The 114,718-nt window shown below is 64.6% G+C and carries 106 protein-coding genes, 2 tRNA genes and 2 pseudogenes (1 of these 110 cut by a window edge); 61 read left to right on the top strand and 49 right to left on the bottom strand.

The features are described 5' to 3' along the window. Positions 1–1,792 carry the 5' portion of a gamma-glutamyltransferase family protein gene (locus CXY70_RS14895; RefSeq protein WP_104193104.1) on the bottom strand. The gene continues 80 nt to the left of window position 1, outside the view, so only the first 1,792 of its 1,872 coding nucleotides appear in the window; the start codon lies at positions 1,790–1,792; the stop codon falls past the left edge of the window. A gap of 193 nt (positions 1,793–1,985) precedes the next feature. On the opposite strand from CXY70_RS14895, the gene CXY70_RS14890 reads away from it, so the two are divergent. Then, entirely contained in the window at positions 1,986–2,492 is a 507-nt protein-coding gene (locus CXY70_RS14890; RefSeq protein WP_104193103.1) for a hypothetical protein, read from the top strand. A 43-nt stretch (positions 2,493–2,535) separates the two neighbouring features. Here CXY70_RS14890 and CXY70_RS14885 read toward each other — a convergent pair whose 3' ends face one another. The 7 genes from CXY70_RS14885 to CXY70_RS14855 all read right to left on the bottom strand — a co-directional run bounded on the left by CXY70_RS14885 (position 2,536) and on the right by CXY70_RS14855 (position 9,924). Then, positions 2,536–3,537 (bottom strand): FHA domain-containing protein, encoded by a 1,002-nt coding sequence (locus CXY70_RS14885; RefSeq protein WP_233205955.1) that lies wholly within the window; start codon positions 3,535–3,537, stop codon positions 2,536–2,538. A 1-nt stretch (position 3,538) separates the two neighbouring features. Beyond that, the gene (locus tag CXY70_RS14880) at positions 3,539–3,790 is read right to left on the bottom strand and encodes a hypothetical protein (RefSeq protein ID WP_104193210.1); all 252 of its coding nucleotides are present in this window, start codon (positions 3,788–3,790) and stop codon (positions 3,539–3,541) included. 161 nt (positions 3,791–3,951) lie between these two features. Next, positions 3,952–4,230 carry an HPr family phosphocarrier protein gene (locus CXY70_RS14875; RefSeq protein ID WP_104193102.1) on the bottom strand — a complete coding sequence of 93 codons (279 nt, stop codon included), beginning with the start codon at positions 4,228–4,230 and terminating at the stop codon, positions 3,952–3,954. Positions 4,231–4,287: 57 nt separating this feature from the next. Next, entirely contained in the window at positions 4,288–6,054 is a 1,767-nt protein-coding gene (gene ptsP / locus CXY70_RS14870) for a phosphoenolpyruvate--protein phosphotransferase (RefSeq protein ID WP_104193101.1), read from the bottom strand. 83 nt (positions 6,055–6,137) lie between these two features. Continuing rightward, positions 6,138–8,141 carry a fructose-specific PTS transporter subunit EIIC gene (locus CXY70_RS14865; protein ID WP_104193100.1) on the bottom strand — a complete coding sequence of 668 codons (2,004 nt, stop codon included), beginning with the start codon at positions 8,139–8,141 and terminating at the stop codon, positions 6,138–6,140. Then, positions 8,138–9,139, bottom strand: coding sequence for a 1-phosphofructokinase family hexose kinase (locus tag CXY70_RS14860; RefSeq protein WP_104193099.1), 1,002 nt, complete (start codon positions 9,137–9,139; stop codon positions 8,138–8,140). Before CXY70_RS14860 ends, CXY70_RS14865 begins: the two co-directional genes overlap by 4 nt. Further along, the gene (locus tag CXY70_RS14855; protein ID WP_104193209.1) at positions 9,136–9,924 is read right to left on the bottom strand and encodes a DeoR/GlpR family DNA-binding transcription regulator; all 789 of its coding nucleotides are present in this window, start codon (positions 9,922–9,924) and stop codon (positions 9,136–9,138) included. The genes CXY70_RS14860 and CXY70_RS14855 overlap by 4 nt, the downstream gene beginning before the upstream one ends. Before the next feature lie 150 nt (positions 9,925–10,074). On the opposite strand from CXY70_RS14855, the gene CXY70_RS14850 reads away from it, so the two are divergent. From CXY70_RS14850 to CXY70_RS14830, 5 genes are all read left to right on the top strand, one after another. Beyond that, a complete protein-coding gene (locus CXY70_RS14850) occupies positions 10,075–11,256 on the top strand; it encodes an exonuclease SbcCD subunit D C-terminal domain-containing protein (protein WP_104193098.1) in 1,182 nt (393 codons plus the stop codon). Further along, positions 11,253–14,258 carry an AAA family ATPase gene (locus CXY70_RS14845; RefSeq protein WP_104193097.1) on the top strand — a complete coding sequence of 1,002 codons (3,006 nt, stop codon included), beginning with the start codon at positions 11,253–11,255 and terminating at the stop codon, positions 14,256–14,258. The genes CXY70_RS14850 and CXY70_RS14845 overlap by 4 nt, the downstream gene beginning before the upstream one ends. A 145-nt stretch (positions 14,259–14,403) precedes the next feature. Further along, positions 14,404–14,943, top strand: coding sequence for a hypothetical protein (locus CXY70_RS14840; protein ID WP_104193096.1), 540 nt, complete (start codon positions 14,404–14,406; stop codon positions 14,941–14,943). A gap of 348 nt (positions 14,944–15,291) precedes the next feature. Then, positions 15,292–15,639, top strand: coding sequence for a hypothetical protein (locus tag CXY70_RS14835; protein ID WP_233205974.1), 348 nt, complete (start codon positions 15,292–15,294; stop codon positions 15,637–15,639). Next, on the top strand, positions 15,636–15,932 hold the full coding sequence (locus CXY70_RS14830; protein WP_104193095.1) for a hypothetical protein: 297 nt from the start codon (positions 15,636–15,638) through the stop codon (positions 15,930–15,932). Before CXY70_RS14835 ends, CXY70_RS14830 begins: the two co-directional genes overlap by 4 nt. Positions 15,933–15,956: 24 nt before the next feature. Here CXY70_RS14830 and CXY70_RS14825 read toward each other — a convergent pair whose 3' ends face one another. From CXY70_RS14825 to CXY70_RS14810, 4 genes are all read right to left on the bottom strand, one after another. Continuing rightward, the gene (locus tag CXY70_RS14825; RefSeq protein ID WP_104193094.1) at positions 15,957–16,817 is read right to left on the bottom strand and encodes an amino acid ABC transporter ATP-binding protein; all 861 of its coding nucleotides are present in this window, start codon (positions 16,815–16,817) and stop codon (positions 15,957–15,959) included. After that, positions 16,804–17,472 (bottom strand): amino acid ABC transporter permease, encoded by a 669-nt coding sequence (locus tag CXY70_RS14820; RefSeq protein WP_104193093.1) that lies wholly within the window; start codon positions 17,470–17,472, stop codon positions 16,804–16,806. Before CXY70_RS14820 ends, CXY70_RS14825 begins: the two co-directional genes overlap by 14 nt. A 12-nt stretch (positions 17,473–17,484) precedes the next feature. Continuing rightward, positions 17,485–18,288, bottom strand: a complete 804-nt coding sequence (locus CXY70_RS14815; RefSeq protein ID WP_104193092.1) for an amino acid ABC transporter substrate-binding protein — start codon at positions 18,286–18,288, stop codon at positions 17,485–17,487. A gap of 130 nt (positions 18,289–18,418) precedes the next feature. Next, a complete protein-coding gene (locus tag CXY70_RS14810) occupies positions 18,419–20,560 on the bottom strand; it encodes an ATP-dependent DNA helicase RecQ (RefSeq protein ID WP_104193091.1) in 2,142 nt (713 codons plus the stop codon). A gap of 163 nt (positions 20,561–20,723) precedes the next feature. Here CXY70_RS14810 and CXY70_RS14805 point away from each other — a divergent pair, with 163 nt between their 5' ends. Together CXY70_RS14805 and CXY70_RS14800 are read left to right on the top strand one after the other, a co-directional pair. Then, positions 20,724–21,458: a hypothetical protein gene (locus CXY70_RS14805; RefSeq protein ID WP_104193090.1), complete on the top strand. Its 735-nt coding sequence runs from the start codon at positions 20,724–20,726 to the stop codon at positions 21,456–21,458. A gap of 51 nt (positions 21,459–21,509) precedes the next feature. Further along, positions 21,510–22,793, top strand: coding sequence for a M18 family aminopeptidase (locus CXY70_RS14800; RefSeq protein WP_104193089.1), 1,284 nt, complete (start codon positions 21,510–21,512; stop codon positions 22,791–22,793). A 94-nt stretch (positions 22,794–22,887) separates the two neighbouring features. Here the strand turns inward: CXY70_RS14800 and CXY70_RS14795 are convergent, their stop codons facing one another. Continuing rightward, positions 22,888–23,793, bottom strand: coding sequence for an oxygenase MpaB family protein (locus tag CXY70_RS14795; protein WP_104193088.1), 906 nt, complete (start codon positions 23,791–23,793; stop codon positions 22,888–22,890). A gap of 287 nt (positions 23,794–24,080) precedes the next feature. On the opposite strand from CXY70_RS14795, the gene CXY70_RS14790 reads away from it, so the two are divergent. Both CXY70_RS14790 and CXY70_RS14785 read left to right on the top strand, forming a co-directional pair. Further along, a complete protein-coding gene (locus tag CXY70_RS14790) occupies positions 24,081–25,541 on the top strand; it encodes a sugar porter family MFS transporter (protein WP_104193087.1) in 1,461 nt (486 codons plus the stop codon). Between the two features lie 117 nt (positions 25,542–25,658). Then, positions 25,659–26,897 carry an exonuclease domain-containing protein gene (locus tag CXY70_RS14785; protein WP_104193086.1) on the top strand — a complete coding sequence of 413 codons (1,239 nt, stop codon included), beginning with the start codon at positions 25,659–25,661 and terminating at the stop codon, positions 26,895–26,897. A 66-nt stretch (positions 26,898–26,963) separates the two neighbouring features. On the opposite strand, the gene CXY70_RS14780 is transcribed toward CXY70_RS14785, so the two are convergent. After that, entirely contained in the window at positions 26,964–27,770 is an 807-nt protein-coding gene (locus CXY70_RS14780; RefSeq protein WP_104193085.1) for an RNase H family protein, read from the bottom strand. A 270-nt stretch (positions 27,771–28,040) separates the two neighbouring features. On the opposite strand from CXY70_RS14780, the pseudogene CXY70_RS14775 reads away from it, so the two are divergent. The 6 genes and pseudogenes from CXY70_RS14775 to CXY70_RS14750 all read left to right on the top strand — a co-directional run bounded on the left by CXY70_RS14775 (position 28,041) and on the right by CXY70_RS14750 (position 32,434). After that, a pseudogene (locus tag CXY70_RS14775) lies at positions 28,041–29,457 on the top strand (MFS transporter). 7 nt (positions 29,458–29,464) lie between these two features. Then, entirely contained in the window at positions 29,465–29,689 is a 225-nt protein-coding gene (locus CXY70_RS14770) for a hypothetical protein (RefSeq protein WP_104193084.1), read from the top strand. A gap of 2 nt (positions 29,690–29,691) precedes the next feature. After that, positions 29,692–30,048, top strand: a complete 357-nt coding sequence (locus CXY70_RS14765; RefSeq protein WP_104193083.1) for a (2Fe-2S)-binding protein — start codon at positions 29,692–29,694, stop codon at positions 30,046–30,048. Between the two features lie 129 nt (positions 30,049–30,177). Next, on the top strand, positions 30,178–30,459 hold the full coding sequence (tatA, locus tag CXY70_RS14760; protein WP_104193082.1) for a twin-arginine translocase TatA/TatE family subunit: 282 nt from the start codon (positions 30,178–30,180) through the stop codon (positions 30,457–30,459). A gap of 48 nt (positions 30,460–30,507) precedes the next feature. Then, on the top strand, positions 30,508–31,263 hold the full coding sequence (gene tatC / locus CXY70_RS14755) for a twin-arginine translocase subunit TatC (RefSeq protein ID WP_104193207.1): 756 nt from the start codon (positions 30,508–30,510) through the stop codon (positions 31,261–31,263). Between the two features lie 217 nt (positions 31,264–31,480). Beyond that, positions 31,481–32,434 carry a ferritin-like domain-containing protein gene (locus tag CXY70_RS14750; RefSeq protein ID WP_104193081.1) on the top strand — a complete coding sequence of 318 codons (954 nt, stop codon included), beginning with the start codon at positions 31,481–31,483 and terminating at the stop codon, positions 32,432–32,434. Between the two features lie 267 nt (positions 32,435–32,701). Here CXY70_RS14750 and CXY70_RS14745 read toward each other — a convergent pair whose 3' ends face one another. Then, a complete protein-coding gene (locus CXY70_RS14745; RefSeq protein WP_104193080.1) occupies positions 32,702–34,321 on the bottom strand; it encodes a molybdopterin-dependent oxidoreductase in 1,620 nt (539 codons plus the stop codon). 111 nt (positions 34,322–34,432) lie between these two features. Here CXY70_RS14745 and CXY70_RS14740 point away from each other — a divergent pair, with 111 nt between their 5' ends. Further along, a complete protein-coding gene (locus CXY70_RS14740; protein ID WP_104193079.1) occupies positions 34,433–36,931 on the top strand; it encodes an RNA helicase in 2,499 nt (832 codons plus the stop codon). A gap of 27 nt (positions 36,932–36,958) precedes the next feature. On the opposite strand, the gene CXY70_RS14735 is transcribed toward CXY70_RS14740, so the two are convergent. The 5 genes from CXY70_RS14735 to CXY70_RS14715 all read right to left on the bottom strand — a co-directional run bounded on the left by CXY70_RS14735 (position 36,959) and on the right by CXY70_RS14715 (position 41,941). After that, positions 36,959–37,855 (bottom strand): sulfurtransferase, encoded by an 897-nt coding sequence (locus tag CXY70_RS14735; protein ID WP_104193078.1) that lies wholly within the window; start codon positions 37,853–37,855, stop codon positions 36,959–36,961. 72 nt (positions 37,856–37,927) lie between these two features. Further along, positions 37,928–38,290: a LysM domain-containing protein gene (locus CXY70_RS14730; protein ID WP_158250991.1), complete on the bottom strand. Its 363-nt coding sequence runs from the start codon at positions 38,288–38,290 to the stop codon at positions 37,928–37,930. A gap of 414 nt (positions 38,291–38,704) precedes the next feature. Then, the gene (locus CXY70_RS14725) at positions 38,705–38,992 is read right to left on the bottom strand and encodes a hypothetical protein (protein ID WP_104193076.1); all 288 of its coding nucleotides are present in this window, start codon (positions 38,990–38,992) and stop codon (positions 38,705–38,707) included. Between the two features lie 56 nt (positions 38,993–39,048). Continuing rightward, positions 39,049–40,149, bottom strand: a complete 1,101-nt coding sequence (locus CXY70_RS14720; RefSeq protein WP_104193075.1) for an acyl-CoA desaturase — start codon at positions 40,147–40,149, stop codon at positions 39,049–39,051. Between the two features lie 172 nt (positions 40,150–40,321). After that, the gene (locus CXY70_RS14715) at positions 40,322–41,941 is read right to left on the bottom strand and encodes a dolichyl-phosphate-mannose--protein mannosyltransferase (protein ID WP_233205953.1); all 1,620 of its coding nucleotides are present in this window, start codon (positions 41,939–41,941) and stop codon (positions 40,322–40,324) included. Between CXY70_RS14715 and rsmI the strand changes: the two genes are divergently transcribed. From rsmI to CXY70_RS14665, 10 genes are all read left to right on the top strand, one after another. Then, complete coding sequence (rsmI, locus tag CXY70_RS14710) at positions 41,940–42,803, top strand: 16S rRNA (cytidine(1402)-2'-O)-methyltransferase (RefSeq protein ID WP_104193073.1); 864 nt, start codon at positions 41,940–41,942, stop codon at positions 42,801–42,803. The genes CXY70_RS14715 and rsmI overlap by 2 nt on opposite strands. A 61-nt stretch (positions 42,804–42,864) precedes the next feature. Continuing rightward, positions 42,865–44,436, top strand: coding sequence for a methionine--tRNA ligase (metG, locus tag CXY70_RS14705; RefSeq protein WP_104193072.1), 1,572 nt, complete (start codon positions 42,865–42,867; stop codon positions 44,434–44,436). Next, entirely contained in the window at positions 44,429–45,412 is a 984-nt protein-coding gene (locus CXY70_RS14700; protein ID WP_104193071.1) for a TatD family hydrolase, read from the top strand. Before metG ends, CXY70_RS14700 begins: the two co-directional genes overlap by 8 nt. A gap of 74 nt (positions 45,413–45,486) precedes the next feature. Next, the gene (gene rsmA / locus CXY70_RS14695; RefSeq protein WP_233205973.1) at positions 45,487–46,284 is read left to right on the top strand and encodes a 16S rRNA (adenine(1518)-N(6)/adenine(1519)-N(6))-dimethyltransferase RsmA; all 798 of its coding nucleotides are present in this window, start codon (positions 45,487–45,489) and stop codon (positions 46,282–46,284) included. 178 nt (positions 46,285–46,462) lie between these two features. After that, a complete protein-coding gene (locus tag CXY70_RS14690) occupies positions 46,463–47,395 on the top strand; it encodes a 4-(cytidine 5'-diphospho)-2-C-methyl-D-erythritol kinase (RefSeq protein WP_104193206.1) in 933 nt (310 codons plus the stop codon). 145 nt (positions 47,396–47,540) lie between these two features. Continuing rightward, a complete protein-coding gene (locus tag CXY70_RS14685; RefSeq protein ID WP_104193069.1) occupies positions 47,541–49,334 on the top strand; it encodes an ABC-F family ATP-binding cassette domain-containing protein in 1,794 nt (597 codons plus the stop codon). 184 nt (positions 49,335–49,518) lie between these two features. Beyond that, the gene (locus CXY70_RS14680) at positions 49,519–50,409 is read left to right on the top strand and encodes a MetQ/NlpA family ABC transporter substrate-binding protein (RefSeq protein ID WP_104193068.1); all 891 of its coding nucleotides are present in this window, start codon (positions 49,519–49,521) and stop codon (positions 50,407–50,409) included. Between the two features lie 376 nt (positions 50,410–50,785). Beyond that, positions 50,786–51,676: a MetQ/NlpA family ABC transporter substrate-binding protein gene (locus tag CXY70_RS14675; protein WP_104193067.1), complete on the top strand. Its 891-nt coding sequence runs from the start codon at positions 50,786–50,788 to the stop codon at positions 51,674–51,676. A 136-nt stretch (positions 51,677–51,812) separates the two neighbouring features. Then, positions 51,813–52,841, top strand: a complete 1,029-nt coding sequence (locus CXY70_RS14670) for a methionine ABC transporter ATP-binding protein (protein WP_104193066.1) — start codon at positions 51,813–51,815, stop codon at positions 52,839–52,841. Between the two features lies 1 nt (position 52,842). Next, on the top strand, positions 52,843–53,502 hold the full coding sequence (locus CXY70_RS14665; protein WP_104193065.1) for a methionine ABC transporter permease: 660 nt from the start codon (positions 52,843–52,845) through the stop codon (positions 53,500–53,502). Positions 53,503–53,511: 9 nt separating this feature from the next. On the opposite strand, the gene CXY70_RS14660 is transcribed toward CXY70_RS14665, so the two are convergent. Beyond that, entirely contained in the window at positions 53,512–54,003 is a 492-nt protein-coding gene (locus tag CXY70_RS14660; protein WP_104193064.1) for a MarR family winged helix-turn-helix transcriptional regulator, read from the bottom strand. Between the two features lie 121 nt (positions 54,004–54,124). On the opposite strand from CXY70_RS14660, the gene CXY70_RS14655 reads away from it, so the two are divergent. The 3 genes from CXY70_RS14655 to CXY70_RS14645 all read left to right on the top strand — a co-directional run bounded on the left by CXY70_RS14655 (position 54,125) and on the right by CXY70_RS14645 (position 56,656). Next, positions 54,125–54,196 (top strand) — tRNA-Gln (locus CXY70_RS14655). A gap of 30 nt (positions 54,197–54,226) precedes the next feature. Beyond that, a complete protein-coding gene (gene glmU, locus CXY70_RS14650; RefSeq protein ID WP_104193063.1) occupies positions 54,227–55,678 on the top strand; it encodes a bifunctional UDP-N-acetylglucosamine diphosphorylase/glucosamine-1-phosphate N-acetyltransferase GlmU in 1,452 nt (483 codons plus the stop codon). Beyond that, entirely contained in the window at positions 55,679–56,656 is a 978-nt protein-coding gene (locus CXY70_RS14645; protein ID WP_104193062.1) for a ribose-phosphate diphosphokinase, read from the top strand. A 358-nt stretch (positions 56,657–57,014) separates the two neighbouring features. On the opposite strand, the gene CXY70_RS14640 is transcribed toward CXY70_RS14645, so the two are convergent. Beyond that, positions 57,015–57,380, bottom strand: a complete 366-nt coding sequence (locus tag CXY70_RS14640) for a hypothetical protein (RefSeq protein ID WP_104193061.1) — start codon at positions 57,378–57,380, stop codon at positions 57,015–57,017. 115 nt (positions 57,381–57,495) lie between these two features. Further along, positions 57,496–58,953, bottom strand: coding sequence for an NADP-dependent phosphogluconate dehydrogenase (gene gndA / locus CXY70_RS14635; RefSeq protein WP_104193060.1), 1,458 nt, complete (start codon positions 58,951–58,953; stop codon positions 57,496–57,498). Between the two features lie 197 nt (positions 58,954–59,150). Here gndA and CXY70_RS14630 point away from each other — a divergent pair, with 197 nt between their 5' ends. After that, complete coding sequence (locus CXY70_RS14630; RefSeq protein WP_199183453.1) at positions 59,151–59,663, top strand: gluconokinase; 513 nt, start codon at positions 59,151–59,153, stop codon at positions 59,661–59,663. Next, positions 59,663–61,070: pseudogene (locus tag CXY70_RS14625) on the top strand (GntP family permease). Before CXY70_RS14630 ends, CXY70_RS14625 begins: the two are co-directional and overlap by 1 nt. Positions 61,071–61,097: 27 nt before the next feature. Here the strand turns inward: CXY70_RS14625 and CXY70_RS14620 are convergent. Continuing rightward, positions 61,098–61,811 (bottom strand): FadR/GntR family transcriptional regulator, encoded by a 714-nt coding sequence (locus CXY70_RS14620; RefSeq protein WP_104193059.1) that lies wholly within the window; start codon positions 61,809–61,811, stop codon positions 61,098–61,100. Between the two features lie 270 nt (positions 61,812–62,081). Here CXY70_RS14620 and CXY70_RS14615 point away from each other — a divergent pair, with 270 nt between their 5' ends. From CXY70_RS14615 to mfd, 3 genes are read left to right on the top strand one after another with little or no spacing between them, the layout of a single operon-like run. Beyond that, positions 62,082–62,693 (top strand): 50S ribosomal protein L25/general stress protein Ctc, encoded by a 612-nt coding sequence (locus CXY70_RS14615; RefSeq protein ID WP_104193058.1) that lies wholly within the window; start codon positions 62,082–62,084, stop codon positions 62,691–62,693. Positions 62,694–62,749: 56 nt separating this feature from the next. After that, on the top strand, positions 62,750–63,334 hold the full coding sequence (pth, locus tag CXY70_RS14610) for an aminoacyl-tRNA hydrolase (RefSeq protein ID WP_104193057.1): 585 nt from the start codon (positions 62,750–62,752) through the stop codon (positions 63,332–63,334). Positions 63,335–63,371: 37 nt separating this feature from the next. Beyond that, complete coding sequence (mfd, locus tag CXY70_RS14605; RefSeq protein ID WP_104193056.1) at positions 63,372–67,001, top strand: transcription-repair coupling factor; 3,630 nt, start codon at positions 63,372–63,374, stop codon at positions 66,999–67,001. 163 nt (positions 67,002–67,164) lie between these two features. Here mfd and nhaA read toward each other — a convergent pair whose 3' ends face one another. Continuing rightward, entirely contained in the window at positions 67,165–68,535 is a 1,371-nt protein-coding gene (gene nhaA, locus CXY70_RS14600; protein WP_104193055.1) for a Na+/H+ antiporter NhaA, read from the bottom strand. 138 nt (positions 68,536–68,673) lie between these two features. Between nhaA and CXY70_RS14595 the strand changes: the two genes are divergently transcribed. Further along, positions 68,674–69,489: a MazG family protein gene (locus CXY70_RS14595; protein ID WP_104193204.1), complete on the top strand. Its 816-nt coding sequence runs from the start codon at positions 68,674–68,676 to the stop codon at positions 69,487–69,489. Positions 69,490–69,501: 12 nt separating this feature from the next. On the opposite strand, the gene CXY70_RS14590 is transcribed toward CXY70_RS14595, so the two are convergent. Together CXY70_RS14590 and CXY70_RS14585 are read right to left on the bottom strand one after the other, a co-directional pair. Beyond that, positions 69,502–70,593 (bottom strand): ABC transporter permease, encoded by a 1,092-nt coding sequence (locus CXY70_RS14590; RefSeq protein WP_104193054.1) that lies wholly within the window; start codon positions 70,591–70,593, stop codon positions 69,502–69,504. Further along, the gene (locus CXY70_RS14585; protein ID WP_233205952.1) at positions 70,590–71,597 is read right to left on the bottom strand and encodes an ABC transporter ATP-binding protein; all 1,008 of its coding nucleotides are present in this window, start codon (positions 71,595–71,597) and stop codon (positions 70,590–70,592) included. The genes CXY70_RS14590 and CXY70_RS14585 overlap by 4 nt, the downstream gene beginning before the upstream one ends. A gap of 95 nt (positions 71,598–71,692) precedes the next feature. On the opposite strand from CXY70_RS14585, the gene hisS reads away from it, so the two are divergent. The 7 genes from hisS (at position 71,693) to CXY70_RS14550 (ending at position 78,514) form a co-directional block, all read left to right on the top strand. After that, entirely contained in the window at positions 71,693–72,946 is a 1,254-nt protein-coding gene (gene hisS, locus CXY70_RS14580) for a histidine--tRNA ligase (RefSeq protein WP_104193053.1), read from the top strand. 135 nt (positions 72,947–73,081) lie between these two features. Next, a complete protein-coding gene (eno, locus tag CXY70_RS14575; RefSeq protein ID WP_104193052.1) occupies positions 73,082–74,362 on the top strand; it encodes a phosphopyruvate hydratase in 1,281 nt (426 codons plus the stop codon). Between the two features lie 117 nt (positions 74,363–74,479). Further along, positions 74,480–74,989, top strand: coding sequence for a septum formation initiator family protein (locus CXY70_RS14570; protein ID WP_104193051.1), 510 nt, complete (start codon positions 74,480–74,482; stop codon positions 74,987–74,989). After that, entirely contained in the window at positions 74,986–75,528 is a 543-nt protein-coding gene (locus tag CXY70_RS14565) for a DUF501 domain-containing protein (RefSeq protein WP_104193050.1), read from the top strand. The genes CXY70_RS14570 and CXY70_RS14565 overlap by 4 nt, the downstream gene beginning before the upstream one ends. After that, a complete protein-coding gene (locus CXY70_RS14560) occupies positions 75,525–76,853 on the top strand; it encodes a S8 family serine peptidase (RefSeq protein WP_104193049.1) in 1,329 nt (442 codons plus the stop codon). The genes CXY70_RS14565 and CXY70_RS14560 overlap by 4 nt, the downstream gene beginning before the upstream one ends. Positions 76,854–76,878: 25 nt before the next feature. After that, complete coding sequence (locus CXY70_RS14555; RefSeq protein WP_104193048.1) at positions 76,879–78,363, top strand: NAD(P)/FAD-dependent oxidoreductase; 1,485 nt, start codon at positions 76,879–76,881, stop codon at positions 78,361–78,363. A gap of 74 nt (positions 78,364–78,437) precedes the next feature. Continuing rightward, positions 78,438–78,514 (top strand) — tRNA-Leu (locus CXY70_RS14550). 235 nt (positions 78,515–78,749) lie between these two features. On the opposite strand, the gene CXY70_RS14545 is transcribed toward CXY70_RS14550, so the two are convergent. Then, entirely contained in the window at positions 78,750–79,883 is a 1,134-nt protein-coding gene (locus tag CXY70_RS14545; protein ID WP_104193047.1) for a S41 family peptidase, read from the bottom strand. A 781-nt stretch (positions 79,884–80,664) separates the two neighbouring features. On the opposite strand from CXY70_RS14545, the gene CXY70_RS14535 reads away from it, so the two are divergent. Beyond that, positions 80,665–81,006 (top strand): DUF3140 domain-containing protein, encoded by a 342-nt coding sequence (locus tag CXY70_RS14535; RefSeq protein ID WP_104193046.1) that lies wholly within the window; start codon positions 80,665–80,667, stop codon positions 81,004–81,006. 93 nt (positions 81,007–81,099) lie between these two features. Here the strand turns inward: CXY70_RS14535 and CXY70_RS14530 are convergent, their stop codons facing one another. The 3 genes from CXY70_RS14530 to CXY70_RS14520 are packed head-to-tail and all read right to left on the bottom strand — an operon-like array spanning position 81,100 to position 84,852. Beyond that, positions 81,100–81,651, bottom strand: coding sequence for a dihydrofolate reductase family protein (locus CXY70_RS14530; protein ID WP_104193045.1), 552 nt, complete (start codon positions 81,649–81,651; stop codon positions 81,100–81,102). Positions 81,652–81,688: 37 nt separating this feature from the next. Continuing rightward, complete coding sequence (locus tag CXY70_RS14525) at positions 81,689–82,615, bottom strand: Ppx/GppA phosphatase family protein (RefSeq protein ID WP_104193044.1); 927 nt, start codon at positions 82,613–82,615, stop codon at positions 81,689–81,691. A 26-nt stretch (positions 82,616–82,641) separates the two neighbouring features. Further along, the gene (locus CXY70_RS14520; RefSeq protein ID WP_104193043.1) at positions 82,642–84,852 is read right to left on the bottom strand and encodes a hypothetical protein; all 2,211 of its coding nucleotides are present in this window, start codon (positions 84,850–84,852) and stop codon (positions 82,642–82,644) included. Positions 84,853–85,066: 214 nt separating this feature from the next. On the opposite strand from CXY70_RS14520, the gene CXY70_RS14515 reads away from it, so the two are divergent. Continuing rightward, complete coding sequence (locus CXY70_RS14515) at positions 85,067–86,515, top strand: glycoside hydrolase family 1 protein (protein WP_104193042.1); 1,449 nt, start codon at positions 85,067–85,069, stop codon at positions 86,513–86,515. Between the two features lie 208 nt (positions 86,516–86,723). Then, positions 86,724–87,011 carry a tautomerase family protein gene (locus CXY70_RS18715; protein ID WP_104193202.1) on the top strand — a complete coding sequence of 96 codons (288 nt, stop codon included), beginning with the start codon at positions 86,724–86,726 and terminating at the stop codon, positions 87,009–87,011. A 34-nt stretch (positions 87,012–87,045) separates the two neighbouring features. On the opposite strand, the gene CXY70_RS14505 is transcribed toward CXY70_RS18715, so the two are convergent. After that, complete coding sequence (locus CXY70_RS14505; protein ID WP_233205951.1) at positions 87,046–87,447, bottom strand: MerR family transcriptional regulator; 402 nt, start codon at positions 87,445–87,447, stop codon at positions 87,046–87,048. Between the two features lie 10 nt (positions 87,448–87,457). Here CXY70_RS14505 and CXY70_RS14500 point away from each other — a divergent pair, with 10 nt between their 5' ends. The 3 genes from CXY70_RS14500 (at position 87,458) to CXY70_RS18050 (ending at position 88,670) form a co-directional block, all read left to right on the top strand. Then, positions 87,458–87,913 (top strand): VOC family protein, encoded by a 456-nt coding sequence (locus CXY70_RS14500; RefSeq protein ID WP_199183452.1) that lies wholly within the window; start codon positions 87,458–87,460, stop codon positions 87,911–87,913. A 63-nt stretch (positions 87,914–87,976) separates the two neighbouring features. Then, entirely contained in the window at positions 87,977–88,468 is a 492-nt protein-coding gene (locus CXY70_RS14495) for a GNAT family N-acetyltransferase (protein WP_199183451.1), read from the top strand. A gap of 4 nt (positions 88,469–88,472) precedes the next feature. Continuing rightward, positions 88,473–88,670: a hypothetical protein gene (locus tag CXY70_RS18050; RefSeq protein WP_199183450.1), complete on the top strand. Its 198-nt coding sequence runs from the start codon at positions 88,473–88,475 to the stop codon at positions 88,668–88,670. Between the two features lie 164 nt (positions 88,671–88,834). Here CXY70_RS18050 and CXY70_RS18710 read toward each other — a convergent pair whose 3' ends face one another. Beyond that, complete coding sequence (locus CXY70_RS18710) at positions 88,835–89,269, bottom strand: cysteine hydrolase family protein (RefSeq protein ID WP_369852726.1); 435 nt, start codon at positions 89,267–89,269, stop codon at positions 88,835–88,837. 168 nt (positions 89,270–89,437) lie between these two features. On the opposite strand from CXY70_RS18710, the gene CXY70_RS14480 reads away from it, so the two are divergent. The 3 genes from CXY70_RS14480 (at position 89,438) to CXY70_RS14470 (ending at position 91,661) form a co-directional block, all read left to right on the top strand. Beyond that, a complete protein-coding gene (locus tag CXY70_RS14480; protein WP_104193039.1) occupies positions 89,438–90,013 on the top strand; it encodes a heme-binding protein in 576 nt (191 codons plus the stop codon). Positions 90,014–90,197: 184 nt separating this feature from the next. Further along, a complete protein-coding gene (locus tag CXY70_RS14475) occupies positions 90,198–90,764 on the top strand; it encodes a LemA family protein (RefSeq protein WP_092108227.1) in 567 nt (188 codons plus the stop codon). A gap of 12 nt (positions 90,765–90,776) precedes the next feature. Then, positions 90,777–91,661 (top strand): M48 family metalloprotease, encoded by an 885-nt coding sequence (locus tag CXY70_RS14470; protein ID WP_104193038.1) that lies wholly within the window; start codon positions 90,777–90,779, stop codon positions 91,659–91,661. 55 nt (positions 91,662–91,716) lie between these two features. On the opposite strand, the gene CXY70_RS14465 is transcribed toward CXY70_RS14470, so the two are convergent. The 4 genes from CXY70_RS14465 to CXY70_RS14450 all read right to left on the bottom strand — a co-directional run bounded on the left by CXY70_RS14465 (position 91,717) and on the right by CXY70_RS14450 (position 94,647). After that, a complete protein-coding gene (locus CXY70_RS14465) occupies positions 91,717–91,974 on the bottom strand; it encodes a DUF6510 family protein (protein ID WP_104193037.1) in 258 nt (85 codons plus the stop codon). After that, positions 91,974–92,720, bottom strand: coding sequence for a ferredoxin reductase (locus CXY70_RS14460; RefSeq protein ID WP_233205950.1), 747 nt, complete (start codon positions 92,718–92,720; stop codon positions 91,974–91,976). Before CXY70_RS14460 ends, CXY70_RS14465 begins: the two co-directional genes overlap by 1 nt. After that, positions 92,717–93,310, bottom strand: coding sequence for a molybdopterin-dependent oxidoreductase (locus CXY70_RS14455; RefSeq protein WP_104193036.1), 594 nt, complete (start codon positions 93,308–93,310; stop codon positions 92,717–92,719). The genes CXY70_RS14460 and CXY70_RS14455 overlap by 4 nt, the downstream gene beginning before the upstream one ends. A 131-nt stretch (positions 93,311–93,441) precedes the next feature. Continuing rightward, positions 93,442–94,647, bottom strand: coding sequence for a winged helix-turn-helix domain-containing protein (locus tag CXY70_RS14450; protein WP_104193035.1), 1,206 nt, complete (start codon positions 94,645–94,647; stop codon positions 93,442–93,444). A 103-nt stretch (positions 94,648–94,750) separates the two neighbouring features. Between CXY70_RS14450 and CXY70_RS14445 the strand changes: the two genes are divergently transcribed. Further along, a complete protein-coding gene (locus CXY70_RS14445) occupies positions 94,751–96,160 on the top strand; it encodes an AI-2E family transporter (protein WP_233205949.1) in 1,410 nt (469 codons plus the stop codon). A gap of 3 nt (positions 96,161–96,163) precedes the next feature. Continuing rightward, a complete protein-coding gene (gene ilvA, locus CXY70_RS14440) occupies positions 96,164–97,399 on the top strand; it encodes a threonine ammonia-lyase (RefSeq protein ID WP_104193034.1) in 1,236 nt (411 codons plus the stop codon). Between the two features lie 175 nt (positions 97,400–97,574). On the opposite strand, the gene greA is transcribed toward ilvA, so the two are convergent. Further along, on the bottom strand, positions 97,575–98,066 hold the full coding sequence (gene greA, locus CXY70_RS14435; RefSeq protein ID WP_104193033.1) for a transcription elongation factor GreA: 492 nt from the start codon (positions 98,064–98,066) through the stop codon (positions 97,575–97,577). Positions 98,067–98,162: 96 nt separating this feature from the next. Beyond that, positions 98,163–98,663, bottom strand: a complete 501-nt coding sequence (locus CXY70_RS14430; protein ID WP_158250990.1) for a DUF4307 domain-containing protein — start codon at positions 98,661–98,663, stop codon at positions 98,163–98,165. Between the two features lie 88 nt (positions 98,664–98,751). On the opposite strand from CXY70_RS14430, the gene mca reads away from it, so the two are divergent. Together mca and CXY70_RS14420 are read left to right on the top strand one after the other, a co-directional pair. Continuing rightward, on the top strand, positions 98,752–99,597 hold the full coding sequence (gene mca, locus CXY70_RS14425; protein WP_104193197.1) for a mycothiol conjugate amidase Mca: 846 nt from the start codon (positions 98,752–98,754) through the stop codon (positions 99,595–99,597). Next, positions 99,597–99,854 (top strand): hypothetical protein, encoded by a 258-nt coding sequence (locus CXY70_RS14420; RefSeq protein ID WP_104193031.1) that lies wholly within the window; start codon positions 99,597–99,599, stop codon positions 99,852–99,854. The genes mca and CXY70_RS14420 overlap by 1 nt, the downstream gene beginning before the upstream one ends. 14 nt (positions 99,855–99,868) lie before the next feature. Here CXY70_RS14420 and CXY70_RS14415 read toward each other — a convergent pair whose 3' ends face one another. After that, positions 99,869–100,570: a hemolysin III family protein gene (locus tag CXY70_RS14415; protein ID WP_104193030.1), complete on the bottom strand. Its 702-nt coding sequence runs from the start codon at positions 100,568–100,570 to the stop codon at positions 99,869–99,871. A gap of 69 nt (positions 100,571–100,639) precedes the next feature. On the opposite strand from CXY70_RS14415, the gene CXY70_RS14410 reads away from it, so the two are divergent. The 3 genes from CXY70_RS14410 to CXY70_RS14400 all read left to right on the top strand — a co-directional run bounded on the left by CXY70_RS14410 (position 100,640) and on the right by CXY70_RS14400 (position 104,174). Beyond that, on the top strand, positions 100,640–101,425 hold the full coding sequence (locus tag CXY70_RS14410) for an isoprenyl transferase (RefSeq protein WP_104193029.1): 786 nt from the start codon (positions 100,640–100,642) through the stop codon (positions 101,423–101,425). Between the two features lie 60 nt (positions 101,426–101,485). Next, positions 101,486–102,607 carry an aminotransferase class V-fold PLP-dependent enzyme gene (locus CXY70_RS14405; protein ID WP_104193028.1) on the top strand — a complete coding sequence of 374 codons (1,122 nt, stop codon included), beginning with the start codon at positions 101,486–101,488 and terminating at the stop codon, positions 102,605–102,607. 256 nt (positions 102,608–102,863) lie between these two features. Then, positions 102,864–104,174, top strand: coding sequence for a PhoH family protein (locus CXY70_RS14400; protein WP_233205972.1), 1,311 nt, complete (start codon positions 102,864–102,866; stop codon positions 104,172–104,174). A 116-nt stretch (positions 104,175–104,290) separates the two neighbouring features. Here CXY70_RS14400 and CXY70_RS14395 read toward each other — a convergent pair whose 3' ends face one another. The 6 genes from CXY70_RS14395 to xseA form a co-directional block, all read right to left on the bottom strand. Beyond that, positions 104,291–104,512, bottom strand: coding sequence for a hypothetical protein (locus tag CXY70_RS14395; protein ID WP_146066147.1), 222 nt, complete (start codon positions 104,510–104,512; stop codon positions 104,291–104,293). Between the two features lie 412 nt (positions 104,513–104,924). Continuing rightward, complete coding sequence (locus tag CXY70_RS14390) at positions 104,925–106,349, bottom strand: aspartate ammonia-lyase (RefSeq protein ID WP_104193026.1); 1,425 nt, start codon at positions 106,347–106,349, stop codon at positions 104,925–104,927. A 59-nt stretch (positions 106,350–106,408) separates the two neighbouring features. Then, positions 106,409–107,059, bottom strand: a complete 651-nt coding sequence (locus tag CXY70_RS14385; protein WP_104193025.1) for a carbonic anhydrase — start codon at positions 107,057–107,059, stop codon at positions 106,409–106,411. Next, positions 107,056–107,709 (bottom strand): DUF4245 domain-containing protein, encoded by a 654-nt coding sequence (locus CXY70_RS14380; RefSeq protein WP_104193024.1) that lies wholly within the window; start codon positions 107,707–107,709, stop codon positions 107,056–107,058. The genes CXY70_RS14385 and CXY70_RS14380 overlap by 4 nt, the downstream gene beginning before the upstream one ends. After that, complete coding sequence (locus tag CXY70_RS14375; protein WP_104193023.1) at positions 107,706–107,960, bottom strand: exodeoxyribonuclease VII small subunit; 255 nt, start codon at positions 107,958–107,960, stop codon at positions 107,706–107,708. The genes CXY70_RS14380 and CXY70_RS14375 overlap by 4 nt, the downstream gene beginning before the upstream one ends. Positions 107,961–107,965: 5 nt before the next feature. Next, entirely contained in the window at positions 107,966–109,186 is a 1,221-nt protein-coding gene (xseA, locus tag CXY70_RS14370) for an exodeoxyribonuclease VII large subunit (RefSeq protein WP_104193022.1), read from the bottom strand. A 135-nt stretch (positions 109,187–109,321) separates the two neighbouring features. Here xseA and CXY70_RS14365 point away from each other — a divergent pair, with 135 nt between their 5' ends. Continuing rightward, on the top strand, positions 109,322–110,362 hold the full coding sequence (locus tag CXY70_RS14365; protein ID WP_104193195.1) for a 4-hydroxy-3-methylbut-2-enyl diphosphate reductase: 1,041 nt from the start codon (positions 109,322–109,324) through the stop codon (positions 110,360–110,362). Between the two features lie 18 nt (positions 110,363–110,380). On the opposite strand, the gene CXY70_RS14360 is transcribed toward CXY70_RS14365, so the two are convergent. Both CXY70_RS14360 and fbaA read right to left on the bottom strand, forming a co-directional pair. Beyond that, entirely contained in the window at positions 110,381–110,956 is a 576-nt protein-coding gene (locus CXY70_RS14360) for a DUF6264 family protein (RefSeq protein WP_146066146.1), read from the bottom strand. 17 nt (positions 110,957–110,973) lie between these two features. Then, on the bottom strand, positions 110,974–111,999 hold the full coding sequence (gene fbaA / locus CXY70_RS14355; protein WP_104193020.1) for a class II fructose-bisphosphate aldolase: 1,026 nt from the start codon (positions 111,997–111,999) through the stop codon (positions 110,974–110,976). Between the two features lie 208 nt (positions 112,000–112,207). Between fbaA and glpX the strand changes: the two genes are divergently transcribed. Continuing rightward, the gene (gene glpX / locus CXY70_RS14350; protein WP_104193194.1) at positions 112,208–113,140 is read left to right on the top strand and encodes a class II fructose-bisphosphatase; all 933 of its coding nucleotides are present in this window, start codon (positions 112,208–112,210) and stop codon (positions 113,138–113,140) included. 116 nt (positions 113,141–113,256) lie between these two features. On the opposite strand, the gene CXY70_RS14345 is transcribed toward glpX, so the two are convergent. Next, positions 113,257–114,690, bottom strand: a complete 1,434-nt coding sequence (locus tag CXY70_RS14345; RefSeq protein ID WP_104193019.1) for a DNA recombination protein RmuC — start codon at positions 114,688–114,690, stop codon at positions 113,257–113,259. Positions 114,691–114,718: the final 28 nt, after the last annotated feature.

The raw sequence follows: 114,718 nt of genomic DNA, 5'->3' as shown, positions 1-114,718 counted from the left end.
CCGCTGAAATGCGACCGAGCGCCCAGTCGCCGGCCCGGGTGATCCGGTGGCCGCGCCCTTCCAGTTCGGCGATGACTGTCTCGCCGAGGCGATCCTCGACGACGGCGCCGCCGGGTTCCCAGGTACGCGGCCAGAATGAGCCCGGAAACGAGGTGCTGTGAAAAGCGGGCGCATCGATCGCCTGCTGCGGCGTGTATCCGCCGATGATCGTGCGCAGCAGGTAGAGCAACTGCCACTGGTCCTGCTGGTCGCCGCCGGGGGAGCCGAGCGCCGCGACAGCGTGCCCGTCCTTTAGCACGAGGGTCGGGGTGAGCGTCGTGCGCGGGCGCTTACCGCCGGTCAGTGCCGACGGTGCGCCGGGCTCGAGCCAGGTCATCTGCAGGCGTGAACCGAGGCAGAACCCCAACTCGGGAATGGTCGGCGAGGACTGCAGCCAGCCGCCAGACGGTGTCGCTGAGACCATGTTGCCCCAGCGATCGACGACGTCGATGTGGCAGGTGTCGCCGCGCATTTCACCGGTCGAGAGGGTTTCTGGCTCAGCTTCGGCGCGGGCCGGTGCGGCGACCGTGGGCTCGCCGACTGCAGCGGATGCCTCCGTACCCTGCTGCGTGAGCGCCTCGGTCGTGTACTCGGTGCGTAGCACCGGGTAGTACGGGGTGTAGCCGGGTACGAGGCCGGGGCGAAACTCGTGCGAGGCAGCGCCCGTAATGAGCGCTCGACGGGTGGCCGCGTAGTCGGCCGACAGGAGGTAATCCAGCGGTACGGTGTCAAGCGGTACCTCGGCGTCGCCGTAGTAGGCCTCCCGGTCGGCGATCGCCAACTTCTGGGCCTCCAGGATGGTGTGCACGCCGAGCGCGGTCGAGGGGTCCAGCTCGGCGTCGCTGAACCCCTCCAGAATTGTCAGGGTCTGCAGCAACGCTGGTCCTTGCCCCCAGGCGCCGGTTTTAGCGATCGTGTGACCGCGAAAAACGACCGTTGTGGCTTCCTCGATGCTCGCTTCGAAACCGGCCAGGTCGGCAAGGGTCATGACGCCGGCATGGTCGGTTCCGGAAGAGTGCCGGTGCGCAGTCTGCCCGAAGTCGACGATGGCACGGGCCACGAACCCGGCCCGCCACTCGCGCCGGGCCGCGTCGATGCGCGCCTCCCTGGTCGCGACGGCCGCGGCGGCGCTGGCCGCGAGCAGGCGGTCGAGACTGCTCGCCCAGGCTTCATTGGTCACGAGGTCACCGGCTGCGGGCAGGTGGCCGTTCGGCATCCACTGTGCTGCCGAAGTAGGCCAGTGTTCGGCAAACAGGGCTGCGACCGAGCTGATCGTGGCGACGACGCGGCCCAGAACGGGATGCCCGTCGCGGGCGTAGCCGAGGGCGAACGCGAGCACCTCTGGCAGCTCCCAGGTGCCGAAGTCGCGCAGGAGCACGAGCCAGGCGTCGACTGCGCCGGGAACTGCCGCTGCGAGCGCTCCCGATCCGGGAACGAGGTCGAGGCCCTCTGAGCGGTAGTGGTCGATGGTGGCTGCCTGTGGGGCCGGGCCCTGCCCCATCAGCACGCGCGGGGCATCCGGTTCACTCGCTGTCACGAAGACGCCGGTCATATCGCCGCCGGGTCCGTTCAGGTGCGGTTCCACGATGTGCAGAACGAAGGCGCCGGCCACGGCCGCGTCGAAGGCGTTGCCGCCCCGTTCGAGCACGGCCTGGGCGCACGCCGTCGCGAGCCAGTGCGTGGAGGCGGTCATTCCGAAGGTTCCCTGCAGTGTCGGCCGGGTGGTGAAGACGTTCGGTGCGGTATAGGTCACTCCCCTACCCTTGCACGAGTGCTGCGCCATGCGCTGACGAGAAGATGCCGACGGCCGGATACTTCGCATTATTTGCCTCGAATTCGCTCGATTCATGCCATGATCAGGCCGTGAGCATGCGGGTCTGTCGTCGCAGGCTGTGTCCAGGATGGATGCCCGACAGCTGCGCAACCCGAGACGAGGAAGTCGCACCATGAACTTTGACTGGGAATTCAATGGATTGCCGTTGCACGTGCTCATCGTGCACGCGGTCGTGATCGTCGTGCCCTTGGCCGCGCTGTGCGCGGTGCTCACTGCGTTCTGGCCGGCCGCTCGGCGGCGACTGGGCATCGTGACGCCGCTCATCGCCCTCGGCGCGCTCGTGTTGGTTCCCCTCGCTGTGCAGGCGGGCGAATGGCTGCAGTCACGCCTCGTCATTGTCACACCGCTGCTCGGTGCGCACACATCCCTTGGTAGCACCCTGCTGCCGTGGGTAATCGCTCTGTTTCTCATGGCTTTGCTGCAATGGGGCTGGTATCGCTACATCGCCGGCGACGGTGTCCGTTTCACCGCCGTTCTGCGGAGTCGTACCGGGCGCCTGATTGCCACCGTCATTCTCGACCTCGTGGTTTTAGCGAGCGCAATCGGATCGGTGGTCACCGTGGCGCTAATCGGAGAATCGGGATCACGGGCGGTCTGGACCGGCCTCTTCACCTCGTAAAGGGTGCCGCACCGAAATGCGGCACCCCGATCTCGGCTTCTGGTCAGGCCTGACGCCTGGGTGGCTGAGGCTTCTGCACGGCTAGTTCGCCGCCCACTCGTCCGCCGAACGGACGGCCGTGGTCGGCGAACTCCTCACGAAAGTAGCCCATTCGCCACGGGCCCATTTCGAGTCGTGAACCGGTGCGCAAAATCTGCCCGCTGCCGACACTGAGACCGTCTTCGGACGGTCGAGAACTGCCCGCGACGTCGCCCGATGCAAACAGACGGTACTCGTCGTTGTCGTCGTGGCGAATCTCGGCGTGTAACGGTTTCAGTCCCGGCAATTGCAGGTCCGCCTCGGCCGAGGACCCGATCGTTGTGGTGCCCGGCAGCAGGTTGAATTCCCGGGGCATCTGCCCGTTCCAGTTCTTGGACCCGACGACGAATATGAGGCGAGGACGCCCGCTTCCGGGCGTGTAGTGGGTCGTCGTGACTCGGCGGCGACTGCGCCGGTCGAAGGTCGGAGCGAGCGGGAACACGGTCGACGGTGGAAGCGGAATCGCCACGGGCATCCGTGACTGGCCCCGCATCCGCGCCTGCACCAGCGGGCCCAGAGCGGATCGAGACCCGAGTACGATGTGCGGCGACCGTGTCACGAGACGTTGCGTAACGGATGCCTGCACGTCGCCCAGTCGGGCGATCAGCCCCACCGGCCCGGTGATGGAGACGGTCAGACCGCGACCGGCCAACTCGGAGGCGAGCGCGCGCAACGGTTCCAGATTGAGGGCTCGGCCCTGTACGAACATTTCGGGGTTGCTCGTGAAGACGGTGATTTCCGTGCCATTGGCAGTCACCGTGCCGTGCATGGCATCCTCTGCCCCGAAGGAGTCACCGAATGCTGAACCGGTCGACTCTGTATCAGGGTCAGCCTTGGAGGCGCCGACTGCGCCGGTGGGCTCGACCAGGGAGAAGTTGAGATCGATGTTCAGTTTGACGCGGGACGGTGCTGGTTTGACGATCGGTACTTTCGAGTCCCGATTCGCAGAGCCCGCTGAGGCGTTCACACTAGTTCCGGAAAGGGTCGGCGCCGGCTGACTTCTCGTCGCTGGTCGTGACCCGTAGGGTGCCGTTGAATTTCCATACTGCTCGCGGGGCGTCGGGGCCGATGTCACGAGGAACCTCAACGACCATATCAACGAAGCTGTAGTTGATAGCGGCGCCCTTGCCCGTAAGGTAAGACCACATTTCCTGGCCGAGGTCGGTCCAGTCTTTGATGGTGTGCTCCGCGTTGTCAGTGGAGCTTTCGACATTACCCAGGTACGTCTGTCGTTCGGTCACGGTAGGTTCCTTTTCGCTCGCAGAAAGAATGTTGCCGGTTCCGGTAGGTGCACCGGTCCCGAGGAAGAACCTCGAGATTTTCCTAGCTTAGGTACCTAGTTGTGCGACGTAAAGGATTCCACGCAAACGGGGCACCGGTATTATTCGGCGTCGAGGTCGGTCTCGAGAATCTTGACGAGGGAGGCGAGGGCCTCGTCGGCGCCGTCGCCTTCGGCGCGCAGCACCACTGTGTCGCCATTGGAGGCGCCCAGGCTCATGATCGAGAGAATGCTCGAGGCGTCCATGGCATCGTCGGCCGGTTCGCCGGCCATGGCAATGGTGACCTCAATGGGCAACTCGCCTACGGCGGCGACGAAAATACCGGCCGGGCGAGCGTGCAGGCCGACGCGACTGGCGATGACGGCGGTTCGTTCAGACATGGGATCCTCCTGGATAAGTGTGTGAAAAGTTGGTGCGATGAAACGGGGTGCGCCGGGTTAGAGACCCAGCGCATCAAGTATGGGTAGTTTCTCGCGAACCAAACGACGGGCATCCGTTGCCGAGTGCGCCGTCAAGGCCAGTTTGGCGAGCTGCTGCGCCTCCGCGAGCGTCACGCTCGCGAGTACCGCGGCGACGGTCGAGAGCGCCCGCGCCGTCATAGACAGTGTCGCCACGCCGAGTCCGACGAGAACGACCGCCAGGGCGGGATCGGCTGCGGCCTCGCCACAAACACCGACCGGTTTGTTGTGCCCCTCGTCGTGCGACCCGTTCACGGTTAGACGAATCAACTGCAGAACGGCCGGCTGCCACGGCGTGTTGAGGGCGGAGAGCGGGCCGAGCTGGCGGTCGGCGGCCATGGCGTACTGGGTGAGGTCGTTGGTGCCGAGGCTCACGAAGTCGACGTGCTCGAGAATGCTCGCAGCGGTCAGCGCGGCCGAGGGCACTTCGACCATGACGCCGGGGGTCGTGAGGCCGGCGGCACTGCAGAGTAAAGCGAAGTGTTCGGCTTCCTCTGCCGTGGAGATCATGGGGGCCATCACCCATACGTCTGCTTCGCTACCCTCTGCGGCCTGCGCGATGGCGGAAAGCTGACGCTCGAGCACGCCGGGCGAGGTGAAATCGGTGCGGTAGCCGCGCACGCCGAGGGCCGGGTTCGGCTCGGAGGCATCCGTCAGAAACGGCAGCGGCTTGTCGGCGCCGGCATCGAGGGTGCGCACGACGACCTTCTTGCCGGGAAAAGCATCGAACACCCCGCGGTAAGCCTCCACCTGTTCAGTGATGGACGGCTCGGTGTCGCGTTCCAGAAAACAAAACTCCGTGCGCAGCAGGCCGACGCCCTCAGCGCCGGCAGCCGCGGCCTTGACCGCATCCTTTGCGCCGCCGACGTTGGAGAGCAGCGGAACCAGGTGGCCGTCCTGGAGCCGCCCGGTGCCGTCGAACACCGCTAGAGCGGCGGTGCTGGTCTCCCAAGCCTTGGCGAGCGCGACCTCGTCGGCGCCGGGGTCGACCAGAATGGTGCCGGCAGCCCCGTCGACGAAGATGCGGGTGCCATCTGTGAGGGCGTCGACCCCCACCGCAGCGACCACGGCGGGCAGCCCGAGAGCACGGGCGATGATAGCGGTGTGGGACTGCGGCCCGCCGCTCGAGGTGACCAGCGCGATCACCTTCGCCGGATCGAGGGTGGCGGTGTCGGCCGGTGCGAGGTCCTCGGCAACCAGAATAAACGGGGAATCAGAATAGGGAATGCCCGGGGCCGGGACGCCGCGCAGTTCGGCGACGATGCGCCCGCGCACGTCAAGTACATCAGTTGCTCGCTCGGCCATGTAGCCCCCGAGGTTGTGCAGCATCTCGGCCACCGACGCCGCTGCGTCCCAAATGGCCCGCTCAGGCGAGGCGCCGTTGTTGATGAGCTTGACGGCGGCCTTGACCAGCATCGGGTCGTTCGCCATCAGAGCTGTCGCCTCCAGCACCTCCCGGCCGGTACCCGAGGCACCGGCCGAGCGCGCCGTGAGGTCGCTCTGCACGGCTTTCGCTGCGGTGCGCAGGGTAGCGGATGCCTCCTCCGACGACGTTCCTTCGGCTAGCTGCTCGCCCACGGCGGGTTCACGCACGGCTGTCGGCATCAGGAGAACGGGGCCTATGATGCGGCCGGGACTGACTCCGACTCCGACGAAGGAGCGGCCGATTTCGGTCTCGCCTGCAGGTGCCCGACTCGCATCGGCACTGTTGGAAAGCGTCTGCACGATCGTCCTCGATTTCTTCATCCCCAGCATTTCGCTGGTGTCGCTGTACTGCGGTACCGCGTGCTGCTCTGGTCGGGTAGTTCGGGTAGTTGTCGCTGGTCAGATCAGGCGTTGACCAGGGCGGCTGGAGCGGCCTCAACCGGGCGCTTCCGCACGGCATAACGCTTGAGCCCAACAACTGCGAACGCCGATACAACAGTACCGATCACAACGGCGAGCACGAACAAAAGGAAGTTGTCGATGGCGAAGAACACGAACATTCCGCCGTGCGGCGCCTTGCTCGTGATGTTCCAGGCCATTGACAGGCCACCGGTCACGGCGGCGCCGAGCATGGCCGCAGGGATCACCCGGAACACGTCGGCGGCGGCAAACGGAATGGCACCCTCGGAGATGAACGAGGCACCGAGCAGCCACGCCGCCTTGCCGTTCTCGCGCTCAGTCACGCTGAACAGCTTCCTGTCGAGCACGGTGGCGAGGGCCATCGCGAGCGGCGGCACCATTCCGGCGGCCATGACCGCGGCCATGATCTGCCACGGCGCCGGGTCGGCAAGGGTTGCCGTGCCAAGGCCGGCGACGGCGAAAGCGTAGGCGACCTTGTTGACCGGACCGCCGAGGTCGAAGGCCATCATGAGGCCGAGGATGGCACCGAGCAGAATTGCTGCACCGCCGGAGAGTCCGTTGAGGAAGTCACTCAGGCTGGACGTGAGCAGCGCGATGGGCCCGCCGAGCACGATGAACATTAAACCGGAGGCGACGATCGACGCGACAAGGGGAATGATTACGACGGGCATCAGACTACGCAGCCAGCGCGGAACGCGCAGCTTGCCGATGCTCGCGGCCACGACGCCGGCGAGCAGGCCGCCGACGATGCCGCCGAGGAAACCGGCGTCCATGAACAAAGCGACCGCTCCGGCGACGAAACCGGGGGCGATACCGGGGCGGTCAGCGATCGCGAAGGCGATGTAGCCGGCGAGCACCGGAACAAGGAAGTTCATCGACAAGTTGCCGATCTTGAAGAAGACCGCACCGAGGTAGGTAAGCATGCCGCCGTCGGGCAGGTTGAACAGGCTATTCTCCAGAACGGCCTTGTCGGCCACATCGGTGATCTGATACCCACCGAGCAGGAAGCCCAGGGCCATGAGCAGACCTCCGCCGGCGACGAATGGAATCATGTAGCTGACACCGGTAAGCAGCGCACGCTTGAGCTTCTGCCCGAAGTGCTCGCTCTTTTCTTCGGATGCTCCGCCAATGTCGACGGTTCCGTTGACGCGACGGGCATTCGGGTTGAGTGCAGCCGCAAGGGCCTCCTCGATCAAACGGCCGGGCTCGTCGATTCCGCGCTTGACCGGGGCGTTGATGACGGGCAGACCAGCGAAACGTTCCCGGCCGCGCACGTCGACGTCGACGGCGAAGATGACGGCTTCGGCCATAGCAATGACGGCGGGATCGAGCGGAGTGAGGCCGGCCGAACCTTGGGTTTCCACCTGCAGGTCGACACCAGCGGCCTTCGCAGCGGCCACGAGGGAGTCGGCGGCCATGTAGGTGTGCGCGATGCCGGTGGGGCAAGCCGTGACCGCGACGATGCGCTTCATGCCGCTCGCCGCCCCGGTACCGGCATTGGCGTTGTCACCGGTATGGGCACCAGCGGCTACCGGTACCGGGGCGACCACGTTGTTGACGAGGTCAACGATCTGCTCCGCGGTCGACGCGTCCCGCAGGGCGTAAGTGAAGTCCTTCTTCATGAGCGAGCGGGCCAGTTTGGCCAAAATCTTCAGGTGTTCCTGGTCGGCACCCTCCGGCGCCGCGATGAGAAAGACCAGGTCGGCCGGGCCATCCTTGGAGCCGAAATCAACCGGGGACGACAGGCGGGCCAGCGCGAGCGTGGGCTCCAGCACGGCCGAGGAGCGGCAATGCGGGATGGCGAGCCCACCAGGGATGCCGGTGGCTGTTTTCGTTTCGCGGGCGAGGGCATCCGCATAAAGGGCCTCGATTTCGGTGGCGCGACCCGAGGCGACGACGAGCTTGGCCAGCTGCCGAATGACGTCCTTCGGCTCGATACCGAGATGGGTATCCAGAGCAACAAGCTCCGGGGTAATCAGTGCACTCACTGGTCATCCTCCTTTGGATGTGTGGCCAGGACCGGCCGAGGGACCGATTCTGGGGCAAGGTCCGTCACGGTGACGGCTCTGGGGTTGGTTTGGTGCAGGGCAGGAACAGTGGAACCAGGCAGGGAAGCTGCAGCGGCACCGTGGGCAGCGGCCTGACGCAGGCAATCGACAGCACTCGCACCGAGGTTGCTTTGCAGCAGGTAGCCGGCCAGGGCCGAGTCGCCGGCACCGACGGTACTCACGGCACGCATCGGGGGAGTCGTGGCAAGCCAGCTTCCGTTTGCGGTGACCAGAACGGCGCCCTTGGATCCGAGAGTGGCCAGCACGGCGCCGACACCCCCGGCGATGAGAATGCGCGCTGCGTCGACGACGAGGTCGGTGTCCGCCTCGAGCGTGTCACCGTCGAACAGTCCGCTCAGCTCGGCGAGTTCTTCGCCGTTGGGTTTGAGCAGATCGGGGTGGGCCAATGCGGCGGCGGCGAGTGGTCCGCCCGAGGAATCCACGGCGACCTTCGGCGCGCGGCTACCGAGTCGGGCGCGTACCTCACGAATGATCTGGGCATAGAAATCGTCGGGCACGCCGGGCGGCACCGAACCGGCCAGGACGAGCCAGCTGGCACCGACCGACTGCTCTAGTACGAGGTCGATGAGGGCACGCTGTCGTTGAAGGCTCAGGGCCGGGCCGGGTTCATTGACCTTGGTCGTCGTGCCGTCGGGTTCGGTGATCGCGACGTTGCTGCGAAGCGGTGCGTCGATCGGCAGGCCGACGTGCGGTACCCCGTGGTTGGCGAGGGCCAGGAGCACCGGGTCGTCGGGATCACCCGGAAGAATGGCCAGGCTTGCGATGCCACTGGCTGCGAGGGCCCGGCAGATGTTGACCCCTTTGCCGCCGGGCTCGCCGTGGGCGGCGAGGGCTCGCTGCACCTCGCCGCGCGCCAGCGGGCCGGCCAGCTCGATGGTGCGATCGAAGCTGGGGTTGGGGGTCAGGGTGACGATCATGCGATCACCACGTCGACGTCGGCCGCGGCAAGGGCGGCGGCGAGATCAGCGGATGGCGCAGCATCCGTCACGAGGGTGTCGATCGCTGCGAGCGCGGCAAAGCAGACCAGCGTCTCCTGATCGAGCTTGCTGGAGTCGGCGAGCACGACGACGCGGCGGGCTGACCGCACGATGGCCGATTTGACAGCCGCTTCGACCGAGTCAGGGGTGCTGAGGCCGAAGGTGGCGCTGATGCCGTTGGCGCCGATGAAGGCGATGTCGGGGCGGAGCGCCCCGAGCTGGGCGACGGCGCCGGCACCGACGATGGCGCTGGTCAGGCCGCGTACACGCCCGCCGAGAATGTCCAGTTGGATGGCCTCGTTGCGGGAGAGCTTGCCGGCGATCGGCACCGCATTCGTGATCACGAGCAACTGATCTCCGGCAACCGCGGGCGTGAAGCCGCTCAGACGGTCAGCCAGACGCTCCGTGGTACTACCGGCGTCGAGCACGATCGAACCGGTGCGGCTGGTGGGGATCATGCGCATCGCGGCGTCGGCAATGCGCGACTTCTCGTCGAGGCGCTGCGTTTGCCGTTCATCGAGGCTCGGCTCAGACAGGCTCAGGCGGTCGATGGCGACGGCACCGCCGTGCACGCGACGCAGGTGGCGGGCGGCCTCGAGGGTGTCGAGGTCGCGGCGCACGGTCTCGGCAGTGATGACGAAACGCGCGGCGAGGTCGGTCACGGTGACTCGACCCTCGGTTGCCACGAGCGCGGCGATCACGAGTTGACGTTCTTCGGCGAACACGATGCCTCCGGGGCGGTGAGTGAGGTGAGTCACGAAGTTGGTTTCATCGACTTTAGCTGTGTTTGTTTTTGTTTGTCAAAAAAAAGAAGATAAACGAAGAATCAATGCTGTCGGTCGGCGCTGTCGGTAGGCCCCGCTAGCGTAAAGAGCATGAAGATTCTGCATACCTCGGACTGGCACATCGGGCGCACCTTCCATACCCATTCCACGCTCGAGCACCTGGGACTCGCGCTGGATGCTCTCGTGGCGGTGGTGGCGGAACGCGCTGTCGACGTGGTGGTGGTGGCGGGGGATGTGTTTGATTCCGCGATGCCCTCAAAAGAGAGCTATGCGCTACTGACCGACACGTTGCGGCGGTTGAAGGAGGCCGGGGCGTCCGTTGTAATGACGAGCGGAAATCATGACTCGGCTACTCGGCTCGGCTTTCAGTCCGAGTGGGCGGCACTGGCCGGTATCCACGTGGTAACCCGGCCCGAGCAATACACCTCGCCCGTCACCATCACCGACGAGCATGGCCCAGTGCATTTTTACGGCATCCCGTATCTGGAGCCCGCACTCATTCGCCACCGGCATCCCGATGCGGTCATGAAAACGCACGAACAGGTTCTCAATTTCGCCATGACCCGTATTCGCAACGATCTGGCGCTGCGCCGCCGCACTGAGTGCGGCGGCCGCAGCGTCGTACTCTCGCACTGCTTTGCAGCCGGCGTCACGTCGGCCTCCGAGTCGAGCGATGTGGAGCGCGACATCACCGCCGGCGGACTCGACGTCGTACCGCTTCGGGTTTTCGACGGTTGCGACTACGTCGCCCTCGGCCACATTCACGGGCGGGCTACCCTCACCCCACGGGTGCGCTACTCCGGCGCGCCGCTGCACTACTCCTTCGCCGAGGCCAGCAAGCCGCGCGGCGCCTGGCTGGTCGAACTCGTAGCCGATGGCCTCGGCCCGATCGAGTGGGTCGACCTGCCCGTTCCGCGCCGGCTCGCGGTTCTCACCGGTGAACTCGCTGATCTGCTCGCTGACGAGGCATACGCCGACAACGAGGGCGACTGGGTGAAAGCCATCATCACCGACCAGGTGCGGCCGCTCGACGCCATGCGCGCACTTCACTCCCGATTTGCGCACGCGGTTGCGCTCGAACACCAGCCCGCGATCACGGTCGAAGCGGATGGCTCAACCTACGCCGAGCGCATTCGCGCGGCCACCGGCGACCCCGAGATCGTGGCGGGTTTTTTGTCGTTCGTGCGAAACGGGGTCGGGCCCAGCGAATTTGAACGAGCGCTGCTTGCAGAACTGCTTGCTGAGCAGAATGCCACGGACGTCAACGCATGAAGATCAAGCGATTGCGTCTGGCCGGGTTCGGACCGTTCAAGAACGAACAGGTTGTCGATTTTGAACGCTTTGATGCCGACGGAATCTTTCTCATAACCGGCAAAACCGGCGCCGGTAAATCCAGTATCCTCGACGCCATCTGTTTCGCTCTGTATGACAAGGTGCCGCGGTTTCCCGACGGAAAGCAGCCGTTGCGCAGCGACTACTGCGAGCCCGATGATCCCACCTTTGTCGAACTCGACTTCAGCCTGCGCGGACGTGACTACCGTCTGGTGCGCAGCCCGGAGTATGAGCGAGCTAAGAAGAAGGGCACCGGAACCACCACCGCAGCAGCCACTGCTGTGCTTTATATTTTGCACGGCACCGAATGGCGGGCAACTGCGGCCAAGGTACAAGCCGTCGGCCTTGAACTGAGCGCGATCCTGCCCTTGAAGGCTGACCAATTTCTTCAGGTGATCCTGCTCGCCCAAAACCGGTTCCAATACTTTCTGCTGGCCAAAACCGATGAACGGCGCGCTGTGCTGCGCAGCCTGTTCGGGACCACACGATTCGAACAACTGGAAACAGCTCTCGTGCTGCGCCGCAAATCACTCGACGAGCGGCTCGCCGACGTGCAGCGTGATGTCGCACAACAGACCACCGCTGCCATGCACCAGCTTCGGCTTTTGGAAGCACCAGTCGCGCCGGACCTCGGCTGGTTTAGCGACGCTCTGGCTGGCCTGAATAGTGCCGTTGACGTCGCCTCGGCGGAGGCGACCGGTGCGGCCGCTCGGCTGTCTACTGCAACCGAGAAACATAGCGCGGCAACGGAGACCCAGCGACGTCAGGCTCGCCGCGTTCTGGCTGACACCGCTCTTGCCGCCCTCGACGGCTGCCACTTCGAGGTCGAGGCACAACGCGGCACGCTGCTGCGCGCGGCCCGTGCGGCACGGGTCTGGCCGCAGATTCGGAGCAGCCGGACCGCGACTGCTGAATGGCAGACAGCCCTGGCCGATGTAGGCACGGCCAGGACCGCTTGGTTGCCCTTCGGCGACAGCGCCGCCAGTGACAGCGGTACCAGTGAAGGCGCAGCCAGTGACAGCGCTGGCCCTTCACAGCGGGCGCTTCGTCCGATCATGGATGCCCTCGTGGGGCGGCTTGGAGCGCTCGCGGAGGTGCTTGAGGAAGAAAAACAGCTTCCCGCCCTGAACCGAGAGATCACGGCCTTGTTCGACGCGCTCGTCGGTCACGCCGATGGCCTGGCGCGTGCCCAGCAGCGAATCGATGAGCTACCCCAGCAGATAGATTTCATCGGCGAGCAACTCGCGGCGGCGACGCTCGCCGCAGCCGGGGAGTCAGACGCTGCCGAGGCCGTACGCCGGGCCGAAATCGGCTTCGCGGCCGCCGAAGACGTGGTGGCGTTGCTGAGGGAGTTGGCGGGGGCTGGCACGCAATTACTGGATCGAAGTCGTGATAACGCGGCGGCCGCCGTCGACTACGAGGCGCTCGTGACCCGCCGGTTCGCTGGGCAGGCGTCTGAACTAGCCAGCCGTCTCGTCGAAGGTGATCCGTGCGCGGTGTGCGGGGCCATTGAACACCCTGCTCCGGCAGCGCCGGAGGGCGAGCTAGTCACTGCAGCCGACCTCAGCACGGCCCGCCAGCACATGGAGGGCAGTCAGCAGGAACTGGCCGATGCCCAGGAGACCGCGACCTCGCTGACGAATCGTCTCGGTCAGGCGCAGGCGCTGGCCGGGCAGCGAAGCGTCGGTGAGCTGCAAGCCGAGTGCTGTGCCTCCCGCGCCCGGTTGGCTACTGCGCAGACGGCCTCCCGCCTGATCGGCGGGCTTCGGCAGGAACAGGCCGACCTTCGGGAGTCCCAGACCACTGCCCAGACCGCACTGTTAGGCCTCCGCGCGGCACGCGATACGGCGGCCGACATCCACAGTGAGCGGTCTGGGCAGCGCGACCTGCTCATGGCTCGCGTGGGCGCGCAGCGTGGTGGAAGCGGTACCGTGACCGATCAGGTACGCGCACTGCAACAGGAGCTGGACTGCGCGCGCGCACTCGATGACGCCCTCGTATTCAGCCAGCAACGCGCCGACGCCCGCGATGCGGCCATTCTCGACCTCGCGAACCGGCTGGCGGAGGAAGCCTTCGACGATGAGGGAACGGCTGTCGGGGCGAGGCTTGACGAGGGCCAGGTCATCCAACTGGCCAACGTCGTGCGGTCCTATGACGACCAACGTGCGGCGGCCCTGGCGGCTGTGGCCGATCCTGAGCTGGTCGATCTTCCGTCAGCTCCGATCGATCTCGAGCCGTCCCTGCGAGCCTTCGATGCCGCGAGCACCGCGCGCGATGACGCTGTGAGCTCGCACAGCTCACTCGCCGAACGTGCCGGCCAACTGCAAGCGATCGTGCGGGAAGTTACGACGCGATTTGCGGCATCCGCTGGCCTGACAGACGAGCATTTTCAGGTGCGTCAGCTGGCTGACGTAATGCAGGGCGACGAACCGAACACGAAACGGATGCGGCTGGAGACCTATGTCCTGGCCGCCCAGCTGGAAGAAATCGTGGGGGCAGCAAACCTGAGGCTGCGCACGATGACAAGCGGACGCTACACCCTCGAACACGATGACTCGCGCGTGAAGGGTGGCGCGCGGTCTGGTCTGGGGTTGGCGATCCGTGATGAGTTCACCGGTCGCGCCCGGCCAACGCATTCGCTGTCCGGTGGCGAGACATTCCTGGCTTCTCTTGCACTCGCGCTCGGACTAGCCGAGGTGGTGACCGGGCAAGCGGGTGGTATCACGCTCGATACCCTGTTTGTCGACGAGGGCTTCGGCTCGCTCGACAGCGAGACCCTCGAAACTGCCATGAGCACCCTTGACACCCTTCGCGCCGGCGGACGCACGATCGGACTGATCAGCCACGTCGACTCAATGAAAGAGCAGATTCCGGCGACGCTGCGCATCTCGGTCACCGATCAGGGATACAGCCGAATTGAGGCTGACCTGCCCATCGAATGACTGGCGGGGTCTCTCGCCCACCACAGCGCCGCGCGGAGCCGCCGCGCTGACCCCATGAGGTTGGCTTCAGCTCTTGCCGATCCGCGGTGAGCCTGTCACGATCGGAGTGGTGCCGCAATGAAGCGAGCCGCGCCAGGGAGACCGAATGAAAAAGATTCTTTATATCGACCTCGACAACACCCTCGTCAACGTGCAATCGGGAATCGATCGACTCACCAACGCCGAGTATTCTCGCTACGAGAAAAGGCTCGACGAAGTGCCCGGAATTTTCGCCCGCATGGAACCTATCAGCGGCGCCATCGACGCCTTCCACACTCTCGCCCGATCGTTCGACACCTATATTCTCTCGATGGCCCCGTGGGGCAACGCGAGTGCCTGGCAACACAAGCTCGAGTGGGTGCAGGAGCACCTCGGGGCGGATGCCGGCGGACCGGCCTACAAGCGTCTCATTCTGTCGCACCACAAACATCTCAATCGCGGCGACTTTCTCGTCGACGACGGATCAGCCGTCGGTGCTGACGGGTTTGAGGGCGAACTGATCAAGTTTCTGACCCCACTGTTTCCCGACTGGAACACGGTGACGCGCTACCTGCTTGAGCGTGCCGACAACTCGCCGTACGCGGCCGCGCCGCGCCGGACCGGAAAGCGACCGGCGTTACAGGCCGGGGCCGCCTTTTCTCGATAGCCGCGACTGTTCCGCTACTCTCCTGCCGCATGACCGGTCACAACCCGCGTGTGCAAATCCCGTATCGGAAAAGGTGGACTTGATCCTTGAGCGCGCGCGCGCGGCGTTGTATATTAAGATTTGCTTAGATCAGTCCGATTGCCCTGCCGAACGGACTGGTCTTTTCTTGTCTGCCTCTGTCGGTCCCGACCGGTAATCACGTCTCGGCGCATAATACTTAGTCGTGATCTCTTGGCTAGGGGTTTACCCACATGTGAATCTGGGGTAATCTCACTTTTAGACAGGCATGGATCGGTCTCGGTGTTTTACCCGGACCGGTGCGGGCCACCAAGTGATCGGGTGAAGACGATGGTGGAACTGAAGAAGATGACGGAACTCAAATCGGATTTCATTCCGATGGGCGAGGTGAGTGCCGATGAGCGCTCGAGAATGGCTTTCGGAAAAGCGGGTGTGCATCGCGATGACCGCTACGCCGTAGCAGTCAACGCCGAGGGTGAGATTCTCCTGACTCCGCTGGTGTCTATCCCGCGCCGTGAACTTCTGGTCTGGGACGACGAAGGCATCCGTGCCGCCCTGGTGCGCGGCCTTGAGCACAGCAGTAAGGACGAGACCACCGAGGGTGGCGACTTCACCCGATTCGCGGATGAGGAGCACGCGGTCGATGAGTCGGCCGCTCCCGTCGAGCCCAAGTCATGAGTTTTACGCTCCTCCTGACGCGGGAAGCGGCTTCGGGACTGTCCCTCCTGGAAACGAAGCCACAGCTGGTCGGACGACTCAAACGAGTGCGTACCGCTCTGGGTCGCCTGCAGTTGAACCCCGAGGACCCGGCGCTGCGCTCGCACAAGTACGTGTCGCTGGCCGGTAAGAAGGGTGAGGCCGTCTGGGACTCCTACATCGAGCATCGAACGCCGACGGCCGGTCGCATTTACTGGCACTACGGCCCTGGCCTTGACCGCATCACCGTGGTGATCATCACGCCGCACCCCTAGTTCTTCCCGTGCCGGCTGCTTGCCCTAGAACGGGTGCAGCAGCCGGTGCAGAAACTGGCGGGTACGTTCCTGCTGCGGGTGCTGCAACAACTGTTTCGGCTCGCCATGCTCGACGATGATGCCACCGTCCACGAAGGCGATCTCGTGCGCGACCTCGCGGGCGAACTCGAGTTCATGTGTGACGATGACCATGCTCCAGCCTTCGTCGGCCAGCTCTTTGATCAGGCGCAGTACATCGCCGACGAGCTCCGGGTCGAGGGCCGAGGTCGGCTCGTCGAACAAGAGCAGCTGCGGGCGCAGCGCGAGGGCTCGCACAATGCCGACGCGCTGCTGCTGGCCGCCGGAGAGTTCGAACGGAAAGCTGCCCTGTTTGTCTGTCAGGCCGACGCGCGCTAGCAGGACCAGCGCCTCGGCCGTGACCTCAGCGAGCGGGCGGCGTTGCACGATGACCGGTCCTTCAATCACGTTCTGCAGCACGGTCTTATGCGGAAACAGGTTGTAGTGCTGAAAAACCATTGCCGACCGGTCGCGCAGGGCGCCGAGCTGTTTCGGCGAGGTCTTCGCGGCGAAGTCAATGGCCATCGACGCCGATGATCCAGCGCCCCGGCCGTTAGCGGAGCCGCTACCAACCCGGTCAGCAATCACTGAAGCGGCGACCTCGATGGTGCCCCCGTCGGGCAACTCCAGCCCGTTCAGGCAACGCAAAATGGTGGTCTTACCGGAGCCGGACGGCCCGATCAGGGCCAGCACCCGGCCGCGGCCCACGGTAAGGTCCACCGACTCCAGCACACTGTTGCTGCCGAAACTCTTCTGCAGGCCTCGCACGCGAAGCAGGGGGTCAGCATCCGTTTGGCCGTTTGTAGCGAGGGGATCAGCGGGCGACATATCGGTCCAATCGCTTCTCAAGAAAACCCTGCCCGGTGGATAGCACCAAGCAGATAACCCAGTAGATGAGGGCAGCTTCGAGGTAGATCAGCATGAACTCGTTACTGAAGGATGCAATCTGCTGCGCCTCACGGAACAGGTCGGTGACCAGGATCAGCGAGGCGAGGGAGCTGTCTTTGACCAGGCTGATGAACGTGTTTGACAGCGGAGGCACCGAGACCCGAGCCGCCTGCGGCAGGATGATTCGGGTAAGAGCCCGATTGTTCGACATGCCGATCATGTAGGCGGCCTCCCACTGGCCTTTCGGCACCGAGAGAATCGCGGCCCGGATGACCTCGGCGGCATATCCGCCGACGTTGATCGAGAATGCCACGATAGCGCTCGGCCACGGGTCGATGAGCATGCCGATCGATGGCAGTCCGTAGAAGATCACGAACAGCTGCACGAGCAAGGGAGTGCCACGCACGATCGAGATGTAGCCGCGAGCGATGGCCGACAACCAGCGCTTCGGCGATAACCGCATGAGCGCGAGAACGAGAGCGAGCACGAGGCCGATCGCGAACGACGTCAGCGCAAGGGGAATCGTGCCCCGCACCGCGCCGTCCACCATCGGCCAGAACGAGCCGAAGAACAATTCCCAATCAGGCTGGATCATCGAATCATCGGGCTACTGGCTGACGTCGGCGCCGAAGTACTTATCGGAGAGCTCGGCGAGCGTTCCATCGTTGCTGAGGGTCGCCAGTGCTTCACTCACGGCGTCGGCCAGCGCGGTGCCGTTTTTTGCGAAAGCGAACGCACTCTCGGAGCGCTCCTCGGTCTCGGCCGCGATCTTCAGGTTGTCAGCGTCGTTGGTCTTCTGGTAGTCCAGAAAGGTCAGCTTGTCGTTGACCGTGGCATCCACTCGGCCCTGTTCGACCAGGGCGACCGACTGGGCCCAGCCCTCGATGTGCTGCACGTTCGCGCCGCTCTCGGTGGCCAGGGTGTCCCAGTTGCTGGACAGCGACTGTGCCGTGGTTAGGCCGTCGAGGCTCGCGAACGACGTGATCGACGTGTTGTCGGCAAGAACCACGATGACACCGGGGGAGTAGGTATACGGCGTCGAGAACTCGTAAGCCTCCAGGCGCTCCGGGGTCATCGACACCTGGTTGGCGATGGTGTCCCAGCGGCCGGCGGTGAGGCCCGCAAAAATGCCGTCCCACTGGGTTTCTTCAAACACGACGTCAACGCCGAGCTCGGCGGCAACGGCGCGGGCCACCTCAACGTCATAGCCGGTGAGTTCGCCGGAGCCGTCTTCGTGGAATGAGAACGGCCGGTAGGTGCCCTCGGTGCCGATCGTGAGGGTACCAGAGTCGAGCACGCTGCTCAGCGAGTCGTCAGCGGCAGGAGTGCTATCGCCGTTCGAGGCGGAGCAGCCGGTGAGGGTGAGGGCAACGACACTGAGCAGGGCAGCCGGAATGAGTCTGAACTTCATGGAACAATCGCCTAACAAACTAGGTGGAGGTCGTGTCGCCCCCGAATGGTGCAGAGGCCGCGGGTAGCGGCGCGCTCAACTTTACAAGGAGCAGCAAGCCCCAATTATTCCGGTTCAGCTTGATAATGACCTACGAGCGCAGGGCCAGGGCGAATGGCAGTACCGCCAAGACGCCGTACTGTCGCAGCACGCGCGCAGCCACGGTCAGGGTCCACCGGCTGTCGGCGAGGTCGTCGATCAGTAGAATGGGGCGGCCGGTGAACGCAGCGAGCGCCTCACTCAGCTCGGCGCCAACAGTGAAGCGGTCCCACACGCTGGATAGCCGATAAGCGCTGTTGCCGCCCGGCTCCCCGGTGGGGCCTCCGTTCGCCCAGTCCAGGGCGCCGAGCAGCGGCAACCGACCGACGTCGGCCAACGACCGTGCCACCGAATCAATGAGAAGTGGATGCCGCCGCGTCGGCATCGAGACGATGGCTGCCGGTCGCTCGGCCCACCCCCACTCGGCGAGCACGCGCACGCAGGCGGCCAGAATGGCCGGTGGGGCGGGGGCATCCGCTGCCCGGGGGTCGAACAGGTCACGCAGCGGACCACCCCAGCCGAGGTCGGTCAGGCGGGCCAGCGCGCGGCCGGGCTCGGACCGTTCGCCGAGCGCAATCTTGCCGGTGGCCGCGACGCCGAGGCTGCTCATGCCGGTCGGCCACTGCGCACGCACATCGATGGCGACGCCGACGCGATCGAGCGATTGCGTGGCCGTCGCCACGGCTCCCTCGGCCACAGCACTCGAATACCAGGCGCCCCGGCAATTATCACAACGCCCGCATGCTACCGCAGTCTCATCGTCGAGGGCGCGCTGCAGAAATTCCATGCGGCAGCCGGTGGTGCCTTCGAATTCGAGCATGGCCTGCTGCTCACCGAGCCGGGCGGCCGCTATGCGTTCGTAGCGCTCCCCGTCGTAGACCCAGGGCTGCCCGGTCGACTGCCAGCCGCCCTTGACCCGGTGCACCGCGCCGTCGACGTCGAGCACCTTGAGCAGCAGCTCAAGCGGAGTGCGCTTCAGGTCGACCCTGGCTTCGAGCGCCGGTGTGGACAGGGGAGTACCGGCGGCTTCGAGTGCGCCGACCACGGCGAGGGCCTTGGCCTGATTGGGCATCGAGGCGGTGGCGAAATAGTGCCAGATGGCCTCATCTTCGGCGCCGGGCAGCAGCAATACGTCGGCCGAAGCGGTGGCACGGCCGGCACGACCGACCTGCTGGTAGTAGGCAACGGGGGAGGACGGCGCGCCCAGATGCAACACGAAGCCGAGGTCTGGTTTGTCGAATCCCATTCCCAAAGCGCTCGTGGCGATGAGTGCTTTGACCTGGTTGGTCTTGAGTAACTCCTCGGATTGTTCGCGTTCGGCCGTGTCGGTCTGGCCGGTGTAGGCGCGCACCGCGTGACCCGCCTCGCGCAGCAGCCTGGCGGTGTCCTCGGCGGCCGCCACGGTGAGGGTGTAGATGATGCCGCTGCCCGGCAGTTCGGCGAGGTGGCTGAGCAGCCAGGCCAGCCGGGCGCGCGAATCGGGCAGGCGCAGCACACCCAGCCGCAGCGATGAGCGAGCGAGCGGGCCGCGAATGGTGACGACTTCAGCGGTTCCGGCGGTAGCGCCATCGAAGCCGGTGGCGACCATGCCAACCTGCTCCGCGACGTCTTGCACGACGCGGCTATTGGCGGTGGCCGTGGTGGCGAGCACGGGCACGCCGGTCGGCATCTGGGCGATCAGGTCGCGCAGGCGGCGGTAGTCCGGGCGAAAATCGTGACCCCAGTCGGAGATGCAGTGCGCCTCATCGACCACGAGCAAACCGACCCGAGCGATCAGGGCGGGCAGCTGCTCATCGCGAAAAGACGGATTGTTCAGTCGTTCGGGCGACACCAGCAAAACATCGACCTCGTCGGCGTCGAGCTTCTGAAGCACGTCGCTCCACTCGTGCGCGTTCGAGGAATTGATCGACACCGCCCGCACCCCGGCGCGGGCCGCAGCGGCGACCTGGTCACGCATCAGGGCGAGCAGCGGCGAGACCAGGATGGTCGGGCCCGCGCCCTGGCGTCGCAACAGCAGGGTCGCCACAAAGTACACCGCCGATTTGCCCCACCCGGTGCGCTGCACCACGAGCGCGCGGCGACGGTGGTCGACCAGAGTTTCGATGGCCTCAAACTGTCCGTCATGCCAGGAGGCGTCGGCTCGCCCCACGAGGGTGCGCAGAATGGCCAGAGCGGATGCGCGGGTGTCGGTCATCCTTCAAGGGTGCCAGATGCCACCGACATCCCTGTTTCATAGACCAGTGACACTGGTCGTGTATTTGGTACTTCCTGGGCGCATACCGGCGCGGGCTGGGCTGACAGTGCGTGTCGCGGGGCATTCGTCGCCTTCGAGCGGGATGGCTCAGTAGGCTCGGTGGGTGAACGTGATTCAGGAGATCGAAACGCGGCTGGCGGAACAGGCCGTTGTCGGTTTTCGCCGACTCATCGGGCAGGCCCGGGTGAAAGATTCGATCCTGCTGCAGGAGCGGGCCATGGCCCGCATGGTGGCTCCCGCGCAGTGGATTCTGACCCGGGTCGGGGCCGACGGCATCCGATTGACCAAGGCGGGGCACCTACCGCCGGCGGTCGTTGTACAGGCGTCCGCCGAGCTCGACTGGGGCTGGCCGATCAGCGTGAACCGCGAGGCGCACCTGCGTCCGTTGCAGGAACTGCGCGGCCACCTGCGCGACGTTGGACTGCTGCGGGTCAGCAAGGGGATGCTCGTGCTCACCGTCAAGGGCCGCGCCCTCGCACGATCTCCCCGCGAACTCTGGTGGCACCTCGCCCGCACCATCCACCACAGCCGCACACCGGCCGTCGCCGACGCCACCCGTCTGCTGCTGTTGTTTGTCGCGACCCGCAGCCTGGCCCGCCGCGAAGACTACCTCACGACCCTGGCGCGCGCGCTCGGTTCGCTCGGCTGGGTACAGTCCGACGGCCAGGAACCCACGACGCAGTCGGTCTGGCACCTCGTCGACACCAAGTGGCACCTGCTCGACCGACTCGGCGTGTTCGAACAGACCGAGGCGTGGCACGGTGACCGCGGAACGGTCACCGTCGGCGGCGCAGCCTTCGCGCGCGCCGCGCTGCAGTCCGACGCGCCCGCCGAGTAGAAGCACGCCGCGCGGCATCCGCTGCCCCTGCGCGGGTGGTTGGATGGAGGAATGGACGCAGCACTCGACTACATCGCCGATTTTTCCGCTTTTCTGCAAGCGTCACCGTCGTCGTACCACGCCGCTGCAGAAGTGGCCCGGCGGCTGGATGCGGCCGGCTTCACGCGGCGGGATGAGTCGGAGAATTGGACGATCGAGGAGGCTGCCGGCTACTACGTCGTGCGTGATGGCGCCGTCATTGCCTGGTCGCAGCCGGCCGGTGCCGGGCCGACGACACCATTTCGCATTCTCGGTGCCCACACCGACTCCCCGGGCTTCAAGCTCAAGCCCAAACCCACGATCGGCTCGCACGGCTGGCTGCAGGCCGGAGTCGAGGTCTACGGCGGGCCGTTGCAGAATTCCTGGCTGGACCGCGAACTCGAACTCGCCGGCCGGTTGGTCACGCGTGACGGCACCGAACGCCTCGTGCGCACCGGACCATTCCTGCGCATTCCACAGCTCGCGGTGCACCTCGACCGCGAGGTGAACAACGGCCTGACGCTCGACCGGCAACGCCACCTCACGCCCGTCTTCGGCGTCGGCGAGGCATCCGAGGCTGATCTGGTAGCCCACCTGGCTGGCCTGGCCGGGCTTCTGGCAGCGGATGTCGCCGGTTACGACATCCTCACCGCCGACACCAACCCGCCGGCTACCTTCGGTCTCGGCGACAAACTGTTCGCCGCCGGCCGCCTCGACAATCTCTCGTCGGTCTATGCCGGCCTGCACGCGCTCATTGCGACCAGCCACCTGGCAACGGGGGGTTCGATCAGCGTGCTCGCGGCCTTCGACCATGAAGAGCTCGGTTCGCAGTCCCGCTCCGGAGCGAGCGGTCCACTGCTCGACGACATTCTCCGCCGCATCGGTCACGGCCTCGGCGCGACCGGGTCGGATCGGTTGCAGGCCTATGCCAAGTCGTGGTGCCTCTCCGCTGATGCCGGCCATGCCGTGCACCCGAACTATCCCGAGCGCCACGATCCGGCCAACCAGCCCATTCTCGGCGGGGGCCCCCTGCTCAAGATCAACGCCAACCAGCGCTACGCGACGGATGCCCACGGCGCCGCCCTCTGGGCCCGCACCTGCGCCCAGGCTAGCGTCGACTACCAGGAATTTGTCTCCAACAACACGGTTCCTTGCGGTTCGACCATCGGGCCGTTGACCGCGACCCGACTGGGTATTCGCGTGGTCGACGTCGGTGTGCCGCTATTGTCGATGCACTCGGCCCGGGAGCTGTGCCACGTCAACGATCCGCAAGCGCTCGCCGCGGCGACCGCGGCCTTCTTCACACCCGTTGAGTAGTGTCACCAGGCCGGGCTGATCGGCCGGATCCGTCTCGGCCGCCAACTCGCACGCTGGGCTGGAACGTCGACGCGAACGGTCGCTGTAAGGCAGGTTAGCCGCGTTCACCCGTTGCGGCGATGCGCGCGAGCCGAGCCCGGGCGGCATCCTCCGAGGTCGACGAGGGGCCAAGCAGAGAACGCACGACACCGAGCACCAGTCGGGTACTCCAAATAGTTGGCAACAGGGATCGTTTCAGGCCGAGCATGTCGCGATACTCGCGCGGGATCGATGCCACGGCGCCGGCGAACATGATGCGGTAGAACGGCAGCATTCCGCGGCTGAGCGGCGGGTAGCGGATGAAGCGCACCGCTTCGGCCACGCGGGCGTCGCTCTTGAGTGTTCCGGCGCTGCGAAAAGCCTCCAGCTGCGCGGCTAGTTCGGCCGCTGAGTGCGGGGCATCCTGCACGCCGACGAGTTCGCCGGCGATCGCCCATTCGTCGACGTAGCGGTCGGCGCCGCCGGGAATAGCCCCGCCCCAGAGGAGGTGGGATTGCAGGAACGCGTCGGTGAAGACGACGTGCACCCACGACAGAAGCTCGGGATCATCAGCGGCATAGGGCCGTTCCTCACCCCGCGCATCAAGATAGGTGCCGGTCACACGGTCGTGAAAGTGCGCGACCCGTCCCGATTCCCGCTCGGCGACGACGGTGTCGGCGAAGGTCACCGTGATGAGCCACTGGATCGTGCCGGAGAGGCGACCGAGCGGGTCTTCGTGGTACCGCGACCAGTCGTGCACGCCGGCCATGGCGCCCGGGTGCAGGGTCTGCATGAGCAGCGCGCGAATGCCGGCGACCATGGTTGCCATGCCGCCGTGCACGGTCCAGGCCGCGCTTCCCGGGCCGAAGAAGCCAACGTCATCCCCCGTGGCTATCTGACTGACCCACTTGGGCCGCCCCTCGCTGTTGCCCGAGAGGGTCACTAAAAGGTGCGAGCGCCAGCTGTCTGTGAATCTACCCATCTTCGGATGCTAGCCCCGCCTCGCTGGATACCCGCCGTAAGCCGCTGCTGTGCCCGCGGGTCGTTGTCGCGGACGACGAGCGGAGGCCCCACCTGGCCAGGTCTGGGAGAGCGCCGTTCGCGACGCCCGAAAGGATGATCAATTCCCTGACCGCTGCCGCGAATGCTGGTGTTGCGCGGGTTGCACGCCGGTTCGGGCTGACGCACACCCGTTTATTTCGCTGCTCGGCGCGGCATCCGCTGACACCCGACGTAGGCTAGTCAGGTGAGCAATCGATACCCAGCACGATGAACGCGTCCACGAAGTCGACTGACCTGGCACCCGGATCGAACAGAAAAGTCATCGCGCTGGCCGTCGCTGGTGCCCTCGGCGGATTCCTCTTCGGGTTCGACTCCTCGGTCATCAATGGGGCCGTCAACGCTGTGCAGCAGGAATTCGGGCTGAACGCCACCCTCACCGGTTTCGCGGTGGCCTGCGCGCTGCTCGGCGCTGCGGCCGGTGCGTTCTTCGGGGGCCGCTTCGCCGACCGCTACGGACGCATCCCCATGATGGTGGTCGGCGGCGTGGTCTTTCTGGTCAGCTCGATCGGTTCAGGTTTCGCTTTCGGCGTGGTCGACCTGATCATCTGGCGAATCATCGGCGGGCTCGGTATCGGCCTCGCATCCGTTGTCGCACCGGCTTATATCGCCGAAATTTCGCCGCGGCAGATGCGCGGACGACTAGGCTCCCTTCAACAGCTTGCGATCACGCTCGGCATCTTCACCGCGCTGCTTTCCGACGCCATGTTCGCCGAGAGTGCGGGCGGAGCAGCCGGCGAGTTCTGGTTCGGGCTGGAAGCCTGGCGCTGGATGTTCCTCGTCGGTGCCGTGCCGGCCGTTGTTTACGGCGGCATCGCGTTCGTCCTTCCGGAATCCCCGCGTTTCCTTATTCTCAAAGACAAAGAAGCGGATGCCCGCGCCGTGTTCACCCGGCTCTGGCCGAGCGGCGACGTCGACCGGGAGATCCGCGACATGCGTCGCTCGATCGAGGTCGATGCGCGTTCACAGAAATCGGGGTCTCTGCGTGGCAGTGCCTTCGGTCTCAAGCCGATCGTCTGGGTTGGCATCATCCTGTCGGTGTTCCAGCAGTTCGTCGGCATCAACGTGATCTTCTATTATTCGACCACCCTCTGGAGCGCGGTCGGCTTCGAGGAATCCAACTCGCTGACCATCTCGGTGATCACCTCGGTCACCAATATCCTGGTCACCCTGGTCGCGATCGCTCTGGTCGACCGGATCGGCCGACGACCGATCCTGTTGGCCGGCTCCATCGGCATGACGGTGTCGCTGGCAACGATGGCGGTGGCGTTCAGCCAGTCGGTCACGGTCGACGGCGCGCTCAGCCTGCCGGGTGCCTGGGCTCCGATCGCGCTTGTTGCCGCAAACCTGTTTGTGATCTCATTCGGAGCTTCCTGGGGCCCAGTGGTATGGGTGCTCCTCGGCGAGATGTTCCCCAACTCGATTCGCGCCAAGGCCCTCGGGCTGGCTGCAGCCGCCCAATGGATCGCGAACTTCTTGATCACGGTCAGCTTTCCGCCGATGGCGGACGCCTCCCTGCCTATCACCTACGGCATGTACGCCCTGTTCGCCGGGCTGTCATTCTGGTTCGTGCTGAGCAAGGTGCCTGAAACCAACGGAATGTCGCTGGAGGAAGCCGACACCCTGCTGCCGCCGAAGAACTCGGCACGGAAAGCCGCGCCCGTCAACTAGGCGTTAAAGCTTTCGCACCTAGACAGTGCGCGGCGAGAGCCACAAGCCCCCGAACGGGTTATCGCGATGTGACCGGTTTGCGGATAACTTCACAGGACAAGATTGTGGAGTGTGACCATGCCCGAACGTGGATACGCCGTTATAAGTTTGAAAACTACCGGACTGTTCCCGTATCAACGGGATCGGGTCGTCGAGGTCGCTGTGGTGCACCTCGACGAGGGTGGTCGCATTGCTGAACGCTGGCAATCCGTTGTGAACCCGGGAAGCAATGCCGGGGACGTAGTGAACCACGGCATCAGCACGGCCGAACTCCTGCGCGCGCCGACGTTCGAGCAGATTGCGCCGCGCCTGATCGACCTGCTGCGTGGCCGGGTATTGGTGACGCACAACGCGCAGTTCGTGACCGGATTCCTCATGCGCGAGTTCGAGCTGATTGGTTATGCTCCCGGCCGCGGGCTTGAGGCCGTTTGCACCATGCACCTGGCCCGCACCTATCTGCCCGGGGCTGGTCGGCTGCTGGTCGATTGCTGTGCCGCCTATGACATCGAAATCGAGCCCGGACCGGGTGCCCTGGTTCAAGCCGTGGCCTGCGCGAGCCTTCTCGCCGCCTACGTGCACGGTTCGCCCAGCGTCGCACCGTGGATCGACGCTCTGGACCGCGCCGAGCGATCCGCCTGGCCGAGAATCGCCGCTATCACCGACGCAGAGTGGGTACAGCGTGACCCGGTAACGCCCGACGACGCGGCAACGGCACCGAGCTTCCTGGCCCGGGCGGCCGTGAAACTCCCCGACCACACCGGCCCCGAACAACACCTCGACTACCTTGCCCTGCTCGATTTGTGCCTGCTCGATCATGTTCTCTCGCCTCAGGAAGCCCGAGAACTTCGGGTCCTGGCCGAATTCAGCGGCATCGCCGTCACCGAGAGCATCGATCTGCATCGCCGCTATTTTCAGGACCTCGTGCAGGTTGCCTGGTCGAACGGCGCTCTCAGCATCGCGCATTCTGCCGACCTGATCGCCGTCGCCCGCATGCTCGATGTGGCTCCGACAATCGTCGCCGCCGCGCTGGCTGCGCCCCCATCGGTGGTTGCGCTGCCGATCGCCTCGATCGACACTGTGTTGCTGGAACAGGGCGACATTGTCGTACTGACCGGCGACATGGCCAGGGCCCGCTCCGACTGGGGCCGAGAACTGGTCGCTCGGGGGCTGTCTCTGGGCACGGCGGTCACCCTGCGCACTCGTCTGCTCGTCGCTGCCGACCCCGCGTCGATCACCGGCAAAACCGGTAAGGCCCGCGACTACGGCATTCCGATCGTCTCCGAATTCGGCCTGCGCTCTCTCATCGGGGTGCGCTAACCCGCCGGGCGGCGCATCGCTGGGACATCGACACGGGTGGGCGAACGGACGGTTGCGCAGCGCCGGCTAGATGATCAGGCCGCGCAGATACTCCTCGATGGACTCGCCGCGGTCCGCTGACCGCGACACCAGACGCCCATGCTCCTCGGCGCTGAGTGACAGCGTCACCCGGTGCATTTCGCCCCCGCTGCGCATGGCGTCGGGGCCGTGCGGATCGATACGGTCGCGGTGATCCTCGCCGGCATCCTCGCCGATATCGTCGAGCGAGAACAGTTCGTCGTGCGCAAAGGCAACCGCCCGCTCCGTGGTTCGGCCAGTGGTCAGGGCCGGCGCAGTCGACGAGCCCAAGGTGCGCAGCCCGCCGGAGGCTGCAGCGCGCGCCTGTCCTACCGGTTGGGTCTTTGACTGCAGCGCGGTAAAACCGGGCCCGGCCGGTGCCGACCGGCCACGCTGGAAAGCCTCTGCCGCGCCGCGCGCGCGCTCGTCGGCCGCCTCGTTGAGCGGATGCCCAACGTGCCCCTTCACCCATTCAAATCGGTACCGACGCCCGGCGATGGCCTCGTCGATCTCCTTGAGCAGGTCGAGATTCATCACCGGTTTGCCGTCGCCCTTGCGCCAGCCCTTGGCCTTCCAGCCCTTCATCCACTTGGTCACCGAGTTGATCACGTACTGGCTATCGCACAGCACGAGCAGATCGTCGTCAATGTGCGCGGTGGCACGAAATAGCTCGAGCACGGCCTTCAACTCGCCCTGGTTGTTGGTGGCGTGCTTCCAGCCACCAGCGGCCCAGCAGGAGTCGTCGACGTACCAGGCCCAGCCGGCTGGGCCTGGGTTCCCGAGGGCAGAACCGTCGGCAGCGGCGGTGATTGTCATGTGGGGCCTTTCAAACAGCGGATGCGCGGGCCTACCAGTCTGCCACTCCCCGCATCCGCTACCCGTACTGTCGGGCCTCAGGGCCGATTGTGTCCGTCGTGTAACAGCGCCCCATCAACCCCCGAACGGCGTGTGATCATCTGGTGATCGAAAGGTAACGGGTACCAACGTTGCCGGAAACACGCGCTGGCTAACGTCGGAGCAGGAAGGCCGCCCGGCTCCCTGCAGACCGTTGCCCGCCATTTCATTCCAATCCCGAAGGGGACTTCAATGACATCCAGCACAGTTGGATCAGCATTCGGCCACGCCGCATCCACGATCGACGACGCGGTGCTGGTACACCGTCCCGGTCGGTGGATCGACAATTGGAACCCCGAGAATAAGAAACAGTGGGAGCAGGGCGGCAAAGTCATCGCCTCCCGCAACCTGAAATGGTCGATCTTCGCCGAGTTCCTCGGCTTCATCATCTGGCAGCTGTGGAGCATCGTTGTCGTGTCGCTGCCGGCGGCAGGCTTCTCCTTCCTTCTCCACCACCGAGGTGTTCTGGCTCATCTCCATGCCGAGCCTCGTCGGCGCCACCCTGCGCTTTTCCTACACCTTCATGGTGCCCAAATTCGGTGGCCGCAACTGGACCATCATCTCGGCCGGACTGCTGCTGATCCCGTCGATCGCCCTCGGCTTCTGCGTCGGCAACCCCGACACCCCGTTCGGCGTCATGCTGTTCGTCGCGGCTCTCGCCGGCTTCGGGGGTTGCAACTTCGCCAGCTCGATGTCGAACATCACCTACTTCTACCCGCAGGGCCAGAAGGGTTATGCGCTCGGCCTGAACGCCGCCGGTGGCAACCTCGGCGCTTCCATGGCCCAGCTCATCGTGCCGATCGTGATCACCCTCGGCGCCGTGCGAACCTTGAACATTAGCTTCGCCGGTTGGTTCTGGATCCCTTTCATCCTGGTTGCCATGTGGGGTGCCTGGATGTACATGGGCAACCTCACCAACACTAAGGCCGACTTCGCCGGATCGATCGCCGCGGTGAAAGAACCGCACTTCTGGATTCTCGCCGTGCTCTACATCGGTACCTTCGGCTCTTTCATCGGCTTCGCGAGCGTGTTCCCCAAGCTCATCGCCGACCAGTTCCCGGTGTACTCCACTTTCCAGGTGGCGTCGGCCTCGCTCTCCCTCGCCTTCATCGGCGCGCTCGTCGGGTCGCTGGCCCGCCCGGCCGGCGGACGCCTAGCCGACCGCTTTGGCGGGGCATCCGTCACCGTCGCCGCCTTCGGCGTCATGGCAGTCGGAGCCCTCGCGGTCGTCTCGGTGCTTCCACTCGGCAACTTCTGGGCATTTCTCGGCTGCTTCCTGCTGATCTTCGTCGCCACTGGAATCGGCAACGGCTCGACGTACCGCATGATTCCCAGCGTGTTCTCGGCGCGGAGCGGCGTGAAAGACGCCCACCAGAACTCGGGCGACGTGGGTACGCAGCGCAAAACTGCCGCTGCCCTCGGACTCATCTCGGCCGTCGGTGCCTACGGCGGGTTCATCATCCCGCAGGTGCTCGGCTTCTCCAAGACCACCACCGGCGACTACTCGAGCGCGATCTACGCCTTCGCCATCGCTTACGTCGTCATGATGTGTGTCACTGCCTTCGTCTACCTGCGCCGTGGTTCGTCCGCGGCCGGCCAGAAGATCTAGGCGCCCGTTGACTGCCACCGCCACGCACTGCCCGTACTGCGCACTGCAGTGCGCCATGGACCTCAGTCCCGTGGAAACGACGTCGGTTGAAGCGGATGCCGCCGCATCGGCCTCGCCGGCCGCCTCACTGACAGTTGCAGGCCGGTCATTTCCGACCAACCGTGGGGGCTTGTGCAAGAAGGGTTGGACCTCCGCCGAACTGCTCGTGTACCCGAACACGGCCGCTATGTGAAAATGCTTACCCGCGAGGGATTTCTTACGGGCTTCGTCTGTGTCGGTATGCCGCGCACCGCCGCCGAGCTGACGCTACTGTTCGAGCGCGGCAGCGAATTACCGGCGGACCGGTCGGTGCTGCTGCGCTACGACGGGCCGGACTATGAGCCTTCGATTAACGGCGCCTTCGACCCGGGCGCAACGGTGTGCTGGTGCAACGGCGTCACTGGGGGTGCCATTGCCGATGCGGTCGAAGCCGGCGACACGAGTGTCGCCTCTATCGGTGCGGCCACTCGAGCTGGCACCGGATGCGGCGGGTGCAAAATGCGCATCGGCGAGGTTCTCGAACGCTTCGCAACCGTCGGGTCGACGCCCTGACAGCGTGAATTCTGTCACCTTGCAGAGGGAAGATCTTACAGGCGAAGAAAATGATGAGATTTACCCGGTTTTATCTCCGGTGAGACCGTTACACTGCTGCACGACCGACTCACTAGAGGGAGAATTCGCATGCTGAGCAACCTGACCGGATGGCATTTCCTAATTATTCTCGTCGTGATCCTGCTCTTGTTCGGCGCACCGAAACTGCCGGGGCTCGCCCGCAGCCTCGGTCAGTCCATGAAGATTTTCAAGAGCGAGATCACCCCGGAACGCACCGACGACGGCACACCGGTTAGTTCGGCCGACAGTCCTCGCGCCGACAGCGCTCGCGCCGACAGTCCTCGCGCTGACAGTGCTCGCGCCGACAGTCCTCGCGCCGATCCGAGCGGCACGCCGAACCCGAAAGCCTAGGCAATCGTGGTGGTGGAGGGCGTGCGTACCGCGCCCGCCAAGAAAAAGATGTCGCTTGGGCAGCACCTGCTTGAGCTTCGCAAGCGACTCTTTCTCGCCGCTGCGGGCATCCTCGTCGGTGCCATTGCCGGCTGGCTGCTTTCCGGCTTCGTCTGGGATGGTCTGCGCGAGCCGATTTATGCCATCGTGCGTGCCCAAAACCGCAACGCCCAGATTAATTACCCGGATATCACGAGCGCCTTTGATCTTAAACTACGCATCTCCTTCTACGTCGGACTGATCGTCTCGAGCCCGATGTGGCTCTATCAGATCTTTGCTTTTCTGATGCCCGGCCTGACGCGCAAAGAGAAGCAGTACACCTTCGGGTTCTTTTTTTCCGCCGTACCGCTGTTTCTGATCGGGTGCGCGTCCGGCTGGTATGTGTTGCCGCACGTTGTTGAACTCATGACGAGTTTTGCGCCCCAGCAGGATGCCGCGCTGATTAATGCGGGAAACTACTTCGACTTCGTGCTCAAACTGATGATCGCCATCGGGATCGCGTTTGTACTGCCGGTATTTATTGTGTTGTTGAACTTTGCCGGGGTGGTCAGTGCCAGCTCTATTATCAAATCCTGGCGTCTGGCCATCCTGGTGATCGTTTTATTCACGGCCATTGCGACGCCGGCGGCCGACGTCGTGTCCATGTTCCTGCTCGCCGTGCCGATGGTGGTGCTCTATTTTGCCGCGTACGGAATTGCAGTGCTGCACGACCGCCGGGTCGCCCGCCGGGTGCCGCGAGTCGGCGCGGACGGTCTGCTGCTCTAACCTGCACTCGGTCCGACTCGGTGATGCCACCGAAACTGCACCCAGGTTCGGCGCGCTCAAAACAAATTAGGCACGGGCCCATGCACAAAAGTGAGGATTTTTCTTATCGTTTGATTACAGTTTTTGTCCACCCTCACACGAAATGGATTTGCGAGGGTACGTTACCGATGTTACTGAGGCACACCCGGCACGTTCACTTACCGTCAGGAGAACCAGGATGTTTGATCAGGGATTTATTACCAATGCCATCAATCGCAGTGCGGAGAATTCTTCGGATCGCCGAAACTTTCTTCGTGCGGCGGGCGTGGCTGGCTTCGGTGTCGGAGCAGCAGTGCTCGCCACCGGCGGCCCGGCGCTGGCTGCCGAATCCACCGGCCCGGCAGAGGCACCGAGCGACGCGGCCATTTTGAACTTCGCCCTCAACCTCGAATACCTCGAGGCCGAGTTCTACCTGCGGGCAACGACCGGCCGCGGGCTACCCGAAAGCCTGACAACCGGAACGGGCACGCGTGGCGGTGTGACCGGCGGGCGCATGGTGCACTTCAAGACCGCAATCATCAAGAAGTACGCCGATGAAATCGCTGCCGACGAGAAAGCCCACGTGGCCTTCCTGAGGTCCGCCCTGGGCAGCGTGGCGGTGTCTCGCCCGAAGATCAACCTCGACGCGAGCTTCACGGCTGCTGCCCTGGCGGCCGGCCTGGTCAAGCCGGGCCAGAAATTCGACGTGTACGCCAACGAGGCGAACTTCCTCTTTGGGGCGTTCATCTTCGAGGATGTCGGAGTCACCGCGTATAAGGGCGCCGCGCCGCTGATCACGAACAAGACATTCCTCGAAGCGGCCGCCGGGATTCTCGCGGTCGAGGCGTATCACGCCGGTGTCATCCGCAGCACGCTGTACGCGCTCGGCATCGCACTTCCCTCGGTGTACACGACCGCGCAGGCGATCTCCGATTTGCGTGACGCCGTCGATGGCCCGACCGACCTTGACCAGGGCATTGGCAACGCGTCGAAGGCGAACCTGGTTCCGACCGACGCCAACGGCCTGGTCTACAGCCGCAGTGCCGCCCAGGTGCTCAACATCGCCTACCTCAATGCGGCGCCGGTGAAGTCGGGCGGGTTCTTCCCGGCGGGTGTGAACGGTGTCATCAACACCAGTGGCGCCAACGGCTAGGGAACACCGGCGTCACCTGGCGCGGGAGTAACGTCGCTGCGCGGGAGTTGTACCTCCCGCGCAGAGGCGCAGCTCCCGCACTCCGCCGGGCGGGGGAGTGCGGGTCACACCAGAACTCCCCCGCCGTGGCGTAACCACCGCGTATCGAGGTCCTGCCCGGCTCTCCTGCGTGGCAGCACCTGCGCCCGATGTGGTGCCTGCCTCCGAATATATGGGGCGGGCGCCGGATTGGTGGCGGGGCGCATGTTTCAGCTTTTGCCCAGCGGGTCACCCCGAGACAGACACCGAAATTTCGTGCAGTCCGGTGGCACCGTTGGGGGCGACATCGGCGGTGGCCGAAGTTTGCACGAGGCCCGCGGCATCCGTTGCCCGCACCGAGACGGTGTGGTCGCCGGCGCTCGCGTTGTCCCAGGTGTAGGCCCACTGTCGCCAGGTGTCGACCGAGATCGCGTCAGCGAGAGTCGCGTTCTGCCACGGGCCGTCATCGATCTGCACGGCGACCGCGCTGATCCCCACCTGCTGCGACCAGGCCACACCGGCAATGACGATCGACCCGGCGGATACCGAGGTTCCCTGGCGGGGCACATCGATGCGGGAGGAGAGCTTGACCGGTCCTTCGGCTGACCAACCGCGCGGAGTCCAGTAGCCCTGCTCCTGGTCAAACCGGGTGAGTTTAAGTTCGACGACCCATTTCGTCGCCGAGACGTAGCCGTACAGGCCGGGCACGACCATGCGCACCGGATAGCCGTGTTCGAGGGGGAGCGGTTCGCCGTTCATACCGACGGCGAGGATGGCGTTGCGGCCGTCGGTGAGCGCCCCGATCGGCGTGCCGGCGGTGAAGCCGTCCTGGCTGGTCGAGAGCACCATATCGGCATCGCGCGTGGGTTTCGCCCGCGCCAGCAGCTTGCGGATCGGGTAGCCCAGCCAGGTGGCGTTGCCGATCAGGTCGCCGCCGACGTAGTTCGACACGCAGGCCAGGGTGGTCGTGCTTTCTTCGAGCGGCAGGGCGAGCAGCTCGGCGAAGTCGATCTCGACCTCATTCTCGACCATGCCGGTGATCTTCAGTCGCCAGGTGGTCGGGTCGATGCGCGGCACGCTCAGGGCGGTATCGATGCGGTAGAAGTCGGCGTTCGGAGTGATCAACGGGGTGATTCCGGCCACGTCGAGGCTCGCCCCGGCCGGAATGGCGGCGGCGCGAACGGATGGCCGAGGCAGCGTGAACAGCGCGCGCGCGGCATCCGCTGCACGGGTGGCCGCGGCACTGAACTGTCCGCCGGCCAAGGCGAGCACGCCGATGCCCGCGGTGATTCCGGTGTAGACGAGGAAGCGGCGACGGTCGGCGCCACTCCCTTCGGGGCGTGCCGGTACCTGTTCCGGTGGCGATGCCGTCGCGGCGTGCCCGGTGCGGCGATCGACCGGCAGCCTGGTCGTGAGAACGGTCAGCGCGATCGCCGCGACACCCATGGCAACGACGGCTGGGACTGCGTCGAGGGTCGAGGCGCTCGAACGGGACAGCGCTGCGAACAGGGCGATCGCGCCGATGACCACGACCAGCAGGCGGCCGAATGGCGGGCGCCGATTTTCGACAATGCCAGCGAGGCCGGCGGCCAGGAGCAGCACGAACACGATGGTCACGATCAGCACGATCTTGTCGGCGGTGCCGAACAAGCCGATAACGAGGTCCTTGACGGCGGCCGGAACGATGTCGATGATGAGGGCGCCGACCGTCAGTACCGGGCTCGCGCCCGGGGCTATCCAGGCCGCGGTCAGCTCGGCCACGCCGAGGCCGGCCAGGGCGGCGGCTACACCGGCGGCCGCCGGGCGCCAGAGTGCCCGGGCAGGGTGTGGCGTAGCAATCGCAGCGGTGTCAGGAGAGACGTAGACCATGTTGCCAGACTAGAACGGGCGGCTGTGATTACCCGCCGGTCGGCGGCCCCGGCGGGTTTCGTCAGACATCCGTCACATCTTGACCGCGCGGTAGTGCAGTCTTGAGGGACTATGTCTCTGCTTGCGCGCCTCGAAAATGAAACCGACCCCGACGTTCTCTTCGAGGCGTTCGAAGCCTGGGCGACCGAACAGGGCCTTTCCCTCTACCCGGCGCAAGAGGAAGCGGTCATCGAGATTGTCTCGGGGGCGAACCTCATCCTGAGCACACCAACCGGAACCGGCAAATCGCTCGTGGCCGTCGGAGCCCATTTCGCGGCGCTCTCGGCCGGTAAACGCAGCTTCTATACAGCGCCGATCAAGGCCCTCGTGAGTGAGAAGTTCTTCTCGCTGGTCGAAACCTTCGGGGCTGAGAACGTTGGCATGATGACCGGCGACTCGAGCGTCAACGCCGATGCCCCGATCATCTGCTGCACCGCCGAGATTCTCGCCAACCTCGCGCTGCGAAACGGCGAAGACACCGAAGTCGACCTCGTCGTGATGGATGAATTCCATTTCTACGGGGACCCGGAGCGCGGCTGGGCCTGGCAGGTTCCCCTGCTGCTGTTGCCGCGGGTGCAGTTCATTCTCATGTCAGCCACACTCGGCGACGTGAAATTCATCAGCGATGACCTGACCCGGCGTACCGGGCGGGCCACCGCCGTTGTCACCGGGGTGGAGCGCCCGGTTCCGCTCAGCTATTACTACGAGCAGACCCCGGTACACGAAACGGTCGAAGAACTGCTGCACACCGATAAAGCGCCTGTCTATATCGTGCACTTTTCCCAGGCGGCCGCCCTCGAACGCGCTCAGGCCCTCGCGAGCGCGAAGGTGGCCTCCCGGGAGCAGCGTGACGTTATTGCCGAGTTGATCGGCGAGTTTCGGTTCACCACCAGTTTCGGCAAAACCCTGTCCCGGCTCATCCGCATGGGAATCGGCGTGCACCATGCCGGCATGCTGCCGAAATACCGCCGGCTGGTGGAGCAGCTCGCCCAGCGCGGCTACCTGCGGGTAATCTGCGGCACTGACACCCTCGGCGTTGGTATCAACGTTCCCATTCGCACCGTGCTGTTCACGGCCCTCACCAAGTACGACGGCGTGAAAATGCGTCAGGTGAACGTGCGCGAGTTCCACCAAATTGCGGGCCGGGCCGGGCGGGCCGGCTACGACACTGCCGGCACCGTGGTGATTCAGGCGCCCGAGCACGAGAGTGACAATCTCAAGGCCATCGAGAAGGCCGGTGATGACCCGAAAAAGAAGCGCAAAATCGTGCGCAAGAAGGCGCCGGACGGCTTCGTGTCCTGGGGTGAACCCAGCTTTCGCCGACTGGTCGACGCCGAACCCGAAACCCTCTCGTCGAGCATGCAGATGACCGCGGCGATGCTCATCAACGTGATCGGACGCGGCGGCGATGCCTTCGCCCACGTGCACGAACTCGTCTTCGACAACCACGAGCCGTGGAAGCGCCAGCTGGTATTGGCCAGGCGGGCTCTCGGCATTTACAAGACCCTGCGCGAAGCCGGAATCGTAGAGCAGGGCGCGAGCGGCAGCATCCGTTTGACCGTCGACTTGCAGGCAAACTTTGCGCTGAACCAGCCGCTGTCGCCGTTTGCGCTGGCCGCCTTCGAGCTGCTCGACCCCGAAGCGCCTACCTACTCGCTCGACATGATTTCGATTCTGGAGTCGACCCTCGATGACCCGCGGCCGGTGCTCATGGGGCAGCAATTCGCCGCCCGCGGTGAGGCCGTGAACGCGATGAAGCGTGAGGGCATCGAATACGACGAGCGGATGGCGCTGCTCGAGGAGATCACGCACCCCAAGCCACTCGAAGAATTGCTGAACTACACCTTCGACACCTATAAGGCTTCCCAGCCGTGGATCGCCGACTTTGAACTGAAGCCCAAATCCGTCGTGCGCGATATGTACGAGCGGGCCATGTCGTTTGGTGAGTTCATCGCGTTCTACAAGCTCGCCCGCAGCGAGGGCGTCGTGCTGCGCTACCTGTCGGACGCGTATCGGGCTGCCCGGCAGACCATTCCCGACGAGGCGAAGAACGAAGACCTGCTCGACCTGATCGAATGGCTCGGGGAGCTCGTACGCCAGGTGGACTCGAGCCTGCTCGACGAGTGGGAAGAATTGCTGCACCCCGATCTCGCCGCGCACGAAGCGGGAGCCCACACGATTCTGCCTCCGCCGCCGCGTCGACTCAGTACCAACGCACGGGCTTTTCGTATCCTGGTGCGCAACGAGCTGTTCCGCCGGGTGCAGCTCGCCGCGCTGGAGCACTACGACGAACTGGGTGAGCTCGACCGGGAGCACGGCTACTCCACCGATGTCTGGGCCGAAGCGATGGACGGCTACTTCGCCGAGCACGATGAGGTGCTCACCGGCGGTAACGCGCGCAGTTCTGAGCTGCTCATTATCGAGGAGGGCGCAAAGGAGTGGACCGTGCGCCAGATTATCGACGACCCGGCCGGTGACCACGACTGGGGGATCAGCGCGAGCGTGAACCTCGCCGACTCCGATGACCTCGGCGCGGCGGTCGTGCGCGTGACCGGTGTCAATCGGTTGTAGCGTCGAGCGCCCGTCGAGATCGCGGCGCTACACGCCGGGTGCGTGGAGCGGGGCGGAGGCGTCGGCGGTCCACTCATTGAGGGAGCCGTCGTAGATGGAGACGTGCTCGTTGCCGGCGCGGATAAGAGCGAGGGCGCTGGCCGCTGCAGCGATGCCGCCACCGCAGTAGGTCACCAGGTGGCCCGAGGCCCCGTTTGCGGACGCCGCCACGGCTGGGGCGAGCGTTGCCTGCAGCCGGTCGCCGCGGAGGAACACATTCGTGGCGGGGTCGACGAGTGTGCCGGCCGGCAGGTTGATACTGCCCGGGATGTGTCCGACCCGCGGGCGTGACCCGGCCGTGCCGGCAAATTCCGCCGGCGGCACGGAGCAGACGAGGGCCGCATCCGCTGTGCCGGCGATGATCGACTCGACGAAGCTCTTGTCGACCCACAGCTCGGAACGCGGCGTTGCCGTGAAGCCATCGACGACCCGCGGTCGCGTGCCGCCGGTGGCGAACGGGCGGGTCTCGGCGTGCCACTTGGTGAGACCGCCATCGAGCACGGCGACATCGTCATAGCCGAAGGCGCGGAACAGCCACCAGATGCGGGCAGCCCACTGTCCCACCACGGCGTCGTAGACGACGACCGTCGTGCTGTTGTCGATCCCGACGGATGCCGCCGCCACCTCAAACAGGTCGGCGCTCGGCCGGGAGAAATCGAATGCACCCGCCGGGTCGGAGAAGACATTGAAGAGGTCCGCGAACACGGCTCCGGGAATGTGCCCCTTGGTGAGATAGTCGTCCCGCCCACTGAGGTAGCGCGGCCCGGAATCTGAAGGTGCGAGCGCGAGCACGGTGGCGTCGAGAATGACAAGGTGGTCAGAGCCGAGGTGGTCGGCCAGCCACTGCGTCGAGACGACGGGCGACGAGGGAACGGGAGAACTCATGGACTAAGGCTAGCGGGGGCCGCTGACACGGGGCGGAATCGTGGCCGGGGCGAGTCATCCGGCGACATACGGCTACCGGGTCGTGGTCCAGTCCAGGTTGATGATCTGCTTGATATAAATGTTCTCGCCGAGCCCGGGCACCGAGGGGTTCATGGTCAGCATCAGCTGTACCGGAATGTTGAATCGTTGGGCGATGTCAAAGAAAGCGTCGCCCTCGACGACCGTGTAGGTGAGCAGGGCTCCCGCACCGTCAGCAGTTGTTGTGCCGCGGGCACCCGGTGTGCTGCCCTGGTCAGCGGCGGGTCCCTGCGGCAGGGGCACGGGCTCCGCGTTGGGAACGAGGTCGGGCACCGTTGGGTTGGGAATGAGCGCCGGCTCCTCGATGGCAACCGGCGTCGGTGCCGGCGTGGGACTCGGGGTGGGCGTCGGGGTCACGCTCGGCCTGATTGTTACGGTGACGGCCGGAGCAGGTTCGCCAGCACAGCCAGAAACCACCACGAGCAGGACAGCGGCAACGATGATGCCCCACGGGCGACGTACGAGTGAGCTGCGAATGGTTCAACCCTTCCTGATGAGACGCGCTGTGACCTTGTCTATGCACGCATTCAGCTAGCTTAGGGTGCACGAGTGGCAGCACCACTGCGTCGACTACCCCCGTTCGGGGTGGTGCGCTCAGCTGCGCTGACATTGCCCGCGAGCCGCCTTCGCAGGTTTCCGCGCAGAGGCCGGTCAGCCCGGCGAGTACGGCACCGGGCGTTCCGTGGCCGAGACCGGTCGACCCCAGACCCCAAAAGTGCGCAGCTGATGCGCCCCAACTCATTGAGACGCCCGGCCCGGCGAGAACGGGTGCTAGGCGATTGTGAACGTGATGGTCGACACATAGGCGTCGACGGCGGTGGAACCGATCGCGGCCGAGTAGTTGGAACGGTGGGTGTCGGCCGGGACCTTCAGATCGAAGGTCGGGGCGAGGGTGAAGGTGCACTTGCCGAGAGTCGTGGTGTAGACCAGCGACTGGGCGACATTGCTGATGGTGACGGCCCCGGCAGTCGGTGCCGCGTCGGATCCGGTGCCGGTGGTGATGGTGCCCGGCGTGATCACGAGGTTGGAGGCCGGCAGGGTGCGGGCGGATACCCACAAAACAAAAAACAGGCCGTCTCCCCGAGGGGAGACGGCCTGACGGCTACTGCGTGCGCCTAGTGCGTGCGGAAGCGCTGCACCATCGGGCAGTCGAACGGGTCTCTCGCCGCCAGACCGACCTTGTTGAGGTAGGCGATGACGATGCCATAGCTCTCAAAGACGCCGGTTTCGGTGTATTTCACGTCGTGGGAGAGACAGTATTCTTTGGCGATCTCCTGAGCCTTACGCAGGTGCGGGCGGGCCATGTTCGGAAACAGGTGGTGCTCGATCTGGTAGTTGAGACCGCCCATGTAGTGATCGATGAAGGTGCCGCCGCGAATGTTGCGGCTGGTGAGCACCTGACGACGAAGGAAATCCACCCGGCTTTCAGCCGGAAGCTGCGGCATGCCCTTGTGATTGGGCGCGAAGGTTGCGCCCATGTAGACCCCGAAGACCGCCATTTGCACGCCCACAAACGCGAAGGCCATACCGAGCGGCAGGAAATAAAAGATCACGGCAAGGTACAGAGCGAGGCGCGTGACGAGCATAGTGATCTCGACCCAGCGCTCGCTGACCTTGTTCTTACCAAAGACGGTCTTGAAGCCTTGGACATGCAGGTTGATGCCTTCGAACATCAGCAGTGGGAAGAACAAGTAGCCCTGCTTGCGGGTGATGATGGCACCCAGTCGGCTGACTTTTTTGGCGTCTTCCTCACGAAAAACGATGAAGTCCGGTTCGATGTCAGGGTCCTTGCCGACGACGTTCGGCTGGGCGTGGTGACGACTGTGCTTTGTCATCCACCAGGCGTAGCTGATACCCACGAACAGGTTGGCCAGAACCCGGCCGGCTCGGTCGTTGGCTTTGCCGGAGGTAAACACGGCACGGTGCGAGGCTTCATGGGCCAGGAAGGCGAATTGGGTAAAGATGAGGCCCAGAGCCGCGGCAATGATCAATTGATACCAGGTGTCGCCAAGCAACACGAAACCAACGGCAGCGCCGAGGGTGGCAGCAACGAGAGTGGAGAAGACCAGCCAGTAGAAGCCGGTGCGTCGGCCAAGAAGGCCGAGATTGCGCACGGTGTGCAGGAGGGCCGAATATTCTGTTGTGGGATTTTTCGTATCGCCACCCGGCCGGGTCCTGATAATGCGGACCGAGGGTGCGGCTAGTGCTTCCGACATAAGGCCTTCCTGAGTCTAAAATTCTCAGCGTTCGGGACTTCTCAGTCGGAAAGTGAGCAATTACTCGTGGAGCAGATAGCCGTCAGTCTACGTTCGCGAACTCCCTGTTCGCTCGCAATTCACACGTTTTTCTCAGTCATTATATGCCAAAAATGGAATGTATTTGACCGATCTATCGCCAACTTGGCATCCAAATGTGGAGTTGCCAAAACGCGAACGAAGTCTGCATTCCGGTCCATACGGGGAAGAAGAAAGCCGTGACCAGCAGCGTGACTCCAAGACCCACAGCCACCGCGGTAACGGTGCCCGCCCGCGGTTGGGGGTCATATTCCGGCACCTGTGAATGTGCTGAATGCCTGCGTCGTGGTCGGGCCTGGTCGGGTATCCGCTGGAGGAGTAACCCGATGACAAAGGTAAGACCGAGCAGCAGGTAAGGCTCGAAGGTGATCGTGTAGAACTGGAAGACCGTGCGGTTCAGATACATGAGCCACGGCAGATAGCCGGCCACCACGCCCATCAGAATGTAGCCGACCCGCCATTCGCGATATCGGGCGAGTCGGTAGACGAGATAGAACAGGGCCGCCGTGGCGGCCCACCAGATTAGCGGGTTGCCAACAGAGGTGATGGCCTCAGAGCAGCTCTGAAACTGGCAGCCGAATTCGGCCGCGTCGGAGCCGCGGTAGTACATGCTGGTCGGTCGAATCATGAAAAGCCAGGTCAATGGGTTCGCCTGGTACGGATGCGGGGTGGCCAGCCCCACATGGTAGGTATAGGCAGCAGCCTGATAGTGCCAAAAGCTTTGGAGCGTGTGCGGTACCCACGCCAATGGTCCGGTCCAGGCAGCCCCCACCCCGTCAGCCCAGTCGCGGTAGTAGCCGCCACGGGTGACAAACCAGCCGGTCCAGGACATCAGAAACGTGGCGCCGGCGATGGGAACGAGCAGGAGAAAGGTGGCGGGGGCCTGTTTGAGGATGGCAGCACTGAGCCAGAATGGGACGCCGTTTCGACGCCGGGCCAGGGCATCGACGACGACGAGGTAGATGCCGAACGCGGCGAGAAAATACAGGCCGGACCACTTCACCGAACTGGTCAGTCCAAAGGCGAGGCCAGCGGCGAGCAACCACGGCCGCCACCACAGCGCCGGACCCCAGCCGGGGTCGGTTTGACCCGCGAGCCGGGTCGCGAGACGCGTCGCATGCCACTGACGGTCCATCAACACGGCGCCAAAACCCAGCAGGGCGAAGAACATCACGAAATTATCGAGTAACGCCACGCGGCTCATGACGATGGCATGCCCATCGACGGCGAGCAGAAAACCGGCGATCAGGGCGAGCAGTCGTGACTGAAACAGTTTTTGCGCCACGAGCATGATGAGCACGACAGCGAGTACCCCCACCAGGACAGTCGACAGTCGCCAGCCCCAGGGGTTGCCAGGGCCAAGTAAATTCATGCCGAGTGCGATCAGCCACTTGCCGAGCGGCGGATGCACCACGAAGGACGGCTCCGACGTGTAGATGTCGGTCTGCCCGGCTTCAAACAGCGGGTTGGCGTCGGTCGGCCACGTGGATTCGTAGCCGTTGTTGAACAGGCTCCAGGCGTCCTTCACATAGAAGGTCTCGTCGAACACGAGCGCCTGAGGCAGGCCGAGGTTCCACAAACGCAACGCGGCGGCCAGCAGTATTACAGCGAGGTAGCTGCCCCAGCGAACCCATCGACTAGTAGCGAGCACGTCACCATCGTACAGAGCGAGCGAAGAACGAATGTTCGGCTGTTGCTGCGAGAATTGCAGCATGATCATCCTTGCCGCCACCCCGATCGGAAATCTCGGCGACGCTTCCCGGCGCCTTATCGAAACCCTGAGTACCATCACCATCGTGGCGGCCGAGGACACCCGCGTCACCGTCCATCTGCTGAAAGCCCTCGGAATTGAGAACAGGCCCAAGCTCATCGCCCTGCACGACCACAACGAACGCGGCAAGGCAGCCGAACTCGTCGAACTGGCGCGCGATGTCGACATTTTGGTGCTCAGCGACGCCGGCATGCCCACCGTTTCCGATCCCGGCTTTCACTTAGTGGATGCCGCGGTCGCGGCTGGCGTTTTGGTCACTGCCCTGCCTGGACCCTCTGCTGTACTGACCGCCTTGGCCGTCTCGGGACTTCCGACGGACCGATTCACCTTTGAGGGGTTTTTGCCGCGGAAGCACGGCGAGCGGATCAAACTGCTGCGTGACCTCGCTGCCGAGCGTCGCACCATGGTGTTCTTTGAATCGCCCAACCGTCTTGCCGACTCCCTGACCGATCTGGCCGCAACCCTCGGCCCCGACCGCCGGGTCGTGGTCTGCCGGGAATTGACCAAGTTCTTCGAAGAGGTCAAGCGTGGCACGGCGAGTGAACTGGCCGAGTGGGCGGCTGCGGGCGTGCGCGGCGAAATCTGCATCGTCGTTGCGGGCGCCGAAGTGCGGGTACTGGACCTGGCCATGGGTGTTGCCGAGGTTCTCGACCTGGTGGCCGGCGGCATCCGTTTGAAAGACGCTGCAGCCGACGTGTCGGCCGCCAGCGGGCTCGGCAAGCGAGAACTTTACGAGCACGCCCTGCAGGCCAAGACTGGCGCGCCGCTGCCGAAACCCGACCGTTCGGCCTTTCCGCTGGGCTGATCCGACAACTCCGGGCGTAACCGGGCCAGACCCGCAAGCACTCGCCGCATAAGATGAACGCATGTCCGCAGGCTCTTTTTACATCACCACGCCCATTTTCTACGTGAATGATGTGCCGCACATCGGGCACGCCTACACCGAAGTCGCCGCCGACGTGCTCGCGCGCTGGCACCGGCAGTCGGGTCGAGACGCCTGGCTCCTCACCGGAACCGACGAGCACGGCCAGAAGATTCTGCGCACCGCCACCGCCAACGGCGTCACGCCGAAGGAATGGGCCGACCGTTTGGTGGAGACCGCGTGGAAGCCGCTGCTTCAGACCGTCAACATTGCGAACGACGACTTCATTCGCACGACCGATGAACGCCATGAGGTGAACGCGCAGAAGTTTCTGCAGCACCTGCACGACGAGGGCCATATCTACACTGGCGAGTACGAGGGCTACTACTGCGTCGGCTGCGAGGAATACAAGCAGACCAGCGACCTGGTCGATGGTACCGGCGAGTACACCGGACAGCTCGTCTGCGCGATCCACTCCAAACCGGTCGAACTGCTGCATGAGAAGAACTACTTCTTCAAGATGAGTGCTTTTGCCGACCGGCTGCTTGCACTCTACGAAGAGAATCCCAACTTTGTGCAACCGGAAGCGGCCCGCAATGAGGTTCTAGCGTTCGTCAAGCGTGGGCTCTCCGACCTGTCGATCTCCCGGTCGAGCTTTGACTGGGGCATCAAGGTGCCGTGGGACGAGTCGCACGTCGTCTATGTCTGGTTCGACGCGTTGCTCAACTACATCACCGCAGCCGGCTACGGCCAGAACGATGAGGAGTTCGCCAGCCGGTGGCCCGCCACCCACATCGTCGGCAAAGACATTCTGCGCTTTCACGCCGTAATCTGGCCGGCCATGCTCATGGCCGCCGGCATCGAGGTGCCTAAACAGGTCTTCGGGCATGGCTGGCTGCTGGTCGGCGGCGAGAAGATGAGCAAGTCCAAGCTGACCGGCATCGCCCCGAGCCAGATCACCGACACGTTCGGGTCCGACGCGTTTCGCTACTACTTCATGCGCGCGATCAGCTTCGGCCAGGACGGTTCGTTCAGCTGGGAGGATCTCTCGGCCCGGTACCAGTCCGAGCTGGCCAACGGCTTCGGCAACCTCGCCTCCCGCGTGATCGCCATGGTCGTGCGCTACTGTGACGGTGTCGTGCCCGCCGCTGGCGAGCTTTCGGCCGCCGACCTCGCGATCCAGGCCACCGAAAAGCGGGTGACGGATGCCGCTGGAGCCTTCATCGAGACCCTCGCCATCCACGACGCCCTGGCCAGCGTGTGGGAACTCGTCGACGAGCTCAACGGCTACATCACCCTGCAGGAGCCGTGGGCGCTTGCCAAGAACCCTGAAACGCGGGCGCGGCTGGAAACAGTGCTGCACACCGCCGTGCGCGGTCTCGGTACCCTCGCCGTGCTGCTTTCGCCGGTCATTCCCATCGCCACCGCCAAACTGTGGACCGCTCTCGGCGGCGACGGTGCCCTCGCCGACCAGCGCGTCGACCGGGCCTGGGACTGGGCAGGCGGCGCTCAGGTGAGCCCGCTCGAACCGCTGTTCCCGCGCATCGAATCGATCGTGGAGCCGACCGATGGCTAGCGACTCTCTTGCCGGGCTTGACGGAGGCGTCGACGGCTACGGCAGCGCCATTCGCCGCCGCGAGAACATCGCGCGCCGCGACCTGAGCTACCCACCCCTGCCGGAGCCGCTCACGGTACCCGTCTACGACAACCACACTCATCTCGAGATCGCCGACGGCGAGTATCCGCTTGACTATCGGGAACAGCTCGACCGGGCTTCGAGCGTTGGCGTGCGCGGCGTGATCCAGGTCGGCGGCGACGTCGAAACCTCACGCTGGTCGGCCGCGGCCGCCCTGATCGAGCCGCGCATGCTCGCCGCCGTTGCGATCCATCCCAACGAGGCGCCTGCTCTTGACGAAGCCGGCACCCTCGATGACGCTATCGCCGCGATCGACGCACTCGCCGGGCAGCCGCGCGTGGTCGCCGTCGGCGAGACCGGACTCGACTTCTTTCGTACTCCCGAAGCGGGCCGTGCCGCCCAGTTCCGCTCCTTTGAAGCTCATATTCGCATCGCCAAGGAGCACAACCTCGCGCTGCAGATTCACGACCGTGATGCCCACGAGGCAGTGATTGAAACGCTGCTCAAGGTCGGCGCCCCCGAACGAACCGTCTTTCACTGCTTCTCTGGCGACGCGGACATGGCCCGAATCTGTGCCGCGCAGGGCTGGTACATGTCCTTTGCCGGTAACGTCACGTTTAAAAACGCCGACAACCTGCGGGCCGCCCTGTCGGCCGCCCCGCGCAACCTGCTGCTGGTTGAAACGGATGCCCCGTTCCTCACCCCGCTGCCCTACCGCGGCCGCCCCAACGCGCCGTACCTGCTGCCCAACACGCTGCGCGGCATGGCCGCTCATCTCGAAACGGATGTCTCCCTGCTCTCTGCTCAAATCACCGCCAATACCCAGCTGGTCTACGGTCGCTGGGACGCGGAGCCCGTCACCGCGGCCCACGATGTTCAGCGCCCAGACCAAGCCCCGCGCGGAGGTCTTGCGTGACCGACGCAACCGCTGACGCGGCGAAACCCGTCAAAACCCTTCTCGGCCCGGCCGAGATTCGCGACCTCGCCGAGATGCTCGGCGTCAATCCGACCAAGAAGCTCGGCCAGAACTTCGTTATCGACGGCAATACCGTGCGGCGCATCGTGAAGGTCGCCGCCGTGGCACCCGGTGATACCGTCGTCGAGGTCGGCCCCGGACTCGGTTCGCTCACGCTCGGCATGCTCGAGGTCGGCGCGAGCGTCGTCGCCGTCGAAATCGACGACCGTCTGGCCGAGCAGTTGCCATTGACTGTCGAACTCATGCAGCCGGGGGCGGAGCTCACCGTCATTCGCGCCGACGCCCTGAAGATCACCGAGCTGCCCGGCGACCCCACCCGGCTCGTGGCCAACCTGCCGTACAACGTCTCGGTGCCGGTGCTGCTCTATCTGCTCGAACACTTTGCGTCGATCCGCGCCGGTGTTGTCATGGTGCAGGCCGAGGTCGGCGAACGTCTCGCCGCCCCGCCCGGCAACAAGATCTATGGAAGCCCGAGCGTCAAAGCCGCCTGGTATGGCTCCTTCCGCACCGCCGGCAAGGTAAGCCGGCAGGTATTCTGGCCGGTTCCCAACGTTGATTCGATCCTGATCGCCTTCGAACGTCGCACAAAACCGCTGGAATCCGAAGAACTGCGCCTCAAGACCTTCGCGCTCGTCGACGCGGCTTTTCAGCAGCGCCGCAAGATGCTGCGGCAATCCTTGTCGGTCATTCTCGGGGACTCGGCGGCGGCATCCGCTGTGATGAGCGCGGCGGGTATCGACCCGACGACGCGGGGAGAGCAGCTCACCGTTCATGACTTTCTCGCCATCGCCCGGGTCTGGCCCGAGAACTAGAAATCACTTCTATTTTTCTGGTGCAGTGTTTTCCAAGAGGCGGCGGACAGCCGTCTCGCCGGCGCGCCAAAGTCCGGCTTAGGCCACCGACATTGCGCCGGCGCAGGCAGCACTGCAGGAGTGGCTGGTACTCGCCGCGTCGATAGCAGCGAAGCGGCTGGGCTAAGTTAAAAGCATGATGACGACCGCCGGCACCTCCGTTGTGCACGCACGGGCCCCCGGCAAAGTCAACGTTTTCCTCAAGGTCGGCGCCGTAATGGAAGACGGTTACCATGACCTCGCGACCGCCTACCAGGCCGTTTCGCTGTTCGAAGAGGTTAGGGCCAGCCCGGCCACCGACTTCTCCGTACAGTTCAGCGGTAGCATCGATACCTCCGGCCTCGCCATCGACGGCACCAACCTGGCCATCAAGGCAGCTCGGGCCCTCGCCCGCAAGGCCGGCTACCGCGGCGGCGTGCATCTCGACGTCGAAAAGAACGTTCCGATCGCCGGCGGTATGGGCGGTGGTTCGGCCGACGCCGCAGCTACCCTGCTCGCCTGCGACGCCCTCTGGGGCACCAGCGCCACCAAAGACGAACTTCTCGCCATTGCCGCCACTCTCGGGGCCGACGTACCTTTCTCGTTCACCGGCGGCACCGCCATCGGTACCGGCCGCGGCGACCAGCTCAGCCCGGCTCTGGCCAAGGGCAAATTTCAATGGGTACTTGCCCTCGCCGACTTCGGAATGTCGACGCCCGGGGTCTACCAGGAGCTCGACCGGCACCGCGACCGCCACGCCCAGGACATCTTTCCGGCCCAGCATCAACCCAGTGTTGACACGAGCGTGCTGCAGGCCTTGCGCGCCGGTGACCCGCACATGCTCGCCGACGTGCTGCACAACGACCTTCAGGCTCCAGCGCTGCACCTCGCCCCGGGCCTCGGCAAGGTGCTTCAGCTCGGCGAAGAAAACGGCGCCCTCGCCGGCATCCTCTCTGGTTCTGGCCCGACCGTGGCTTTTTTGGTAACGGATGCCGACAGCGCTCTCGAATTGCAGGTCGCGCTCTCCGCCTCGCGCCTGCGCGTAGTACGGGCCACCGGCCCCGTGCACGGTGCCCGCCTCATCAGCGACTAGTCCCCTCCCGGCATAACTCCTGCAATCTGCCGGACGGCTGCGAAATGCCCGCGTCGTTCCGGGGGAGCCACGCAGCACGTAGGCGAATTGCAGGAGTTATGCTCGCTGATCCGGGGGCTGCGACCGTACCGTAAACTTAGAGGCTATGGCACATCTTCTCGGGGCTGAGTCCCTGCACCTCGAATTTCCTACCCGCGTCATCTTTGACAGCGTCACCGCCGGCCTGAACGAAGGCGACCGCATCGGCGTCGTCGGTAAGAACGGCGACGGCAAGTCCACTCTCATGCGCCTCTTGGCCGGCCGGATGGAACCCGACGAGGGCCGGGTCACCCGGCGTCGCGGTGTCACCATCGGCATGCTTGACCAGTCCGATGACCTCGCCTCTGGCCAGACCGTCGGCCACACCATCGTCGGCGGCATCGAAGAACACGTTTGGGCGGGCGACGCCAAGGTACGCGACGTCATCGGCGGCCTGGTGCGTGACATTCCGTGGGACGCCCTCGTTGACGACCTCTCCGGTGGCCAACGTCGCCGGGTGGCCCTCGCTGCCGTACTCATCGGCGACTACGACGTCATCTTTCTTGACGAGCCCACCAACCACCTCGACGTGGAGGGCATCTCCTGGCTCGCCGGTCACCTCAAGACCCGCTGGGCCGCCCAGAGCGGCGGACTGGTGGTCGTCACCCACGACCGGTGGTTCCTCGACGAGGTCTGCAACATCACCTGGGAGGTGCACGACCGCCTGATCGAACCCTTCGAGGGTGGCTACGCCGCCTACATCCTGCAGCGGGTGGAGCGCGACCGCATGAGTTCCGTGGTCGAATCCAAGCGCCAGAACCTCATGAAGAAGGAACTGGCCTGGCTGCGCCGCGGCGCCCCGGCCCGCACGGCGAAGCCCAAATTCCGCATCGATGCGGCGAACGTGCTGATCGAGAATGAGCCGCCGCCCCGCGACACCGTCTCGATGCAGTCCATGGCCATGCAGCGCCTCGGCAAGGACGTCGTCGACCTCATCGACATTGGCGTGAAGTTCGGTGACAAGACTGTGCTGAACGACATCACCTGGCGCATCGCGCCGGGGGAGCGCACCGGCATCATGGGCGTCAACGGTGCCGGCAAGTCCACGCTGCTCAACCTGGTCGCCGGTACCCTGCAGCCTACGACCGGCCACGTGAAGCGTGGCAAGACCATCAAGGTCGCCGTGCTCACCCAGCAGCTGTTTGAACTCGACGAGATTCGAAATGACCGCGTCAGCGACGTCATCGGCCGGCAGAAGACTAGCTACATGGCCGGCGGCAAGGAGATCACGCCGGGCCAGATGCTCGAACGCATGGGCTTTCTCAGCGCCCAGCTCACCACCCAGGTCAAGGACCTCTCCGGTGGTCAGAAGCGTCGCCTGCAGCTGCTGTTGATCGTGCTCGACGAGCCCAACGTTCTCATCCTCGATGAGCCCACCAACGACCTCGACACCGACATGCTCGCCGCCATGGAAGACCTGCTCGACTCCTTCCCCGGCACCCTTCTCGTTGTCTCGCACGACCGATACCTGATCGAGCGTGTCACCGACAACCAGTACGCGGTCATGGATGGCGGCTTTCGTCACCTGCCCGGCGGGGTAGACCAGTATCTCGAGGTGCGTCGCAAGGCTGTCGCCGGCCCGGCTTCCGGAACGCCCGCGGATGCCGGCGGCGCGACCAAAAAGATCCCTACTCTTGGCGGCGCGGAACTGCGCAATGCCCAGAAGGAGCTCGGTTCGATCGACCGCAAGGTGGTTAAACTGCAGGAGCGCATCGCTCTCAAGCACGAGAAGCTCGCCGCGCATGACCAGTCCGACTTTGCCGGTCTCGGCGCGCTCGGCGTGAAGTTGAGCGAACTTGAAGAGACCGTCGCCGCTCTCGAAACCCGCTGGGTCGAACTTACCGAGCTGATCGAGGGCTGACGGCGCAGAAGCTGTGACGCAGTGTGTCCTAGAGGCCCACGCGTCGCAGTTTCGGCGCGTATCGTTGAAGGGTACCCGCGCAGCCGCGGTACCCAGCTCTTCGAGAGCGCAGCCCTCTGGTAAGACCGGTCGTTGCTGTGCGCCCGGGAGCGACTAAACCCCCAGATCGTTCGAAGGAATCATTGTGAAGAAGAAACTGCTAGCCGCCCTCGCCGTCGTACCGCTCGTCGCGCTGCTGGCCGGCTGTGCCGGAGCATCCGACGGGCCCGCAACGGGTACCGACGGTGACGCCATCAAGATCGGCGTCGTCGGGGCCAGCGACTCGTACTGGGCGGTTTACACCGAGGCCGCCGCGGCCGAGGGCATTGAGATCGAGATCGTCAACTTCGCACAGTACCCACAGGGGAACCCGGCCCTCGCCGCCGGTGAGGTCGACCTCAACCAGTTCCAGCACATCGCCTACCTCGCCGAGTACAACGAGGCGAGCAGTGAAAACCTGGCCCCGATCGGCGCCACAGCCATCTACCCGATCGCCCTGTACTCCTCCGAGTACAGCAACGTCGACGACATCGTCACGGGCGACACCGTCGCCGTGCCCGACGACGACAGCAACCAGGCCCGCGCCCTCGTGCTACTGCAGTCCAACGGACTCATCGAGCTGACTGACGGCGGCACGATCTACTCCGGCCTCGATGACATTGACGAGGAGGCCTCAAAGGTCAAGGTCACGGCCCTCGAGGCGTCGCTCACGTTGGCCTCGCTGCCCGACGTTGCTGCCGCAGTCATCAACAATGACTTCGCCGAGAAGGGCGGGCTCAAGTTCGAGGACGCCATCGCCACCGACGACGCGACCGACCCGAAAGCCCTGCCTTACGCGAACATCTTCGTCTCCCGCGACGAAGACAAGAACAACGAGACGTTCCAGAAGCTCGTAGAGATCTTCCAGAACAGCCAGGATGTGCAAGACGGCGTGTTCGCGGTGTCCGGCGACACCGCTGTGATGCTGACCACCCCGGTGGCCGATCTTGAAGAGTCCTTGGCCGGCATTCAGGCCGAGATCAAGGCCGCCCAGTAAGCATCCGATTCACGAACAGCGCAGCTGCATGGAACACCAGCCGTGGACTGCGCTGTTGTGTTCAGCGGCAATAGACGAAGTGAGCGAGGCAGAACGGATGGCTCGAGTCAGCTCGAAGAGACCGTCGCCACGCTCGAAAGCCGCTGGGTCGAACTTACCGGGCTGAGCGAGGGCTACCGTCGCAGAAGCTGTGACGCAGTATGTCGGCGCGGGCCACGGGTCGCAGCTTCGGCACGTATCGTTAATGAGTGCCTCGCAGAGCTGCGGCACAGACCCCCACCCCCAACACCCAGGGTTGCTCTGTGCCCAAATAATCGCTGTGCCCATAATCGCCATCGGCGCTCTCGGGGAATTCACACAGCGAAAGAGACCCTCCATGAAAAAGCCCCGTCCCCTCAAGAAGTCCGTACTGGCCGCACTCGCGATCCTGCCGCTTGCTGCGCTACTGGCCGGGTGCGCAGGCGCTGCTGGCAGTGACGACGTCGTGAAGATCGGTGTCGTCGACGAGAGCGAACCGTACTGGGACGCCTTCACCCAAGCCGCAGCCGACGCGGGAATCACGGTCGACCTGGTCAACTTCGCCACCTACGAGCAGCCGAACCCTGCCCTGACCGCCGCTGAAATCGACCTCAATCAATTTCAGACTGTCGTCTACCTGGCCAACTACAACGTAGCGAGCAGCCAGGACCTCTCGGCAATCGGCGCCACTGCAATCTACCCGCTGGGTCTCTATTCCACGCAGTACACCAGCGTCGACGAGATTCAGAAGGGCGACACGGTGGCCGTGCCCAATGACCAGAGCAACATGGCCCGCGCGCTCGTCGTACTGCAGTCAGTTGGTCTGATCGAGCTCACCGACGGCGGCACGATTTCGTCGTCACTCGACGACATCGACACCGCTGCGTCACGGGTGAATGTGACGGCTCTCGACGCGTCGCTCACTACGACGTCGCTGCCCGACGTCGCCGCCGCGATCGTCAACAACGAGTTTGTGGGAAAGGCCGGGCTTAGTTTCTCGGACGCCATCGCCCAGGACGATCCGGCCGATGCCAAGTCCGTGCCCTATGCAAACGTGTTTGCAGCGCGCGCGGAGGACAAAGACAACGCGACGTACCAGAAGCTCGTCGAGATCTACCAGACCACGAAGGCCGTTCAAGATGGCGTTCGTGAAGCTTCCGGCGACACGGCCGTGCTGTTGACGACGCCCGTGTCCGAGCTGGAAGCGTCGCGCGCCTCGGTCGAGGCAGACACGACCGCTCGGAAGTAAGCATCAGCGTCACCGCGTGAGTAGTCTCGGTTCTGCCTGCGGCGTACATCGACCCGATAGCCGAGACTGCCCGTTTGCATTCCCCGGCGCGACATCACGATACATCAGCAACAAGAAGGTTTTTGAGGAACAACGGATGGCTCTAGTAAGCCTGAGAAATGTCAGCAAGGTGTACCCGCCCGCGAGCAAGGGCGCACCGAGCGTTACGGCGATCGACTCGGTCAGTCTCGACGTGGAGGCCGGGGACATCTATGGAATCATCGGATACTCCGGTGCCGGCAAGAGCACTCTCGTGCGACTCGTGAATGCTCTGGAACAGTCAACGAGCGGCGAGATCATCGTCGATGGGCAGGATATCGCCGTGTTGCCGGAGCGCGAATTGCGCAAGGTGCGCCTCGGAATTGGCATGATCTTTCAACAGTTCAACCTGCTCGGCTCCCGCACGGTGGCTCGGAACGTGGCCTACCCGCTCGAAGTGGCCGGGCGCCCCAAACATGAGCGCGCCGCCCGCGTGGCCGAATTGCTCGACTTCGTCGGCCTCGCCGACAAGGCCGGGTCTTTTCCCGACCAACTCTCCGGTGGGCAGAAGCAGCGGGTCGGCATCGCCCGCGCCCTCGCCACCCAGCCGAGCATTCTGCTCGCTGATGAAGCCACTAGCGCGCTCGACCCGGAAACCACGCACGAGGTGCTCGCTCTGCTCAAGCGTGTGAATGCCGAATTCGGGATCACGATCATCGTGATCACCCACGAAATGGATGTCATCCAGACGATCGCGACCAAGGTCGCCGTGATGGATCAGGGGCGAGTCATCGAACGTGGCCCCGTCTTCGACGTGTTCTCGAACCCGCAAGCCGCGGCATCCGCTCGTTTCGTCTCGACCGTGGTCAAGGGGATTCCGTCGCCCGCCGAACTCGCCGTGTTGCGTGAGCGGCACACGGGCCGCATCGTGACGCTGGCCTTTCGCGACAGCGCGGTCGACCAGAAGGCCGTCTTCGGCGAGTTCTCGAGCGCCGGAGTGGCCTTCGAGGTCGTCTATGGCGGCATCAACGAGATTCAGGGGCGCCCGTTCGGGCACCTCACCCTCGCGCTCACTGGCGCAGACCCGGTCATTGACCAGGTGCTCGCCCACATTCGAACGCTCACGACCGTCACGGAGGTGCGCTGACATGGATGCACTCATCGACCTGCTGCCCGAACTGTGGACGGCCACCTACGAGACCCTGTACATCGTCGCGATGACCCTGTTCTTCGGCGGCGTGGGCGGCTTGCTGGTCGGTCTCGGGCTCTACCTGACCAGGGCTGGCAGCATCCTCGAGAACAAGCCGTTGTTCTTCGTGCTCAACCTGCTGGTCAACTTCATTCGCCCGATTCCGTTCATCATCTTTCTGGCGGCGGCGCAACCGTTGGCTCGGGCCGTCACCGGCAGCGGCATCGGTAACAACGCGATCATCTTCACGATCGCTCTCGCCGCCTCCTTCGCCATGGCTCGCATCGTGGAGCAGAACCTGCTGACAGTGACGCCCGGCGTGATCGACGCCGCTCGCAGTGTCGGTGCCGGGCCGATTCGCATCATCTTCACGGTTTTACTGCCCGAGGCGCTTGGGCCGCTGATTCTCGGCTACACGTTCATTTTCGTCGCGCTCGTGGACATGTCGGCCGTTGCCGGTTACGTCGGTGGCGGGGGCCTGGGTAATTTTGCGCTGCTCTATGGCTACCGTCAGTTCAACCCCATCGTGACCTGGGCGGCCGTGCTGCTGATCATCGTGCTGGTGCAGTTCGTGCAGTTCTTCGGCAACTATCTCGCGCGCAAGGCCCTGCGTCGTTAGGGGCAGCTGCTAGTCGAAGTCGAGGCTGAGCTTTCGCAGCAGGCCGGCCAGCCGCTCCTGATCGGTCACCGAAAGGGTGTGAAGCAGCTCGGCTTCGGCGTCGACGAGCCGGGTGATGGCGGCATCCACTCGGCTAAGACCGGCCGGCGTCATACCCACAAGGATGCCGCGGCCGTCGTTGGGTGCGGAGCGGCGCTTGACGAGATTGCGGTCGACGAGACGGTCGATGCGGTTCGTCATGGTGCCGCTGGAAACGAGGGTCTGCTGCAGCAGGGCTTTCGGGCTGAGCTCGTAGGGGGTGCCAGCACGGCGCAGGGCCGAGAGCACATCGAACTCCCACGACGCGAGCTCCGAGCGGGAGAAGGCCGTGCGGCGGGCCCGGTCGAGGTGCTTCGACAACCGCGCGACTCGGCTGAGTACCTGCAGCGGCGCAAAATCAAGATCGGGCCGTTCGCGCAGCCACGAATCGACGATTCGGTCGACTTCATCATGGCCAGGCATTGCTCCATTATCCCGCTTATCCGGGGGTTTCTTCGCGCAGAAGCGCCGAGAGGGTGCCAGCGGCGTCGCGGGCCGCCAGAATCTGGCAGACTTGACTGGTTGCTGGCCCCGGCCAGCATGGTCCGCCATAGTGTAACGGCAGCACGGCAACCTTTGGAGTTGTTCGGTCCAGGTTCGAATCCTGGTGGCGGAGCCCTCACTCTCTCTACGTGTTAGGAATCCTGTGACAGACGCCCGCCTCGCCATCATTGTGTTGGCCGCCGGCCAGGGTACGCGCATGAAATCCAGCCTGCCGAAGCTGCTGCATCCGCTCGCCGGAGTGCCCATCGTCAGCCACGTACTGGCCACCGCGCGCGCGCTCGAGGCCGCGCATGTCGTAACCGTTGTGCGGCACGAACGTGACCTGCTCGCCGCTGTCGTGGCCGAAGACCTGCCCGAAAGCACCATTGTTGACCAAGATGAGATTCCCGGCACCGGCCGCGCCGTCGAACAGGCCCTCGCCGCCCTCCCCGCCGATTTCGACGGTGACGTGCTCGTCATCAACGGCGACGTGCCGCTGTTGAACGCCGCAACCCTCGCCTCGTTCATCGCCTCCCACCGCAAGGGCGCAGCGGCGGGAACCGTGCTGTCCGCCTACCCGGACGATGCGACCGGCTATGGGCGCATCATCCGCTCGGTCGAGGGTGCGTTCGACCGCATTGTTGAGCAAAAAGATGCGACAGATGCCGAACTGGCCGTCACCGAGATCAACGCGGGCGTCTACCTGTTTGGTCTGGCCGCGCTGCGCGAGCAGCTGGCGCAGCTGACCACCGCGAACGCGCAGGGCGAGAAATACCTCACCGATGTGATCGAACTTTTGCGTCGGGCTGGCTCCGAGGTGAGCGCCGTTCCCGTCGCTGACGCCTGGATCGTGGCCGGCATCAACGACCGCGCCCAGCTGGGGGACACCGCGCAAAAACTCAACGCCCTGATCGTGCGTGGCTGGCAGCTCGCCGGTGTGACCGTGCAGGACCCGGCCACCACCTGGATCGATCTGAAGGCTGTGCTCGCGCCCGACGTGACCCTGCTGCCTGGCACCCAGATCGTCGGGGCCACCGTGGTGGCCACTGGCGCCATCATCGGACCCGACACCACCCTGCGCGACTGCGAGATCGGCGAAGGAGCCCGGGTGAATCGCACGGACGCAACATTGGCTGTGATCGAGGCGCGCGCGTCTGTCGGGCCATTCTCGTACCTGCGCCCGAATACCGTGCTCGGCGCTGACGGTAAAATCGGGGCCTTCGTCGAGACCAAGAACGTGCAGATCGGCGCCGGCAGCAAGGTGCCCCACCTGAGCTACGTTGGCGATGCCACGGTCGGCGTGGGATCGAATATCGGTGCCGGCACAATCTTCGCCAACTACGACGGCGTGGCCAAACATCACTCCGCGATCGGGTCGCACGTGCGCACCGGGTCGCACAACGTGTTCGTCGCGCCGATTACAATTGGTGACGGGGCGTATACAGGGGCTGGCACAGTCGTTCGCAAGAGCGTTCCGGCCGGTGCACTCGCCATCAACGTGGCCCCTCAACGCAACATGGACGGTTGGGTTCACCTCAACCGTCCGGGCACAGCCGCCGATACAGCGGCGGCAGCAAGCCTGCGCCTCACAAGCAGCGAAAAGACTGGAGAATAGGTGTCGGAAATCAAGACCAGCGGCGAGAAACGATTAGTACTGGTTTCAGGGCGAGCGCACCCGCAGCTCGCTCTCGACATCGCCACGGAGCTTGGTTCGGAGCTACTCCACACCGATGCACGCACTTTCGCCAACGGCGAACTGTATGCCCGGTTCGACCAGAGCGTGCGCGGCTCTGACGCTTTCGTCATCCAGTCGCACACCGCGCCGATCAATGAATGGCTGATGGAACAGCTCATCATGGTTGACGCGCTCAAGCGGGCCTCCGCGAAGCGAATCACCGTCGTCGCGCCTTTCTACCCCTACGCTCGGCAGGACAAGAAGGGGCGCGGCCGCGAGCCGATCTCGGCCCGTCTCGTCGCCGACCTGTTCAAGGTAGCCGGCGCCGATCGGATCATGTCGATCGATCTGCATGCCGCCCAGATCCAGGGCTTCTTCGATGGACCCGTTGACCACCTGTTCGCGATGCCGGTGCTGCTCGAGCACTTCCGCGAGAAGCTCGACCCGGCCACCCTCACCATCGTCTCGCCGGACATGGGCCGCGTGCGCGTCGCCGACATCTGGAGCGACCGCCTCGGAGTTCCGCTGGCCATCATCCATAAGCGCCGCGACCCGCTCGTGCCGAACCGGGTCTCTGTGCACGAGATCGTCGGTCAGGTTGAGGGCCGCGTCTGCCTGCTCGTCGACGACATGATCGACACCGGTCGCACGATCGCCCTGGCCGCAGAGGCCCTCCGCGAGGCCGGCGCCATCGGAGTCGTCGTCGCCGCCACCCACGCCGTGTTCAGCGACCCGGCCGTTGACATGTTGCAGAACCCGGCCATCAGTTCCGTGGTCGTCACCGACACGCTGCCGATCCCGCCGGAGAAGCGCTTTCCGACCCTGACGGTGCTGCCGATCGCCCCGTTGCTGGCGCGCGCCATTCACGAGGTCTTTGACGAGGGTTCGGTCACCTCGATGTTCGACGGTGCCGCGTAGCGCCCTAAGTCGCAAAAGTGGCGGAATTCGGGAGGCGTCGGCTGCGGCCGCCGCCTCCCGATCGTTAACTGCGCCCTTCTCCAACTGCGCCAAGAATGCACGATTCTCGCCCGTTTCGCTGGCATTCGCACGTTCGCGCGGCCTCACTCCCCGCGCGTTGGACTGTGCGTGGGGCCGAAAATGGCAACTCGCAGGGTTCCGCTCGCCGAGCGGTGAGTTTTGATGCCCGAGTCGTGAGTAGGGAGCGATTTGACGCCATTTTGGGGTCAAGACTCACGGCTCGACGGTGTGGACTCAGTGAAACTCACGGCTCGGCGACCCAGCGCGCGAGGACGCCCACTTAGCGCGCAAGGGTTTGCTAGCTGGGGGTGCCCGGGGTGATCTGGCGCGGCGCCGAGGGAATGATTCCGAGCGACGTCACGAAGGTGTCGCGCTCGTTCTGGTCGATGGCGTAGCACTGCCAGCCGAACCCGCCGGGTCCGGCAAGGTCGAAGCGAGCGTCGAAGTCGACGGCGAACGGATAGTACTGGGCCACTGCGGTCGCGCAGGCGTTGGCGGCGGTGTCGGAGGCGACCCGCATGGTCGTGAGTACACCCGGCACCACCAGGGCTATCAACCCGAGCACGACGACGACCCGCAAAATGGTTGCGAAATGCTTGCCGCGCAGCGGGCGGTAATTCTCATTCGGCTCGTAGCCGGAAAGCTCGGGGTGATTGTCAGTCATGGGGACCCCTAGTCTTTCAGAGCTTGGTGTGAAGCGGCCGGTGAAAAAACTGGCCGACAGTATCCGTTCACACCCGAGGGTAGGAGCGGATACTGCCGGCCGGCAACGCGGATGGTCAGTGCGTAGACGCCTCAGTGACGATCTCGGTGCGGTCGCCGGACCACAGGGTGTGGAAGGTACCGGGCATGTCGACGCGGTGGTACGTGTGGGCGCCGAAGAAGTCGCGCTGGCCCTGCACCAGGGCGGCCGGAAGCCGCTCACTTGCCAGCGAGTCGAAGTAGCTCAGGCTGGCTCCGAAGCCGGGAACCGGGATGCCAGAGAGCGCCGCGGTTGAGACTACGCGGCGCCACGCTGCCTCGCCGGCGGCGACAGCCTCGGCGAAGTACGGGTCGACGAGCAGGCTCGGGATCGACGGGTCGTTGGCGTAAGCGTCCACGATGCGGTTGAGGAACTGCGCGCGAATGATGCAGCCGCCGCGCCAGATGGTGGCGATGGCGCCCTTGTCAATGTTCCAGTTGTACTTGATCGCACCGGCGATGATCGCATCGAACCCCTGTGCGTACGCCACGATCTTCGAGGCGTAGAGCGCCTGGCGTACGTCTTCCTGAAAGGTGTGGCCGACGACGGCGAGCTCGGGTCGGGCGGTGATGCTGGCACGCACCGGTCCACGCTGCTCCGGGTGGCTGGAAACGGCGCGGGCGAAGACGGCTTCGGCGATGCCGCCAACGGGAACGCCGAGGTCGAGAGCATTCTGCACCGTCCAGACGCCGGTTCCCTTGGACCCGGCCTCGTCGAGCACGACGTCGATGAACGGCTTGCCGGTCTTCGCGTCGACCTGGCGCAGAATCTCCGCGGTGATTTCGATCAGGTAGCTGTTGAGCTCCCCGCCGTTCCAGTCGGTGAAGACGTCGGCGATGGCCTCGGGGGAGTGTCCGCCGACCTTGCGCAGCAGGTCGTAGGCCTCGGCGATGAGCTGCATGTCGGCGTATTCGATGCCGTTGTGGACCATCTTGACGAAGTGGCCGGCGCCGTCGGTACCGATGTGCGTGACGCACGGCACGCCGTCGACGACGGCGGCAATGGATTCGAGAATGGGTCCGAGGGTCTTGTAGGCCTCGACCGAGCCGCCGGGCATGATGCTGGGGCCGTTGAGGGCGCCCTCTTCGCCACCGGAGATGCCGGCGCCGACGAAGTTGATGCCCTTGGCGCTTTGCTCCTTTTCGCGACGGATGGTGTCGGTGAAGTCGGCGTTACCGCCGTCGACGATGATGTCGCCGGGTTCAAACAGCTCAGAGAGCTGCGAGATGACGGCGTCGGTGCCGCGTCCGGCCTGCACCATGATGATCGCGGTGCGCGGGCGGGTCAGCGTAGCGACGAAATCGGCGATGTTCTCGGAGGCGACGAAATTCGCCTCCGGGTGCTCGGTCGTGAGCAGACGGGTGCGTTCGGGGGAGCGGTTGTAGACCGCGACCGTGTTTCCTTCGCGGCCAGCGAGGTTGCGGGCCAGGTTGGAACCCATCACCGCCAGACCGACGACACCGATATTTGCCTGTGCTTGCCCTGACTCTGACACGTTTTCTCCTTTGGGGCTGTGTTGAACAGACCACCTGCGAGTTTAGTGCACGGGCCTGATTAGTCCCACAAGCGGGGGACACGCGCGATTTCATAAAAACAGATATAAATGTTAGCGTACAACTTGTAATCAGATTTATTACGTGCTCGTCGCGTCGTGATCCGAGGTAATGAAGCAGCGGCCGTCCGAGGAGCACCATGACTGATCACTTTCACACGCCCATCATCGTGATGGGCGTTCAGGGGTGTGGTAAATCCACTGTCGGCCTCGCCCTGGCGCAGGTGCGTGGCCTGCGGTTTCTCGACGGTGACGACCTGCACAGCGTGGCCGCGCGCACCAAGATGGCGTCCGGGCATCCGCTCACCGATGAGGATCGGCTGCCCTGGCTCACCCGCATCGCCGAGGCGATAGCGGACGCCGCTCTACTCGGTGACCCCGTAGTTGTCGCCTGCTCCGCGCTCAAGCGCAGCTACCGCGATCTTCTGCGCGCCTTCGTGCCGACCCTGGTCTTTGCCGAGCTTTACGGCAGTCAAGAACTCATCGCGGAGCGTCTCACCCACCGCAACCACGAGTACATGCCACCCACACTGCTCGACTCGCAATTCGCGGCGCTCGAACCTCTCGCGGCCGACGAAGCGGGACTCCGCTTCGACCTTATCCATACTCCCGACGAACTCGTCGACTTGATCCACAAAGGGATAGCTCACTGATGACCGATCTTGAAATGAACTGGGTGCTCGGCACCCCCGCTTTGCTCGGCGTTGCCGCTGGCGCAATCGCGGTGCTCCTCGTGCTCATCATGAAGTTCAAGGTGCACGCGTTCCTGTCGCTGATCATCGTGAGCCTGCTCACCGCGGTCGCCACCGGCATTCCGACCGCCCGTCTCATGCCCACCCTGCTTGAAGGCTTCGGCAGCACCCTGGCCGGGGTCGCCCTGCTCGTCGGCTTGGGCGCCATGCTTGGCAGGATGCTGGAAACCAGCGGTGGAGCGCAGGTGCTGACGGATGCCCTGATCTCCAGGTTTGGAGAACGGCGCGCGCCGATCGCCCTCGCCGTTGCGTCGCTCATGCTCGGTTTCCCGATCTTTTTCGACGCCGGCCTCGTCGTCATGCTGCCGATCATCTTCGCCGTAGCCCGTAGCCCGTCGCCTCGGTGGATCGTTCCTCGGGTATGCGTTTCCGTCGGCCGTGGCTTTCTCGGTCATGCACATTTTCGTGCCGCCGCACCCGGGGCCCGTCGCGGCAACCGGCCTGCTTGGTGCCGACGTGGGACTCGTTCTGATCTTCGGTCTTCTGGTCGCCCTTCCCACCTGGTATGTCGTCGGCCACCTGTTCGGTGGGTATGTCGGTCGCAAGTACGACATTCCCGTGCCCGCCATCCTGCGCGGCAGTACCGGTGACTTCACCGAGTTCGCTTCCGCGCCCCGCATCGGCATCATCATGACGCTGCTCCTACTGCCGATCGGACTGATCTTTTTCAACACCGGCCTGAACATGGCCGCAACCGCCGGGCTCGTCTCCCTTGACGACGCCTGGGTGCAGGTCCTGCGCGCCATCGGCGAGACTCCGGTCGCACTACTTATCACCGTGGTTCTTGCCATGGCCCTGCTGGGCTGGAAAAAGCGCAAGTCGGCCACCCTCGTAGAATCCGTTGTGGACAGCGCGCTCGGCCCGGTCTCGGCTGTCATCCTCATCACCGGCGCCGGCGGAATGTTCGGCGGCGTGCTCCGTGCCAGCGGCATCGGCAATGCCTTGGCCGAATCGCTTGACGCAATCGGTCTGCCTGTCATCGTGGCTGGGTTCGTGATCGCCGCCCTCGTGCGCATCGCTCAGGGGTCGGCAACAGTTGCCCTCACCACGACAGCGGCGCTGCTGCAACCGGTTGTGATGGGCAACACCATGTTTAACCCGGTCGAGCTCGCTGCCATCGTGCTGGCCCTCGCCGCCGGGTCGGTGTTCGCTGGGCACGTCAACGATTCCGGCTTCTGGCTGGTCAGCCGCTTCTTCGGAATGGACACCAAAACAACGCTCAAGACCTGGACGGTCGGTCAGGCCCTCGTCGGAATCGTGGGCTTCACGATTGCCGCGGCCATCTACCTCGTAGCCAGCCTGATCTGATCTGTTGGCGCGGCGCCCGCCCGCGCTCTAGAAGAAAATGCGGGCAGTATCGGCCCAGGACTCTTCGACTTCGGCGATGGTGCGCCGCATGATCAGTTCCATCGACTCGCGCGCCCGCACGGGGTGCCCGCCCTGAATGGCGTCCGCCACGTCGACGTGCCACTGCAGCGCGGTTTCGTGCGGGTGGGCAGGCATGAGGCCGAGGCCGGTGCGCCCCGAGAGTACGGCGGCGATCACTTCGTCGAGCTTGGCGAACATTTCATTGCCCGATCCGTGCAGCACAAGGCGGTGAAAATGGATGTCCAGATCCAGAAATCGTTCCAGGTCACCGGAACGTCCCACCGTGCGCATCTGCGCCGCCACGGTCATGAGCTCGCCCGACATCGCCTGCGGGCAGTGCTGGGCGGCCAACTCGGCAGCCATCGGCTCAACGGATGCCCGCAGCTCGGTGAGCGAGCGCAGCTGCGCGCCCCGCCCCGCCCCGGCCAAACGCCAGCGGATGAGGACCGGGTCGAACGCATTCCACCCCGATTGCGGACGCACCCGAATTCCGACGCGCTTGACCGACTCGACCAGGCCCATCGCCGCGAGCACGCGCACCGCCTCGCGCACGACCGATCGACTGACCCCCTGGGCGCGCTCGATCTGCTCTGAGAGCATGACCGTTCCGGCGGGCGTGCGGCCGTCGACGATGAGGGTGCCCACCGCGTCGACCACGCGGTTGTGCAGGCTCGATGACATGCTCCGACCCTAACGTCTGGCGAGGCGCAGCCGCAGCGAACGACACGCCCGGGCTGCCGTACCGTCCCGAACTGTGTAAGCTTGGAAGCGAACTTCGGCGAGGGATCCTGCCGGGCCAGACTTGGGCCGGCAGCATCCGTTATCGACGCGGCGGACGAGGCCTTGGGCTTTTCCTCACGCTGACATGCGTTCGAGTTGAATCAGTACCCACTTTTCGGGCTTCGGTCCGTACCAGAACTCGGGCATCGTGCCCGGCAAGGAGAAAATACCATGGCTAGAGAAGTTACCGCCGTCGCCGCTGAACTGCGCGAAAGCTTTGGCAAGGGCGCGGCCCGCAAGCTGCGCGTGCTCGGCAAGATTCCTGCCGTCATTTACGGCCACGGCACCGAGCCGGTGCACGTGTCGCTGCCCGCCCATCGCATCGCCCTGTTGCTGCGTCGCGCCAACATGCTCCTCGAGCTCGACATCGCCGGCGCCAAGCAGCTTGTGCTGGTCAAGGACGTGCAGAAGGACCCGGTGAAGGCCATCATCGAGCACATCGACCTCGTCGTCGTGCGCAAGGGCGAAAAGGTGCAGGTGGAAGTTCAGGTGCACATGTCGGGCGAGTCCTTCCCGGGCACGATCGCCGACTTCGATACCAAGACCCTGCTGCTCGAGGTCGAAGCGACCGACATCCCCGAGAACGTCACTGTGTCGATCGAAGGCCTCGAAGACGGCGCCCAGATTCACGCCAAGGACGTTCCGCTGCCCTCCGGCGCCACGCTGATCTCTGATGAAGACGCCCTCGTCGTCTACATCCACACCCCGCGCGGTGAAGATGAAGAAGAGGCCGAGACCGAGGTCATCACGGCCGGAACCCCGGCCGCTACGCCCGCCGCGTAGCTGTAATTTTCAACTGGTTCCGTCTGGGCTTTCGCCCTCGCACACGGAGGAATCCCCTGGACACGAACCTGTGGCTCGTAGTCGGGCTCGGTAACCCCGGGCCCGACTACGCCGGCAACCGGCACAACGTCGGACAGATGGTGGCCGCACAGCTCGCCGACCGTCTCGCGTCAAACTTTAAACGTCACAAAACGGCCGCCCTCGTGGCCGAAGGACGCCTCGCGCCCGCCGGACCCAAACTGGTGCTGGCCAAGCCCGCCACGTTCATGAACGTCTCCGGTAGCCCGGTCGCAGCGCTGCTGCGCTTCTACTCGCTGCCCATCAACCGGCTCATCGTCGTGCACGATGATCTCGACCTGCCCTTTGACACGCTCAAGATCAAGGTTGGCGGCGGTCACGGCGGCCACAACGGCCTGCGCGACATCATCGCCGCCACCGGCAGCAACGAGTTCATTCGCCTACGCATGGGCATCGGGCGCCCGCCCGGCCGCCAGAATCCGGCCGATTTCGTGCTGCACGACTTCGCTGCCGCCGAGCGCAGCATTCTGCCTAACCTGATAGCGGATGCCTCCGACGCGATCGAACTCATTGCCACCGACGGCGTCGTGGCGGCCCAGCAGAAGTTCCACTCGCCGTCTTGAGTTCGGCGCTGTCGGTGCCAGTGCGTAGACTCATTCAGTGATCCTTCAGGGCTTAATCGCAGCGCTCGCGCGCGCCTCCACGTTCGACAACGCCCTCGCCTACGCGAGCCGGGACGCGGATTTCTCGCTGACCGAGGGCCTGCGAGCAGCCCTGCTCGCAGCACTGCTGAACCTGCGGCGCGATGATGCGCAGGCCCTGTTCGTCATCACCGCGACCGGCCGCGAGTCGGAGGCAATCCGTGAAAACCTTGGCTGCTTCGCCACGAGCGCCGAAATCATCGACTTTCCGGCCTGGGAGACCCTGCCGCACGAACGCCTGAGCCCGAGCGCCGAGATCGTCGGCAAGCGCCTGCACGCCCTGCGCCGCATGCGCGAATGGCAGGAGCAAGACCCAGGAAAGCGGCGTCCGCTCATCGTTGTTGCCTCGGTACGGGCGGCCCTGCAACCCGTTGCCGACAACCTCACCGACTACGAACCGATCGAGCTCACCGTCGGCGCCCGCGGCCACGATCTCGCGGCGATCGTGCTGCAGTTGATCAACGTCGCCTACGCCCGTGTCGACATGGTCACCCGGCGCGGCGAGTTTGCCGTACGAGGGGGAATTCTCGACGTGTTTCCGCCGGTCGCTTCGCACCCCTACCGGGTCGAATTCTTTGGCGACGAGGTCGAGCAGATTCGCCTGTTCAACGTGGCCGACCAGCGGTCGCTGCCCGAACCGGTCGAATCCGTCAGCCTGCCGCCCAGCCGTGAACTGTTGCTGAGCCCAGCCGTGCGGCAGCGCGCCCGCGAAATGCAACACGAATTTCCGAGTCTGGCCGGTCTGCTCGCCAAGATCGCCGAGGGAATCCCGGTCGAGGGCATGGAAAGCATCGCTCCGGCCCTGGTCGACCGGCTGGTGCCCGTCACCCACTACCTGCCGACCAATGCCGCCGTCGCTGTCATCTCGCCGGAACGGGTCGCGAGCCGGGCGATCAGCCTGGCCGAGACCAATCGTGAGTTTCTCGGCGCCGCCTGGAGCGCCGCCACGGCCGGTGCTGACGCCCCGATCGACTTAGAATCCGGTGATTTTCTCACCCTGGAGCGCCTGCGCGACAGCGTGAAGTACTCGGCGCCTGGCGCGCCGGCCTCCGGTCACAACTGGTGGACTCTGAGCACCTTCCAGGCCGCACCGACCGATTCGCCGGTTTTGCCCGAACACCTTGAGATGGACGAACTGCTCACCATTCGCATCGAAGCGGATGCCGTTCCCACCTTCGCCGGCAGCGTCGACGGAGCCGTGGGTCACGTCGCCTCCCGGCTGCACGACGGCTGGGTCGTCGGCATAGTGGCCCAGGGTGCCGGCCTGGTCGAACGGGCCGCTCAGGTGCTCGCCGAGCGCGAGCTGCCGGTGCGGGTGGTGGAGGTGTGGCCGCTGGAACCGGAACCGGGTATCGCCTACCTGCTGAAGGCATCCGTCGATCACGGCTTTGAGCTGCCGCAGAGCAAGCTCGCTCTGATCAGCGAGAGCGAGTTCTACGGGCGCACCGTCGGGTACTCCGAGCGGCAGATCAAGAAGCTCGCCAGCCGCCGCAAGAATGTCGTTGACCCGCTGCAGCTCGTGGCCGGCGACCACGTGGTGCACCAGACGCACGGCATCGGCCGTTTTCTCGAACTGACTCAGCGTGAGGTGTCAAGCGGCGGCCGCAACCCGGTCAAGACCACCCGCGAATACCTCGTGCTGGAATACGCTCCGTCGAAGCGTGGGCACACCGGCGACCGGCTGTACGTGCCGACCGACCAGCTCGACCTCGTCACCCGCTATGTCGGCGGCGAGGCTCCGGCCCTGAGCAAGATGGGCGGTAGCGACTGGTCGAGCGCCAAGACCAAGGCGCGCAGGGCGGTACGCGACATTGCCGTCGAGCTCGTTAAACTGTATTCGGCCCGCATGGCCAGTAAGGGGCATGCCTTCGGGCCGGATACCCCCTGGCAGCGTGAGCTTGAAGAGGCATTTCCCTTCGTGGAGACCCCCGACCAGCTCACCACCATCGACGAGGTCAAGGCCGACATGGAACGGCCCATTCCAATGGACCGGCTGCTCAGCGGCGACGTGGGTTTTGGCAAGACTGAGGTGGCCATTCGCGCTGCGTTCAAGGCCGTGCAGGACGGCAAGCAGGTCGCCATGCTCGTGCCAACCACCCTGCTGGTCAGCCAGCACATGGAGACCTTTAAGGAACGCTTCGCCGGGTTCCCGATTCACCTGCGTGCCCTATCACGATTCCAAACCGACAAGGAATCGCGCGAAACCATCGCCGGCATGCTCGACGGCACCGTCGACGTCGTCATTGGCACGCACCGCTTGCTCTCATCATCGATTATCTTCAAAGACCTCGGCCTGGTCATCATCGACGAGGAGCAGCGCTTCGGCGTCGAGCACAAAGACGCGCTGAAGAAGCTCAAGACCAACGTCGATATTCTCGCGATGAGCGCGACGCCCATTCCGCGGTCCCTCGAGATGGCGGTCACCGGCATCCGTGAAATGTCGACCCTGGCTACCCCACCCGAAGACCGGCACCCGATTCTGACCTTTGTGGGACCGTATTCCCAGCGACAGGTTGCCGCCGCCATCCGCCGGGAGTTGCTGCGCGAGGGCCAGATCTTTTTCGTGCACAACCGGGTCACGACCATCAACCGCATCGCCACGCAGCTCGCCGAACTCGTACCGGAGGCGCGCATTGCGATCGCACACGGGCAGTTGCCGGAGGCGCAGCTGGAGCGGGTGGTCGGTGATTTCTGGGAGCGCAAGTTCGACATTCTGGTCTGCACCACGATCATCGAGACCGGCCTCGACATCAACAACGCCAACACCATCATCATCGACCGGGCCGACAAGTTCGGCCTGAGCCAGCTGCACCAGCTGCGCGGCCGGGTCGGGCGCGGCCGCGAACGGGCCTACGCCTACTTTCTGTATGACGAGAACAAGCCGCTGTCGGAGACCGCCCACGACCGTCTCGCCACCATCGCCGCCAACAACGAACTCGGCGCCGGCATGCAGGTGGCCCTCAAGGACCTCGAGATTCGCGGCGCCGGCAACCTGCTCGGCGGCGAGCAGGCCGGCCATATCGCCGGCGTGGGCTTCGACCTATACCTGCGCATGATCGGTGAGGCCGTGAGCACCTTCCGCGGCGATGTCGCCGAGGGGCAGACCGAGCTGCGGCTGGAGTTGCCGGTCGATGCGCACATTCCGCACAACTTCGTCGACAGTGAGCGCCTACGCCTCGAGGCGTACCAGAAGCTCTCCAGTGCGAGTGCACCCACAGCGAACGATGACCAGATCGACCTCGTGCTCGACGAGCTCACCGACCGCTACGGCGAACCGCCCGTTCCGGTGCAGAACCTCGTGGCCGTATCGCGGCTGCGCTGGCAGGCCCAGCAGGCGAAGCTCAGCGAGGTCGTGGCCATGGGCTCGAACCTGCGCGTTGCGCCGGCCGACCTGGCCGATTCGATTCAGGTGCGCCTGCAGCGGATGTACCCCGGCTCGCGGTACGTGTCCGCCACCGGCGCACTCAGTGTGCCGATGCCGCGCCCGAACGGTGAACCGCTCGATGACAACGCCCTGATCGAGTGGACCAAGACGCTGCTGGCCGCCATTTTCCCGCCGGCCATTCCGGCAGTTGCCGGGCCGGCCTAACCTCAGAGCCCTCCTCGCGGTGCGCGGGTGTTGCGCCAGTACGCGGGAGGCCGAACTCCCGCGCACTGGCGCAGGTCCAGCGCGTCGAGTGGCGCGGGAGTTTTGGCCAGACGGGAACTCCCGCGTACTGGCGTATCTCCCGCGCGTGCCTGTGGTGCTCTGCTTAGGCTTTCGACTCCTGTTCCGGCTCGTAGACATCCGGAATGCCGTCGTCGTCGCTGTCGATGGCCTCCTTCTCGGCGATGCGCCCATAGTGGCGGTTGCGTAAACGCAGGATCACCGTGGCCAGGAGTGCGGCGAGGAGCGAACCGACCAAAATGGCTACCTTGGCGTGGTCGTCGTGCGGGCTGCCCTGGCCGAAGGCGAGCTCGCTGATCAGCAGCGACACGGTGAAACCGACACCGGCCAGCACGGCGACGCCGGTGACGTCGATCCACGACAGATCGGGGTCGAGCGCCGCCTTCGTGGTCTTGGTCACAATGAAGGTCGCGAGCAACACACCGATCGGCTTGCCAACGACGAGAGCGACAACGATGCCGACCGCGACCGGGTCGGTGAGCGCCCGGTACAGGCCATCGGCGCCGCCGATCGTGACGCCGGCGGAGAAGAAGGCGAACACCGGGATCGCGACTCCGCTGGACAGCGGACGGATTCGATGTTCCAAAGTTTCGGCCAAGCCGGGCCCTGCATTGGGCCCGCCGCCGCGCTTGCTGCGCAGCACAGGCACGGCAAAGCCCAGAAGTACGCCGGCTACGGTCGCGTGCACGCCAGAACCGTGCACGAGCGCCCAGACAATGAAGCCGAGAGGCAGCAATATCAGCCACGCGGCCCAGGCTCTGGTGCCGAAGAAGTACGAGAATTTGTGGGTCAACATCCAGAACAGCGCGATCAGGACCAGGGCCAGCACGAGCGGCAGAACGGAGATGTCGTCCGTGTAAAAGAAGGCGATGATCGTGATGGCAAGCAAATCGTCGACCACGGCGAGAGTCAGCAGAAAGATGCGCAGCGCCGGCGGAAGCTTCGACCCAATAACGGCGAGAACGGCAACGGCAAACGCAATGTCGGTCGCGGTGGGAATTGCCCAGCCGCGCAGTGTTTCGGCGCCCGAGTCAAGGTTGATCAGCACATAGATAAGGGCCGGGACGATCACGCCACCGACCGCGGCGGCTACGGGAACGATGGCACGGCTCACGCTGCGCAGATCGCCTGCGACGAATTCACGCTTCAGTTCGAGGCCAGCGAGAAAGAAGAAGATCGCCAGCAGGCCGTCGGCCGCCCACGCGCCGAGGCTCAGTTCCAGATGCCACGGCTCGTAACCGATTCTGTAGTCGCGCAATGAGTAGTACGCGTCCGCGAAGCCAGAGTTGGCCATGATCAGGGCGGCCACGGTCGCAGCCAGCAAAATGGCACCGCCGACGGTTTCTTTGCGCAAAATACTGGAGATGCGCACGACTTCGCTATGACTGCCGCGGCGCAGAATGGTGGCGGTGGACGGGGCCGATTTGGGCGTGGGCTGGCGGAATGGTTCGGTCATAATAAATCCTCTGGTTTTTCCGGCGCGCTCATGATGTGCCGACCAGACTTCCCGACTCACCTACGTCCAGAATACACGAGGCAGCTGACCGCCCCAAGGAGGCCGTTTACGATGGAACCGATCGAGGAGCGTACAACCATGACAGATCCGTTGTTTTCATCAGCTCGTGCCGCAGCCTCGCTGCCGGAAACGAACTCGGCACCGCCAGCGCCGCGGGCGGCAGACGTCGCGGATCCGGCATCCGCTGTTTGGCCGGCCGCAGCACCGCCGGCCGCAACACCCCTCGAGACGCTCATCGCCACCGTCGCGCGGCTGCGCGCGCCGGGCGGATGCCCATGGGACGCCGACCAGACCCACGCCTCGCTCGTGCGCCACCTGGTGGAAGAGACCCACGAACTGATCGAGGCGATCGAAGACGGCGGCCGGGACGACCTGCTCGAAGAGCTTGGTGATGTGCTCTACCAGGTGCTCTTTCACTCCGACCTGGCTGCCCACACGCCGGAGGAGGACTTCGATATTCAGGATGTCGCGGCGCGCCTGACCGAGAAAATGATCGGGCGGCACCCGCACGTCTTTGGTGACCTCAGCCTCAAGACAGCCGACGAGGTGTCGGCTGCCTGGGACGGTTTCAAGGCTGAGGAGAAGCCGGGGCGCACGAGCGTGCTCGATGGCATCCCGGCAGGCATGCCAGCGCTCGCCCTGGCCGATAAGGTGCTCGGCCGGGCCGAACAGATTGGCCTGCTCGAAGCGGATGCTGGTTTCCCGCTTCCGATCGAGTCCGAGGCTGATCTTGGACCCTTGTTACTGGCCATCGTGGCATCCGCCCGGGCCCAGGGCCTCGACGCCGAACGAGCGCTGCGAACCGCCGTGCGCGATCTGCAGTCTGAGATTCGCGGCGCTGAGCGCCCCGCCGACGATGCCTTCGACGCCGGTATCATCGCCCTGCCGTCCTAACCTCCCGCTGGACTACGCGATGCGACTGCCGGCCGGGAGGTGGGTCGCGGGGGTGCTGGTGCGACGCCACGCCCAGGTGAGGGCGCCGGCGCCCAGCAGTAGATGGATGAATAGTCCGATGAACCAGCTGGGCACCGCGCCGTCGTAGATCTCCTGCTGTGTTGGACCGATGCCGGATTGCTGGTCAGCGTACCCATTGGCGGCCTCGTCGCAGCCGTTGTACTCGGTATACAGCTCTGGAGCGGCCTGCGCGCTCCGCACGCCGACGGCAATCTGGCCGAACAGGTCGGTGGGGTGGCCGCCCGCGTCGAAGCTGCCGGGCGCGGCATCCGCCACCACCACGTACGGGTTCGCGCTAAGGATCCACCAGAAGTAGTCGAAGCGCGGCACGGGGTAGGTCGAGGTCTGGGCGGTGGAGCATACGATATCCGACTGCTTGCCGGTCTGCTCGTCGTAGGTTGACTCCACGACCTGATAGTTCACGCTTGTCGCTTGCTGCTGCGTGGCGGTGCCGAGCAGGGCGAACGCGATGAGCGTGCCGAGGCTGAGGGCCGCAACCAGAAGGTAGGTCAGCACGATCGAAAACAGCGGCCGGGTCAGGATGCCCGACAACCCCACTCCGACCGCCGCGATCATGCCCAGCTCGGCCGCGAGCACCAGTACCGACACGCTGATCGTGCCGAGCGACACTTCGCCGAGAACGACGGCGAAGATCAGAAACGGCAGCGCCGCCGCCAGAAAGGCGAGCGCGGTGATCCAGGCGGCCAGAAACTTGCCGAGCACGAGCTGCCCGGTACTGATGAGCGTAACCTGCGTCGTGGCGAGGGTTCCGGCATCCCGATCGCCGTTGATGGCGTTGCCCGACAGCGCCGGTGACACCAGTGTTCCCAGCAGCAGCACAAAGAAAATGATCGTCGAGAACACCCCGCCGCCGCCGGATAGCCACGCCGAGGTAGCCAGCCAGAGCAGAAACGTGACGATGCCCACGAGCAGCATGAAGACACCCAGCAGCACGTACCAGGAGACGCCGCGCACCCGCTGGCGCAGTTCCAGCGTGACGATTAACCAGAGTCCGGTCAGGAACAGGCGGTTATGGTCGTTCATGGCGCTACCTCCGGGTTGACGACGACAGAACTATGTCGCGCCGGTCGCTCCCGCGTGAGGTCGAGAAAAGTGTGCTCAAGGTTGCCGACGGCCGGCCCGAAATCGCACACCGGCACCCCGCTCAGGACCAGGTTGTGCAGTAGAGCGGCGGCGGAGGCTTCATTTTCAACCTGTACGAGGGTGCCGAGCTGGTCCACGCCGAGAACCCGCACGAGCGCGCCGACCACGCCGGGCGTAGCCAGCGCACGTTCCAGTGCTGACTCATCGAGTGAGCGGATACGCCAGGATCTGGCACTCGCGCCCGCCGCGGCCACCTGCTCCGGGCTCGCCGTGCGCCCGTCGGCGAGATACACCGCGGCATCGGCCATTTCGTCGAGTTCGGCGAGAACGTGACTGGAAACGAGAATCGCGGCGCCCTCGCCGGCCAGACGGCGCAGCAGCTGGCGCAGCGATGCACGGGCCGCGGGGTCGAGGCCGGAGGCCGGCTCGTCGAGCAGCAGCACTCCGGGGGAGTGCACGAGCGCCCTGGCCAGGCTCAGGCGTTGTTTCTGGCCGCGCGACAGCACCCGCGATGGCCGGTCAGCGAAGTCACCGAGGTCGGTCAGCGCGATCAGTTCGTCGGCGCGCACGGCGGCTTGCTCGCCGGTCAGGCGGTACATCCGGCCGGTGGTCTGCAGGGCTGCTCGGGCGCTCAGGCTCGGCCAGGAACCAAGTGTGTCCGGCATCCAGCCCATGACGGCGCGCACCCGTTCCGGCTCGATAACGGGGTCGTGACCGTTAATGCGGATGGTGCCGGTATCGGGGGTGAGCAACGTTGCGAGCATGAGTAGCAGCGTGGTCTTGCCCGAGCCGTTTGGCCCGATCAGGGCCGTGACCGACCCGGCCGGAACGGTCAGCGTCGCGCCCCGCAGCGCGAACACACTCCCGAACGATCGGCTGACCCCGGTCACCGCGATCCCGCTGGGTACGATCCCGCCAGATCCGAAAACTGTCGTCGCCGACATCGACACACCCCCACTTGTTTCCCCCGAGTCTAGGGCGCACTCCCGTTCGGGGGCGGGCGGTGAATCGCACCCACGGCAACTGAGAGAATTACCTCATGGCTATTGCAGTGACCCCGCCGCGCGGCATGCGCGATTTCCTCCCCGCCGACAAGGCCGTACGCGAACGCTCCCTCGGCATCATCCGCGAGAGTTTTCGGGCGCACGGCTTCGACGAGATCGAAACCCCGGTCATGGAAGACTCCGCCCGCCTGCACTCCGGTCTCGGCGGCGACAATGAGAAGCTCGCCTTCGCGGTGCTCAAGCGCGGCCTCAGCGCAGCCGACGTCGCGGCCGCGGCCGAGCAGGACGACCTGCTGTCCCTGGCCGATCTCGGGCTGCGCTTTGACCTGACGGTTCCGCTCGCCCGGTTCTACGCCACCCACCGGGCCGCGTTGCCCGCCGTGTTCCGTTCGATTCAAATTGCTCCGGTCTGGCGGGCCGAACGCCCGCAAAAGGGCCGCTACCGCCAGTTCATGCAGTGCGACATCGACATCATCGGTGAGGCCGGCCCGCTCGCCGAGATCGAACTGATCACCGCAACGGCCGCGACCCTCGACCAGCTCGGCCTCACGGGCTGCTCCATTCGCATTAACGACCGCCGCATCCTCAGCGCCCTGCTCGCCCACTGGGGCGTCGCGTCAGAACTGACCGAGCGGGCATTGATCGTAATCGACAAGCTCGACAAGATCGGTGTTGATGGTGTTGCCACGGAGCTCGGCGCCCTCGGCATCGATGCCCCCAACCTGGCCGCCCTGCTCACCGAGCTCGGCACCGGCGGCTGGTCCCTCGGCGACAGCGCGCCGGAGTGGCTCAACGCGGAGGCGTTCGCCGACCTGACTGCCCTGCGCGTCGCCCTGCCCGGCGTCGACCTCGCGTTTGACCCCACCCTGGTGCGCGGCATGGGCTACTACACGGGAACCATCTTCGAGATTTCCCATCCTGACCTGGCTTATTCCCTCGGCGGCGGCGGTCGTTACGACGGAATGATCGGCCGGTTCCTCGGCACCGACGTACCCGCCTGCGGATTCTCGATCGGCTTTGAACGCATCGTCGACCTGCTGCAAGCGGATGCCGCATCCGCTCAGCACGCCGTCGTACTCGTATACGAGAAAGACGCCCATCCGGCTCTTCTCGTCGCCCTCAAGCGCGACCTCGTCGCCGGGGGGCTGCGGGTGCGTTTGGAACGCCGCACCAAGAACCTCAAGGCCGTGCTTGACCGGGCTGGAGAGGCCGGTTACGGACGCTTCGCGTTCGTAACCGTTGACACGCAGGCGGCGGTCGACCTCGACTTTAAACCGCTCGGCGCCTGACGCCGGTTCGGCGGATCGGTCGACAGGTTTGGTTAGACTGAAATCGCCCGGTCCCCCGGCACACCCCTACTTTCATTCCGACCAGTACCCCGGCGTCTAGCCAGACGTTCACCCCCGACAAATCAGGAGACAGTTGTGGCCCTAATTGAGGCAGTAGACGCACGCGAAATTCTCGATTCCCGCGGCAACCCGACTATCGAGGTCGAAGTTTTGCTCGGCGACGGAACCGTCAGCCGCGCCGCAGTGCCGTCCGGCGCGTCCACCGGGGTGTTCGAGGCCTATGAGCTGCGCGACGGCGATAAAGCCCGCTACCAGGGCAAGGGCGTGCTCAAGGCTGTCGAAGCAGTGATCGACGACCTCGGCCCCGCGGTCGAAGACATCGACGCGACCGACCAGCGCATCGTCGACCTCGTACTCATCGAAGCCGACGGCACCGATAACAAGGAGCGCCTCGGCGCCAACGCCATCCTGGGCGTCAGCCTGGCCGTGGCCAAGGCTGCAGCCAGCTCAGCCGGCCTGCCGTTGTTTCGCTACCTTGGCGGTCCGAATGCCCACACCCTGCCGGTGCCCCTGATGAACATCATCAACGGCGGCTCGCACGCTGACAACGATGTCGACATCCAGGAATTCATGATCGTTCCGCTCGGTGCTGAGTCGTTCAGCGAGGCGCTGCGCTGGGGCGTTGAAATCTACCACTCGCTCAAGGCGCTGCTGCAGTCCAAAGGCCTGTCCACCGGCCTCGGCGACGAGGGCGGCTTCGCCCCCAACCTGCCAAGCAACCGGGCCGCGCTCGACCTCATCGTCGAAGCCATCAAGAGCGCCGGTTACGTTCCCGGCAAGGACATCGCCCTCGCCCTCGACGTCGCCGCAAGCGAGTTCTTCAAGGACGGCAGCTACAACTTCGAGGGCAAGAAGTTCTCGGCCGAAGAAATGAGCGCCTACTACGCCGAGCTCGTCACCGACTACCCGCTCGTCTCCCTCGAAGACCCGCTCGAGGAAGACGACTGGGACGGCTACGTTCACCTCACCGCGTCACTCGGCGACAAGGTACAGATCGTTGGAGACGACCTGTTCGTGACCAACCCCGTGCGCCTGGCCAAGGGCCTTGCGCTCAAGGCCGCGAACTCCATCCTGGTCAAGGTCAATCAGATCGGTACCCTGACCGAGACAATGGATGCCGTCTCGCTTGCCCAGCGCGCCGGCTACACCGCGATCATCTCGCACCGCTCGGGCGAGACCGAGGACACCTTCATCGCCGATCTCGCCGTCGCAACGGATGCGGGCCAGATCAAGACCGGCGCTCCCGCACGCAGCGAGCGCGTCGCCAAGTACAACCAACTGCTGCGCATTGAAGAAGAACTCGGCGAGGCCGCTGTGTACGCGGGCCGCTCCGCGTTCCCCCGCTTTACCGCGTAGCAAGGCCCGACAGCAGCCACGGGCTCCCGACCACCGTTTTTCGGCTGGTCGGGGGCCCACAGCTTTCGCTTGGTACGATTTTCACCAGCAGGTTCAGCGCCAGCGAAAGGAGTTGCCATGGATCAGAAACGACCGGCCCCACGGCAACCCGTCGTCTCAGAGACCGAAACGCCCGCGGGCGGGTGGCTGCGCAGCATCCGCTTCTCCGGATTCTCGCTCGTGATGATGGTCGTGCTGATCCTCGCCGTCGTGGTCCTCGCGCCGAGCCTGCGCACCTACGCCGAGCAGCGGCAGCAGATCAGCCAGCTCAGTGCCGCTGTCGCTGACCAGAAGGCCGAGGTTGACCAGCTCACCAGCCAGCGGGAACGCTGGAACGACCGCACCTACGTCACGACGCAGGCACGCGAGCGGTTGTCGTACGTGTTGCCGGGTGACATCAGTTTTCTCGTCATCAACGACCTGCCGGTCGTCGCTCCGCTCGAAGCGGAGGCGAGCCCGGTCAGTACCGATATTCAAAGCACCACAATTGATTGGCTTGGTTCCTTGTTCGCCTCCACCATGACCGCCGGCCTCGCTCCGCAAGCCGCAGCGCCAGCCACGGATGCCCCCGCACCGGTGGCTCCGTGACCCGGCCGCCGTTCGATCCGTTTACTCCGGCCGACATCGACCTCGTTTCGGCCCAGCTCGGCCGCCCGGCCCGCAACGTCGTCGGCATCGCCGCTCGCTGTGTTTGTGGCGCGCCGACCGTGGTCGCTACCGCTCCCCGGCTGGCCGACGGTACGCCGTTCCCCACCCTGTACTACCTCTGCCACCCGGCCGCGACGGCCGCGATCTCGTCGCTTGAAGCTACCCAGGTGATGAACGAATACAACGACCTGCTCGCCGACGATGACGAGGTGCGCGCCGCCTATCAAGCCGCTCACGAGAGTTTTCTGTTCGACCGCGAGCAGCTCGGAACCGTGTCGGAGATCGCCGGGATCTCCTCAGGCGGCATGCCGAGTCGGGTCAAATGCCTGCATGCCCTCGCCGCGCACTCCCTGGCTGCTGGGCCCGGCGTTAACCCGATCGGTGACCTCGCGCTGGCGCGTGCGGACTGGTCGCCAACGATCTGTGTCTGCCTGGACTACTCCGCCACGGCCGCCACCGCCGGGACGGATCCGGAGTGACTCCGACCGCACAACGGGTTAGTCGGCGTCGGGTCAGCGCGGGCCTCGCGGTCGCCCTCACTGCAGCGCTCTTCGGAGGCACTGTCGCGGGTTCCGTCGTGCTCGACGCATCCGCCGCCCATGCCGACCAGATTCGTGACCTGCAGTACTGGCTCAACGACTACGGGTTTACCGAAGCTTGGAATACCACGCGCGGCGCGGGCGTCACCGTCGCCGTTATCGACTCCGGGGTCAACGGCAGCGTCCCCGAGTTGAACGGCGTTGTGACCGGGGGAACGGATGTCTCCGGCCTCGGCTCCGCAAACGGCCAGACTCCGGTCGCCGGTGACGACGATGACGGCGAGCACGGCACCCTGGTGGCTTCGCTGCTGGCCGGTCGCGGCACCGGTGACGGTACGGGCCTCATCGGAGTCGCGCCGGAAGCATCCATTCTGGCGGTGTCGGTGGGGTTCGGCAGCACCCGTTCCGCAGTCAGCAACGATGACCAGATCGCGCAGGGCATCCGCTGGGCTGTTGACAACGGCGCCGACGTCATCAACATGTCGCTCACCCGGAACACGCTGTATTGGCCGGAGAGCTGGGATGAGGCCTTTCTTTACGCTTTTGACAATGATGTTGTCGTGGTGGCTGCGGCCGGAAACCGGGGGAGTGGCACTACCGAGGTCGGTGCTCCCGCGACGATCCCCGGCGTGCTGACGGTGGCAGGTGTCGACCGCAACAAGACGGCGAGCTTCGATGCGTCCTCGCAGGGCATCACCATCGCCATCGCCGCTCCGAGTGAGAAGCTAGTCGGCGTCATGCCCGATTCCAGCTACGTTCAGTGGGACGGAACCAGCGCGGCTGCGCCGATCGTGTCCGGGCTGGTCGCCCTCGTGCGGGCAGCCTATCCAGATCTCGATGCGACGGGCGTCATGAACAGGGTCATCGCGACCGCGCACGCCAACGGGCAGTCTGTGCCGAGTCCGATCTACGGCAATGGCCTGATCGATGCCGCCGCTGCGGTGACCCGCTATGTCGCTCCGGCGACCGGGCCCACCCCGAGCGCGCTACTGACCGAGTGGATCACATTGCACCGTCGTGCCGAGATCGAGGTGGTTCCCACCGAAGTTCCGGTCGTTGAGGCTCCGGCAGCCGCTGACAAGGACCCCGCTCTACCCGCCCAAAATGTGCTCACGGCTTGGCTGCCGAACCAACTGACATTGACCTATATCAGTCTGCCGCTCGCTGTACTCGTGGTGTTTGGTATCCTAGTAACGCTGTTAGGCATTGGGGCCACTCGGCATATCAAGCGAATTCGGCGCAAACCCAAAGATTTCGCACAATAATAATCCTGTAGGAGGCCTTCTCATCGTGCCCAAAATTCTCATTGTTGGTGGCGGATACGCCGGTTTTTACACGGCGTGGAAGCTCGAGAAGTGGCTGCGATCCGGCGAAGCCGAGGTCACCATTGTTGACCCGCTGCCGTACATGACGTACCAGCCCTTCCTTCCGGAGGTCGCTGCCGGATCCATTGAGCCCCGTCACGCGGTCGTGTCGCACCGTCGTCACCTCAAGAAAACCAACGTCGTCTCTGCCAAGGTCTCGTACATCAATCACGCGGAGAAAACCGCCACGATCACGCCGACGATCGGCGAGCCGTACGAGTTCGCGTACGACATCATCGTGGTTACCGCAGGTGCGGTGTCGCGCACCTTCCCCATTCCGGGCGTCGCCGACCAGGCCATCGGCCTCAAGACCATCGAAGAGGCCGTGGCCATTCGCGACCGTGTGCTGACCAACTTCGACCGCGCTGCCGCGCTGCCGGCCGGACCCGAGCGCGAACGCCTTTTGACTTTCATCGTGGTCGGTGGCGGTTTCGCTGGCATCGAGGTATTTGCCGAGTTGCGTTCCTTCGCCACCTCGTTGCTCACGCTCTACCCGGAGATCAGCTTCGAAGAGACCAACTTTCACCTCATCGAAGCCATGGGCCGCATCATGCCCGAAGTTTCGCTCAAGACGAGCCTGTGGGTTATCGACAATCTGGCCAGCCGTGGTGCCCAGATTCACCTCGACACCCAGCTGACCAGCGCGGTCGACGGCAAGATTGAACTCTCCACCGGAGAGACTTTCGAGACTGACCTCATTGTCTGGACCGCCGGCGTCATGGCCAACCCCACGATCGTGCGTCACACCGACCTGCCCATCGAGGAGCGCGGTCGCCTGCGGGTTCGCGCTGACCTGCGGGTCGGAACCGAAGATGACATCATCGCTGACGCCTGGGGCGCCGGCGACGTGAGCTGCGTTCCTGACCTGAGTGGTGGCGGTGTGGGCGGTAACTGCGTACCCAACGCCCAGCATGCTGTGCGCCAGGGCAAGCTGCTCGCTAAGAACCTCGTTGCAGTGCTTCGCGGCGAAGAGCCCGTGCAGTATTTGCACAAGAACCTCGGGGCCGTCGCCGGTCTCGGCGTCGGTGTCGGCGTGTTCCAGAGTGGCAACCTTGCCATCACCGGCATGCCGGCGTGGTTCGCCCATCGCGGCTACCACGGACTGGCCATGCCGAGCTGGGAGCGCAAGCTGCGCGTCGTCTGGGGCTGGGTCAACAACGTGGTCCTCGGTCGCGATATCGTCTCGCTGAGCGCCACCGAGAACCCGCGCGCAGTGTTCGAAGAGTTCGCTTCGCGTCCCAAGGCGCCGGCACCGGTCGAAGCACCCGCCGCCAAGGCGCCGACGGCTCCGCGAGCGCCCCGTGCGCCGCGCAAGCCCACGGTTAAGGCTGCTGCAGCGGATGCCGCCGCTGGCGCGAACCAGACACCCGTCGCGCAGAAGGCTGCCGCTAAGGCATCCGCTTCGAAGTAAGTTTCTCGCTAGGTGCTGCCGGGCGCGATCATCGCCCGGCAGCATCTAGGCTGTAACCGCCCGTCATCGGGCACGCCCCCATAGCCCAATTGGCAGAGGCAGACGACTTAAAATCGTCACAGTCTGGGTTCAAGTCCCAGTGGGGGCACCACGCATATGTCGGCGCTGATCACTGTTCTAACTTTGTGGCAGGTCCGTCAGGTGCCTCGTTTGCCCATATTATGCCCGTGCTGCTGAGCCTGCGGCGAGGCGCAACTGTGGGTGGCGTGCATGGACGGCGCTTTCCTGCCCCGGTTGTCCCCACTTCACCGGGCACTATCTCGGAGGCGCCGCGCGGTACCGCAGAATTCGGCTTTCCAGCGCTGGTGGTCCGGTGCGCGTCCGCCCTACGGATGGGCGCAGTTCGCGTTCAGCCAGTCGATCGCGCCGGCCCAGGTCGGATCCTCGCCAACAGTTGCGGGGCCGGTTTGCTGATCGGGTTCGATACCGTGTGGGTAGGTGAGCCCGGTGCGGTCCGCCATGCGGGTTCCCGTCAGCACGATAACCGCGCCGTCGGACATCGTCTTTACCGTGTTCCCGGTCGCGAAACCCGCGGTCGTCGTTTCTCCGAAAGTGCGCACGCCCGGTTGGCCCCGGAACGCCAGGAGTGTCGACTCGCCTGCGCTGGAGGTTGGACCCTGCAGGACGGCGATGTTCCGACCGGCTTGCGATGAGCCGGCCACGGGTGACGTGACAAGAGTTTCGGTTGATCCGTCGGTTTCGTATGTTACGTCGGAGCCGTCAATGCGCACAACTTCCGGCGTCCCATCCCCGCGTATGAACGACAACACGGCGCCTTGAGAGAGCAAGGGCGTCACCGCCCCGAGCATAGGGAAGGAATTGCCGCCCCCATTGCCGCGAAGGTCCACGATCCACCCGCACTGTGCCCGCGTTTCTGCGTCTGAAATGCCCTGCGCACCAGCGTCGATATAGGCCTGGTCTTCTCTCGTGTCGCTGCTACTGAACTCGGGAACATCGATGGCAGCGATACTGCCCGTGGCAAAGCTGACGACCGGCCGATTTTTCCCCGTTGTCGGCAACTGGAACGAGGCCAGCTGGCCGGCGGGCAGGACGAAGCGACTATGCACTTTTCCTCCGGCGGCCCACACTGCCCACATCAGTGAACTGTGGATCTCCGCGATGGTCTCCGCAGAGGACGCGCTCGCCAGTGCGAGAGCTCGAGCTTCCTTCCACTTTCTGCCAGTGGCGTAGAGGCCGTTTTCATCCATGAAGTCGAGGGCAGATGCCACGTACGCGCGAACCGCGGGATTTCCCGAGGGCGGAGGTTTGCCCAGTGCGGCTGGTCCACAGCCCGTCACAGAAACAGTCAGGCCAAAAACCAGTGCGACGAGAACCAGATCGCGGAGACCAGAGCGTCTACTGGCAGCCATGGCACGTCCCCCAATGCAAAGCCCGCCCCCGTGGAGTGACTTGTCCTGTTCTGACGCAAGCATAGGGGCCACCTGCTCGCGCCGCGCCATAAAGCACCACGACTCGGCAGCCCGCTGACCGTTCCGTCACATTCGCCCGGATGGCGGGAAGGCCGAGCCCCGCTATATGTTCCTGCCGCAGGTGGGGCTACGGGTATGCCACCGAGGCATGCGCAGCGGCACTTCGGTGGTTCGTGGGCGCGCGCCCGGCGAGCCAGTGGTGCTCGGCACGCAGGCCGCCAACGACGCCTCGGTGCGCGTCGCGGAGACGCTGGGGTTCGGATGGTTGCGGAGGCCCTGCGCCAACCCACAGCGATGCTCCAGCTTGCGAATCCGACAATCGCAAAACCAGCGATCAGTGCCAGGACTCGCAGCATGTCCGTGCTCATGCCGTACTCTGTGGCGATGATCTCGCCGATGGGACCATTCGAGAGAGATTGGATAAGGGCGGCACCGCTGAAGGTGATTAGCGGAAGAGTCGTGAGAAGGATCCTGAGGAGTCGAACCCAGGTGAGATAGTACCGTGGGCCGATCAGGCCAGCGGTCGGTCGATGTACCCAGCGGCATACATTTGATCGGAACAACGGTGCAGATCAGGTCGCTCCTGACCGCCTAATGATGCCGCCTCTTTGCGCGTTGTCCGGGCGCTTATCGGTGCCGCGCATGAACCACGGTTCGATCGCGGAGTCCGCAACCCACCCGTTCGTGTTGGGTTACGAAGTCTAGGCTGAGCAGGTTTGTATCGTGCAGGCGGTAGGGGGTGGGTTTACGGTGCAGTGTCGAGCCTGAACGGCCCCTTGTTGCCGTGCACCATCACCGCGATGATTGACTCATGGCAGATAAAGCGAACGATGTCGATGCGGTCTGGGATGACTGGAAAAAGGCGGTCACGATGACCGCCAGTGAGATCACGTCGTGGCTCGACACCGACGAATCTCGGGAGGTCGGGCAGAAAGATGATGGCAGCGGAGAATCCATCGGGCATCGGTCCGGCCGCAGGATCGTGACGATTCTTGGAACCAAGAAAGCCGATCTGACCGCGTCCGATATCGAACACATGCATAAGGTGGTCGGCTACGTGAAGCGGCATGGTGCCCAGGGACCAGAATCCGATGTCGAGCACTCACGATGGCGTTACTCGTTAATGAACTGGGGAAACGATCCGCTGAAGTAGCCCTGCGGCTACAAGAGCAAGCAGCGGTCGATTATTGGCGTGGGGTAGTCGGTCAGGGCGCCGGCCCTTCTGTCACCGCTGGAACGCGCCTTATCAGTGCGTGCGGAGGCCGTAGGTGAGCAGCGCGTTGCCCTTGCTCGTCTTTGACGATGACTGCAGCGTCAGCCGAGTCACCGGGTCGGTCGGCTCGAACAAATGACGTCCCTCGCCCGCGACTACGGGGTGTGTCATGAGGAGGAGCGAGTCGAGCAGCCCGGCAAACAAAAGCTGCCGCACCAGCGAGATACCGCCGACCAGGGAAATCTCGCCGCCCTCTGTGTTCTTCAGGTCCGTCACGAATTCCTTGAGGTCGCCTGTGATGAGCGTTGAATTCTGCCAGGCCAGGTCACCAGTCAACGTGCGCGAGGCGACGAATTTCTGCACCGGATTGATGAATGCTCCGAACGGGTCGTCGTTCTCGGGGCTGGGCCAGTAGCTGGCCCACTGCTCATAGCCGACTCGCCCAAGCAGAACCGTGTCGACGCGGCTCATCATGGCGGTCATTTCACCACCCAGCTCCTCGTCAAAGCTGTCGAACTGCCAGAGGTTTGGCGACTCGACCACGCCATCGAGAGACATGAACAGGCCGGCGGTTAGTTTTCGCATCAGAGTTCTCCCAAGATCGGTGGAATGCTAGTACGGATCAGCGCAGACGGTCAAGGTAGCGCAGAATAACTCCCTCGCGCAGTGCCCACGGCGACACCTCGAGTTCCGCGGCCCCGAACGCAGCCATCGCTGCGCCGAGCACAATGCCGCCGGCCACGATCTGAAACGTGCGATCGGCGGTGATGCCGGGCAGCGCCGGGCGGGCTTCGGCTGGGATCCGGGCCAGCCGCGGCACCCAGTCATCGAGTTCGGTACGGCCGAGGCGCAGCCGATCGGAGGCTCCGACGCCGTCCGAGGTCGTGCCGGCCAAGCGGGCCAGCGAACGAATCGCTTTTGACGACCCGACAATGTGGTGCGGTGCTGGCAGCTGTGCGAACGCTCCGACGGCATCGTGCAAAACGGATGCCGCGTGCTTGCGCAACGCAGACACCTCTTCCGGGAGCGGGGGATCGTGGTGCAGAAATCCGACGGTACTGCGCCCAGCGCCGAGTGGAAGAGACAGTGCGACCTCGGGAAACTCATCGCCGCCGGCGGCGATCTCCAGCGACCCGCCGCCAATGTCGAAGAGAAGAATATTGCCGGCCGACCAGCCGTACCAGCGTCGCACGGCGAGAAAGGTTAGCCGGGCCTCGTCCTCGCCCGACAATACCTGGAGGGACACACCGGTTTCTCGTTCTACCCGGTCGAGCAGCTCTGGACCGTTGGTCGCCTCACGCAGGGCCGAGGTCGCGAACGGCAACAGTTCGTCGATGTTGTGTTGCTGGGCAACATCCGCTGCGTGCTGCACGGATTTCAGAACCGCTGCGACACCCTCATCGTTGATGGCGCCCTCGGGAGTGATGTAGCGCATGAGACGCAGGACGCTCTTGTCGGCGGCCATCGGCACGGGCGGGGCACCTGCGTGCGCGTCGACAACTAACAGGTGGACGGTATTTGAACCGACATCGAGAACTCCAAGGCGCACATGTGTACGATACCGCTTGCCGCGGGCTAGCGTTGTGTCGGGCCGACGAAGCGCTGCCAGACCCACGCGCTCGCGCACAGCGCCGCAAAGGTGGAGGCAGCAATCCAGAGTGCCATTCCGGTGCCGTCGTTCTCCAGCTGTTCAAACACGGGGGCGAGCGCCGCGAACAGAATGCCGTAGGTGACAACGGTCAGACCCGTCCACAGCGGAGGCGACCAGGCCAGGATACGGCGACCGCTCGTGTGGCCGATGGGCACCAGAATTAGCACTGCAGAGCCGATGGCAGCGAGCACGATCGTGTTGATGGTCTCCGCAGTGAGCGACGTGACGAAATCACTGGCGCCGGGTAGCAGCGACCCGAAAAACCAGGCGAGAACGGCGAAGGCTGTGAGCGCGCCCACCCGTACCGCGGCGAGTTGGCCGCGCTGCGGGCCTGTAGGCTGCGCGCCGGCCTGGCCCGAAGCATCCGTTGTGGCCGAGAGGGTGATGCTGCCGAGGAGTCCGAACAGCAGCGCGGGATGCACGTCGAACACCCGGGAGGCGATCGCGGCGGCCGCGATGATCAGTAGATAACGCGGCAAAAAAGTGACTGTTCCGTGCTGGCGCATCACTCGCGAACTCCACCACAGCGGAACCAGGATGGCCACAGCGTTGACCAGAACCAGCCCGATGATCACGGCGATGAGCAGACGCAGGTAGGCGGGCTGGTCGACGACGGGGCCTGACAGCATGACAAAGGTCGCGGCGGCCAGCAGAGCCGCACCGCCGCGCAGCCATCGGTTGAGGTTTATCGTCGGGGCGACCTCGAATTCTTCACGCACTCGGTTTCGTCCCGCTAGTGACGGCAGCGCCCGACCGCCGCGGGAGCGGGAGATGGCGCCCGCGAGCATTCGTAGGGGCACCGCGATCAAAAGCAGCGCGCCGAGGGCTAGCAGTCCGGCCTGCAACCAGGAAAACGGAGAGTCGCTGCCGGTGGGACCGATGGCCGCGGCAAACCGGGTCGGGTCATTCCACCGGCCGGGGAAAGCGGATGCCGCTTCCCCCTGGTGTTCCGGCTCGGCAACCTCTGGGCCGGGCGCGTTGGTATCCGGTGCCGGGCTGGGCGACGGCTGCGAAGGCTCCGTAGGAACGCCGGGCACGGCAACCGAACCGTCCGGTGGCGGTGAGGCCACCGGGCTCGGGGTTGGCGTGACCGGTGGTGTTGCCGAGGCGGACTCAGACGGCGTCGGGGACGCTGTCGTCTCGGCGACGTAGCTGACCGACAGGGGAGTGCTACCCGGACCGACGTTGCCAGCGTCATCTTTCTGCACGGCGCTGACCGAGTACGACCCGGCGGCCACGCCTCCGGCCGAGCAGGTCCACGTTCCGCCGGTCACTGGGGTCGAACAGACCGAGTACGCGCCGGCGAACACCGTGACGGTGGCGCCGGTTTCTCCGGTTCCGGTGTACTGGGTACCGGCGACCGAAACCTGCGTGCCGGCGCTGGGAGCCGTGACGACCGGGGCGTCCGGTGCGGTGACATCGAACAGGATTTTCTTCGGCGCGCTCGCGTTCGACGATGACGGGCTGCTGAACGTCGAACTCTGGCTCGCCGTGACGTCCTGGCTGCCATTGCCGAGGCCGGAGAACAGGCAGGCCCAAGCGCCGGAACCATCTGCGGTGCTGTTGCAGGTGTCTCCGTTGGGCAGGGATGCCGTCACCGTGGCCTGGGGGTGTCCGGTTCCGCGCACCCAGCCGTTGGAATCCGCACCGGTCAGGCCGCCGAGCACCGTCGGGGCACCGAGCACGGCGACGGCAATGTCGTCACTCAGACTGGGAAAACCGGTTACCACTACGCGCAGGGTGATGTTAGGGCCGTTCTGCAGGTAGACGTTGCGGCAGCTCCAGGAGGTCGATAAGTCGTCGACGATGCAGAGCGGGTCTCCGCCGCGTGGCGACAACAACTGAATCTCCTGGTCGGCGGCTTTCGACCCTGAAACAGTGGTGCGGTTGCTGCTGATGAATTGCCCGTTGCCCGGGCTCTCGATCCGAGGGCTCTGCGCGGAGTCGGTCGTCGCGTTCGGGTTCGGTTGCTCGGTCGTCGAGGGGGTCACGTCGGGCGTCGCCTGCTGCACCGTGGCCGGCGTAGCGGTCTCGTCGGCCTGCGCCGTTGCGAGTACGGGTGTCGTCAGAACCAGGGCGCACCCGAGAACGAGGGCGGCGAGAGTCTCGACGCTGCGGGAGTGTCGCGGGCGCACGGAAGTGCTCCGGACTGCGCTACGAGCCGATTGGAACACAACTCACCCCCTGACCCAATTTGAGGGGCAGACCGGGGGAAAGTCAACCTTCCGCGCCCCGAATACGGTAACAAACCAGAGGAATTCTTCGAGGCGTCTTCAGCCGGCCCCAAACGTGACACCCTTTAATACGAAGCGGATGCCCCGCATCACCCGCCGAAAAGAGTCTTCGCCTATGAATCCCACGCCCAGTACCCCGGCCGCCTCATCAAATCGCGCTGTCGCCGCCCGCGACTGGGAGCACCGTGCCGGCGAGCTCGGCGATCGCCTACCGACCGGGTTCGAGGTCGCCGTGGCGACCTCAGCCTTTCAGATCGAGGGTGCCGCCCGTGATGGCGGTCGCGGTGACAGTGCCTGGGACGCCTTCAGCCAGGTTTCCGGGCGCATCCGCGACGGTTCGAACGCCTCCGTCTCGGCCGACCACGTGAAGAACTACGCCGCTGACACCGACCTGTTGCGCGACCTCGGCGTCGATAGCTACGCGTTCTCCTTCGCCTGGACCCGGCTGCAGCCGGACGGCCGTGGCGCCCTCAACCGGAACGGACTCGCGTTCTATGACCGTTTGCTCGACGCGTTGCAGGCCGACGGCATCCGTTCGACCGCCACGCTCTCACACTTTGACCTGCCAGCAGCCCTGCGCGGCGGCTGGCTGAACCGCGACACCGCCGGCCGGTTTGCCGACTATGCCCACGCGGTGGCGGAGGCGTTCGGCGACCGCATCGACGCCTGGGTCACCATCGCTGACCCGGCCTCGCTCACCATGAAGGGCTACGCGCTGGGTACCCACGCGCCCGGCCGCGCCCTGCTCTTCGACGCGTTGCCGACCGCGCACCACCAGCTGCTCGGGCATGGACTCGCCGTGCAGGCCCTGCGCGCCGCCGACGTGCGCGGGCGCATCGGTCTGGTCAACTCCCACACGCCGGTGCAGTCCTCGACAGACCGAGACCAGGACCGCTCCTACGCCGCGCTCTACGACCTGCTGACGAACCGCCTGTTCGCCGACCCCGTGCTGCTCGGCCACTACCCCGACCCGCTGGAACCGTTCGCGGTCGAACTACGAACCCTGCTCGAGGCCGACCCCGACGACCTGCGCACGATCCATCAGCCGCTGGACTTCTACGGGGTGAGCTACACCGAACCCGCCCGCGTCGCCGCTGGCCCGACGGTGCTGAAAGCTCCCGACGGCCAGCCGATCCCCACCACGTCGTGGCCGTTCCACCTCGAGCCGTTTCGAGAACACCCCACCACCTCAGCCGGCGCCGTCAACGCCCCCGAGTACGTGGCCGTGGCGCTCGCCGAACTGGCCGAGCGTTACCCCGACCTCCCGCCGGTCTACCTCTCGCTGGCCGGCGGCGCCTTCGCCGACAAAGCGGATGCCCGTCACAACGTGAACGACACGGCCCGCGTCGACTACCTGGCCGAGCACCTCCTCGCCGCTCTCGACGCCGCCGCGCCCATCGACCTCGCCGGCATCGCCTTCTGGTCCTTGCTCGATGCGTTCGAGTGGGACTCCGGCTACACCCAACCCACCGGCCTCGTGCACGTTGACTTCGCTAACGACCGCCGCACCCGCACTCCCAAGCTGAGCTACCGCTGGCTCCAGCATGCCCTGGCCAATCGGTAGCTCGAGCCGGCGGTACCTAATGCCGGTAAATTTCACGACATGCCGCGCACCGGGGTCGAAGAGATCGGCGTGTCGCAAATTTACCGGTTTTACGTACAGGCACGCAGCTAGGGCGTGCGCCGCCGCGGCGTCACCGAGCCGAGCACCACGGCCCCCACGATCCAGGCGCCGATGATCAGCAACTCCCCGCCGACATAGGAGGCGTCCTCTGCCAGCGGAGAAGCGATTCCACCGGTTCATCACCCTGGATCCGGAGCAATTCATCACTCCCTCCGATCGGTCGATTGATTACACCATCGTCGCGGTCAGCATCTTCGAGGGCCGCTCGGCGGCTACTAAGAAGGACTTCATCCGGCAACTCATCAGTAATGTCGCGAATATCGGCGTCACGCCGAACGATCTGGAAATCGCGATTACCGAGACGCCTCGTGCGAACTGGGGAATTCGCGGAGTGCCCGCCGACGAACTGCTGCTGAACTATGCCGTGGAGGTCTGAGCATTCGGTCGCCCATTGTTCTTCGTGGCCTGGCTCAGACTCCGTGTGGATCGGCGAGATCGTCCACGACACGGTCCAGAGAGATCAGCGTCTCTTGCAAAGAGTCGACCTGTGCCGAGATTCTGGCTCGCTCACCGATGAGCCGCTCGCGTAGCAGCGGCGTTCGCGCAGCGGGGTTCGTCATGCAAGGCAGCAGGTCTGCGATCGTAGAACTGCTCAGGCCGGCCCGATACAGCCGTTGAATTAGACGGACACGATCCTCTGCCTCACTGGCGTACACCCGCTGGCCACTTATGGTGCGATACGACGAGAGCAAATGCTGTTCTTCGTAATAGCGAAGAGACCTCGCGCTTGCTCCGGTCAGTGCAGCGAGTTCGCCAATTCGCATCGAAAGCTTGCCCCTCACATTGATGTCAGGTCTTACTGTAGCGATCATGGACACACATATGAACGATCCAGCTGCGGTACTGCAGCTCCGCGTCATCGTTGAAGCCGACGACTTTGATGCGGCCGTTGCGTTTTACCGTGACGCCCTCGGGCTGCCCGAACAGGCCGCGTTCGAGGGAGATGGTAATGCCCGTGTTTCGATTCTGGACGCTGGTCGAGCGACCCTGGAGATTTCAAACCCCGCGCAGAAGCGCATGATCGACGAGGTCGAAACCGGCGAGCGACAGGGCCCCGGCATTCGGCTCGCATTCGAGGTATCCGATGTGCGTGGGGTCACGACCCGATTGGAAGCAGCAGGGGCATTCATCATCGGCGAGCCGCGCGAGACGCCGTGGAAGTCCCTCAACTCGCGGCTCGACGCGCCGGCTGGTCTGCAGATAACGGTATTCCAAGAGCTTGAGAGCGTACCGGAACGTACCCAGCGGGCCGGATTCGGTACCGCAGACTCGCGGTAAGGGCGCAGCGATCCCTGGCCCATGCACCGGTCGCCTCGCTGGGCGACCAGTAGTGTGGGTCGCATGATGCCAGCGCTGCCGATCCTCGTGTCTGCCGCGGCGCCGGCATCCGCTGAAGCGGAGAAGGTGTCACTTCGGTACTACGACGACATCGTGAGTCGTTACCACGGGCGCGCTGCGCTCCAACAGGAAATTATCGCCGCCCAGGCCGGGTACCCAAGCGACGACCTCGTCCCGCCTGCTGGAATTCTGTTGCTGGCCCGCCAGGGGAGCGCCGTGCTCGGCTGTGCCGGAATGCGGATTCGGCTGGGCGATATCGGCGAGGTGACCAGAGTCTTTGTCGAACCAGCTGCCCGAGGCCAGGGCGTAGGCCGGCTCCTCATGCAGAATCTGGAAAGTGAATCCCGCGCATTGGGATTGACGGCACTGCGGTTAGACACGCGTACCGACCTCGTCGAGGCGCGCAGCCTCTATGCCTCGCTCGGTTTCATCGAGGGCGAAGCGCACAACACCGACCCGTACGCGAATCACTGGTTCCGAAAAGAATTGTGTTGAATTTATGACCAACGTGCACAGCGCGCCGGAACCTGCCCCTGTGCCGGCGCTTTCGGTCACATCGCTGGTGAAGAGTTTGGATTTCTGGTGCGGCCTCAGCGGTTTCGAGGTGCAGTACGACCGCCCCGACGAGGGGTTTGCCTACATCGCGCGAGGCGCGGCTCATGTCATGATCGAGCAGCGGGGAGCGGGCCGAAACTAGCTTCCGGGGGCGCTGGAGCGTCCCTTCGGCCGTGGAATCAACTTCCAGATCTCTGTGGCATCGATTGATCCGCTGGTGAGTGCCTTTCGTGGGGCCAGCTGGCCGCTCTTCATGGAGCCAGAGACGACATGGTACCGAACGGGCGATGCCGAGTCTGGTGTCGCTCAACTTCTCGTACAGGACCCGGATGGATACCTGATCCGTTTCCAGGCCTCGGTAGGCCGACGCCCATGACGCTCGTCGAACGGCTCAGCCTGCTTTGACTTTTCTTTGTCGTGACCCTGCAACCAGTCATGGAGCGCGGGATCTCCGTAGAACGCGGAGTTGACGTGCTTCGTGACGAGGAGGTCGGGAACCGTTTCTGAGACGAAGGACATGAGTCGATTCCCGGGTTGGTCCGGATGAAGCGGTGACGTTGGCGACGAAGAGTCGTGACGCACGACGATTATGGGCAGATCACGGGCTTTCCACTCTCTTAGAAGAACACGAATGTTTTGTCCACAGTCGAGGTTAGACGACACACCCCAGAACGCTGCGTCTTTGAATCCATCCTGCACATCGATCACAATTAGGGCTTGGCGCTCACGGTTCTCACTCATGTCGTCCATCCAAGCGGATCCTGTTCGACCAGAGAAGCGGCCGGAGCGACAACGAACGATGAATTAGCGCCACATATCCCGGTGTAACACGCTCAAAAGCAGTTACCGCAAATTCTTCACGATCACCTCTGGGAGCGAGAACCCAGCCACCTGCACTAGCTTCGGTGCATGACCGAGCAGCAGCCCTACCAAGTCGTCAAAAGCTACGACAATTTCGAATTGCGCCGATACCCAGCGCATCTGGTGGCCGAGGTTATCACCGAGGGCCCGTTCGAAGACGCTGGTAATCGGGCCTTCCGCTATTTGTTCGCGTACATCTCCGGGGCCAACCGCTCCCTGCAGAAAGTCACCATGACGGCGCCGGTGGTGCAAACGGATGCCGCGGAAAAGATCCCGATGACCGCGCCAGTGCTGCAGGAGGGCGTGAAGGATGCCGCAGCCGGTGAACAATTCCGGGTCGCTTTCGTGCTCCCCAAAGACCTGACGATCGAAACAGCCCCGCAGCCCACGGACCCCACCGTGCACCTGCGCACGGTACCTGCAAGCCTGGCCGGTGCCCTTCGCTTCAGCGGACGATGGAGTCAGACTCGATATGAACAACATCTTGACCAGTTGCGCGGGGCGGTCGCCGCCGCCGGGTTCAGCGTCTTGGGGTCACCGAGATTTGCACGATTCGACCCGCCGTTCAAGCCGTGGTTTCTGCGCCGCAACGAGGTACTGCTCGACGTCGAAGAGCCCGGCTGACCAGCGCTCGCCCTGCTGTCGCAGGATCCCTGCGCGCCTTGAGCTTGCTTGGAGTGTCATGGGAAGCGGGTGGGAGCCTCCGGGGTCGCGGATAGTATGAGAAAGTACGCACGGGGGGTCGTCTGGCCAGTTCATGTCTCCGTGCCAACGTACACATCGTGCCAATTTGCAAGGAGACGCTGCCATGGAATGGCTCATCCCGGTTTTGATCGTTGTCGCACTCGTTGCCATCGTGGGTATCTACCTCTGGTCGACCTACAACTCCCTCGTAACGCTCAACGTGCGCGTTGACGAAGCCTGGAGCGACATCACGGTGATGCTCAAACGTCGTGCCGACCTGCTGCCCAACCTGATCGAAACGGTCAAGGGTTACGCGGCACACGAGAAGAGCGTGTTTGAGAACGTGACCAAGGCCCGCGCCGAGACGCTGTCTGCCCAGGGCCCGGCCGACGCATCTGCTGCTGAGAACCACATGCAGACCGCGCTGAAGAGTATCTTCGCCGTTGCCGAGGCATACCCGCAACTGCAGGCCAGCCAGAATTACCTGCAACTGCAGGGCGCGATCGTCGACACCGAGGATAAGATTCAGGCCGCTCGCCGGTTCTACAACGGTGGCGTGCGTGAGATGAACACCAAGATCAAGGTGTTCCCGAACCACCTGTTCGCCGTCAACCTCGGCTTCACCGAACGCGAATTCTTCGAGGTGGCCGATTCCGCAGCGATTGCGGAGCCGCCTCGCGTGCAGTTCTAAGGGAGCGCTTCGATGTACAGCGCGATAGCGAAAAACAAACGCAACACTGTTTTTATCATGATCCTCTTCTTCGTGATCATCGCCGGGCTCGGCTGGCTGGCCAACGCTGTCTACGGCAGTGGCGGGTACGGCATTCTCATTGCAACGGTCGTCATCACCGCCCTGTACGTCATCATTCAGTACTACGCAGCGGGTCGCCAGGCCATCTCCATGAGCGGCGGCATCAGGGTCAACAGCCAGTCCGATCACCCCAGGCTGTGGCGCATCGTCGAGAACCTGTCGATCACGACCGGCACCCCGATGCCCGAGGTTTACATCATCAATGACCCGGCACCGAACGCGTTCGCCACTGGCCGCGACCCGAAACACGCCATCGTCGCCGCGACCACCGGACTGCTCGACATCATGGACGATTCCGAACTCGAGGGCGTCATGGCCCACGAGATCGGCCACGTGCGCAACTACGACATTCGAGTGTCAATGGTCGTGTTCGGCCTCGTCGTGGCGATTGGGTTCATCTCCGATATGTTCCTGCGCATGGCGTTTTTCGGCCGCAGCAACAACAGCAATGGCAACCCCGTCGTCATGGTGTTCGGCCTCGTCGCCATGATCGTGGCTCCACTCATCGCGACCGTTGTGCAGCTCGCCATCTCCCGCCAGCGCGAGTACCTGGCGGATGCCACGAGCGCGTTGACGACGCGGCACCCGGACGCCCTCGCCTCGGCTTTGGCCAAACTCGGCCAGTACGGTCGCCCGATGCAGAAGCAGAACAGCTCGATGGCGCACCTTTGGATCTCCGACCCGCTAAAGAAGGGCGCCATGGGCAAACTGTTCGCGACGCACCCGCCGATCGAAGAGCGAATCGAGCGCCTCACGGCCATGGGCCGCAAGTTCTGAGCCAGTTGCAGCTGCCCGTAACGCAGCACGACCACGTGCGGCGTGGCCCAGAACGCTAGCGTGGGATTTTCAGCCAGGTCATGCCACGCAGCTCGATGCAGAACCGATCGCGTGTCTGCACGATGGTCATGAGCACGTCGTCGCAGTGGGCACAGCGAACGACGAAAGTGTCGGGTTCGCCGTAGACCATCGCACGCGCGAGAACCGAGACGTCACCGCATCCGGCACAGCGAGCAGATGCCGTGGTCGGGTCGAACGTGAACAGGTCAGACAGCGGGCCCGCGAGGGCGTTCCCGTCGACGTGCTCGGTCACTACGCGCCTCCGAACCGTTCGGTCTTGACGCGGTTCGGTTCATGCCCGAGGGCGACGAGGGCGCTCGCGACGGTCTCGACGAATCCGGTCGGCCCGCACACGAACACCGTCGGTGATAGAGCGGCCGGAAAGCCATGAGCCTCCAGGTCTGCGGCAGTGATGCGTCCGGCCGGCCGGGACCATCCGCTTGGCGCGCCGCGAGTGAAGATCCAGGTCACCTCGAGGTTGGCAGAGGGGGACTCGAGTTCAGCGCGGAAGAATGCATCTAGCGGCGTGCGCACCGAGTAGAGCAGTCGGAACGGGGCCGTACTGCCGGATGCCTCGTGCGAGCGGATCATCGCCATCAGGGGAACGATCCCCGAGCCGCCGCCGATGAGCTGCACGCTCTCGGTCTGCTGCGGCGTCCAAACAAACCAGCCGCCCAGGGGGCCGCGCAGCTCGAGTTCGTCGCCCTCGCGGAGCGTGTCGACCAGGTACGGCGACACCTCACCGGTGGGCAGGCGATCGACCGCGAGCTCGATGCGGTCACCGGCACCGGCCGAAGCGACCGAATACGATCGCACCGCGGTGTAGCCATTCGCAGCGGTCAGCCGCACGTCGGTGTGCTGACCTGCGATGTTGCCACCCCACCTCGGAACGTCGATGGTGATGCTGCGGCCGGACGCGCTCTCTCGCCGGATCGAGGTCACGACGCCCACCTTCCAGTTACCGATGCGGCCGTCCCCGGCCTCACTCGTGCCCGTCACCAATAGCGCTGTTCGAGCCAGGGATCGCCATACATGTTGTAGCCGTTCTGCTCCCAGAACCCGGGTTCATCCTGGCTCTGCATCTCGAGGCCGTGAATCCATTTGGCACTCTTCCAGAAATACAGGTGGGGGATGAGCAGTCTCGCCGGACCACCATGCTCCGGATCGAGCTTGGCACCGTCGAACTCAAGGGCAATCCAGGCCTGACCACCCAGCAGGTCGGCCAGCGGAACATTGGTTGTGTAGCCACCATAGGAACGTGCCATCACGTATTCATCGGTCGTTTTCACGGTCGCGAACAGGGTGTCGAGAGAGACGCCCCGCCAGCTCGTGCCGAGCTTGGACCAGCGAGTCACGCAATGGATGTCGGTGTTGATATCCTCAACCGGCAGCGCGTGCAACTCCTCCCAGTTCCAGGTGTGCAGGGTGTCCGAGTCCGTGCGGATGCTGAACTGCCAGTCGACGGTGTCGATGTGTGGAGTAGGCCCGGAGGACAGCACCGGGAAGTCGGCGGTCAGGTACTGACCGGCCGGAAGATCGGGGTTTACTTCGCCACCGCGACCGACGAAGCCACGTGAAATGACTGCCACGGGATGCTCCTTCGGTTCCTGTCGAGAATAGCAGAAGGCGCCCGAAATCGTGTTCCGCGAGCCGTCGCCAACTGCACCGATTGACGCTGGCCATCGACCTGCACTGGCCTTCGGCGGAAACGAAAAGGTGCCTAGTCCAGCTCCGCGGCAAGCCCCGCCGCGAGGTTGCCGCGCGGCACCACGACGATTTCGTCGAGCCCCTGCCAGGCGGCGGCCTCCCGCAGTACGAGTGCGAGCCGAGCGGCGGCATCCGCTGGTGAGGCCGGTTCAGCCCAGGCTGATTGTACCCGCAGTACGCCGGCCTGCCGGTCGTTCTTGAGGTCTACCCGGCCGATCACCGTATCGCCGAGCAGAACCGGCAGTGAGTAGTAGCCGAACACACGCTTGGGCTCCGGCGTGTAAATCTCGATGCGATAGTGAAAATTGAACAGGCGCAGGGCACGGGCCCGTTCCCAGACCACCGGGTCGAAGGGTGACAATACCGTCTGCGCGTCCATGCTGCGCGGCAGGCGGGCGCCCTGGTGTAGCCAGGCCGCCCCCGGAGTGCCCCTCTGTCCCCAGCCGGCCACCTCGACCGGGATTAACTCGCCGGACTCTTCGAGATCGCGGATCGCGACCAGGGTCGGCGTCGACTTCAGCCGAAAGTAATCGGCGAAGTCTTTCATCGTGCCGATGCCATGGGCCCGGGCCGATCGGCTGACCAACTCGCGGTGGGCATCCGCACTCGAAATGCTTCGACCGAGCAGGTCGGGGGAGAAGACCTGCTCGGGCAGGGCGTAGACCCGCTCAAATCGGATGCGTCCGGCACTGACCACATCGCCCCAGCGGAACAACGTCTCCAGTCCGGTCTTCACGTCGGACCAGCCCCACCAAGGGCCACTGCGTCTATTGGCATCGTGCTCGATCGCACTCGCCGGCAGCGGCCCGTTGGCGGCGAGCTCGGCCAAAAGCCAATCGAGCATCGGACGGTTGGCGTGCGACCAATCGTCGGTGTTGTGGGCCGAGCGGTCACGAAAATGCTGCATCCGCCAGTGGAACAGCGGCCACACCTCGACCGGTAGAAACGATGCCTCGTGTGCCCAATACTCTGTGAAGCGGGCCTCGCGCCCGGTGGTCAAACGGTCGAGCTGAGCCTTGTCGTAGGCACCGAGCCGACTGAATGCCGGCATGTAATGGCTGCGTTCGAAGACATTGACCGAGTCGATCTGCAACAGCTCAAGCCGGTTGACGAGGCCGGTGAGCTGGCGGATGCCGATCGCCGTATCGGTGCGCGAACCGAACCCCTGCGCGGCCAACGCGATACGGCGCGCCAACGCGGGGGAGATGGTCTCTGGCATTGCCTTGATTCTAGCGGTCGCGGTGAAACACCCGGTTCTCTCTCCTGCTTCCCGTCCTGCGCCGCAACCTGTGCGATTGGCCGGGCCGATCTAGAATGAGCGGGTGAGCGAATCGACGGGCAATCCAGGCACGCGGGCCCAGCTGCGGCTGCGGCGCCGACGGTCAGCCGTTGGCACGCAGGAGCGTTCTGATCAGTCTGGATCCGAGCTTGTCGCTGCGCCGGTCGAGCTGGTAGCCGCGACGCCTGCCCTCAATGGCGTCGATGAGAACCTGCCGGCCGGCATCCGCTTGGCTGGAGCCTGGTCGTGGCGGCTGATTGTGATCGCCGCAGCCATTGCCATTTTGATCTTTCTCATCATTCAGCTGCGCCTGATAGTCATTCCCCTGCTCGTCGCCGTTCTCGTGTCGGCCCTGCTGATTCCCTTCGTAGCCTTTCTGGTACGGCACCGCTGGCCGAAGGGCCTCGCCGTCGCCGTCGCGATGCTGGGTACGCTGGTGCTTGTCGCCGGACTTGTCACGCTGGCATCCACGCAAATAGCCGAGGGTACTGTCGGTTTGAGCGATCGCCTCGCAGCGAGTTTTGACAGTCTCAAATCGGTGCTCGCTGCGTCTCCCTTGCAATTGTCGGATGCCGAGATCACCGACTACCTGAAGCAGGCCTGGACCGCAATCCAGAATGACAGCGCCGTGTTCATCAGTGGTGCCCTCTCGGTGGGAACCACCCTCGGGCACCTGCTCACCGGGCTGTTGCTCGCGTTGTTCAGTTTGCTGTTCATCCTCATCGACGGCAAAGCGATCTGGGGCTGGATCGTACGATTCTTCCCCCTGCGCGCCCGCGCTGCCGTTGACGGCGCCGGCATCGCCGGTTGGACCACGCTCGGCAACTTCGCCCGAGTACAGATACTGGTCGCCTCCATCGACGCGGTCGGCATAGGTGTCGGTGCCGCCCTGCTCGGGGTGCCGATGGCCATACCAATCGGCATTTTGGTGTTTCTTGGCTCGTTCATTCCCATTGTCGGTGCCGTCGCCACCGGTTCCGTCGCCATTATTATCGCCCTGATCTTCAATAACTGGGCCGTCGCCCTCGCCATGCTCGGCGTCGTACTGCTCGTGCAGCAGGTAGAGGGGCACGTTCTGCAGCCGCTGATCATGGGAACAGCCGTCAAAGTGCATCCGCTGGCCGTCGTACTGGTGGTCGCAGCTGGAGCCCTGCTCGCTGGAATTCCCGGAGCCCTGTTCGCCGTGCCCGTTGCCGCCGTGTTGAACGCGATGACCAGCTACATCGCTGGCGGCCGCTGGCGCTCGAGTCCGCCAGCGACGATGCCGTCGAGGGGTTCGGTGCTATGGCAGACCGTACCGCAAAGTCGACCGGGCTACCGTTCCGGCCCTGCGCCAGCCCGCACGGCCCGGGTGCGTCCCCGCAGCATCCGTACCCCTCGCGGCGGATCCGCCCGCAGCACGCCCCCAGATTCCAGCGCGCCTGACGCCCAGCACGATAGTTCGGAGAACTAAGACATGCCAGAGACCACCCTTCTCGCACCCACTCTCGCGGAATTCGAGGCCGCACGCGCGGTTGTCGCCCGGGTCGCCGATGTGACCCCCATGGAGAGCTCGCGATACCTCGCGGACGTGTTGGGAGCGCCGGTCTATCTCAAGTGTGAGAACCTGCAGCGTACCGGTTCGTACAAAATTCGCGGCGCCTACAACCGACTCTCAAAACTGACCGATGAGGAGAAGGCTCGCGGCGTTGTTGCGGCCTCGGCGGGCAATCACGCCCAGGGAGTGGCCTTCGCCGCCCGCGAGTTGGGCATCAAGGCCACCATCTTCATGCCGGTCGGCGTTGCACTGCCCAAGCTCTCAGCCACCCGCGACTACGGCGCCGAGGTCATCCTGCGCGGTACAACGGTCACCGAACCTTTGCTCGCGGCGGCCGAATACGCCCGCGAAACCGGCGCCATCCTCATTCCGCCGTTCGATCACGCGGATGTCGTCACCGGTCAGGGCACGCTGGGCCTGGAAATCCTCGATCAGGTTCCGGATCTTGAAACGGTCATCGTTCCCATCGGGGGCGGCGGACTGATCTCCGGTGTGGCCAGCGCGCTCAAACAGCGTGCTGCGCGGGACGGGCGCCGCATCCGGGTGATCGGAGTGCAGGCGGAGAACGCCGCCGCCTACCCGCCCTCCCTCGAGGCCGGAGAGGCCACGATGATCAGCATCCTGCCGACCATCGCTGACGGCATCGCCGTTGCCATGCCGGGACTGCTCAACTTCGAGATTGTGCGCGACGCCGTCGACGAGATCGTCACCGTGAGCGAAGACGACACCGCGCGGGCGCTGCTCGTGCTGCTCGAACGCGCCAAACTCGTCGTTGAACCCGCCGGAGCAGTGGCGGTCGCGGCCATCCTGGCCGGCAAGGTCACTTCGACCGGGCCAACAGTGGCCATCCTCTCGGGGGGCAATATCGACCCGCTGCTCATGCAGCGCGTGATTAGCCACGGTCTCGCGGCGTCGGGACGTTACCTCACGCTGCGCATCATGCTGCCGGACCGCCCGGGCCAGCTGGCCCGCATCTCAGAATTGCTCGCCGAGGCCACCGCAAATGTTATCGAGGTGCTGCACACGCGGCACGGGGCTGGACTGCGGATCAGCGAGGTCGAACTCGATGTCAGTGTCGAGACCCGGGGGCCCGAGCACCGCCAGCACGTCGTCGACACCCTGCGGGCAGCGGGCTACGACCCCCAGATCGACTAACCGCCCGCGTACCGGCGCGCGCCACCGGTTGGCGCATAACTCCTGCAATTCGAGATAGTTCGCAAACGGATGCCCGGAATTCCAGGGAACTTTTCTACGGCGGCTGCAGATTGCAGGAGTTGCGGTCCGGAGGCCTGTAAACAGGTACGGGTGCAGGTCTACGACCGGGTACGGATCAGGCTCCGGTGAAGGTTTCCACGTTGGAGATGTGGACGGAAATTTCCTTGCCGTTCGGTGTGGTGTAGCTCGTCTTCGCGCCAACCTTGAGTCCGATGATGGCTGCGCCGAGCGGGCTCTGCTCGCTGAACACATCGAGGTCGCTGTTGGCGCCGATCTCGCGGCTCCCGATCAGAAAACGGCTCTCGTCGCCAGCAATGATGGCGGTGATGACGGTGCCGGGAACGACGACGCCGTTGCTCTCGGGAGCATGGCCGACCTCGGCCGTGCGCAGCAGCACGGTGAGAGTGCGGATGCGCGCCTCCATCTTGCCCTGCTCTTCTTTCGCCGCGTGATAGCCGGCGTTCTCCTTGAGGTCGCCTTCTTCCCGGGCGGACTCGATCTTCTTCGCAATATCGCCCCGACCGAAGTTACTCAGTGACGCCAGTTCCGCTGCGAGGCGGTCGTGGGCCTCCTGAGTTAGCCAAGTGACCGTTGTGTCTGTAGTCACGAGTGATCTCCTTTTTGACGCTCGAGCGCAGAAAGGCCGGTGAGGCTGCGCGAATAGAGCCGAAACCCCGACGATTGCCGAGGCGAATACGTCAGTTTAGGTCAGCCAGCACTGGTAAATCAAACCCGTGTTACTGAGGTCGGTGGTGCGCAGAATCTCGGTGAAGGACCGGTTGTACAGCGTCGATGGCGGCAGATCGATGATCTTCCAGCCGACTACGGAATAGCTTTCGTTGAGCGCCTGCACCGCGCAACTCGCTGTACGATTCACCGGCAGTGCCACCTCGAAAGTCACGCTGACACTGTGCTCGTCGATAATGGTGTAGCCGATATCGCGCGCTTCGATTTGAGTGGATGCCCCGTCCAGACCGGTCCACAGCACCCACGACCCCAGCACCAGCACAAAAATGCCGCCCAGTCCCCAGAGGGTTCGGCGGTCCCGTCGCTTGCGCGTGGGCGTGCGACCGTAGCGTGATTGGATCACGGGGCTCTCGATCGGCGCTGGGGCCGCCGAGACCTCCGATTCGTCGAGACGATCGGGCTCACGGCTCGCCTGGACTCCGGTGGGCGTGCTGTTTACGGGCACTGGTGATTTCACACTTTCCATGGAGCGATTAGGCTGGTCTCTAGGTTATCTGGCCTAAGGTTATCCGGCATTCCTGAGGAGTATGGTGACGCTGCGATTGATGGCTGTGCATGCCCATCCCGACGATGAGTCGAGCAAGGGCGCGGCTACGTACGCCTACTACCGCAGCCTCGGCGCTGAGGTGCTCATTGTGAGTTGCACCGGTGGCGAACGCGGCAGCATTCTGAACCCCGCGATGGACGGCCATGCGATGGCCGAACGAGACATATCCGGACTGCGCCGCCTGGAGATGCAGGGCGCCCAGCAGGCGCTCGGCGTGCAGCACCGCTGGCTTGGCTTCGAAGATTCCGGCATGAACGAGGATGAGTCTGTGCCGCCGAACTCCTTCGCCGATATTCCGCTGGAGTATTCGGCCGAGCCCCTCGTCACTCTCGTGCGTGAGTTTCGCCCCCAGGTGCTGATCACCTATGACGAAAACGGCGGCTACCCGCACCCAGATCACATCCGCTGTCATGAAGTCTCCCTCGAAGCATTTCGCGCGGCCGCCGACCCCGACCGGTACCCGAGTTCGGGAGCGCCCTGGCAGATCGACAAGCTCTACTACGACCGCATCTTCAACCTCGAGCGCATCGATGCGATGTACCTCGCACTCAGCGTGGCCGAGCCCGATTCTCCGCTTCTGGAACCCCTCTTGGCGGCGCGGGAGCGCATGGAGAATTATCCCAAGCTCGCCACCACCCACGTTCCGGCCGGAGATTTTCTCGACGTACGCGATGCGGCCCTGCGCTCGCACGCAAGCCAGGTCTCACCAGACAGCAGCTTCTTTTTCTGGCCCAATGATCTGGTACGCGAGGCCTGGCCGTACGAAGACTTCCAACTCGTCGAATCGAAAGTAGACATCGCCATGCCCGAATCAGATCTCTTCGCCGGAATCGAGGATGCATGATGACCCCCTTGATCTCCGTCGTGCTTGCCGTCACCCCGACGCCGGACCCCGACTTCGACCCGAACACGGTCACCCCGGGTGTCGTCGGGTTTTTGGCTATCTTCTTTGTCGCGGTGGCGACCGTGCTGCTGTGCCTCGACGTGGTTCGGCGCATCCGTCGCACCACCTACCGTGCGGAGATCAAGGAACGACTCGACGCCGAACTGGCGGCGCGCGACGCCGACCCGAACGCACCGAAAGACGACAAGCCCGAGTAGTCGCGCGCCGCCCGCTACGGGTAGAGCGGATGCGTGGCGATCAGCAGTATCGCCGCAAAATGACACAGGAACGCCACGACCGTCAGGGTGTGGAAAATCTCGTGGAAACCGAACACGCCCGGCACCGGGTTGGGCTTCTTCAGCCCGTAGACGATCGCGCCGACCGTGTAGCAGAGTCCGCCGATCAGAATGAGCGTCATCATGGGGGCGTTGGCCTGAAAGAAGTCCACGATGAACAACAGCGCGCCGTAGCCGAGCACCAGGTAAAGCGGCACGTACAGCCAGCGCGGAGCGTGGATCCAGAACACGCGAAAGATGATGCCAAGCCCGGCGCCGCCCCAGACCAGCCAGAGCAGGAGCGTCGCTTTTTCCGGCGGCAGCGCGAGCACGGTGATCGGCGTGTATGACCCGGCGATCAGCAGGAAGATGTTGGCGTGATCGATGCGCTTGAGCAGGATGCGGGTGCGCGGCTGCCAGTTGAAGCGGTGATACAGCGCCGAATTGCCAAACAGCAGCATCGAGCTGAGCACGAACACCGCAGAGCTGATCTTGGCAGCTGACCCCTCGGCGAGCACGAGCAGCACGATGCCGGCCACGATTGTCACCGGAAAAGTTCCGGCGTGAATCCAGCCGCGCCAGGTCGGTTTGACGTCCTCCGGATGGTCGTCAGCCGCCTCGATCAGTGGCAGATTGGGGATATCGTGCTCGGTGGCCATGCTGTAAGGATACGACAGAGCGCGGCCGGCGTGCCGCGAACGCTCGACGGAGTGGACTAGCGTAACTGTGTGCAGAAACCCCAAGTCCCCTCAGCGCGCGGCCTCCTCTACAGGCTGTATCAGCGCCGACTGAGGCGCGGACTCACGCCGGAGCACCTGCCCCATCACGTCGCCATGATCATCGACGGTAACAGGCGCTGGGCCAGGCAACTGGGGTTTCAGACGGCTGCGCACGGGCACCGAGCCGGGGCCGCAAAGATGCGCGAATTTTTGGAATGGTGCGACGACCTCAAAATTTCGGTCGTCACCCTGTACCTGCTCTCCTCCGATAACCTCACCCAGCGGCCCGCTGATGAACTCGCCGATCTGATCGAGATCATCGCGGACCTGGCCGAAGAGCTCTCGCACTATCGCAATTGGCGGGTGCAGCAAATGGGGTCCAAGGCCGGCCTGCCTCTTCCGCTTGTCGCAGCGCTCGATGCGGCGGATGCCCGCACCAGCGACTACAAAGGGCTACACGTGAATCTCGCGGTCGGCTATGGCGGGCGCACGGAGATCACCGACGCCATGCGCAGCATCGTCGCCACCCACCACGCGCACGGCGGCACGCTGGAGGACCTCGCGGAGACCCTCACGCCAGAGCTGATCGGCCAGCACCTCTACACCGGTGGTCAGCCCGACCCCGACCTCGTTATCCGCACCTCGGGCGAGCAGCGGCTAAGCGACTTCATGCTGTGGCAAAGCGCGCACAGTGAGTTCTACTTCGTCGAAGCTCTCGGACCCGACCTGCGTCAGATCGATTTTCTGCGCGCCCTCCGCGATTTTTCCCGACGCCAGCGGCGGTTCGGCGGCTAGTCGAGGTCATGGGGTGAGATCAGTAGGGGGAATATTTGTTTGACAACCGATTGGACCCGCATGACTTCGCTCCAGAACTTCACCGATGGCTTTCGCAACGAGCCCGGTTACCTCGACTTCGGTCGGGTCGGCCCGCTCTCTGAGGTCGTCATGGCGGAGACCCTCGGCCAGAACGAGGTCCTGTCCCGTGCCCGGTTCGGCAGCCTCGACCACCTGGCTGAGCAGGATTTGCGTGCCCGCACCGCGGTATCCGCTCTCACCGGTTTCACCCCAGACCAGATTGTGCTTCAGCCCAACACCAGCTCGGGCCTGATGCAGACCATGTTCGGTCTGACCGGTTCCGTGCTGCTGTCGGCTGGCGACTTTCCCAGCGTGCCGTTTGCGGCGGTGCGCGCTGCTGAAACCCTGCACGTGGTCACCCCGCTGTGGTTGGAGACCGAACGAGGTCGCGTCACACCCGGCCAAATCCGTGACCAGCTCACCCCGGCCGTCGCGGCTGTCGCGGTGTGTCTCGTCGATTCCCGCACGGGCTATCGCGCTGACCTTGACGGTATCCGCCAGGTCATCGGCGATCGCCTGCTCATTGTTGATGCGATCCAGGGCTTCGGTGTCGTTGACACAGCCTTTGAGGCAGCGGATGTCGTCGCTTCCGGTGGCCAGAAATGGACGCGGGCCGGTTGGGGCACCGGTTTTCTGGCCCTTAGTGAGCGGGCCCTCGACCGCCTCGTGCCGGTTTATTCCGGCTATGTCGGAACCGACACCGCCGAACCGTGGGACGAGGTCACCCCGCCCAGCCACAGCGCCAGGGCATTTCGGGTAACCAACGGTGACGCCATCGCGCAGGCGCGGTTTGCGGCGGCGTTGGAACAGGTCGCTGATGTCGGCGTCGACGTCATCCAGGCAGCCATTGATGACAACGTCTCTCAAATAATTGAACTCGTCGACGAATTCGTCATCGACCTCGTCTCGCCCCGCGATGTCCGGGAGCGCGCGGGCATCGTCGTACTCGAACCGCCGGCGGAACTGCTCACCACACTCGTGGCGAGCCTGCACAACCACGGCATTACCGCCACCACGCGCGGCACCACCGTGCGGCTGAGCGTTCACGCGGCCCTCGCCCCTGACACGGTCACCATGCTGAGGGGGGCCCTCACCGCTTACGCCCTCACCGCCACGTACTAACATTCCTGCGGTACAGACCGACCGTTTGCCTCAACGTCAGGTGAACGCCAGATTTTCGTGGGCGTGTCGGGTTTCTTTTTGCCCCGGTAAGTCGTAGCGTCGCTTTCATCAGGTACGGCACCTGATCGAGACGGCCATATAAGTACGGCTCGAGAATTGCTTGATGGCCAGCTCGCCAAAGTGATCCGCGTCCGTGTGACGCAGGGTAGGAGTGGCTGTGACCGCTAATCGAACCGACCTACATGCGACTGACCGGGTGGGGTCATCCGCTTCGCAAACCGAGCGCACCTACGTGTTGGACACCTCGGTGCTTCTGTCAGATCCGAAAGCGATTTTCCGCTTTGCCGAGCACGCGGTCGTGTTGCCCGTAGTGGTGATCAGCGAACTCGAGTCCAAGCGCAATGACCCGGAGATCGGGTATTTTGCACGGCAGGCGTTGCGCAATCTTGATGAACTGCGGCTCAAGCATGAACGCCTCGACTTTCCGATTCCCGTCGGCGAGGGCGGCAGCCTGCGCGTAGAACTGAACCACTCCAATATGTCGGTGCTACCGTCTGGCTTGCAATTGGGCGACAACGATTCTCGCATTCTCGCTGTAGCTCTCAACCTGGCCAACGACGGAATGACCGTGACCGTGGTTTCCAAGGACCTGCCACTACGGGTGAAAGCCGCGTCTCTCGGCCTCGCTGCCGATGAATACCGGCACGAACTCGCCGTCGATTCCGGCTGGACCGGCATGGACGAGATCACCCTCAGCGCCGAGCAGATGAGCGTGCTCTACGACAAGGAGATGCTCGACTCGCGCGCGGTGCAGGATATGCCGATCAACACCGGCCTGGTCATCCACTCCGACCGCGGGTCGGCCCTCGGCCGGGTGACCAGCCGGGGCACGCTCAAGCTCGTGCGCGGCGACCGCGACGTCTTCGGCCTGCACGGTCGGTCGGCCGAGCAACGCCTCGCAATTGACCTGCTGCTCGATCCGGAGATCGGTATCCTGTCGCTCGGTGGTCGGGCCGGAACCGGAAAGTCGGCGCTCGCCCTCTGCGCCGGTTTGGAGGCCGTGCTGGAACGGCAGCAGTATCGCAAGATCATGGTCTTCCGTCCCCTCTACGCGGTCGGCGGCCAGGACCTTGGCTTTCTGCCCGGCGACCAGGGCGAGAAAATGGGGCCGTGGGCGCAGGCGGTCTTCGATACCCTCGGCGCGATCGTGTCGGAGAATGTGGTCGAGGAGGTGATGGAGCGCGGCATCCTCGAGGTTCTCCCGCTCACTCACATTCGTGGCCGGTCCCTGCACGACGCCTTCGTCATCGTCGATGAGGCGCAGTCACTCGAGCGCAACGTACTGCTGACCGTGCTGAGCCGCATCGGTCAGAACTCGCGCGTGGTGCTTACCCACGACGTCGCCCAGCGCGACAATCTGCGGGTCGGCCGCTTCGACGGCGTGGCCAGCGTGATCGAAACGCTGAAGGGGCATCCGCTGTTCGCGCACATGACCCTGACCCGGTCGGAGCGCAGCGCGATCGCGGCGCTGGTGACGGAGATGCTGGAGGGCAACGAGGTTATGTAGCTCGGCAGGGGAGCGGTGGTCGCGTCGTCGCCGCTGGTGACCTCGAGGCAACAGGACATCCGCTCGCCTGGCCCATTGGTTCAAGCGGGCCTGGAGTGGGCCGCAGCGTGGACTTGTCAGAAAAACCTTGACGACGGGGCAACGTGCTGCGCGGCCACCCAATCGATTTCATCCGCGAGCAGGTCGATTCCGGTCGCCACGGGCACGTAACCCAGCTGAGTAGCTGCAGTTGTGTCGAGCACGATTGGAAGAGCCGTGAGCCAGGGGTGCCGTCCCCGCTGCGGATCCGCCGTCGCTCCTCCGATGGCTCCTGTTCCGCACAAAATCACCGCTCGCACTGATTCACTCCTTCGGGCACCATCGCAGCCTCCCAAACGTTACCGCGCGACATCCCCGGAAGCGGTAGGCGCTGAGGGACTCGAAATATCCACTGGTGTTGTGGAGCACCCCGCGGACACGGAACGGATACATTTTGAGTGAGCAGCGCGCAACATCGCTTGGATGAGTGCGCGGCCAACGATTCTGTTGCCGTCGTAGCCACGTGGGGCTTACTCGGTCGAGAGAGCCATGAGCAGATGGCACAGAGTATTGGATCGTGCTCGAAGATACATCCTCGGGAATCGTCGGGCTCGGTGCCAAGCAATCCCCGCCGAGGCAACCCGCCACCGCACTCAGGTCGACTGGTTAACGCCGGCGAGTGTTGCCGATAGCGCCCGGGCGCATCGGCAACACTCGCTGTGGGTGGAGCTGCTACTTCTTCTGCGGGGGGCGCGTCATACTCAGCACGTCGAGGGCCGTGTCGAGTTCGGCGAGCGTGAGGTCGCCACGTTCGACGTGGCCGAGGGCGATAACGGACTCACGCACGGTGAGGCCCTCGGCGACGGCCTTCTTGGCAACCTTGGCAGCGGCTTCATAGCCGATGACACGGTTAAGCGGGGTGACGATCGACGGCGACTTCTCGGCCAGGGCCCGAGCATGCTCGAGGTTGGCTTCGAGACCGTCGACGGTCTTGTCGGCGAGGACGCGGGTTGCGTTGGTCAGCAGCCGGATCGACTCGAGTAGGGCGGTTCCCATGACCGGGATACTAACGTTGAGCTCGAACGAGCCCGAGGCACCCGACCAGGCGATGGTGGCATCGTTGCCGATGACGCGCGAGCAGACCATGAGCACGGCTTCCGGAATGACCGGGTTGACCTTGCCGGGCATGATCGACGACCCGGGCTGCAGGTCGGGGATGCTGATCTCGCCGAACCCGGTGTTGGGGCCGGATCCCATCCAGCGCAGGTCGTTGCAGATCTTGGTCAGCGAGACGGCAATGGTGCGCAGGGCCCCGGAAGCGTCGACCAGACCGTCGCGGTTGGCCTGCGCTTCGAAGTGGTCGCGCGCTTCGGTGATCGGCAGCTCGGTTTCCTGCACGAGCAATTCGATGACGAGCTGTGGAAAGCCGTAGGGGGTGTTGATGCCGGTGCCGACCGCGGTGCCACCGAGGGGAACTTCGGCAACGCGGGGGAGGGCGGTGCGGATGCGCTCGATGCCGAGGCGCATCTGGCGGGCGTAGCCGCCGAACTCCTGGCCGAGGGTGACGGGGGTGGCATCCATCAGGTGGGTGCGGCCGGCCTTGACGGCCTCTTTCCAGAGTTCCGCCTTGGCCTCGAACGAGACGGCGAGGTGGTCGAGCGAGGGGATGAGCTCGTCGATCAGGGCGCTGGTGACAGCGATGTGCACCGAAGTCGGGAACACGTCGTTCGAGGACTGGCTCGCGTTGACGTGGTCGTTCGGGTGCACCGAGCGGCCGAGGGCGCGGGTCGCGAGGGTCGCCAGGACCTCGTTCATGTTCATGTTCGAAGAGGTGCCGCTGCCGGTCTGGTACACATCGATCGGAAACTCGCTGTCGAACTGCCCGGTGATGACTTCGTCAGCGGCCGAGGCGATGGCGTCGGCGATGTCCGCATCGAGCACGCCGAGCTGCGCGTTGGCGAGAGCCGCCGACTTCTTGATGCGGGCGAGAGCCGCGATCTGCGCCGACTCAAGCGTGGAGCCGGAGATTGGAAAGTTCTCGACGGCGCGCTGGGTTTGGGCACCGTAGAGAGCATCCGTTGGAACACGGACCTCACCCATCGTGTCGTGTTCGATCCGGTAGCCGGTTTGTGCGGAGGTGTCCACCACTGTGTGCATTCCCTTTCGGTGCTGTATGAGAGTCGTGCTGTGCGCAACGGGTGCGCGGATGGTCTGGTCTAAATGACGCCCACCACGATGTTGGGGTCGGCGTGTCCCTCGCGAAGAACGTAGTTCGCGCCGACGATAGCCAATGTACCTTCTGCGATGGCCGCGCTGATCACCTCGGACTGCTCGAGCAGCTCGGTGACAGTGTCTTTGAGATGTTCCCGGCCCACGGTGCCGGCATCGATCTGGGTGGGGTCGACGAAAGCGGATGCCGGCTGCCCGCTCACCCGACGCACCGCCGGAACGATCTTTTCGATAACGTGCGTGATGTGTGCTGGCAGGGCCGGGGCATCCGCTGCCTGAGAATCGATGGCGGCGCGCACCGCACCGCACTCGTCGTGGCCGAGCACGAGGATCAGCGGAACGTGCAGCACGGCCACGGCATATTCAAGGGAGCCGAGTACCGACTCTGAGATGATCTGGCCGGCATTGCGCACGACGAAGAGGTCGCCGAGGCCCTGGTCGAAGATGATTTCTGCGGCGAGTCGGGAGTCGCTGCAGCCGAACAGGGCCGCGTGCGGGGTTTGCTGGCCGACCAGTTCGGCCCGGCGGTCGACGTCCTGGCGGTGCCGCGGGGAGCCCGCGACGAAGCGCACGTTGCCCTCGCGCAGTTCGTTCCAGGCTTCTGCCGGAGACGGCGTGGCAGTCGGTGTGGGGTTCATGGGGCTCCATTCTCTGCCACATTGGCAGCCAACGCGGTGGCGAGCGTTTCGAAGTCGCCGGTGGGCGCCGTACCGATCAGCAGATAGGTGCTCGAGCCGGCGGTGGTCACAAGCGCGTACTCGAAATTGCCCCGATCGGCGACGGGGGCACTGTTGCGGTAGACGTCCCAGGTGACGCCCGCGATGCTGGCGGTGTCGACGACGGGGGAGTCGGGCAGCTTCTGGGCGAGCCAGGTGGGGTTCGCGTCGAAGGCCTGGTTGAAACCGATGAACTGGTTGTCGGGTGTGATCAATCCGATGTACCAGGACGGGACTTGACCGTTGGTGCCGGCCTGCCACTCAGCGTCGTTGGCGTTCCAGCCGTCCGGCAGGTCGGGGCTGGCCAGGGGGTGATCAACGACCGGCTGCACCTGGGCGGCAATGCTTGCGTAGTCGACGTCGCGAGTGATCGGGTTATCGTTGCGCGGCACCAGCAGCACGAGTACAAGCACGGCGCCCACCGTCACGAGCAGCGAGAGCACGAGATTGTTCACGGTCTTGTGCGAGCGGTACTTGCGCGAATTCTCGGCCAGCCGGTCGGCGGTCTCCTGCGGAGTTTCCGGCCGACCGAGCTCGGCGACGACGCGCGGCGGTTTGGGAGCGCGGCTCATCTGGTGGGCGCGGCGTCTTCGGTGGTGGGCGCTGTGGCAGCGATGCGGGCCGCGTCGAGCCTGGCTTTGGCGCCGATCAGCCATTCTTCGCAGCGGCGGGCGAGGGCTTCGCCGCGTTCCCAGAGCGCCAAGGACTGCTCCAGGGTGCTCGAGCCCTGCTCGAGGTCGTTCACCACGCGAATGAGCTCGTCGCGGGCCTGTTCGTAGCTGAGATCACTGATGGCGGGGGCAGGCGAGGTCATGGCATCCATTCTAATTATTTCGACGCGGCGCCGGGAGCCGCGATGGCGGCGACGGTTCCGCTGGCCAGGGTGAGCAACAGCTCGGTTCCGACCGGGGAATCATCGGCGCGGCGCAGCACTCGGCCGTCGGGCAGCTGGGCGATCGCGTAACCGCGGTCGAGTGTGCCCTGGGGCGAGAGGGCACGCAGCTGGGAGCGCAGTTCCACTACGGCGGCCCCGGCGCGCTCGAGAATGCGCCCGGTCAGTTCGGCGCCACGCGCTACGTAGCGGGTGAGGTCTTCGCTGCGGGAATCGATGATCCATTGTGGGTCGACGAGCACCGGGCGGCTGCGCAACTGCGAAATACGATCGATTTCCGACGAGAGGATGCCGGTGAGCCGGCTGCTGAGACGCGCCCGGGCCTGCTGCACCCGGTTTAGTTCGTCGCTGACGTCGGGAACGACGCGCTTGGCGGCATCGGTCGGGGTGGACGCGCGCAGGTCAGCCACCTCGTCGAGCAGCGGACGGTCGGCCTCATGCCCGATCGCGCTGACCAGCGGCGTCAGACAGGCGGCTGCGGCGCGCACCAGGCTTTCATCGCTAAAGGTGAGCAGGTTCTGAAAGTCGCCGCCGCCGCGGGCGACGATGATCACGTCGACCTCGGGATCAGCGTCGAGACGCGCGATGGCATTGGTAACCTCGCCGACAGCACGATCACCCTGCACGGCGGCGTGAGCGACCCGAAAGTTGACGGCCGGCCAGCGCAGCTGGGCGTTCCGAATGACGTCTTTCTCGGCGTCGGAATCTTTTCCGGTGACGAGGCCGATGCAGTGCGGCAGAAACGGCAGGCGCTTCTTGCGGGAGGCGTCGAACAGGCCCTCGCTCGCGAGTTGCTTGCGCAGCCGTTCCAGCCGTTCCAGCAGGTCGCCGAGTCCAACGTGGCGCATTTCGAAGGCCTGCATGGTGAGCGTGCCGCCCTTGACCCAGAAGTTGGGCTTGACCAGCGCGACGACGCGGTCACCCGCTTTGAAGTCGGCGGTGAGCTTGGCGCGCACCGACGACCAGATCGTGAAACTCACCGTGGCATCTTCGGAGAGGTCCTTGAGCTTGCCGTAGACGTTGCCGCCGCTGGCGCCCCACTGGGTGATCTCACCTTCCACCCAGACCATGCCGAGACGTTCGATGTAGCCGCGAATCTTGCCCGAGAGCAGGGCGACCGGCCACGGTGCTTCGACGGTGGCGGGGGCGTCCGTCATTCGGCGGTCCTGGGTGTTGTGGTGGCTGTGGGCACAGTCGGGTCCTCCCAGAGTTCTTCGGTCGTGCGTGCGTAGACTGAGGCGGTGAACACCAGCGCGCACACTACAAGTAAGCCGACCGCTATCGGCCTGGGCATGCCGCGCATTCCCAGCGCCCGCAACAGGCTTAAGGATACCCCGGTGGTCGGACAGAAACGCGTGCTGCTCGCTGCCCCACGCGGCTACTGCGCCGGAGTCGACCGTGCGGTCATCGCCGTCGAGAAAGCGCTCGAACACTACGGCGCCCCGGTTTACGTGCGCAAGCAGATCGTGCACAACATTCACGTGGTCTCCGAGCTTGAAAATTTGGGCGCCATCTTCGTCGACGAGGTTGACGAGGTGCCGCACGGCGCGCACATCGTATTCAGCGCTCACGGCGTGTCACCGGCCGTCGTCAATGCCGCCGCCGAGCGCGGCCTGCAAGCCATCGACGCCACCTGCCCGCTCGTGACCAAAGTGCACCGCGAAGCCGTGCGCTTCGCCCGCGACGACTTTCAGATTTTGCTGATCGGCCACGAAGGCCATGAAGAGGTCGAGGGCACCGCCGGTGAGGCCCCCGAGCACACCACCCTCGTCGGCAGCCCGGAGGAAGCCGACACGGTCGTCGTGCGCGACCCCGACCGCGTGGTCTGGCTGTCGCAGACCACGCTGAGCGTCGACGAGACCATGGAGACCGTGCGCCGGCTGCGGGCGCGTTTTCCCAACCTGCAGGATCCGCCGAGCGACGACATTTGCTACGCCACCCAGAACCGTCAGGTCGCCATCAAGAAGGTCGCCCGCGACTCCGACCTGGTGATTGTGGTCGGTTCCGCCAACTCGTCCAACTCGGTGCGCCTGGTCGAGGTGGCCCTGGAATACGGCGCCAAGGCTGCATACCGCGTCGACTTCGCGAGCGAGGTCAAGCAGGAGTGGCTCGACAACGCGGCGACTGTCGGGGTGACGAGCGGGGCATCCGTTCCCGAAGAACTCGTCGACGAACTGCTCGAGGCCCTCGCCGACGCCGGCTACAGCGACGTGGAGCAGGTCAAGACCGCCGAAGAAGACCTCATCTTCTCGCTGCCCAAGGAACTGCGTAAGGACCTCTCCGGCGAAACGGATGTGCGCGCTTTCGGCGGGCGCGCCGCCCCCGCCGAGTAGTCGGCTTGATCGCCTCAGCTACTGACGGCTGAGGAACTCGATCAGGGTCGGGTCGATGAACAACGCAGCCATGGTGAAAGCGAACAGCACCACGAGCGACACGGCACCACCGATGATAGGCACAAAGAACGCACGTCGACGCCGAAGGAGCAGCCGCACGGATACCGCGGTCGCGGCCAGCCAGACGAACACGAGCGTAATAGCCCCGGTCGTCGTGATAGCGCCGATGGACGCCGACGGGGCGTAGGTGCCCAAGCCCTGGTCGGTGTAGAAAGCCTGCATTGCGATTGGGAATCCGCCCAGCGAGAACACGCCGTAGACAGTGGCGAGAAGCCCGAAAGCCAACAGCCCAACGGTCCACGGGCGGTCCCAGCCGGGCACGGTGCGCGGTACAGGCGCTGACCGAAGAGGCGGGGTGGTCGCCTGCGGCGGCAGGGCTGTTCCTGCCCCGAAAGCGGGGGCGGGAACAGCCTCTACCCGGTCTTTTTCCACCGGAGGTTGCCAGGTCCAGCCCTCAGGGGCGAGTTCGCCGTACTGGGGCCGGGGGCGTGGGTCGTTGGCGGGGGGTGGAACGGAGTCCGGGTTTTCTGACATTGCTCTAACTGCGTGCTCTAACTGTTTGAGTGCCCGGCTGAGCCGAGCTGGCGGGTGGCATCGACAACGCGAGCGGCCATGGCCGACTCGGCCACCTTGCCCCACGCGCGCGGGTCGTAAATTTTCTTGTTGCCGACTTCGCCGTCAACCTTGATCACGCTGTCGTAGTTCTTCAGCATGTAATCGGCGATCGAGCGGGTGAAGGCGTACTGGGTGTCGGTGTCGATGTTCATCTTCACGACACCGTTGGCGACGGCTTCGGCGATTTCGGCATCGGTCGAGCCGGAGCCGCCGTGGAAGACCAAATCGAGGGGTAGCGCAGCGAGTCCGAACTTGGTGGAGAGGCCGGTCTGGATCTCCTTGAGCAGTTCCGGGCGCAGCTTCACGTTGCCAAGCTGATAGACGCCGTGCACGTTGCCGAAGGTGAGCGCTGCCATGTAGCGGCCCTGCTCGCCAAGGCCGAGGGCCTCGACCATTTTGATCGCATCGTCGAGGGTCGTGTAGAGGTTCTCGTTCACGTCGGCCTGGACGCCGTCTTCTTCGCCGCCGACGGCGCCGATCTCAACTTCGAGAATGGCGTTGATCGCGCGGGTGCGCTTCAGAATGTCGGTGGCGATGCCAAGGTTCTTGTCGAGGGCGATGGCTGAACCGTCCCACATGTGCGACTGGAAGATGGGGTGGCCGCCATCGGCGACCGCAGACTCCGAGGCTTCGATGAGCGGGATGACGAAGTCGCCGAGTGCGCCCTCCGGGCAGTGATCGGTGTGCAGTGCGACGGTGATCGGGTAGTTGTCGGCGACCGAGTGCGCAAAGCGGGCGAAGGCGAGGGCACCGGAGGCCCGATTCTTCACGGTGTGCCCGGCGAAGTAGTCAGCTCCGCCTGTCGTGACCTGAATGATGCCGTCGGAACCTGCTTCAGTCAGGCCCTGGAGAACGGCGTTGATGCTTTGCGACGACGACACGTTGAACGCCGGATAGGCGAACCCGCCGGTCTTCGCTGTGTCGAGCATTGCGGCGTACTGGTCGGGGGTTGCGATAGGCATTGCTTCTCCTCGAAAATGTGCGGGGGTGTGACCCGAGTCTAGCGACGCCCGCCTCGGCGTGGTCCCTCGCGATAAGGTGACTCGGGCGGACAATCCGCGCGACCCGCCGCGCATCCGTCGTAATCGAAGTCGAACTTACGTCCGGGAGGACCTTTTGAACAGCACCGAGACCGCCACTCTGTTTCAACACCCCGACCGTAACCTCGCTATGGAGCTCGTGCGCGCCACCGAGGCCGCCGCCATCCGTGCCGTGCCCTTCATTGGCCGCGGCGACAAGAACGCCGCCGACAAGGCCGCCGTTGACGCCATGCGCGCCTTCCTGGGCACCGTCAACTTCGACGGCCTCATTGTTATTGGTGAGGGCGAAAAGGACGAAGCCCCCATGCTTTTCAACGGCGAGCACGTCGGCAACGGCCGTGGCCCCGCCTGCGATATCGCCGTGGACCCGATTGACGGCACGAGCCTTACGGCCGCCGGCCGCCAGAACGCGGTCTCCGTCATCGCGGTGTCGGACCGTGGCACCATGCTCGACGCCTCGTCGATCTTCTACATGGACAAAATCGTCACCAGTGCGGCCGGTCGCGGCGTCGTCAGCCTCGACCAGTCGATCGCCGACAACATCCGTGATCTGGCGCAGGCCATGAAAAAGCCTGTCGGCGAAATGACCATCGCCGTGCTCGACCGTCCGCGCCACGCTGGCTTGATCGATGCCATTCGCAGTGCCGGTGCAGGCACACGTCTCATGCTCGACGGCGACGTTGCTGGCGGAATCAATGCCGCCCGTTACGAGACCCGCATCGACATGTGCGTCGGGATCGGCGGAAGCCCGGAAGGCATCACAACGGCCTGCGCACTCAAGGCACTCGGCGGCTACATGCAGGGACGTCTCGCCCCGAAAGATGACGCTGAGCGTGCCCGTGGCGTCGCAGCCGGGCTCGACATCGACAAGCTGCTGGAGATCGACGACATGGTCAGCGGCGACAACACGTTCTTCGTGGCGACCGGTGTGACCGACGGCGGACTCGTCGACGGCGTGCGTCGAAAGGGCCCGATGATCCGCACCGAAAGCATCGTGCTGCGCTCGCGGTCGGGCACGGCTCGTCGCGTCATCGCCGAGCACCTCGCCGAGAAGTGGCTGTAGGCACGCGACTGACCGCTAAAACTTGACCGAAACTGCACGCCTCGACTCTGATCTCAGAAGTGAGGCGTGCAGTTTCGTTGGTCACCGGTACGGCGTATGACGCTACGGGCGCCGTCTTACACGTGTATCTCGGAATCAGATTCGTTGAGACCAGCGAGACGTCGGTTGATCACACTGTGCCTCGCCTCGTTTAATTCAGCGCCGTCCACTTCAAGTGGATGCTCCAGCGTGACACGTTCGGATGCTGGCGCCTCCAACTCGGGCGCGGTCAGTTTGCGCGGGGAATCGTGGATGATGGTGGGCTCGGTGAGCAGCCCGATCTTGGTCTGGTCGATCCCGGGAAATTGCCGGGCGGTCACGAGCACTCGGGATTCGAGCGAGTTAGCGAACTTGTTGTAACTGTCCACCGTGCGCTCCAGCGCTTTGCGCAGCGACTCGGCATGGCCCGATAGCGCACCGAGCCGTTGGTAGAGGGCATTGCCGAGGTCGAAAAGTTTCTGCGCCTCATCGGTCACCGCCTGCTGTTGCCAGGTGAAGGCCACCGTCTTCAGCACCGCCCACAGATTCACCGGTGACGCCAGGGCCACCCGTTTACTGAACGAGTAATCCAAAATTGACGGGTCGGCTTCGAGCGCCGCCGATAGCAGGGACTCGCTCGGTATGAACGCGATCACGAACTCCGGACTGGCATCGAAACCTTCCCAGTAGGTCTTCTTGGCGAGCGCGTCGATGTGCGCGCGCACGGCTTTCACGTGCTTGTCGATCAATAACTTGCGGCGGGCGCCCTCCTCGCCGGTGGCCGTGTAGGGAATGGTACTCGCCTCGATATAGTGCTCGAGGGGAACTTTGGCATCGATCGCAATCGACTTGTTTCCGGGCAGGCGCACGACCATGTCGGGCCGGCCGAGCCCGGCATCGGTGGTGATGTTGGTCTGCGTGTTGAAATCCACATACTGTGCCAGGCCGGCGGCTTCGACCACGCGCCGCAGTTGGGTCTCCCCCCAAACACCGCGGGTGCTGTTGGAGCGCAGCGCGCTCGCGAGGGATTCGGTGGTCACCCGTAGTTGTTGGTCAGAAATCTGGGCTTGTTTCAGTTGCTCTGAGAGTGATCCGTACTGTTCGCTGCGCTGGGTTTCAAGCTCGGTGACCTTCTCCTGCATGGTGCGCAGGGTCTCACGCACCGGGCTGAGGGCTTCGAGTACGAGGTGTTCGCGTTTCTCTCGCTCGGACTGCAGTTGTTGGTCAGAACGCTGCCGTTCGCCGGTCTCCCGCGCAGTGGCTCGGTCGTGCTCAATCTGCGCGGAGAGGCCGTCGACGGTGGCGAGGGCGGCCGAGAGCTCACTCTGCAGTGCGCCGCGAACGGTGGCCTCACTGGCCCGAGCCTCGGCGAGGGCCACCTGATGGCGGGCCTCAAGCACAGCGGGATCGTCAACGAGCGGGCCGTGGCCGGTAGCGCCCGCGCCGCGCCGCTGCAGGAGCACCAGCGCGAGCAGGGCGCCCAACGCGGCACCGACGACGAGACCGACAATCAAACTCAGCATTGGCTCCATGCATGAAGTCTGCCAGTGCCCACCGACA

Origin of the sequence: Cryobacterium sp. Y82, assembly GCF_002929495.1 — a bacterium.
Classification (GTDB): Bacteria; Actinomycetota; Actinomycetes; order Actinomycetales; family Microbacteriaceae; genus Cryobacterium; species Cryobacterium serini.
This window is presented reverse-complemented; position numbering and strand designations above follow the sequence as displayed.

Bases quoted from the DNA above. Each gene is read 5' to 3' on its own strand.
- CXY70_RS14500 (WP_199183452.1), top strand. From the start codon at position 87,458: ATGAACGATCCAGCTGCGGTACTGCAGCTCCGCGTCATCGTTGAAGCC.
- CXY70_RS14590 (WP_104193054.1), bottom strand. From the start codon at position 70,593: ATGAACGACCATAACCGCCTGTTCCTGACCGGACTCTGGTTAATCGTC.
- CXY70_RS14570 (WP_104193051.1), top strand. From the start codon at position 74,480: ATGGATCAGAAACGACCGGCCCCACGGCAACCCGTCGTCTCAGAGACC.
- CXY70_RS14750 (WP_104193081.1), top strand. From the start codon at position 31,481: ATGTTTGATCAGGGATTTATTACCAATGCCATCAATCGCAGTGCGGAG.
- CXY70_RS14740 (WP_104193079.1), top strand. From the start codon at position 34,433: ATGTCTCTGCTTGCGCGCCTCGAAAATGAAACCGACCCCGACGTTCTC.
- CXY70_RS14670 (WP_104193066.1), top strand. From the start codon at position 51,813: ATGGCTCTAGTAAGCCTGAGAAATGTCAGCAAGGTGTACCCGCCCGCG.
- rsmA (WP_233205973.1), top strand. From the start codon at position 45,487: ATGCTCGGCGTCAATCCGACCAAGAAGCTCGGCCAGAACTTCGTTATC.
- CXY70_RS14505 (WP_233205951.1), bottom strand. From the start codon at position 87,447: ATGATCGCTACAGTAAGACCTGACATCAATGTGAGGGGCAAGCTTTCG.
- CXY70_RS14545 (WP_104193047.1), bottom strand. From the start codon at position 79,883: ATGGCGCGGCGCGAGCAGGTGGCCCCTATGCTTGCGTCAGAACAGGAC.
- CXY70_RS14380 (WP_104193024.1), bottom strand. From the start codon at position 107,709: ATGAGCCGCGCTCCCAAACCGCCGCGCGTCGTCGCCGAGCTCGGTCGG.
- CXY70_RS14630 (WP_199183453.1), top strand. From the start codon at position 59,151: ATGACTGATCACTTTCACACGCCCATCATCGTGATGGGCGTTCAGGGG.
- CXY70_RS14660 (WP_104193064.1), bottom strand. From the start codon at position 54,003: ATGCCTGGCCATGATGAAGTCGACCGAATCGTCGATTCGTGGCTGCGC.
- CXY70_RS14735 (WP_104193078.1), bottom strand. From the start codon at position 37,855: ATGAGTTCTCCCGTTCCCTCGTCGCCCGTCGTCTCGACGCAGTGGCTG.
- CXY70_RS14675 (WP_104193067.1), top strand. From the start codon at position 50,786: ATGAAAAAGCCCCGTCCCCTCAAGAAGTCCGTACTGGCCGCACTCGCG.
- CXY70_RS14700 (WP_104193071.1), top strand. From the start codon at position 44,429: ATGGCTAGCGACTCTCTTGCCGGGCTTGACGGAGGCGTCGACGGCTAC.
- CXY70_RS14535 (WP_104193046.1), top strand. From the start codon at position 80,665: ATGGCAGATAAAGCGAACGATGTCGATGCGGTCTGGGATGACTGGAAA.
- CXY70_RS14375 (WP_104193023.1), bottom strand. From the start codon at position 107,960: ATGGATGCCATGACCTCGCCTGCCCCCGCCATCAGTGATCTCAGCTAC.
- CXY70_RS14515 (WP_104193042.1), top strand. From the start codon at position 85,067: ATGAATCCCACGCCCAGTACCCCGGCCGCCTCATCAAATCGCGCTGTC.
- rsmI (WP_104193073.1), top strand. From the start codon at position 41,940: ATGATCATCCTTGCCGCCACCCCGATCGGAAATCTCGGCGACGCTTCC.
- CXY70_RS14800 (WP_104193089.1), top strand. From the start codon at position 21,510: ATGGACGCAGCACTCGACTACATCGCCGATTTTTCCGCTTTTCTGCAA.
- CXY70_RS14360 (WP_146066146.1), bottom strand. From the start codon at position 110,956: ATGTCAGAAAACCCGGACTCCGTTCCACCCCCCGCCAACGACCCACGC.
- CXY70_RS14665 (WP_104193065.1), top strand. From the start codon at position 52,843: ATGGATGCACTCATCGACCTGCTGCCCGAACTGTGGACGGCCACCTAC.
- tatC (WP_104193207.1), top strand. From the start codon at position 30,508: ATGTCGCTTGGGCAGCACCTGCTTGAGCTTCGCAAGCGACTCTTTCTC.
- CXY70_RS14640 (WP_104193061.1), bottom strand. From the start codon at position 57,380: ATGACTGACAATCACCCCGAGCTTTCCGGCTACGAGCCGAATGAGAAT.
- CXY70_RS14530 (WP_104193045.1), bottom strand. From the start codon at position 81,651: ATGCGAAAACTAACCGCCGGCCTGTTCATGTCTCTCGATGGCGTGGTC.
- CXY70_RS14390 (WP_104193026.1), bottom strand. From the start codon at position 106,349: ATGCACACAGTGGTGGACACCTCCGCACAAACCGGCTACCGGATCGAA.
- CXY70_RS14835 (WP_233205974.1), top strand. From the start codon at position 15,292: ATGGTGGAACTGAAGAAGATGACGGAACTCAAATCGGATTTCATTCCG.
- CXY70_RS14345 (WP_104193019.1), bottom strand. From the start codon at position 114,690: ATGGAGCCAATGCTGAGTTTGATTGTCGGTCTCGTCGTCGGTGCCGCG.
- CXY70_RS14745 (WP_104193080.1), bottom strand. From the start codon at position 34,321: ATGGTCTACGTCTCTCCTGACACCGCTGCGATTGCTACGCCACACCCT.
- CXY70_RS14585 (WP_233205952.1), bottom strand. From the start codon at position 71,597: ATGTCGGCGACGACAGTTTTCGGATCTGGCGGGATCGTACCCAGCGGG.
- CXY70_RS14715 (WP_233205953.1), bottom strand. From the start codon at position 41,941: ATGCTGCAATTCTCGCAGCAACAGCCGAACATTCGTTCTTCGCTCGCT.
- CXY70_RS14690 (WP_104193206.1), top strand. From the start codon at position 46,463: ATGACGACCGCCGGCACCTCCGTTGTGCACGCACGGGCCCCCGGCAAA.
- CXY70_RS14470 (WP_104193038.1), top strand. From the start codon at position 90,777: ATGTACAGCGCGATAGCGAAAAACAAACGCAACACTGTTTTTATCATG.
- CXY70_RS14475 (WP_092108227.1), top strand. From the start codon at position 90,198: ATGGAATGGCTCATCCCGGTTTTGATCGTTGTCGCACTCGTTGCCATC.
- CXY70_RS14720 (WP_104193075.1), bottom strand. From the start codon at position 40,149: ATGTCGGAAGCACTAGCCGCACCCTCGGTCCGCATTATCAGGACCCGG.
- CXY70_RS14365 (WP_104193195.1), top strand. From the start codon at position 109,322: ATGCCGCGCATTCCCAGCGCCCGCAACAGGCTTAAGGATACCCCGGTG.
- ilvA (WP_104193034.1), top strand. From the start codon at position 96,164: ATGCCAGAGACCACCCTTCTCGCACCCACTCTCGCGGAATTCGAGGCC.
- CXY70_RS14850 (WP_104193098.1), top strand. From the start codon at position 10,075: ATGAAGATTCTGCATACCTCGGACTGGCACATCGGGCGCACCTTCCAT.
- tatA (WP_104193082.1), top strand. From the start codon at position 30,178: ATGCTGAGCAACCTGACCGGATGGCATTTCCTAATTATTCTCGTCGTG.
- CXY70_RS14830 (WP_104193095.1), top strand. From the start codon at position 15,636: ATGAGTTTTACGCTCCTCCTGACGCGGGAAGCGGCTTCGGGACTGTCC.
- xseA (WP_104193022.1), bottom strand. From the start codon at position 109,186: ATGACGGACGCCCCCGCCACCGTCGAAGCACCGTGGCCGGTCGCCCTG.
- CXY70_RS14780 (WP_104193085.1), bottom strand. From the start codon at position 27,770: ATGACAATCACCGCCGCTGCCGACGGTTCTGCCCTCGGGAACCCAGGC.
- CXY70_RS14385 (WP_104193025.1), bottom strand. From the start codon at position 107,059: ATGAACCCCACACCGACTGCCACGCCGTCTCCGGCAGAAGCCTGGAAC.
- CXY70_RS14405 (WP_104193028.1), top strand. From the start codon at position 101,486: ATGACTTCGCTCCAGAACTTCACCGATGGCTTTCGCAACGAGCCCGGT.
- CXY70_RS14450 (WP_104193035.1), bottom strand. From the start codon at position 94,647: ATGCCAGAGACCATCTCCCCCGCGTTGGCGCGCCGTATCGCGTTGGCC.
- CXY70_RS14615 (WP_104193058.1), top strand. From the start codon at position 62,082: ATGGCTAGAGAAGTTACCGCCGTCGCCGCTGAACTGCGCGAAAGCTTT.
- CXY70_RS14815 (WP_104193092.1), bottom strand. From the start codon at position 18,288: ATGAAGTTCAGACTCATTCCGGCTGCCCTGCTCAGTGTCGTTGCCCTC.
- CXY70_RS14790 (WP_104193087.1), top strand. From the start codon at position 24,081: ATGAACGCGTCCACGAAGTCGACTGACCTGGCACCCGGATCGAACAGA.
- CXY70_RS14795 (WP_104193088.1), bottom strand. From the start codon at position 23,793: ATGGGTAGATTCACAGACAGCTGGCGCTCGCACCTTTTAGTGACCCTC.
- CXY70_RS14495 (WP_199183451.1), top strand. From the start codon at position 87,977: ATGATGCCAGCGCTGCCGATCCTCGTGTCTGCCGCGGCGCCGGCATCC.
- CXY70_RS14620 (WP_104193059.1), bottom strand. From the start codon at position 61,811: ATGTCATCGAGCCTGCACAACCGCGTGGTCGACGCGGTGGGCACCCTC.
- CXY70_RS14420 (WP_104193031.1), top strand. From the start codon at position 99,597: ATGACCCCCTTGATCTCCGTCGTGCTTGCCGTCACCCCGACGCCGGAC.
- CXY70_RS14785 (WP_104193086.1), top strand. From the start codon at position 25,659: ATGCCCGAACGTGGATACGCCGTTATAAGTTTGAAAACTACCGGACTG.
- nhaA (WP_104193055.1), bottom strand. From the start codon at position 68,535: ATGACCGAACCATTCCGCCAGCCCACGCCCAAATCGGCCCCGTCCACC.
- fbaA (WP_104193020.1), bottom strand. From the start codon at position 111,999: ATGCCTATCGCAACCCCCGACCAGTACGCCGCAATGCTCGACACAGCG.
- CXY70_RS14840 (WP_104193096.1), top strand. From the start codon at position 14,404: ATGAAAAAGATTCTTTATATCGACCTCGACAACACCCTCGTCAACGTG.
- CXY70_RS14765 (WP_104193083.1), top strand. From the start codon at position 29,692: ATGCTTACCCGCGAGGGATTTCTTACGGGCTTCGTCTGTGTCGGTATG.
- CXY70_RS14875 (WP_104193102.1), bottom strand. From the start codon at position 4,230: ATGTCTGAACGAACCGCCGTCATCGCCAGTCGCGTCGGCCTGCACGCT.
- CXY70_RS14825 (WP_104193094.1), bottom strand. From the start codon at position 16,817: ATGTCGCCCGCTGATCCCCTCGCTACAAACGGCCAAACGGATGCTGAC.
- CXY70_RS14810 (WP_104193091.1), bottom strand. From the start codon at position 20,560: ATGACCGACACCCGCGCATCCGCTCTGGCCATTCTGCGCACCCTCGTG.
- CXY70_RS14860 (WP_104193099.1), bottom strand. From the start codon at position 9,139: ATGATCGTCACCCTGACCCCCAACCCCAGCTTCGATCGCACCATCGAG.
- CXY70_RS14890 (WP_104193103.1), top strand. From the start codon at position 1,986: ATGAACTTTGACTGGGAATTCAATGGATTGCCGTTGCACGTGCTCATC.
- CXY70_RS14685 (WP_104193069.1), top strand. From the start codon at position 47,541: ATGGCACATCTTCTCGGGGCTGAGTCCCTGCACCTCGAATTTCCTACC.
- CXY70_RS18050 (WP_199183450.1), top strand. From the start codon at position 88,473: ATGACCAACGTGCACAGCGCGCCGGAACCTGCCCCTGTGCCGGCGCTT.
- hisS (WP_104193053.1), top strand. From the start codon at position 71,693: ATGGCTATTGCAGTGACCCCGCCGCGCGGCATGCGCGATTTCCTCCCC.
- CXY70_RS18710 (WP_369852726.1), bottom strand. From the start codon at position 89,269: ATGAGTGAGAACCGTGAGCGCCAAGCCCTAATTGTGATCGATGTGCAG.
- ptsP (WP_104193101.1), bottom strand. From the start codon at position 6,054: ATGAAGAAATCGAGGACGATCGTGCAGACGCTTTCCAACAGTGCCGAT.
- CXY70_RS14415 (WP_104193030.1), bottom strand. From the start codon at position 100,570: ATGGCCACCGAGCACGATATCCCCAATCTGCCACTGATCGAGGCGGCT.
- glpX (WP_104193194.1), top strand. From the start codon at position 112,208: ATGGAGCTCGTGCGCGCCACCGAGGCCGCCGCCATCCGTGCCGTGCCC.
- metG (WP_104193072.1), top strand. From the start codon at position 42,865: ATGTCCGCAGGCTCTTTTTACATCACCACGCCCATTTTCTACGTGAAT.
- CXY70_RS14595 (WP_104193204.1), top strand. From the start codon at position 68,674: ATGACAGATCCGTTGTTTTCATCAGCTCGTGCCGCAGCCTCGCTGCCG.
- CXY70_RS14845 (WP_104193097.1), top strand. From the start codon at position 11,253: ATGAAGATCAAGCGATTGCGTCTGGCCGGGTTCGGACCGTTCAAGAAC.
- mca (WP_104193197.1), top strand. From the start codon at position 98,752: ATGGCTGTGCATGCCCATCCCGACGATGAGTCGAGCAAGGGCGCGGCT.
- CXY70_RS14480 (WP_104193039.1), top strand. From the start codon at position 89,438: ATGACCGAGCAGCAGCCCTACCAAGTCGTCAAAAGCTACGACAATTTC.
- CXY70_RS14820 (WP_104193093.1), bottom strand. From the start codon at position 17,472: ATGATCCAGCCTGATTGGGAATTGTTCTTCGGCTCGTTCTGGCCGATG.